An 81,293-nucleotide genomic window follows, 5' to 3' on the forward strand; every position below is an offset into this window, starting at 1 on the left:
TCGGCGTAGCGGTCCCAGGGGAACTGCACCTTGACCCGGCCGTGCTCGTCGCAGTGGATCTCTTCGCCCTCGGGGCCGACCACGAAGGCGACCTGGGGGCCGTCGACCCGGGGCTTGGGGTCGGGGGTGGGGCGCCAGGCGACGTCGCCGGGGGTAAGGACGACGTCATTATGATACCGAGTCATTCCGGCACTGTCGGCGGCGGTAATACCGTCCTCTTCCAGCGCCTGGGGCTGTTCGCCGCGGTGGGTGACCCGCACCACCTGCCAGTCGCGGTTGAGGCTGTCGGCGTCGTGGTCGCTGAGGGTAAAGCGGCTGCCGGGGGCGAGCTCGGGGAGGTCGCTGTTGGCTTCCGCGGTCAGGGCGTCGTGGCGCAGCGCTTCGAGGCGTATCTTGGTGAAGGGCTCGCCGGAGGCGTCCTGCTTGTAGCGCCCGGGGTAGTCGTAGTGCTCGTAGTCGTCTCGCTGGCCGTGGGCTTCGAGGTCGTCGCCGACGTGCTCGTGCAGCTGGGCATAGGCGGGCTGCTTGAAGGAGTAGTCCTTGAGGGTGGCGCTGGCCGGGGCGACTCGGGCGACCTGTTTGAGCCGGCGCACATGGCGGGCCGGCGGGGTGCCACCGGCGCGGCTGTGGTAGCTGCGCTCGCCCAACTGAGTCAGCATCTGCGGGTCGTCGGCGAAGACCAGGCGGTGGGCGCCGCCGGCCTCATTCTCGAATTCGTGAAAGTAAAACAGCCCCTCCTCGGCGGCCAGGCGCTGGATAAAGGCGAGGTCGGTCTCCCGGTACTGTACGCAGTACTCGCGCTCTTCGGGCTCACGGGTAACGGCGAAGGCGACATCGGTGATGCCGCGCTCCTCGCACAGGGTGTTGATGATGGTCAGCGGCGAGACCTGCTGGAAGATGCGCGAGTTGTGGCGCAGCGAGAGGCGCCACAGCGCCGGGCGGATGACCAGCGAATAGAAGGTGCGGCGATGGCCGCGGTCGCCGCGGCTGAATTCGGCGGCGATGCCGTGCACGCGGCGCAGCGGTTCGCCGTCCTGCCAGACGGTGAGGGTCAGCTCGCGGTCGAGGAAGGCCTCGGGGGAGAGGTCCGACGCGCGGCTGGCGAAATCGACCTCGAGGCGGAACGGCGCCGAGAGCGACTCCTCGAGGGTGAAGTCGATCACCGCCAGGTCGAGGCTGTCGTCGCTGGCCAGGGCCAGGGTAAATTGCAGTCCGGTGGCCATCTCAGCTGCCCTCCCCGCTGGCGGAACCGATCACCACGCCGCCACAGTCCACCGCATGACCGGTGAGCGCGGCGGGCTTGCCGTCGATCAGGATCGAGCCCGAGCCTTCGGCGATGGCGCGGGGGTGCTGCGGGTGCTTGGGTTTGTCGTGGGGGGCCAGGGGGTCGCCCAGCCGCGCCACCGGCTTGCCATCGATCATGGTCGTGGGACTGCCGGCGATGACCGGTGTCGGCGGGAAGCCGTCATGGTCGGTGCCGATATCTCCTACGAGTACGAGCTTGCGTCCCATCCGTCGTCCTCCTCTGGTCAGGGCGTCGCCGTCAGTGCCACTCGGCCGGCGCCTCGAAACTGGCCACCTGGGTGGCGTCGATATGCATGCGCTGGAAGCCGGCGGCCTCCAGGCTGTGAATGGCCGCCTTGCAGCTGACCGGCAGGCGCGCCTGCAGCGGGCTACCGCTGAGGCTCTGGCGCGCCGCCATCAGCAACCGGGCCCCGTGGCCGCTGCCCTGCCACTCCGGCTCGATAAAGAAGAAGCGCAGCTGCCAGGCCGCTTCATCGTCGGGGCGGCAGGCCAGCAGCATGCCGAGGGGCGGCCCGTCGGCGTGGCGCAGCGCCAGCAGCCGCCCCTGCCAGTGGGATACGCCCTGCGCCTCGCGCTGCAGCCACAGCCCGCGGTGGAGGGTGAACTCCAGCGCCCGGCGCAGGGTCTCGATGCGCGCCTCGTCGCGCAGCACCCAGGGCGCCTGGTTGTGCTCGTCGGCGCGGCAGGCGGCGTCGAGGAAGCGCTGGATATCCTCCTCCCGGGCCGCCACCAGGCCGCCGCCAAGCGCCTGGCCGGCTTGCCGCGCCGGTGGGGAGGCGCGCTCGCCCCCCAGCAGCCGCTTAAGTGTCGTCAGCATCCAGGCCTCCTTCGGCATAGAGGGCGGTGGGCAGCTGGAAGCCGGCGGCCAGCGGACGAGTAAAGGGATTGCGCGAGCCGTTGGCGTTCAGGCGGTAGCGCACGCTGCCACCGTCGACGCTGAAGCGCAGTTCCAGCTCACGCTCGCTGGCCGAGGTGATCTCGGCCTCGTCGAGCAGCCGGAACCAGGCCCAGGCGCCGTCGCGGGTCAGACTGCGCGGTGAGCGATTGACCTCGCTGGGAACCAGGGTCACCCGGCTCTCGGTGCCGCCGCGCAGGGCATTGGGCCAGATCATCGAGACCCGGCTGCTGGCGCTGTGGGCGTACTCGATCAGCTGCCCATCGACGCTGATCACGCTGCGCCGCTTGTCGGGGCTGAGGCTGATCGGCTCGAGGGAGAACTCCACGTCGAGGGCTCCGTCGCGGCCGAAGTAGGCCTCGCGAATGCGCTCGGCGCGCTGCACCGCGGTGAGCACGCTGTCGCGCAGCAGCGAGTTGCCGTCGGCATCGAGCAGCTCCTGGGGCGCCTCCTCGATAAACGGCCGCAGGTTGTCCTGGTAGAAGGCATCGAGGGTGCCGCCGGGGGCGAAGAAGGTCTCGAAATCGCTCAGCGCCACGTCCCGCGAGGCATCGGGTGCCAGCGGGTAGCGGCCGGCCAGGCGCTCCTGGTAGGGCGCCACCACGTCATCCAGCCACTGGTGCTCGAGGTGGCGAATGGCGCTGGCCATCAGCAGCTGCCAGCTCTGGTCGGCGAGGCTCTCGAGCATGCCGTCGACCGGCGCCGGAGTGTCCTCGGCGATGCGCTGCAGATTGTGGATCGGGTCGCCGCCGCGCAGTGCCAGGCGGTCACGGGCACTGACGAAGGCCGCCCGCCCCGGGTCACTGGCGCCCTGCACCTGGCGCAGATAGTCACGCAGCTCGGCGATGGCCTCCTTGATCTCGGCGATCTGCGCCGGATTGCCGTCGCGCGCCTCGAGCAGGCCGTTGAGATCGCGGAAGTGGCGTTCGATATCGCCGGCCAGGCGGTAGCGCGGCGAGCGCTCCAGGGCGCGGCGCGCGGCCTCGTCGTCCTCGGGCAGCTCGGGATAGAGCCGGGTATGGGTGGCGACTTCGCCGAGCAGTCGATCCAGCGGCCGGCTGGCGCCGAGCAGGGCGTCGGCCACCACCACCGCCTGGTCGATGTCGGGGATCGGCACCAGCGAGATATCGTCGAGGGCCTGGCGCCAGGTGACGTGATAGTCGCTGACGTAGCGCTCGCGCAGGGCATCCTGCAGCTGGCGCTGGTCGGCATCGCTGAAGTCGATATCGTCGCGCTGGCCCAGCACCCACAGATCGATCAGCGCCAGGTCGGTGGCCTGATCCAGCTCCTGCAGGAAGTAGCCCTCGAAGCCGTGGCGGGTGGTCAGGCTGGGAATGCGCACGTTGGCGGGCTCATCGTCGCGGGCCATAAAGACCGCGCTGAAGGTCGGCCCGACGCCCTGGCGCAGGTCGAGTACCGCCCCGCTGCGGCGGTCGCTGCCAGCCTTGAGGGTGGCATAGACGCGCTCGTCCATGGGCTGGCGGGCAAGCTCCTGCTGGGCGCTGTCGATGCTGCCGCGCAGCGGCTGCATGGCCATCTCGGCGCGGCGATCACCGGCGGCGGCGTGGCCTTCGAGGTCGGTGAAGGCCAGGGCGTAGTCGAGGTGCGCCAGCAGACGCTCCTGAACGCTGCCGCGCTGGGGGAATTCGCTCTGCCAGCGGCGCGCCATGAAGTCTTGCACCCGCTCGGCCTGACGGCCGCTGGCATCGGACATCATGCGCAGGATGCGCAGCAGCGCCAGCTGCTCGTTGCTGCCCTCCTCGGCACGGTTCATGTCATCCATGATCCCGACCATCAGCGAGGGCAGGAAGTGGTATTCGAGCATCGCCAGATAGGCGCTCTCCACGTCGCGCCCCACGGCGCCCTGGTAGAGCCCCATATCGGCGATCAGCGGCACCTGCTCACGGTGGTCGCCGAAGGCCAGGGTGGCGCCGCGCAGGCGGTCGAGGGGTTCGAGCAGGGCATAGCCGGTGGGGTCGTCGCTATGCAGTTCGGAGGGCTGCGCAGCGAGGAAGGCCTCGGTGCGCTCCTCCACATCGGCCAGCGCTGCGGCGTTCTTCTGGTAGAAGTGACTCCAGCCGCCGACCATGGCCGCACCGCCGAACAGGCACACCAGCATGCTGGCACGGCGCACCCGCTGCCGACGCCGGGCGGCGCGGGCGTTGTCGCCGGCCAGCCCCGCCTCGGGGTAGATCACCTTGTCGAACAGCTCCTCGGTGAAGTAGAGCGCACTGCGCGCCGCCCGATGCGCCGGCTGCACGCTGTCGGCCATGCCGTAGCGGCGCGCCGCGGCGTCGACGAAGGGGTCTTCGGGCACGCCCTGCTGATAGACCGAGGTGAAATAGGTCCCGCGGACCATTGCCGCGGTGGAGAAGCGGTCGCTGGAGAGCGCCTCGGTGAGGAAGCCCTGCAGCACGTCGCGCAGCCCGGCGAGCTGGCGCACGAAGCGGAACACCGCCTCGCGCTCTTCGCGGTCGCGGCACTCCGACAGCAGGGTCGGCAGGCTGGCGTTGAGACGCTCGAGCATGGCATCGAATGAGTCGCCGAACTCGGTCTCCCACAGCCCGGGGCGCTCGATCGACTCGGGGCTGAAGGTGAAGCCCAGCGGCGCGCGGCGCGCGGCGCGGGAGTAGTGGCGGAAGAAGTCATCGAAGCCGTGCAGCAGGTCCATCTTGCTGAAGGTCACGTAGACCGGCAGGCGCGCGCCGTGGCGCTCCATCAGCTCGCGCAGGCGGGCGCGCAGCAGCGAGGCGTAGGCCTTGCGCACCGCCACCCGGGCATCGCTGAGGCGCGCCAGGTCGAGAACCAGCACCACGCCATCCAGGGGGCGTTGCGCGCGCTGGCGCTCCAGCCAGTCGACGAAGTGGTCCCACAGCCGGCTCTGTACTTCCTGGGGCTCGCCCCCCTCCAGCGCGCCCTGGGTCAGCAGCTCGCCGTCGGGGTCGATCAGCACCGCCTTGTCGCCGATCCACCAGTCGAAACCGAACTGGCCTTGCTTCTTGCCCTGGCCGGAGGCCTTCATCACATGGGTCAGCGAGAAGTTCTGCCCGGAGCGGTTGATCAGGCTGGTCTTGCCGGCATTCTCGATACCCATCACCAGGTACCAGGGCAGCTTGTAGCGCGCACTGCTGCCCCCGCCCAGGCTATCCTCGAGCTCCTCGAGGGTCGCATCGAGGCTCGCTTCCTGGCGCTCTACCTGGGCCTGGGCAGGGTCGAGCTGCAGACGCTCGGCGTGGCTACGCTCTTCATCGACCTGGCGCAGCCGGCGCGCCAGGCGCACGCCCCATACCACGGCCACCACGGTGACCAGCGCCAGAGTCGCCAGCAGGCGGTTGGGCCAGGGGCCCAGCGGGAAGACCTCGCGGACCTCCCAGCGCGGCCCCAGCCACCAGATCGCCACCACCAGGGCGATCAGCAGCAGCCACCACAGCGCCACGATAAAGCGCTTGAGCCCCTTGGCCTTGTTGGCGTGGCCCTTGGCCTGATTGACGTTGCTTTGAGCGCGTGATGCGCCAGGCACGAAGCGGCCCAGCGCCGACTTGATTCCTCTCCACATGAGCCTTATCCCTCGTCCCTGTCATACGTTGTGTTATGCATGGTCGTGCTCCTGCGCGCGGGGCGCCTGTTGCTCGGCATCAGCCCTTGAGCGATGCCCGGAGCCGTGCGACCAGCGCCGGCTCCCACTGCTCCAATTCGAGTTCGGCCACTGCATCGTGCAGGGCCTGGTAGTGCTGCTGAGCCAGGCTCTCGAGGCCGGCCGCCGCCAGCAGATCGGCGCTGGCCAGCCGCCAGTAGGCGCTGTCGCGGGGCGAACGCGCCGCCGCCAGACCCTGGTCGAGCATGCCCAGCGCCGGCGCCAGGCCGTCGCTGTCGAGCGTCTCGCGGGCGGCATCGAGGGCCACCTGCCACGGCTCGGCGTCGCCGCCACCGCGCGCCTCACCGGCAGCCCCGGGGGCGCTGTGCAGCCAGCGCAGCGTCTCGTCGTCGACGAACGGGCTGGCGTCGTTGAAGCTCAACCCCTCGATGCCCGGCAGCCGTTCGAGAAAGCGCGCCGCCTCGTCGCGGATCGCCGCGGCACAGCGCGCGTGGCCGAGCCGCTCGGCGAGCTGGGCGCTGAGCCGGTGGCCCTCCAGCCAGTAGGGGCTGACCGCCAGGCTGTTCTCGATGCGCCGCCACAGCTCGCCATCGCCGCCCTTGCTCAGCGCCTCGCGGTAGTCGGCGATGCGGTCGGCAGAGACCGGCGCCAGCTCGGTGCGGCCGCCCTCCCGCGAGGCCGGCAGCGCCTGGATCGCCGACCAGATGGCGTGGCGGCGCAGGCGATAGCCGAGCGCCTCGCCGGGCGACTGCTCGTTGAGGAAGTCGGCCAGCTTGAGCAGCACCTGGCGGTTGGCGCGCTCGTTGCCCGCCTCCAGGCGCAGCTCGGGCAGCTTGGTGGCGCTACTCGCCGAGGGCGTGCTCGCCCCCGGCGTGTTGGCCCCCGAGCCATTGTCGGCCGCCGCCGCGGGGGGCGGCGCTTCGCGGCTTGGCCGCAGGGCGTGCAGCTGGCGCGCCAGCTCGGCCAGGGCATCGTCGGGCAGCTGGCGGGCAGTGGCCGCCTCGCGCAGCGCTTCGAGGGCCTGATCGCAGGCCTGGTACTCATCCTCGGCGCTGCCGAAGTCGAGCGCGGCGGCGAGCTTCACCGCGCGCTGAACGAACTGCGCGAATAGCCGTGGACGGCGCTTGGCCCCGCGCGGCCCGGCATAGGGGTAGGCCGCCTCCCACCACTGCTCGAGGCTGCCGGCCAGCAGCCGCAGCGACAGCGCGAAGCGCACCCCGTCGCCGTCGCGCTGCAGGCAGTGCAGCAGGTGCCCCAGCACCCGCAGATCCTTGCCCACCTGGCCGAGCAGGCGCACGGCGCGGGTCTCGGCGCCCTCCCAGTCGACCTCGCCATGCTGCAGCGAGCCGACCTTCATCATCTCCTCGTCGAGCCACAGGTAGTCCGCGCTCTCCTCGATGTCGGCGCCAATCCGCGACTCGCCCAGCGGGGCGAGCAGTGCGGCGAGCTGAGTATCGGACGTGATGCGCATAGGCTCCCTCACCAGCGACAGCTGTCGCGCAGCGGCTGGATCCGCTGCCGCAGCTCGCCGATATCGAAACGCAGCCCGTCGAGGGCGGCGACCTCGCTGCCCAACTGCAGCTCATCGGCGTCGAGCAGTTGACGCAGGGTCTCGATGGCCGGCAGGCCGCGGCCGCCGCTGACCACATGGCCGGCGTCACGCACCCGCCAGGCCTGGTTCAGGGCACGGCCGTTGGCATTCAGCACCAGCTCCGCCCGCGGCACGCCAAGCGCCTCGGGCAGATGCAGCTGGAACCGGGTGATCGACTTCTCGCAGGCGATCACCAGCAGCGGCCGCGGCGGCGTGGTGCCGCGCGCCGGGGCGCTGAGCAGCACGTCGCCGTCACCCTCATCGACGCGCAGCGAAAAGTCGTCGGCGTCGCGATCCGCTTCCAGGCGCTCGATGGCGTGCCATAGCGGCGGCAGGCCAACCTCGTCCGCCTCCTCGTCCAGGTCCTGAAACAGGGCGTCGTAGCAGCCCAGTCGCTCGAGCCGCGAGGGCTCGGCGGCACACGCCCGCGCCGCCTCGAGGGGATCGGCGATGGCCGCTTGGCTCAGCGCGAGCAGCAGCCCCACCAGGGCGGCCTGGCCGCTCGGCCATATCACTCGCATTGCATTCATGGGGCATCCACTTCCAGCAGTCGGCACTTGTGTGCCAGGGTTCGCTTGGGTACGCCGAGACTCTCGGCGGCCAGGGCGCGGTTGCCGTCGAAATAGCGCAGCCGCTGACGGATCAGTTCGGCTTCGAAGTCGCGCAGCGCCTGGCGCAGGTCGTCGACGGCCACCGACGGCGCGGCGAGCGGTGTCTCCGCGGCCGGCTCGCCAGCCTCGCTGGCCTCGGCGGGCAGTGCGGCCGCTTCGAGGTCGGCGCCCGGCGGCGACATGGCGCAGGCGTAGTCGACCAGGTTCTTCAACTCGCGCACGTTGCCCGGATAGTCGCGCTGGCGTAGCTGACGCAGCGCCGCGGGGGTAATGCCGACCTCGTCGCGTCCTTCCCGGGCGCAGAAGTCGGCGACGAAGGCCTGGGCCAGGATGGCGATGTCCTCGCGCCGCTCGCCCAGCGGCGGCAGGCTGAGCGGGAACTGGCCGAGGCGATAGTAGAGGTCGGCGCGGAAGCGCTGGTCGCGGATTCGCTCGCGCAGCGGCTGGTGGGTGGCGGCTACCAGCCGCAGGTCGGCGCAGCGTTCGTCGCTGGCCCCCAGCGGGCGGTAGCGGCCGCTCTCCAGAACGCGCAGCAGCTTGGCCTGCAGCGCCAGCGGCATATCGCCGATCTCGTCGAGAAACAGGGTGCCGCCGTCGGCCTGCCCGATCAGCCCCACGCGGGCCTGGTCGGCGCCGGAGAAGGCCCCCTTGGCGTGGCCAAACAGCTCCGACTCCAGCAGCGACTCGGGAATCGCCGCGCAGTTGATGGCCATGAAGGGCCCCTCGGCCCGCGACGAGAAGCGATGGATGGCGCGCGCCACGCAGTCCTTGCCGGTGCCGGTCTGGCCCTGCAGCAGCACCGCCAGCTGGGTTTCGGCGGCGCGAATCACCTGGCTGCGCAGGTGCTGCATGGCCGCCGAGTCACCCAGCAGATCCTCGGCCAGCCGCTCCGCCAGGCCCTGGCGTCGTGCGCCGTCGTTGAGCTTGGCCAGCGACTCGCGCAGCGCCGCCGAGCGCTGGCGCTCGCCCTGGCTACGCGCCAGCCGCGCCCAGAGGCGGCACAGCAGCGCCTCGAAGGCGGCAAAGCCGGCGTTGTCGGCCAGCCCCGCGAGGGTCTCGGTGTCGGCGGCCAGCGCCAGCGCCCCCAGCCATTCACGTTGGCCATCCAGCGCGCGCAGCGGTCGGACCTGCAGCCCCAGGGCACCCGGCAGCGCCGCCACCTGGGCCTGAAAGTCGGGGTGGTCGAGGCGGGTACGCGCCTCGGCCACGCCCAGCGTCAGCGGGGCGCCGCGGCGAATGGCGTGGGCATAGGGGTGGCGAAAGTCGTCGCAGTCGAGGCGCGCCTCGCCGTGATCGCGCCCCAGCCAGCGCCCGCTGCCCTCGACGAACAGGCACTCGACCCAGGCCAGCCCCAGGCTGTCGCGCAGCAGCCGGCTCCCGCACGCGCGCAGCGCCGCCGGGGTGGCGCACTCGACCAGCGCCAGTGCCGTGGGCATGGCGGCCAGGGCGGGGCCCTGCGGCCCTGTCTGCGGCATACGCTGATCGACGGCCTCGACGCCCATGGGCTTACGCCACCTCCGCGGTAAAGGCGCCGCTCTCGGCATCCACGCCCAGCGCGACCCGGGTCACCGCCTCACGCCGCGCCATGCGCTCGAGCAGCGCCTGGGAGAGCGGCGGCAGCAGTTCGCCGTCGATCACCGACTCGAGCATCCGGGCACCGTTCTCGCTGCGCGTGGCGCGAGCGCAGATGGCGTCGCGCAAGGCGTCGTCGAGGACCACCTCGGCGTGACGGTGGCGGGCGCCGATGCGCTGCGCCAGGCCGTCGAGCTTGGCGGTGACGATGGCCTGCAGGGTCGCGCCGGAGAGCGGCAGGTAGGGCACCACTTCCATGCGCGCCAGCAGCGCTGGCTTGAAGAAGTCGGCCAGCACCGGGTAGAGCGCCTCGTCCAGCGCCTGGCGATCCTCGCCGTGGGCGACGATCGCCTCATAGCCGAGGTTCGAGGTCAGGAAGAACACCACGTTCTTGCAGTCGATCAGGCGCCCCTCGCCGTCGGCCAGCTCGCCCTTGTCGAAGGCCTGGTAGAACAGGTTGAGCACGTCGGGGTGGGCCTTTTCGACCTCGTCGAGGAGCACCACCGAGTAGGGGCGCTGACGGATCGCTTCGGTCAGCAGGCCGCCCTCGCCGAAGCCCACATAGCCCGGCGGCGAACCGATCAGCCGCGATACGGTGTGCTTCTCCTGGTACTCGGACATATTGATGGTGGTGAGGAACTGGCGGCCGCCGTAGAGGTGCTCGGCGATCTGCACCACGGTTTCGGTCTTGCCCACGCCGCTGGGCCCGACCAGCAGGAAGGCCCCCAGCGGCCGGCCGGGGCGGCGCAGGTCGGCGCGTGCCGTCAGCAGGTGGCGGTGGACGCGCTCGATGGCGATCTCCTGGCCCTGCACCAGCCGCCCCAGGTGGGTGGGCAGTTCGGTCAGACGGGTCAGCTCATCGCTGGTCATGCGCTCCACCGGCACGCCGGTCCAGTCGCCGATGACCTGGGCGATCTGCGCCTCCTCGACGCTGGCGTTGACCAGCGCGAACTCCTGCTGCAGCTCGCGTAGCCGCGCCTCGTGCTCGGCCAGGGCCGCGTGGGGGTCGGCCTCATCCGGTGCTGGCTCGTCAGACGCCGTCTCGTCAGCGCCGTCGAGCAGTCGCCGATGGAGCGCGACGATGGCGTCGACGCACTCGCGCTGCTGCTGCCAGGCCGCCTCCAGGCTGGCCAGCTCGTCGTCCAGGCGCCCCAGCCGCGCCGCCAGCTCATCGCGCTGCTCGGCGTCGGGGGTCCGACCCAGTAGCGCCTCACGCTCGAGCTGGTCGCGCTCGCGCAGCGTCGCCAGATGCTCGCTCTTGAGGTGGCTGAGCCGCCGCGGCGGGGTCTCCAGCGCCTGGGAGAGCCGCGCGCAGGCGGTGTCCAGCACGTCGATGGCCTTGTCCGGCAGCTGGCGGCCGGCCAGGTAGCGCGCCGAGAGTGCGGCGGCGGCGCGCAGGCCGCTGTCGCCGATCAGCACGCCGTGGGCGCGTTCGTAGACGTCGCGCAGGCCGCGCAGGATCACCAGCGCCTGCTCGACGCTGGGCTCGGCCAGCGCCACCGGCTGGAAGCGCCGCGACAGCGCAGGGTCCTTCTCGAAGTACTTCTTGTACTCGCGCCAGGTGGTGGCGGCGATGGTGCGCAACTCGCCCCGGGCCAGGGCCGGCTTGAGCAGGTTGGCGGCATCGCCGCCGCCCTCCTGATTGCCGGCGCCGATCAGGGTATGCGCCTCGTCGATGAACAGCAGGGTCGGCCGGGGGGCGTTCTTGACCTCGTCGATCACCGCCTTGAGGCGCTTCTCGAACTCGCCCTTGACCGCCGCGCCGGCCTGCAGCGCTCCCAGGTCGAGGGTCAGCAGTTCGACATCGGCCAGCGCCGTGGGCACCTCACCGGCCACGATGCGCGACGCCAGCCCCTCGACCACGGCGCTCTTGCCGACCCCCGCATCGCCGATCACGATGGGGTTGTTCTTGCGCCGCCGGCCGAGGATATCGAGCATCTGGTCGATCTCCGGGTCACGCCCCAGCACCGGGTCGAGCTCACCGCGCCGGGCCTGCTCGGTGAGCGAGGTGGCGAAGCGCGCCAGGGCGCTGTCGGCGCCGCTGGCCGCGCTGTCGCGGCGGGTCGTGGTTTGCTCGTCGCCGCGCGGGGCCTCGGCGGAGTCGGCGCTGAGCCGTTCGAGGTTGGCGCGCAGGCTCTCGCGGTTGATGGCGGCGAGCAGCGCGACGCTCCGCGGCCCCAGGTAGCGCGAGGCGTTATGCAGCAGCGCGGTGAAGATCACCCCGCTGCGCAGCGTCTGGTGGCCATACTCGGTGGTGGCCAGCAGCCAGGCATCCTGCAGCAGCTCGACCAGCAGCGGCGAGAAGCTCGGCGTGGTGACCTCGAGATCCTGGGCCGGGCGGGTCTCCTCGGCGAGCCGCGCGCGCAGCTCGTCGCTGTCGATCTCGAGGGTCTCGAGCAGGCTGCGCAGGTCGCACAGCGGCTGGTCGATCAGCGCGCGCAGCAGATGCCCGGCGCTGACCTCCGGTGCCTGCTGTTCGGCGCACAGCACGGCGGCCTGCTCCAGTCCCTGGCGTGCGATGGCATTGAGTCGGCCAATGAGTGCCGGTAGCGCTACCCTGAGCATGTCGTCTCCTAGCGATGAATCTGATCGAGCAAGGCACTGACCTGGCCGGCCTGCTGGTCGAGCGACCAGGCGAGCCCCAGATAGACGCCCACCATGGCCACGCCGAATAGCGCGAAGATCGCCCACACCGGCAGGCCATGGCCGCCGCGACGGCGACCGCGCACCACGTTGTCGAGGGGCCGGGTGAGCATGTCGTCCGGGGTCTCGCCGAGTGCCGCCAGCTGGTCGCCCAGCGCGCGGACCACCTGCTCGTACTCCTCGCGTCCCTGTGACATGACCCGATAGCGGCCCTCGAAGCCGAGGCACAGGCAGAGGTAGATAAAGGCCAGCATGTCGCGGTAGCGCTGCGGCTCCTGCTGCAGGCGGGCGAGGATCGAGAAGACCTTCTCGCCACCCCAGGTCTCGTTGTGGAAACGGGTCAGCAGCGAGTGTTCCGCCCAGGCGCTCTGCTGCCCCCAGTCGGTGCCCATCACCGCTTCGTCGATAAACGAGCAGAGCACGTAGCGATAGGCCAGCAGGGTCGGACGGTCGTAGCCCTGCTCGGTGAGCTCGACTTCGATGGCGGCGATCTCGTCGACCACCTGGCGGTAGAGCCGCTCGATATCCTCCATGCTGTCGAGCTGGCGCACCCGCACCACCATGCCGAGCAGCGAACTCGCCGCATCCACCAGCGGGTTGAGGCTGTGGCCGCGCAGCCGGAACCAGTAGTCCTCGTCGGCATCGAGATGCTCGGCGTGGCTGTGGATCAGCTGGTCGAGACCCTTGTTGTCGATGCGGTCTTCGTGTCGCCCCGGGCTATAGCGCTCCGGGGCCCCCCTGCCATCGGTCATTGTGATGTCTTGCATGCTTAGCTCCTGATCGCCCAGAACTGCATTTCCAATCCAGGGAAGTCGCCTGCCACGTGGAAGGCGAAGCCGCTGGCCCCGTCGAGCATCTGCCAGGCCTGACTCTGGCGGTCGAGCTGGAAGTAGCTGTAGCCGGCGTGATAAGGCAGCTCACGCGGCGCCACCGGCAGCGGTGTCAGCGGCACCCCCGGCAGCTGCAGGCTGATGAGATCGCGAATGCGCTCGACGCTGGCGACCTTGGTCTGCTGCAGGAACAGCTTGCGCAGCCGCTCGTGGGGCATGTCGGCACGCACCGCAAGAATGAAGTCGGCGGCGTCGAGCAGGCTCGGATCCGAGAGCGGCGCCACCAGTAGCCCGTAGCGACGCGACTGCAGCTGGATGGCCAGCGCGCGGGGCTCGAGCACCGTCGACAGCGACTGTCGCAGGCTCTGCATCAGCGGCCGGAAGGCGCGCTCCGGGTGGTCGTGGTCGTAGGCGGGAAACTCCGGCGGCAGCCGCGATTCATCGGTAAAGGTGATCAATTCGCTGGCGGTCTCGAGCATGGTGTCGTAGAGCCGCTCAGGGTGCAGCTGGCCGAGCCGCGCCAGATGCTGGAAACGCGGCTGGGCGCGGTTGAGCAGCTGCAGCAGCATGAAATCGGAAACGTCGGCGACCCCGGTCTGGTGGGGCGTGGCCAGGCGCTGGGCAATGTTGCGCGCCCGCTCGCGCATCAGCCCGGCCATCTCGCCGACGAAGCGCTGCAGGCTGCTGGCGGCCTGCACGTTGAGCAGGGTCGGCAGAAAGGTCTCGTCGAGCACCAGGCTGCCGTCCGCGCGCCGCTCGATGATGCGCGCCACGGCCAGGCAGGCGTAGGCGCTGCGGTCGTCGCGCTCGAGCAGCAGCCGCGGCGCCACCCGCGCCACTTCGAGATCGGCGTGGTCGCCGTCGCGGGAGTGCAGGTCGCGCACCTGCCGGGTCGAGGCGCGGTAGCGCGCCGGCAGCGCATCATCGGGCCAGTGCACTTCGCCCACCGCATCGGTGGCCAGCGGCAGGCCCAGATAGACCATCTGATTGGTGATCGAGGCGTCGTCGATCTCCAGCGGCGCCGGCTCAATGTCATCGTCCGGCAGCTGAAAGGCGGTGCCGTCCGGCATCACGCCGCTGGCGCGGCTGATGGCGATGCGGCCGAAGCTCAGAAACTCGGCGTTGAGCTCCAGCGTCAGAAAGCCGTAGAGATCATCGCTGACGCCGCGCAGGCGCATGTCGACCAGTCCCTCGAGGCTGCGCTGCTGCTGCTGGAAGTGCTGCGGCTTGATGAACAGCCCCTCACTCCAGACCACTCGGTTGCGGCTGGCCATCAGTCTTCCTTCCTTAGTTCGGCTTCCAGGGCGCGCAGATGCACCAGCAGGTGGTAGTGCTCACCCCGCGACTGCACCCTGACCACCTTCTTCCACTCCGCCTCCTCGCTATTGGCATAGAAGGCGATAAGGCCGATATAGCGCGTCTCTTCATCGATCTCGAACGGCTCGTAGAACTTCCACTGCTCGGGCAGCAGGGTGAAATCGTCGTGGGTCAGATAGTTGGTGCCCAGCGCCTCTTCCAGGTCATCGCGCAGCTGGCCGAGGTCGGCGGCCATCAGCATCGAGTCGTCCTTGAGCTGGAGGATCTGGAAGCGCAGCGGGGTGCCCTCGCCGTCGACATTGGGATTGACGTCGGGCTCGGCGATCATCGCCAGGTCGACCCGCGTCGGGCGGTCTTCGGGGTGGCCCACCGGTATCGACGGATCGCGCAGCACCTGCCAGGTCTTGCTGCCGGCCTCACGGGTCGAGGCGCAGCCGCTGAGCAGCAGGCCGATCAGCACCACGCAGCACCAGCCGGCGTAGCGGGAGGTCAGCTGAGTCATGCTCCCTCCCGCTGCTGGCGACGCACCGACTGGTCATAGGCCTGCTCGAAGACTTCCCAGAACAGTTTCTCGAAGCCCTGCTGGCGGCCCGAGTTGAGCTCCTGGAAGTAGTGGCGGTACATCTCCCAGGCCCAGCCGCCTTCGTCTTCGATGCGATTGCCGGCGCCGCGGTAGGCGTGAAAGCGCTTGAGCAGCGCCTCGGGAGCGAAGGCCGAGAGAATCGCCTGCAGCGCTTCGCCGATGGCATCCTCCACCGCTGCCTGGTGCTGGCCCTGGTGAGCCAGGCACTCGGCCACCGCCGCTGGCGCCGAGAGGTGCACCGGGCTACGCTCGGCGGCAAACAGGGTGGAGACGGTCTCGCGGTAGGGCTGGCCGAGGCGCAGCGGGTTGTCCTCGATCGGCTGCAGGCGACGGTCGCGCAGCGGGTAGCGGCTGTCGTCCTGGGCCTGGTGCAGCGCCTGAAGCCCCTCGATGGTGGCGCGCAGGGTATTGCCGGCTTCCTGCAGGAAGGCCTGCTGTTCGGCGCTGTCGCGAAAGTGCAGCTCGGCGCCCATGGCGCGCAGCAGCGGATCGGCGCCGACGTGCCCTGCCGCCGTGGTGGCCGGCTCATGCCAGCGATCCTCGAGCTGTTCGCCCACCGAGCGCTCCAGATCATCCAGCAGCCGTTCATCCATTTGCGTACTCCTGTCCATGCCCTTCTCCTCGCGTTGTTTGATGGCCGGCATGCGCATCGCCGCCTGACGCCGGTCGTGTAGGTCATATGCCTTGTCACCGGGGGCTTGGGGCTCGTCCCAGGCGCTATCCAGCACATCGATCACCGTCTCTTCATCGCTGGCCGGGTCGGCCAGCGCACTCAGCGGGTCGCGCTGCCGCGCCCCCGGGGTCGACTCGCCCAGCGCCTCGAGCGGATCGTCATGGCGCGCCGTCACTGCCTGCTTGAGCGGCGTGCCGCTGCCGTCCAGCGCCTCCTGCTCTTCGGTGACCAGGGCGGCGAGCGGCTGCGCCCCCGGCTGTGACGCCTGGCGGTCGCCGAGATGGACCCGCAGTCGGTACTCGCCGACCAGCAGCTCATCGCCGTCACGCAGCGCCACCCGGCGGTCGCGCCCAATCGGCAGGGTGGCGTGATTGACGAAGGTCTGGCCGCTGCGGTCGACCAGGCAGAAGCGCCCATCCTGACGCTGCAGCTCGGCATGCCCCGGCTGGATGCGCCCGGCGTGATCCTGCAACAGCCAGTCATCGCCGCCGCCGCTGCCCAGTGTGCCGCCCACCTCGTGGAACACATGGCTGCTGGTCGAACGCCCCTCGAGGCGTTCGCTGTTGGTGACCACCAGGGTGATGGCCGAGTGTCGGGTTGCGTGCATGGGCATTAACCTGTCATCTGAATACGCACACGACGGCGCCGCGCGGCGCCGCCGGATTCGGGATTGACGAAGGTGGTCCAGCCGAGCTGGCAGCTGCCGCCCTCGCCCAGCCGCATCGGGCGCACCGCACTCTCCAGCAGCTCGAGCTCGAGGTCGTAGGCCAGCGGCTCGCGCAGCACGAAATCGACCAGTGTCTTGAGCGGGGCATGCTCGCGGCCATCGGGCAGAAAGTCGCGAAAGCGCTCGAGGGTCAGGCCGCGCAGGCGCAACGCGAACTTGCCGCCGATATCCGCCACCCACTCCCCGGCCACCATGTCCTGGCCCAGGGTCATGCCCGAGAGTCCGGCACGACTGCGCTGGTCATCGGGGATCTCGACCCAGCGCTTCACCCACTCCTCGATCTCGACGCCGTCGAGATCGAAGCAGTGCCCCACCACGCTGCTGACCACCTCGGGGGAGCGCGAGCGGCCGGCCAGCAGGCCGGCGTAGGCCAGCATCTTGCTCCAGTTGATCGGCGTCTCGCCGCGCAGGTCGCCGTCGGCGAGGCCCACCAGGGCGAAGACCGCCGCCGAGAAGCCATCGCTGGCGCCGTCCTGGTAGCGCACGTAGTGGCGATACTTGCGCCAGTTGCGGTGCACCAGGGTCAGCAGGCGGTGATTGAAGAAGTCGAGAAAGTCGCCGGCCACTCCCTCGTGATGGGCCGCCTCGTGGGCCAGCGCCTCGAGGTAGTAGCCAGGCAGCGGCGACTGCGACCCCTGCAGCCCGAAGAAGCTGACCTCGAGTTCGTACTGCCCCGACGGCGACGGCGCCAGTGCCAATACGTCGCTGCCGGGGAAGCCCAGCGACGCCGAGGCCTTGTAGCGCACCCGTTCGGCCACGCTACCGCCACCACCAGCCTCGAGATCATCCTCGTGGTGGCGGTGCAGCAGCTCGACGAGCTGGTAGAAGTCGTAGCGCCGAGCCCCCTTCAGCAGGGGCGCCAGCGCTACATCAGTGGCTGTTGTCCCGACTGCAAGGTCCATGTGTAGCGCTCGCGGTTATGGCGATTGATGACGTGCAGCTCGTGAAAGGAGTTGATGCTGGCGTAGAGCGAAAAGAAACGCGCCAGCACGCTGCCAAACAGATACAGGCTGCCCTCGTCGCCGAACGCGTCCTGATCCAGGGTCATCACCGAGCGCAGCCCCCGCACCGGCAAGCCGCGCGCCAGGCGGTCGATGGACGTGGTCTCGATCGCCACGATCCCGGCCAGGCGTTTCTGGGCAATGCGCTCGGCCTGGCGGTCGACCAGCGCGCGGAAGTCGTAGGCGCGCAGCACCGAGCAGAGCGCATCGCGCTCGAGCAGCGACAGGTAGTTGAGCGACAGATTGGAGATCAGCGTCCACAGCAGGCTGCCGTCCAGGGTCGGACGCAGTGCCGGTGTCGGTCGGGTGATATTGCGAAAGCCGGCGTAGGCCGGACTATCTTCGGTGGGTACGCAGATATCCCCCACCGTGAGCCGCTCGGGCAGCCCGCGATTGCTGCAGGTCAGGCGCAGCGAGACGGTCTCGCGTAGCCCCAGGCAACTGCGCTCGTCGCCACGCACGAAGGCGATGTCGTGGTCGAAGCCGTCGCCGCGCAGGCTGTCGCGCACGCGCACCCGGTAGTAGAGCGCCTCGCGCTGGCGGTCGCGCTCGATCTGATGCTGGAAACTCTCGAACGGCACATAGTTGCGCGGCTCGCCGCGCACCTTGCCCGACTCGCTCTCCAGCCAGCCGTGCACCGCATCGACGCTGAATACCTCGTAGTGGGCGGGGTAGCGACTGCTGGGGTGAATGCGGTATTCGCTGCGCTCACCGTTGAGGTCGACCGGATCGGCGTCATGGGAGAACAGGTTGATGGCCGGCGAGCAGTAGAGCGCCAGATGCTCGTCGCGCACCTTGGCATCCGCCGGCAGGGTGCGCGAGAACACCAGCCGCAGCGTGACCCGCTCGGCATGCTGCGCCGGCAGGTGATCGCCCAGGCCGACCAGATCGAAGAACTGGAACGCCTCGGGGAAGCAGAGGTACTCCTGCAGAATGCGGTAGCCCTGATAGACGTTGCGCGGATAGGGCAGCAGCGCATCCTCGCGGGAGAAGCCCACCGGCTGTAGCAGCCGCTTGGGCAGCGCCACCCGTTGACCATCCACCTCGAGTTCGAGTCGCGCCAGATAGTGGCTTAGCCACAGATAGAGGGTGCGCGCGGTATAGCCGTCGCCGCCCAGGTGCAGGCGCAGATCGTCGACACCCAGCGCATCCAGTGGCTGATCGCTGTGCACGTCCAGCGCCAGCTCGACCACCGAGGCCTCCCGCGAGTGGCGCGCCTCGACCCCGGCATGGGCCAGGGGATAGAGGGTCACCTCGTGGCAGGTGCGAAAGCGACACGCCGTGCCCTCCACCGGCCGGCTGGCCAGGGCGGTACCCCGCGGCACCTGCTGGCGCGCGCTGAGCGCGTGCCAGGTCGGGGTGAACTGCACCACCGTCATGCTCGGCACCGGGCGCAGATAGTTGGGCCACAGCATGCCGAGCAGCGAGTGAGTCAGCTCGGGAAACTCATCCTCGACCTTCTCGCGCATGCGCCCGGTGAGAAAGGCGAAACCCTCGAGCAGCCGCTCGACGTCGGGGTCGGTGCTGCGCTCGGACAGAAAACGGCTAAGGCCGGGATTGCCCTCGGCAAATTCCCGTCCCTGACGTTTCAGGAAATTGAGCTCGTCTCGATAGTAGCGATTGAGCATGCGGGCCTCGGTGACATCGGCACTCAGTCAAGACACTGGTAGCGCTTGTTGTTGAGCAGCAGGTCGATGGTGGTCTGGGCATTCTCCCGGCCCAGGGCCAGGGTGGCATGCACCTGAAAGTGCAGCTGCAGGGGGTCGCCGTGATTGGGCACCGACTCGACCTCGACGCGGCTGACCCGGGGCTCGAAGCGCTCGATACACTGACGTATCGCGCGCTGGATACTGAGCTCCAGGTCGAGCACGCCGATGGTGGCGTCATTGAAGTCGAGCAGTCCCAACGCCGGGGCACACTCGCTGTGCCCCGGGTGGCTGTTGAGCAGATCCACCAGATGCCGCTTGATCGACTCCACGGTCTCGCCGAGATCAGGCTCGCCTACCGCAACCTCCGCCTGTTCGGGCACCGCCAGGCGCTCGAACAGGCGGCGCCCTAGCACGCCGCCAGTGTGATAAGCCATGGCGGTGGCGCTCCCTTATTCCTTGTCGAGGCGCCCGACCAGCGACAGCTCGAAGTTGGCGCCCATGTACTTGAAGTGGGGGCGCACGGCCAGCGAGACCTGGTACCAGCCCGGCTCGCCTTCGACGTCGGAGACCTGGATCGAGGCAGCGCGCAGCGGCCGGCGGCTGCGCACGTCAGCCGGCGGATTCTCCTGGTCGGCCACGTACTGGCGAATCCAGGCGTTGAGCTCGCGCTCGAGGTCCTGGCGCTCCTTCCAGGAGCCGATCTGCTCGCGCTGCAGCACCTTGATGTAGTGGGCCAGGCGATTGATGATGAACATGTAGGGCAGCTGAGTGCCGAGCTTGAAGTTGGTCTCGGCGGCCTTGCCCTCGGCGGTGTTGGGGAAGACCTTGGGCTTCTGCACCGAGTTGGCGGAGAAGAAGGCGGCGTTGTCGCTGCCCTTGCGCATGGTCAGTGAGATAAAGCCCTCTTCGGCCATCTCGAACTCACGCCGATCGGTGACCAGCACCTCGGTGGGTATCTTGGCCTGCACCTGACCCAGCGCCTCGTAGGTGTGCACCGGCAGATTCTCCACCGCGCCACCGCTCTGCGGGCCGATGATATTGGGGCACCAGCGGTACTTGGCGAAGCTGTCCGTCAAGCGCTCGGCAAGCAGGTAGGCGGTATTGCCCCACAGGTAGTGTTCGTGGTCTTCGCTGACGGTTTCGCGATAGTTGAAGCTCTTGACCGGATTCTCGACCGGGTCGTAGGGCATCCGCAGCAGGAAGCGCGGCGCAGTCAGGCCCAGGTAGCGGGCGTCTTCCGATTCGCGCAGGCTGCGCCAGCGGGCGTACTTGGGCCCCTCGAAGATCGCCTTGAAATCCTTGATGTTGGGCAGTTCCTCGAAGCTGTCGACACCGAAGAAGCTGGGCGCCACCGAGGAGAGGAAGGGGGCGTGGGCCATGGCCCCTACCGCCGAGGTGTACTGCAGCAGCTTGATATCCGGGGTCGAGGGCGAGAAGTCGTAGTGGCCGATGATCCCGCCCACCGGCTCGCCGCCAAACTGGCCGTAGCCGGAAGCGTAGACGTGCTGGTAGAGGCCGCTTTGGCTCAACTCCGGGGCGAACTCGAAGTCTTCGAGCAGCTCCTCCTTGGTGGCATGCAGCAGGTCGAGCTTGATGTTCTCGCGGAAGTCGGTGCGGTCGACCAGCAGCTTGAGGCCGCGCCAAGCCGACTCGATCTGCTGGAAACCCTGGTCATGAAGGATCTCGTCGACCTGGCCGCCAATCTTGCGGTCGAGTTCGACGATCATGCGATCGACGACCGACTTGTTGACCTGAGGCGCTTCGCTGTCACTGTTCAGCAACTCGGCGATAAACGCCGCCACGCCCTGCTTGGCAACATCGTAGCCCTCGTCGGCCGGCGCCATGCGCGTCTGCGCCATGACCTGGTCAAGAAGGGATTCCTCGGCCACGGCCTCGGCGGCCTGGCCCTGCTGCTGTGCCGTATCACTCATCTCAATGCCTCGAATTCATCGGTGACCGCAGCGCCCAAGCGGGCGCCAGCGGAGAAATCAGCTGTCGCCCTTGCCGTCGCCGTCGCCGTCGAGCAGTTCGAGCTCGGCCAGCAGCTGCTGACGCGCCTCGTCGCTCTCCAGCAGTTTCTGCAGCCGATCGCGGAACGCCGGCACGTTACCCAGCGGCCCCTTGAGGGCGACCAGCGCCTCGCGCAGCTCGACCAGCTTGCGCAGCTCGGGCACCTGACGGGCAACGCTGTCCGGCGCGAAATCGTTGAGCGACTTGAATTCGAGATTCACCGCCAGATCGGCAGCATCATCGCCATCGGTCAGGCGATTGGGCACGCTGGCCTGCAGGCCGAGCCCGGCCTCGCGCATCACCGACTGGAAATTGTTCTTGTCGACCGAGACCGCATCGCGCTCTTCGATCGGCGTTTCCTCGGCACCGCCCTTGAAGTCACCTACCACCAGCAGCTTCAGCGGCAGCTCGGTCTCCGCCTGCTGGTCACCGGTGGCCGGCACGTACTTGATGTTGATGCGCTCTTTTGGCGCGACCGTCCCTTCCTTCGCCATGCGACGACCCTCCCTGCGATGAATCCGGAATACTTGTTTCGAGGGCGCGAGGGTAGGCAGATGACGACATGCAAACCAGTAGGGGGTATCAGCATGGTGAGTCGCACACCGCCCCATCGAAACAATGGATAATCGCTACAAATAGGAGAAATTCATCGCTTTTCGTCTCAAAAAACTGGAATTAAAGGGTCTATTTCTATCTTTGAAATTCCCCTGGATTACATTAAATGTCAGCAATGTCTTACATAACAAAGCGGCAATGTCGCCGCCCAATCTCATCGATAACGTCGTTTTCAATCGTCGCTCACGCAGGCTGGGCAATCTTTTAAATAAACAGAGGGAATAAGGAAGGAAATAAAAGCGCTAAAAAACCCCGACCAGAGGCCGGGGCGTTGTTATCACGCAGGCTGTGACAGCCGTGGGCGAATCAGCCGCCCGCTAGCCGGTGCCGAATCGCCGCTTCGATGCCGGCAGCATCGAGCCCGCACTCGGCCAGCAGCTCGGCCGGCTTGCCGTGCTCGACGAAGGCGTCGGGCAAGCCGAGATTGAGCACTTCGACCTGCACGCCCTCGGCGGCCAGCAGCTCGTTGACCGCCGCGCCGGCGCCACCGGCCACCACGTTCTCCTCCAGCGTCACCAGCAGCGCATGGTCGCGGGCCGCGGTGAGCACGGCGTCGCGGTCCAGCGGCTTTATCGAGCGCATATTGAAATGACTGGCATCGAGCCGTTCGGCGATCTCGGCCGCCGGCGCATTGAGGCTGCCGAAAGCCAGCAGTGCCACTTTTTGTCCCTGGCGTCGATGCTCGGCGCAGCCAATCTCGATGGGGTCGAGATGCTCGGGAATCTCGCTGCCGGGGCCGGTGCCCCGCGGGTAGCGCACCGCCGCCGGGCCGGGGTGATGGTAGGCGGCGCTGAGCATGGCACGGCATTCGGCTTCGTCGGCGGGCGCCAGCACCACCATCCCCGGCACGCAGCGCAGGAAGGAGAGGTCCATGCTGCCGTGGTGGGTGGGGCCATCCTCACCCACCAGGCCGGCGCGATCGATGGCGAAGGTAACGTCGAGCGACTGCACCGCCACATCATGGATCAGCTGATCGTAGCCGCGCTGCAGGAAGGTCGAGTAGATCGCCACCACCGGCTTGGCAGCTTCGCAGGCCATGCCCGCCGCCAGCGTCACCGCGTGCTGTTCGGCGATGGCCACATCGAAGTAGCGCTCAGGGTACTCCCGGGAGAAGCGGATCAGGTCGGAGCCTTCACGCATCGCCGGGGTGATGCCGATCAAGCGTTGGTCGGCGGCGGCCATATCGCAGATCCAGTCGCCGAAGACGTTGCAATACTTGCGCGGCTTCGGACGCAGTAGATCGTTGCGCGGCGCCTTGGCGACGGGCGGCGGCGTGTCGCCGTTCTTCTCCAGCTTGGTGATCGCATGGAAGCCGATGGGATCGGCCTCGGCGGGCTGGAAACCGCGCCCTTTACGGGTCTTCACATGGAGAAACTGCGGGCCGTCGAGGTCGCGCATATTGCCCAGCGCATGGGTCAGGGCATCGAGGTCGTGGCCATCGATGGGCCCGATATAGTTGAAGCCCATCTCCTCGAACAGCGTGGCCGGGCTGATCATGCCCTTCATATGCTCTTCGGTGCGCCGCGCCAGCTCCAGCGCGCCGGGCAGGTGCGACAGCACCCGCTTGCTGTTCTCGCGCATCGCGGTATAGGGCTTGCTGGCCAGGATCCGCGCCAGGTAACTGGCGATGCCGCCCACGTTCTCGGAGATCGACATCTCGTTGTCGTTGAGCACCACCAGCAGGTTGGCGTCGACGTGGCCGGCGTGGGCCAGCGCCTCGAAGGCCATGCCGGCGGTCAGCGCCCCGTCGCCGATCACCGCACATACGCGGCGCCGCTCGCCGCGGACGCGGGCGGCCAGCGCCATGCCCAGCGCCGCCGAGATCGAGGTGCTGGAGTGTCCCACGCCGAAGGTGTCGTATTCCGACTCGGCGCGGCGTGGAAACGCCGCCAGGCCGCCGTACTGGCGAATGCCGAGCATCGCCTCGCGGCGCCCGGTGAGGATCTTGTGCGGATAGGCCTGATGGCCGACGTCCCACACCAACCGGTCATGGGGCGTGCTGAGGGCGTGATGCAGCGCTACGGTCAACTCGACCACACCCAGCCCGGCGCCGAAGTGGCCACCGCTGCAGCCCACGCTGTAGAGCAGGTAGGCACGCAGCTCATCGGCCACCTGAGCCAGCTGAACCGCACTCATGGCGCGCAGCCCGGCCGGGGTATCGAGCGTGTCGAGCAGCGGCGTGGCCGGGCGCTCAGCGGGAATTTCGTCGAACAGCTTCATGGAATACCGTCGTCAGTGGTCGCGCTCGATCATGTAACGCGCCAGCTCGGCGAGTGCCGCACCGCGCTCACCGAGCGGCGCCAGCGCCGCCAGGGCGTCATCGAGCAGCCCGTCGGCCTTGGCGCGGGCGCCAGTCAGGCCTAGCAGGCTAGGATAAGTCGGCTTGTCGCGTGCGGCGTCGGCCCCGGAGGCTTTGCCCAGTACCTGGGTGTCGCCGATGACATCGAGCACGTCGTCGTGAATCTGAAAGGCCAGACCGATGGCCTCGCCATAGGCGACCAGTGCCGCCAGCCGCGGATCGTCCTCGGCGACGGCGGTCAGCCCACCCAGGCGCAGTGCGGCGCTTATCAGCGCGCCGGTCTTGTGGCGGTGCATGTTCGCCAGGGCCTCGACATCGGGCTGCCCTCCCACTGCGGCCAGGTCCAGCGCCTGCCCGGCCACCATACCATTGCGGCCAGCGGCCTCGGCCAGAGTACGCATCAGGGCCCCCAGGCGCGGCGACGCGCTGCCGGCCAGCACTTCGAACGCCAGTGTCTGCAAGGCATCGCCGGCGAGGATCGCCGTGGCCTCGTCGAAGGCCTTGTGCAGGGTAGGCTGACCGCGGCGCAGGTCGTCATCGTCCATCGCCGGCAGGTCGTCGTGGACCAGCGAATAGGCGTGGATCAGCTCGATGGCCACCGCCGGCACGTCGAGGTCGGCATCCGCCGCCCCCAGAGCCCGCCCGGCAGCATATACCAATACCGGCCGCAGCCGCTTGCCGCCACCCAGCACGGCGTAGCGCATGGCGGCCTCGAGGCGCGGTTCGACGGGGCGTTGCGCCTGCCAGAGCGCCTCCAGGCAGGCATCGACTCGCGCCCGATCCTCGCCGAGGCGCAGCGCCAACGATGACGCCTTGGCCGTCACCGCGCTGCACCCTCGGCACCGAACGGCGCCTCGCCGAGCTCGCCGCTAGGCTGCTCGACCAGCTGCCGCACCTTGAGTTCGGCGGCGTCTAGACGCTGCTGGGCATCGCGGGTCAGACCCACCCCCTGCTCGAAGGCGGCCAGCGAGTCTTCCAACGACAGTGCGCCGGATTCGAGCCGCGCCACCAACGCTTCGAGGCGTTCGAGGGTGGCGGCGAAATCCTGCGGTGCCTGGGGGGTATCAGCCGGGGTATCGACCATGGCGTCTATTGCTCTTCGCACGTGTGAAAGTGATGCCACAGTATACACGCTCCACCCCGGGGGTCGTCTGCCCCGGTGATGCCACCCTGTACATGCAGCGCGCTCATAGTGTCGGCGCAGGATTTTCATCGCCGCCGCCGGCCGAGGCGCGGTTCGGCTGTGCTAGGATAGCGACCCTGTTGCAACAGGCTCACCACGATACCTATACCGATAGCAAGCGGCACGACCGCGCAAGGGTTGATTCGACGATGGCCAAAACGTCCCTGGACAAGAGCAAGATCAAGATCCTGCTGCTAGAGGGCGTCCACCAGAGTGCGGTGGACAACTTCCTGAACGCCGGTTACACCAACATCGAGCACCTGACGACGTCCCTGGATGAAGAGACGCTGATCGACAAGATCCGTGACGTCCACTTCCTCGGCATTCGCTCGCGTACCCAGCTCACCCAGCGGGTGTTCGATGCCGCCGAAAAGCTCGCCGCGGTGGGTTGTTTCTGTATCGGCACCAATCAGGTCGACCTTGGCGCGGCGCTGACTCGCGGCATTCCGGTCTTCAACGCGCCCTACTCCAACACCCGCTCGGTGGCAGAGCTGGTACTGGCCGAAGCGATCATGCTGCTGCGCGGCATTCCCGAGAAGAGCGCTCGCGCCCACGAGGGCGGCTGGCTGAAGTCGGCCAAGAACTCCCACGAGGCGCGTGGCAAGACGCTGGGTATCGTGGGCTACGGCAGCATCGGCGCGCAGCTCTCGGTGCTCGCCGAGTCGCTGGGCCTCGACGTCATCTACTACGACGTGGTGACCAAGCTGGGCATGGGCAACGCCCGCCAGGTGGCCAGCCTCGAAGAGCTGCTGGCACGCGCCGACGTGGTCAGCCTGCACGTCCCCGAGCTGCCCTCGACCAAGTGGATGATCGGCCGTGAGCAGATCGCCCTGATGAAGCAGGGTGGCATCCTGATCAACGCCTCGCGTGGCTCGGTGGTGGTGATCGAGGAGCTCGCCGAGGCGCTCAAGGCCGGCAAGCTGCTGGGCGCGGCCATCGATGTCTTCCCGGTCGAGCCCAAGGGCAACAACGAGGAGTTCGAGAGCCCGCTGCGCGGTCTGCCCAACGTGATCCTGACGCCCCACGTCGGCGGCTCGACCCTCGAGGCCCAGGAGAACATCGGCGTCGAGGTCTCCGAGAAGCTGATCACCTACTCCGACAACGGCACCACCGTGACCTCGGTCAACTTCCCCGAGGTGGCGCTGCCGGCACACCCGGACAAGCATCGCCTGCTGCACATTCACGACAACGTGCCCGGGGTGCTGTCCGAGCTCAACCGCGTACTGTCGGAGAACGGCATCAATATCTCCGGCCAGTACCTGCAGACCAACGAGAAGGTCGGCTACGTGGTCATCGACGTCGACAAGGCCTACGGCCCCCAGGCGCTCAAGGCACTCAAGCAGGTCGAGCACACCCTGCGCGTGAGGGTGCTCTACTCGGAGACCAACTTCGAGGATTGAGCCCACGCTGACCGCTGCACCATGAGGCCCCGTTCACCGCCGGTGAACGGGGCCTTGTTGTCTGCGCTTGACCTTGATCAACCGCTGGTGGATGCAGCCGGCCCCGCGCTTGAGTAAAATGCCCACCTCAACCCATGGTCCGCCCTTTGCGAGGGCGACTACCAGGAGGCCACATGCCAGTCACCGCCGATTCGCCGCCCATCGTGGTCGCGGCGCTGTACAAGTTCGTCACCCTCGACGATTTCGAAGCTCTGCGCGAGCCGCTGCGCCAGACCATGCTCGAGCACGGCGTCAAGGGCACCCTGCTGCTGGCCCGCGAGGGCATCAACGGCACCGTGGCGGGCAGCCGTGAGGCGATCGATGCGCTACTCGCCTGGCTCACCGCCGACCCGCGGCTGACCGATATCGACCATAAAGAGTCGTACTGCGACGAGCCGCCCTTCTATCGCACCAAGGTCAAGCTGAAGCGTGAGATCGTCACCATCGGCGTGCCCGACATCAACCCCAACGACAGCGTGGGTACCTACGTCGAGCCCGAACAGTGGAACGAGGTAATCAGCGACCCAGAGGTGCTGGTGATCGACACCCGCAACGACTACGAGGTCGCCATTGGCAGCTTCGCAGGCGCCATCGACCCCAAGACCACCACCTTCCGCGAGTTCCCCGACTACGTTCGCCAGCACTACGACCCGGCCCGCCACAAGAAGGTGGCGATGTTCTGCACCGGCGGCATTCGCTGCGAGAAGGCGTCGAGCTTTATGCTCAAGGAGGGCTTCGAGGAGGTCTACCACCTCAAGGGTGGGGTGTTGAACTACCTCGAGAAGGTGCCCGAGGCGCAGTCGCTGTGGCGCGGCGAGTGCTTCGTGTTCGACAACCGCGTCACCGTGCGCCACGATCTCAGCGAGGGCGACTACGAGCAGTGCCACGCCTGCCGTATGCCGGTGTCCACCGAGGAGATGCGCTCCAGCGCCTATGAGCCGGGGGTCAGCTGCCCGCACTGCATCGATTCGCTGCCCGAGAAGACCCGCGCCGCCGCCCGCGAGCGCCAGCGCCAGATCGACCTGGCCAAGGCCCGCGGCGAGCCCCACCCGATCGGCCGCGATCCGCGCACCATGAAGGAAGACGCCACCGAACGCTGAGCGTCTACCTCTGGCGTCCTTCGCTTAGTGATAACGGCGGCCACCTTGCGTCCCATCCGCCGCCTCCACCAGAAGGCGGCGGTTTTTGTTATGCTGATGGCATCATGCGGGAGGATTCACTGCTGTCAGGCGTATTGCTGCGCAGCATATACCACTCCCCGCCTTCACCAAGGACGGATGCCATGCCCACCTCAGCGGCCTATCTCATCGTGGTACTGGTCTGGGCCACCACTCCGCTGGCCATCAAGTGGAGTGCCGAGGCCGGCGCGCCGGTGGGCAGTGTCTGGCTGCGCATGGCGATTGCGGTAGTGCTGGGGCTGGCGATTCTCTACGCCAGCGGCCGGCGCCTGAGTCTCACCAAGCGCGCCCTGGCTAGCTATGCCGCGGCGGTGCCCGGCGTCTTCGGCGCCATGGCGCTGAGCTATCACGCCTCCCAGACCCTCGCCTCGGGCCTGATGTCGGTGATGTTCGGCCTGGCCCCGCTGCTCTCGGGACTAATGCTGCAGCTGCTGCCGGGCGCCAACAAGCTGGCCCGCTGGCACTGGATCGGCTGCGTGCTGGGGGTGGTCGGGCTGGCGGTGATCTTCGCCGACTCACTCAGCGTCGGCCAGCAGCAGCTCGGCGCGCTGGCGCTGATGGTCGTCGCCGTGACGCTGTTCAGCGGCAGCGGGATCGCCGTGCAGCGCGTCGCGGCAGGCTTGCACCCACTCAACCAGACCGTCGGCGCCCTGCTGCTGAGCATGCCGTGCTTCGCCGTGCTGTGGCTGGTCAGCGGCGAGCCGCTCATGGTGCCACTAACCCAGCGCGGGCTCTGGTCTGTGCTCTACCTCGGCGTATTCGGCTCGCTGCTGGGCTTTCTGTGCTACTACCTGATCCTGTCGCGGCTGAGTGCTGCCACGGTCGCCCTGGTCACGCTGATCACGCCGGTGCTGGCACTGGGGCTGGGCATGGCCTTCAATGCCGAGCAGCCCTCGATTTCGATGGTGGTCGGCGCACTGCTGATCCTGACCGCGCTCGGCGCTTACCTGTTCGGTGACCGGCTGGCGCGCCTGGCCGCACCGCCACGCTAGGATCACGTGGATGACGCCGCCCGCATTATTGACCATAATGCAAAATTAAACGCCTGCTTGAGCGGCGATCGTCGAATCCCCATGAGAGAACACCCTTGAGAATTTCCCGGACTGGCGGCACACGCCGCGACAAGCAGAACGAGCCGGCCCATAGCGAGAAGCAGATCGAGGGCACGCTGATCATGCTGATCTACTCCGGTCGCCATACCAAGGCCGTTACCCTGTTCGCCGAGGCTCGGCGCATTCTGCCGGGCGTCGACCCCTGGCAACTCGACCGCGTAGCCAATCGCCTGGCCAGTAAGCTAAAGGAGAACGGCATCGAGTATTAAGGTGCCTCAGCCTCTCAAACGGTAGCCGTGGGCATCGTGGCTAGTCGAGGTGGCGAGTTGGGTGGCATCGAGACGCGCCGCTTCGAGGGCCTCATAGTTGGGGGTAAAGCCAAGCCCCGGGGCGCCCGAAAGCTGCATGCGGCCATCCAGCGGGTCGGGCGTGCCGTGGAAGAAGTGCTTGCCGACCTGCCAGATGCCGTAGTGAAACTCCACCGCCCCGCCGTTCATCAGTCCACACAGCAGATGCATGTTGAAGATCGGCCAACCACCACCGTTGGTCATCGGCATATTGAAGGCCTGGGCCATGTGCGCGACCTTGATCGATTCGGTAAAGCCGCCGTTGTAGATCACGTTGGGCTGGATGATATCCACCGCGCGCTCGGCGATGAACTCGCGGTAGCGCCAGCGATGCCCCTCCATCTGCCCCACCGCCACCGGCATGCTGACCTGAGCACGGAAGTCGACCAGTGCCCGCACGTCGTTCTGCTGGATCGGCTCCTCGAACCACAGCAGCCGGCAGTCGGATACTGCCTGAGCCAGCTGCCGCGCCTCGAACGGGTCGAACCAGCAGTTGGCGTCGATGATCAGGTCAGCGTCGTCGCCGATCGCCTCGCGCACGCAGCGCACCCGCTCCACGTCGTCCTTCCAGGTGCGTGACGGATCACCGCCAACCACCATCTTGAGCATCCGATGACCCTCGGCAAGAAAGCGCTTGGCGTGCTCGGCAAGCTGGTCGGTATCGAAGAACGGATAGCCGAAGGTGGCATAGGTCGGCGCCCAGTCGCGATAGCCGCCGATCAGTTCATGCACCGAGCGCTGCTCCTGTTTACCCCAGATATCCCACAGCGCAATGTCGATGGCCGATAGGGCATTGGAGATCACCCCGGTATAGCCGCGGGTATTGAGCTTACGCCAGACGTGGGCGTGGATGCGCTCGCGGTGCAGCGCCGGCATACCGAGCAGCGCCGGCTTGAGGTGGTGCTCGATACAGGCCACCACCGCCGCCGGCAGCATGGCACCGGTGAGACCGAATCCCGACACGCCAGTGTCTGTATCCACCTCAACGAACACGAACACGCGGCGCTCGACCGAGGCCTCGACGCCGGGCACGTCGACGTCCAAGGCATGGATCGTGGCGCGGATATCGGTAATGTTCATGGCAACGCTTCCTGATCGTGGTAGTGGGGGGGTCAGTGGCCGGCGGCCAGACGACTGGTCTCGTAAAGATTCTCGCGGCTCAGGCCGCCGATCTCGGTGACGCCGAGTAGCGCCATGTCGCGGCGCATCTCATCGGCCAGCAGGGTTGCCGCATGCCGTACGCCAGCGTCGCCGGCACAGGCTGCGGCGTAGTTGAAGGGCCGCCCGAGGAACACGAAACTCGCGCCCAGCGCCAGCGCCTTGATCACGTCGCTGCCGCGGCGGAAGCCGCTGTCGATCATGATCGGGATATCCGGCACGTCCGCCACCACCCGCGGCAGCACCTGCAGCGGCGAAACGGTGCCATCCAGCTGGCGACCGCCGTGATTGGAGAGGATGATGCCGTCGACCCCGGCCTGCCTCGCGCGTACCGCGTCCTCGGGATGCAGCACCCCCTTGACCACCAGACGTCCCGACCACAGCCGCCGCACCAGATCGAGGTACTCCCAGTCGAAATGGCTGCGGCCGGAAAAATCGCGAGCCACGTGCCGTGAGATGATCGGCGCGCCGCGCTCGGCATAGTTGTTCTCGAAGTGCGGCATGCCGTGACGCAGCAGCGTGCGACAGAAGGTGTCGAGCAACCAGCGCGGCCGCAGCAGGCCGTCCACCGCCAGCCGCGCGGTGGGCTTGAGCGGCGACGAGAAGCCGCTGCGAATATTGTGTTCCGGGTTGGGTGGCACCGGATAATCCAGCGTCACCACCAGGTTCTTGAAGCCGGCACGCTCGACGCGCTTGATCAGCGCCTCGATGGCATCCGGCGTGCCCGGCAAATAGGCCTGGAACCAGTCGGTACCACCGCTGGCGGCGACCTCCTCCATGGGAATCAGCGAGGCACCGCTGAGGATCATGGGGATGCCGGCAGCCCTAGCGGCCTGGGCAAGCACCAGGTCACCACGATAGGCCGAGATGGCGCTGATGCCCATTGGCGCGATACCAAACGGCGCCTGGTGGGTTTCGCCGAAGAGCGTGGTCTCGAGGGATATCGACGAGACATTGACGAAGGTACGCGGCACGAAGCGATAATCATCGAAGGCCGTGCGGTTGGCCCGGTAGGTCTTGCGATCCTCGGCGGCGTTATACACATAGCCGAAGATCGGCCGCGGCAATTTCTTGCGGGCCGCCACCTCGAAATCGTGCAGGTTGAGAATACCGGCCAGCTTGCGGTTGCGATGCGTCATCGAAGGGTTCCTGGACTCACATGGAGAAGCCGTGCTCACCGAGCGCGGCAGCGAGCTGGCGGCGCTGCGCCTCGTCCAGCGCCACCAGCGGCGGACGCACCCGGCACCAGTCGTCGCTGGCGCGGAAATCGGCGATCGCCGACTTGAGCGCAGGGATCATCGGAAAGCCTTCGAAGATGTCGCGGGTGGCATTCAGCGCCCTCTGCGCCTGATCGGCATCGCTTGCCTGCCACTGCTTGGCCAGCGCCACGATGGCGCGACCGTTGACGTTGGCCGTGGCGCTGATGCAGCCCGCACCACCCTCGCGCATGGTCTGCAGCAGAAACCTCTCGTTACCGGCATACACCTGGAAGCCATCGCCAGCGAACTGCTGGATCATGGCCCGGGTATTGTCCCAGTCTCCCGAGCTATCCTTGATACCGACGAAGGTCTGCGGATAGGCCTTGCGCAGACGCTCGATCAAGCCAAGGCTGATCGGTACCTGGGCCACCGGCGGAATGTGGTAGAGATAGATCTTGAGCGCCGCATCGCCGACTCGCTCGACCACTTCGGCGAAGTAGCGAAACAGCCCTTCGTCAGGCACGTTCTTGTAGTAGAACGGCGGCAGCATCAGCACTCCGTGACAACCCGTCTCGAGGGCATGCCGACTCAGCGTCACGGTATCTTCGATGGCACAGCTGCCGGTGCCCGGCATCAGCCGGCTACCCGGCACGCCGGCGTCGACCAGCGCATCGAGCAACTGCTGCTTGTGCGTCACGCTCAGCGAGTTGGCTTCCGAATTGGTGCCGAAAACGGCCAGACCCACGTCGCTGTCGACCAGCCACCGGCAATGTTCGATATAGCGAGACAGATCGGGCGACAGGTCGTCTTGAAACGGCGTCACTACGGGTGACCACACCTTGCCGCTGGCGCTACTGGCATTCATTATCTTCTCCTTGTGATTTGTCGTGACGGAAGACACCCGCCAGGCTCACTGCGGGGCGTCGTCCTGGCGTTCCAACCACCGTGCCAACCCCTTGCTGGTATGCGCGAGTCCCGCCTGATAGGCGCGGGCCTTGTCGTTGGCGACAATGGCGGCAACGATTTCGGTATGCTCCTCGTGGGACTTGCTCATCACCACCGCGCCCTGCAGCAGATACTTGCGGGCCAGCAGCGAGTCTTTGACCAGGTCACGATATATCGCACTGGCGCGCTGATGATTGGCAATTTTCAAGATAAACTCATGGAAGGCCAAGTTGAGATAAAAATACGCATCGGCATCATCTTGCGCTGCGGCTTTACCCATCTCGATCAGTTTTTTCTGCAACTCGCTTTTTTCTTCGTCACCGGCATTTTCTGCAGCCTTGCCGCATAAAAATGCAGTAATAAGCGCTCGAACTTCGCTATTCTCTACATACTCTTCGCGAGTGACTTTTTTCACGAAAACGCCGCGATTGGGAAGACTGTTCACTAACCCTGCTCGCTCCAGTCCCCTCCGCGCTTCGCGGACGATGCCGCGGCTGACATTGAACTTTTCCGCCAGACGCATTTCGTTAAGTCGCTCGCCAGGCTTTAAATAACCGGAAAGAATCAACTTTTCCAGTTCTTCAGCAACGATCGTCGTCAATGACGAAGCCTTGCGTTCGGTAATGATATTGGCCGATTCCAGCACAGGATCCATGGCGCGCCTCACTTATCAAAGAGATATCGGAGTGATCATATCAACACCAACTTCTCGAACGCCACCCACAGCAACCGGATGGACAACAGTGTCAGCAATATCTTCATGACAAAATCGAAGTTATTATTACTAACTTTCCGTAATACTTTAAGGCCTGCCCAGGTACCCACAAATCCTACGCCGATCATGGCCGCCATCAGCCATAGCCAGTCGAAGAACACGAAGCCTGCGAAGCCGAAAATGAACGCCTTGGAGAGATGCTGCAGCGACATCACCGCCGAAAAGGTCGCCACCCGCACCAGGCGCTCAGGGCTGATGTGCTTGAGATAGGCGGCCACGATCGAGCCGGCGGCACCGACGAAGCTGGACAGAAACGTGGTCAAGGCACCCATCACCAGGCTGCCGCCCATGCCCACGGCACGGGAGGGCAGCGACGGTCCCCAGCACATGAAGATCATGAAGCTGGCGATGATCAGTTCCAGCATCCCTGATGGCAAACGTATCAGCAACCAGGAGGCCATCGCTGCCCCGATCAGAATACCGGGGACGATGGCCGCCAGCCGCCGATAGTCGACGTCGCGCCAGGTCAGCCCGAAGCGGCTGCCGTTGGCACCCAGCTGGACCATCCCGTGCACCGGGATGACCGCCGCTGGCGGCATGACCTGGGCCATGGACATGATCAGCAGGGCGCTGCCGCCGATACCGAAGGCGCTGGTCATCCAGGAGGTGATCAAGCTCAGTAGCACCAGCAGCGCGTTGACGCCCCCCGACAAGGGGGAGAGTCCATCCAACAGCGCAAGCAGGTCAGCCATTCGCGGGCATCTTCCAGGTAGACGTCGCCATGCCAACCAGCTTGCCGGCCTCGTCGAAGGCGCGCGACTCCAGGAACGAGACGTTACGGCCCTGCTTGATAAAACGGCCCTCGAGCCTTACCGCTCCCACGCTGGCCGGACGCATGTACTGAATCTTCATTTCGATGGTACTGCCCCCCGCCCCCATGACGTGGTGGATGAGGTGTCCCATGGAGACATCCATCGCCAGCGCCATCACGCCGCCATGCAGGCTCCCCTGGGGGTTGTAGAGATGCGGCGCGACCGGCAGCGCCACATGACACACCTCGTCGGCATAGGTAATCGAGAGCTGCAGGAACTTGGCCAGGAAGAACTTCTCGAAGGCCGGTTCCTGGGTGGCAAGCGCCTCTTCGAACACCTCTCTTACCTTTGCTTCATCTATCATAATGGGGCTCCTTGGATATTGGCTTTCTTACGATAGGCGTTGAGCAGAATGCCGGAGAGAATCACCGCGACAAAGAACACCATGATGTAGAGCGACGACGAGCGCAGGAAGAAGATATCGAACGAGCCGCGGCTGATGATCAGGGTCTGGCGCAGCGACTCCTCCGCCATCGGGCCCAGCACCAGCGCCAGCACTACCGCCGCCGGCGAAAAACCGAAGCGCTTCATCAGAAAACCGATCACACCTGCACCCAGCATGATGAATACCTCGATCACGCTGGCATTGACGCTGAAGGTCCCCATCACGCAGACCACCAGCACCAGCGGGGCCAGAATACGGTAGGGTGCCTTGATGATGTAGACGAACAGCGGGATGGCAAAGATGCTGATCACCAGCAGTGCCATATTGCCCAGGTACATGCTGCTGATCAGGCCCCAGGCAAACTCGGGATTTTCCGCCATCAGCAGCGGGCCAGGGCGCAGCCCCCACATGATGAAGGCCGCCAGCAACACCGCCGTGGAGGCCGAGCCAGGGATCCCCAGGGTCAACAGCGGTACCATGGCACCGGAGGACGCCGCATTGTTGGCCGACTCCGGCGCCGTCAAGCCGCGCATTTCACCCTGACCGAACTTCTTGGGCGTGTTGGAAAGCGACTTCTCCAATGAGTAGGCCATCAGCGAGGCGATCGTCGCACCGGCGCCGGGAATCAAGCCGATACAGAAGCCAAGAATGGCATTGCGCGGCATGGTGAACTTGCTCTCGCGGAAATCCTTCCTCGTCGGCCAGAAGCGCTCTTCGTTCTGGTACTGAACGATCCCTCCAGTGCCACTCTTGTGAGCCCCGCTATAGAACGCATGGAAGAGCTCGCCTATCCCGAACAGGCCAATCGCCACAGGGATGAAGTGGATCCCACCGATCAATTCGCTTGAACCGAAGGTAAAGCGCTGATGACCGGTCTCCAGATCAACGCCCACCGTGCCCAGTGCGAAGCCAATCAGCGCCGACACCAGGCCCAGAATCCAGTTCCCGGACATCAGCGCCACCAGCGTCAGAATACCCAGCAGACAGAGCAGAAAGAATTCAGGCGGGCCGAAGCTGCGCGTGACCATGGCAAACATCGGCGCCAACAGGGTGATCAGGATCACCCCGATAGTGCCGCCGGTAAAGGACGCACAGGCCTGCATGACCAACGCCGGCCCGGCGCGCCCCTGCTTGGCCAGCGGGAAGCCGTCAAAGGTCGAGGCTACCGTAGTGGAGTCACCGGGAGTATTGAGCAGGATGGCGGTGATGGTGCCACCGTACATGGCGCCATAGTAGATCGCTGCCAGCATCATCACCGCACTGATCGGGTCCATGCTAAAGGTGACCGGCAGCAGGATCGCGATGCCTGCCGAGGGACCAAAGCCGGGAATAGCCCCGATCATCATGCCGATCGCCGCACCCAGCAGCAGGTACAGCAGGTTCATAGGTGTGATGGCGATCGACAAGCCCATCAACAGATTGTCAAAGATTTCCATTGCGATACCCTTGTCTATTTGTTGTGGACTACCACCACAAACCGTGTGGCAATGATGCGTTCAGCAAGCCACCAAACAGGAAGTGGATGACAACCGGCACCGCTACCGTGACAGCAGCATTGGTAACGTGCTTTCCACGGTTGAAATAGAACAGCGTGGCGCCGATATAGGCAGGTATTGCGATGATATAGCCAAGCACCATCAGCAGCACGCCAAAGGTCAGCGACAAGCCGATCAATACGGCCGCGTCCTGGTACTGGCTGTCCTGAGCCCCGGAAAACAGCGTGCCTTTCTTGATATCGAGCAAGATCGTCAACAGCATGGCCAGGACGATGGCTACGCCCAGGATTCTAGGGAAAAAACCTGGCCCCATCCGTCCGCGGTTGGTAAAGAACGTCAGGTCGACAAATGCCATATAGGTGTAGCAGACCGCTACGACCAGAATAAAAAGGTAGAAAAAGAGTCTCATGATAAGTCTCACTGAGGCTGCTGCGAGATGTAAATGCTGCACAGCCATCTGCGCAGCGTGGCCACATTCAGCGTCTGATTAACCCGGCCATGCCTGCGCATGGCCGGGAGCAACCTTTATTGCTACTTACGGATCAGATCGCACCAGTTTCAGTGAGAATGGTCTCGAAGTTATTGATCGTGTTTTCCAGGAAGTCGGTAAAGTCATCCCCGAACTGAACGTTTTCGGTCAGGAAGTTGGACTCCACGTATTCAGCCCACTCGGGGGTTTCCACCACCTTGGCAATGGTATCGATCCACCAGTCGCGGGCTTCATCCGGCACCCCCGGCGGCATGATCAGGCCACGCGGCATGGCCACTGCAGCATCGCCATAGCCAAGCTCAGCGAAGGACGGCACGCCCTCGAGCGCATCGGGTACGCTCTCACCACTGAAGGCCAGCGCGCGGAAATCACCGGATTCGATCAGGCCGATAACCGAGCCGGGCGTTGCCACCATGGCGTCGACCGACTTCGAAAGCAGTGCCGTGGTGAGCTCCCCCTGCTGGTTGAAGGGCACGTAGTCATAGTCGTAGTCCGCTTCCTGGGAGAGCAGCTGGGCGACGATGAAGTCGTTGTTGACCGAGCCGATACCGCCTACCGCCGGCGGATTTTCACGCGCCCACTCGAGGTAGTCATCGAAGTCCTGGATATCGCTCTCGCCATTGACGACCAGCACCTGGTCATCCGCAGCCATCAGCGCAATATGCGTGAACGACATGGTGTCCCAGGGAGTATCGGCCTGCAGCGGGGTCGCGATAAAGCTACCGCTGGTCGTGGAGAGGTGGTAGGGATTGCCTTCCTGGTTGAAGACGTAACCCCATCCCACTGCACCACTGCCCCCGGGACGATTGGTGGCAACGATATTTTCGGGGTACAGGTCGTACTTCTCGAGGATATCGATCAGCGTGCGAGACAGCACGTCATTGCCGCCACCGGGGCCAAAGGCAATAGTGATATTCAGCTGCTCTTCCGGCTCCCAGCCGTCAGCGAGGGCATGGCTGCTGGTCAAGACCAGACTGCCGGCGGCGAGTGCAACAGCGGTAGCGAGCGTGGTACCAGTCTTCTTGAGCTTGGCGTTGTTCATGACGTACTCCTGGTTATTCTTGGATCTATGGGTAGTGACGAGGTTTTACTTTTTTTACGCTTACTTGCCTTTGAAGTGGGGTTTACGTTTCTCCTTGAATGCGGCCTGGCCCTCTCGATAGTCTTCACTTTCGAAACATGCCGTTACCATACGGCTGACCTCTTCCACTGAAGGAGCGTCGTCCTCCTGCAGCACACAGCGGATACCGGTCTTGACCGCCTGCATGGTCAAAGGTGCATAGCCGGCCATGGTGGTAATGCGTTCATCGACGATCTTGTCGAAATGCTCTTCGCTGAACACCTCATTGACCAGGCCGATCCGGCCCGCCTCGCTGCCACTGAAGGTACGGGCAGTAAGGAACAGCTCCGCCGTGCGCGTGGCACCGACAATATCCACAAAACGCTTGATGCCCTCATAGGCGTATCCCACACCAAGCTTGCCTGCCGGCATGCAGAACTTGGCCGTCTCGGTGCTATAGCGCAGGTCACAGGAGAGTGACAGCCCCATGCCTCCGCCCATGCAGATGCCCTTGACCGCGGCAATGGTCGGCTTGCTGCTGCTGCGCAGTGCCGATTGAGCGGCGTTGACACTGTCGGCGTAGTGCTGTGCCTGCGCCTTGTCACTGCGCTTTTCCTTGAACTCGCTGATGTCGGCCCCCGACATGAAGGCCTTTTTGCCAGCCCCCTGCAGCACGATAACGCGCACGTCATCGTTGCTCTGTGCATCAGTCACGGCCTTTGCAACGCTCTTCCACATGTCCAGTGACATGGCGTTATAGCGCTTTTCATTGCAGATAATGATGCGCAGTACGCCGCCATCTAGCGTGGTATCGATATAGCCGGGTGGTTTTTCCTGGACACTCATTGTTGTGCTTCCTCGTATTAGGTCAGGCAGGCCTGATTAGACGGCACCAATCTCATGAAAGTGACGGATCTGTTCCTGGGAATACTCCAGCTCGCCGAGAATTTCATCGGTATGCGCGCCACATTTTGGCGCCACTTTCGCCACCTTGGCAGTGGTGCGCGACAGCGTGACCGGCTGAGTGATGAAGTACTTTTTGCCAATCTCAGCATCATCGACTTCCTGATAGACGCCGAGGTGTTGAATCTGCGGGTCTTCGAACATTTCCGGTACCGTGTAAACCGGCCCGGACGGTACGCCGAAGGCATTCAGACGATCGACCCAATAGTTGACGCTCTGGGTGGAGAAGATCTCCTGGATCAGGGCATTGAGCTCCTGGCGATGCTCGCGACGATCCTTGACCGTCTTGAAGCGCGAATCCTCGCCCCACTCCGGCTTGTCCAGCGCCTTGCAGAACTGAACCCATTGGCCATCGCCTGAGACCCCGATATTGAAGTCGCCATCGTTACCGTGGAACAGCCCCATCGGGCAGCTGGTGGGGTGATCGTTACCCGCCTGAATCGGCACATCGCCCTCGTTGAGGAAACGCGCTGCCTGGAAGTCGAGCATGGCGATCTGGGCATGCAGCAGTGACGTATGCACCCACTGGCCCTCGCCGGACTGCTCACGCTCGAGCAGCGCCGTCATGATTCCAAGCGCGGTGTACAGGCCGGCGCTGGAGTCGGCCACGGCGATCCCCGCACGTACCGGCCCCTGGCCCGGCAGGCCGGTCACCGACATCATGCCGCCCATGCCCTGGACGATCTGATCGAACCCTGGCCGCTTGACGTAGGGGCCCGACTGCCCGAAGCCGGATATGCTGGCCAGGATGATGCGTGGATTGATCTTCTTCAGCGACTCGTAGTCGACCCCCAGCCGCTCCTTGACGTCAGGGCGCCAGTTCTCGACCACCACGTCGGCCTCTTCCACCAGCTTGTAGAGGATCTCCTTGGCTTCCGGCTTCTTGAGGTTGAGCGTCAGCGAGCGCTTGTTGCGGTTGAGGTTCTGGAAGTCTCCCCCAAGGCGCACATCGGCAAACATATTGGCGTTGGGATCGACGCCCATCGGCGGCTCGATGCGGATGACGTCGGCACCGAAGTCGGCGAGCATGCGGACACAGGTTGGTCCCGCTCTGACGCGGGACAGGTCCAGCACACGAAACCGCTTCAACGCGCTTGACGCTTGAATCTTCGCCATCTCACACCTCTTGTAAATTGTTAACAGTTTACAAAAGCTAGCAGCGCTGGCCGAAAGCGGTCAACGAATAATCGATTTTCGGCGCCTATACATTGGTCGTAGGGGAGTGCTTGAAAGCCGGTATGAGCGGCTTACAGGCAGTACATGCTTGCGGCAGAAACAGGCCAGGAAACAGCACTCTCGCGCTTCCTGGCCGGTCACTTCAGTGGTGGGTACCCCTGCTCCGCCTGTCAGCGAACCTCGAGAATCTTCAGGGTATTGGTGCCGCCGTGGGCGTTCATATGGTCGCCGCGAGTCAGGATCATCAGCTGGCCGGCCTCGGCGATACCGTGGTCCTTGAGGATATCCATGGCCCGGCGGTTGAGCTGGGTGGGGTCCATGTTGGCGGTGTCGAAGGGCAGTGACACCACCCCGCGATACAGCGCCATGCGCCGCTGGGCGGTGGGCCTGTGGGCCAGCCCGACGATCGGCAGCCCGGAACGGATGCGCGAGGCGATCAGCGGCGTATAGCCGGTGGCGGTCATGCAGGCGATGGCGGCCACGCCCTCGAGGTGGTTGGCGGCGTACATCGCCGACAGCGCGATGGTCTCGTCGATCTGGGTGAAGCCCTCGTGGATGCGGTGGCCGGACTCCTGGGCGCTCTTCTCGCGCTCGGCGCCCAGGCATAGCCGGTGCATCGCCTCGACGGTCTCCACCGGGTAGCTGCCGGCGGCGGTCTCGGCGGAGAGCATCACCGCGTCGGTGCCGTCGAGCACCGCGTTGGCGACGTCGAACACCTCGGCGCGGGTCGGCAGCGGCGACTCGATCATCGACTCCATCATCTGGGTGGCGGTGATCACCGCGCGATTGAGGCTGCGGGCGCGCTTGATCATGCGCTTCTGGACGCCGATCAGTTGGGCGTCGCCAATCTCCACGCCGAGATCGCCGCGGGCCACCATCACCGCCTCGGAGGCGGCGATGATGCCGTCGAGGGTGGCGTCGTCGGCCACCGCCTCGGCGCGCTCGACCTTGGCCACCAGGCCGATCTCCTTGCCGGCTTCGCCGAGCAGGTCACGCGCTTCCTGCATATCGGCGGCGGAGCGCGGGAAGGAGACCGCCAGGTAGTCGACGCCGATGTCGACGGCGGTCTTCAGGTCGGCCTTGTCCTTGTCGGTGAGGGCCGCGGCGGAGAGGCCGCCGCCCTGCTTGTTGATGCCCTTGTTGTTGGAGAGCTTGCCGCCGACGATCACCGTGGTGTGGACTTCCTGGCCGCGGATCGCGCTGACCTCGAGCACCAGGCGGCCGTCGTCGAGCAGCAGGCGGTCGCCGACGGCGACGTCGTCGGCCAGGGTCTTGTAGTCGCAGCCGACCCGGGACGCGTCGCCGGCATCGCTGTCCAGCGCCATATCGAGCACGAAGGCCTGGCCTTCATCGAGGTTCACGGCGCCATCGGCGAAGCGGGCGATACGGATCTTGGGGCCCTGCAGGTCGCCGAGGGCGGCGACGCTCCTGCCGAGGCGTGCGGCGATCTCGCGGACCCGGGTCAGGCGCTGGCGATGGTCGTCGGCGGAGCCGTGGGAGAAGTTGAGGCGTACCACGTCGACGCCGGCCTCGAGCATGGCCTCGAGGACGCCCTCGCGGTCGCTGGCCGGCCCCAGGGTGGCGACGATCTTGGTGCGGCGGATGGCGTTGAGCGGGACGGTCGACATCTGAGTCTCCTGAGTGGTAATGCCAGACAATCAACAGGTTGGATGCTATCGCTGCATCGCTGTCCGGCGTGTTCGATGTTATGTAGTGATTTTACTACATGATACTACACCATGGCCTTGGCACGAGGAAACGCCTTGCCGAGCCCCACCTCGGCGGTCTAGGGTCAAAGGGCCTTGGCGGTGCCACCGTCGCAGTAGTAGGTGGCGCGGCGCCAGGCGCCGGGACTAGCGCGTCCTCGGGCGCTGAGTTAGGGTAGGCGCATTTTTCCATCACCGCCGCGTACGGGTGGTGAACGACTCGCAGGTCCAGGGCGCAGGCCCGGACAACAGGAATGTGGAGCACTATGGGCAAGTCACTGGTCATCGTCGAGTCGCCGGCCAAGGCCAAGACGATCAATAAATACCTCGGCAACGATTTCATCGTGAAGTCGAGCGTAGGTCATATACGTGACCTGCCGACCAGCGGCTCGGGAAAGACGGCCTCTGATCCCAAGGAGCGCGCCCGCCAGGCCGCGGCGACGCGCAAGATGTCGCCGGAAGAGAAGGCGGTGTATAAGAAGCAGAAATCGTGGGATCAGCTGATTCGGCGCATGGGCATCGACCCCGAGCACGGCTGGGAAGCGCACTACGAAGTACTGCCCGGCAAGGAGAAGGTGGTCGCCGAGCTGCAGAAACACGCCGAGAAGGCCGATGCGGTCTATCTGGCGACGGATTTGGACCGTGAAGGGGAGGCCATTGCCTGGCACCTTCAGGAGACCATTGGTGGCGACACCTCGCGCTACAAGCGGGTGGTGTTCAACGAGATCACCAAGAACGCCATCCAGGAAGCCTTCAAGGCGCCGGGCAGCCTCAATATCGAGCGCGTCGAAGCCCAGCAGGCGCGGCGCTTCCTCGATCGGGTGGTGGGCTTCATGCTCTCGCCGCTGCTGTGGTCCAAGGTGGCCCGAGGGCTCTCCGCCGGCCGCGTGCAGTCGGTGGCGGTGCGCCTGATCGTCGAGCGCGAGCGCGAGATCCGTGCCTTCGTGCCCGAGGAGTTCTGGGACGTCCACGCCGACCTGGCGGTGGCCAACGACGCCAAGGCCGAGCCGATCCGCTTCGAACTGGTGCGTCAGGACGGCAAGGCGTTCCGTCCCACCTCCGAAGCCGAGACCATGGAGCGCATCGCGGCACTGCGCAAGGCCTCGCTGGCGATCACCGCGCGGGAGGACAAGCCGACCCGCTCCAAGCCCAATGCACCCTTCATTACCTCGACCTTGCAGCAGGCCGCCAGTGGCCGGCTCGGTTTCTCGGTGAAGAAGACCATGACCCTGGCCCAGCGTCTCTATGAAGCGGGCTACATCACCTATATGCGCACCGACTCCACCAATCTCTCCAAGGATGCGGTGGACAGCGTGCGCGAGCATATCGAACAGGCCTACGGCAAGCGCTACCTGCCCGAGGCGCCCAACCGCTACTCCAGCAAGGAGGGCGCCCAGGAGGCCCACGAGGCGATTCGTCCCTCCGACGTGGCGCTCAAGGCCACCGATCTGTCCGGCATGGAGCGCGACTCCGAGCGACTCTATGAGCTGATCTGGCGCCAGTTCGTGGCCTGCCAGATGACCCCGGCGGAGTATCTCTCCAGCACCCTGACCGTGGAGGTCGACGGCTACGAGCTGCGCGCCAAGGGCCGGGTGCTCAAGTTCGATGGTTATACCCGGGTCATGAAGCCGTCCGGCAAGAACGAGGACCAGTCGCTACCCGACCTTGCCGAGGGCACCGCGATGACCCTCGAGCAGCTCGATCCGCAGCAGCACTTCACCAAGCCGCCGGCGCGCTTCACCGAGGCGAGCCTGGTCAAGGAGCTGGAGAAGCGCGGCATCGGCCGGCCCTCGACCTACGCCTCGATCATCTCGACCATCCAGGACCGCGGCTACGTCAAGCTGGAGAGCCGCCGCTTCTACGCCGAGAAGCTCGGCGATATCGTCACCGAGCGCCTCAAGGAGTCGTTCCCCGACCTGATGGACTTCTCGTTCACGGCGCGCATGGAGGACAGCCTCGATGAGGTCGCCGAGGGCGAGCGCAACTGGCGGGCGCTGCTCGACGCCTTCTACGCCGAGTTCAAGAAGGAGCTGGAGGCCGCCGAGAGCGACGATGGGATGCGCCCCAACCAGCCGGTACCGACCGGTGTCGACTGCCCGACCTGCGGTCGCAAGATGCAGATTCGCACTGCTTCCACCGGGGTGTTCCTGGGCTGCTCGGGCTACAACCTGCCGCCCAAGGAGCGCTGCAAGACCACCATCGATCTGATTCCCGGCGACGAGGCGGTGGCCGCCGATGCCGGCGAAGAGGCCGAGACCGAGGCGCTGCGTGCCAAGCACCGCTGCCCCAAGTGCGGCACCGCCATGGACAGCTACCTGATCGACGAGACCCGCAAGCTGCACATCTGCGGCAACAGCCCCGACTGCGACGGCCACGAAGTGGAGCAGGGGCGCTTCAAGATCAAGGGCTACGAAGGCCCGGTGATCGAGTGCGACAAGTGCGGCAGCGAGATGCAGCTCAAGAGCGGACGCTTCGGCAAATACTTCGGCTGCACCAACAGCGAGTGCAAGAACACCCGCAAACTGCTCAAGAGCGGTGAGGTGGCGCCGCCCAAGATCGATCCGATTCCGATGCCCGAACTGGCCTGTCAGAAGGTCGACGACTACTATGTGCTGCGCGACGGCGCCAGCGGTCTGTTCCTGGCCGCCAGCCAGTTCCCCAAGAACCGTGAAACGCGCCCGCCGCTGGTCAAGGAGCTCAAGGCCCACGCCGAGGAGTTGCCGGAGAAGTACCACTTCCTGCTCAAGGCGCCCAGCGAAGACCCGGACGGCCGCCCGGCGCAGATTCGTTTCTCGCGCAAGACCAAGAGCCAGTACGTGATGACCGATGAGGAGGGCAAAGCCACCGGCTGGAAGGCGCTGTTCGAGAGCGGCAAGTGGCAGGTGGAGGACAAGCGTAAATGACCCCCCGCGGGCGCACCAACCAGCTGCTCTACCAGGCCGAGCTGCTGCTCGCCCAGGCGCCGGGTGACGACGAGCATGCCGCCGCTCGGCGCATGGCGCTGGAGGAGGGCGCCCTGGCGCTGCTGGAGTTGGGACTCAACGCCGCGCTGCGGGAACTCACCGAGCACGCCATGCTGCCGCGCCACGACTGGCGTGAGCTGCTGGCCGAGGAGCGTCCGCCGCTGGCGGCGCTCGAGCAGCTCAGCGAGCTGGCGCGCCGCGAAGGCAGTTGGCTTGATGTGCTGCTGACGCGCATCGAGGCCCTGCATGACGTCGAGGGCGCAGCGCGGCGCCAGCCGTCGCGCAGCGGCTTGATCATCAGTGCCGCCGAGCAGTCCCTGGGCGATGAGTTGGGTGAAGCACTCGCCGGGCTCAAGGCGACCCTGGCCACCCTGCGCGAAACCAGCGAGGAGTGGTGACGCAGCGCCGCTTGAAGTGGTAGTCTGAAGGTCTTGACGACGACCATGGTCCTTGCCCTGGTCGTTTTTTGTTGTCACCGCTAGTGTCCCCACGCTGGGAGAGAGGTCGCCGTGTCTGATACCGCTATCCTGGAAATCGTCGAACTCAGCGACGGCGAGATCGTGTTGCGACCCGCCGAAGGTGAGGGCGAGCCGCTGCTGCGTATCCGCTTCTCCGAGGAGGCCGCCGAGCTGCTGCGCCAGAGCCGCTTCGAGGTCGCCCAGGAGATGATCGACCACGCCATTACCCGCAGCAAGCTGTGGCAGGAAGAGAGCGACGATCAGGATTTTCCCGCCACCCTCCACTGAGGGTTAACCGCTATCCGATCGGGCCCGCCATCCTATTTGGCGGGCTTTTTGCTGGCTGGCTGGAAAAATTCAATCACTCGTTTAAACTCGAGCCATCCAACCCCCGAGCCGCTGAGAGCGTAACCGAGTCCGCTAACGACGTGGCGTAATTTTGATTGCTGCACGGTGAGTGACACCATGAACGCAGGGATGCTCAAGTACTTGACGGTTTTGACCGCCTGCCTGCCAGCACTGGCCTGGGCGGCCAGCGTCAGCGTGTCTCCGGCGGACCTGCCGCGGGGCAGTGCCTCGCTGCCGCTGCTGGCGGGGGAGCTGGAGCGGCTGAGTGCCGGCCGCGAGCCGCTGCGGCTGGTCAGCGACGCCGCCGCGCCGACCTTCAGCGATGCCGACAATCTCGACCAGGGCCTGCGCGGCGAGCGCGATCCCTTTGCTCACCTGCCCGAGGATGTGAGCGGTCGTCAGCCGCCGCGGCATGTCGCCATCGTCGGTCCCGCCGAGCAGGCTCAGCGGGCTGCCGCGCTGCTTGCCGAACGCGCCGAGGCGCGCGGTATCAGGCTCTCTACCCACGCCGCCGATCAGCGCGCCATCGATGCTATATCCGCTGCCGACGTGGCGCTGATTCTGGCGCTGCCTGAACAAGACGCGGACGTTCAGCGCGACTGGTTCGCTGCGCTCAATGCCGCCGGCGTGCCCAGCGTGGCGCTCTCCGATCCCATCCAGGTCGAGCACGGCGCGCTGCTGTCGCTGCCCGGAGCGGTGGATGAAGCCGCCTGGCTAAGGCGCCTGGCGTTACGCCTCGACGACCGCGCCGCGGGACGTGCGCCGGAAGCGCTGGACGCCTGGCCCACCCAGGGGCGCGAGTGGCTCAATCTGGCCACGGCCAGGAGACTGGGCTGGTCGCCGGACTTCGCGCTGCTGACCCGCGCCCGGCTGCTCGAGGCCTCCCGTGGCGATGATATCGCCGAGGCGCAACAGGAGGGCGCGCTGAGCCTCGAGCAGGCGGTGGCCGTTGCGCTCTCCGGCAACCTGCGCCTCGAGATCGCCCGCCATGAGGTCGAGACCGAGGCTCTCGACCGCGACGAGGCAGGCTCGCGCTGGCGGCCCAATCTCTACCTGGAGGCGACCGGTCGCGAGATCGACGAGCAGCGCGCCGCGCTGGGCTTGGGCCAGCAGCCCCAGCGCCGTGCCACGGCCGGGGTGACCCTCGAGCAGCTGCTATTCTCCGAGCCGGCGCTGGCAGCCATGGCGGTGACGGCGAGCCTCGACCGCGCGCGCCGCGCCGAACTCGAGGTCGAGAGCCTCGACCTGGCGCTGGATACCGCCCGCGAGTTCCTCGATGCGCTGCGCCTCGAGGCCCAGGTAGAGGTGCTGCGCGAGGACCTGGAGCTCACCGAAGCCAATCTGCGGCAGGCCGAACGACGCGAGGCGGCCGGCGCCGTCGGTCGTGAGGAGCGGCTGCGCTTCGAGAGCGAGCGCGCCCAGGCGCGTGAGCGCCTCGATCAGGCCGAGGCGCAGCGTGAACAGCTCACCCTGGCCCTCAATCGGCGCCTGGGGCGCGCCGCCACGGCGCCGCTGAGCCCGCTGGCGCCGGATACCGACCGCCCCGAGTGGCTGGCCGCCGACCCGCGTTTTGCGGCGGCGGTGCGCAGTCCCGCGCAGCTGGCCGCCTGGCAGGAGGCGCTGCTTGATAACGCCCTGCGCGACTCCCGCGAGCTGCGCGCCCTGGCCGCGGGACGCGAGGCCGCCCAGCGTGAGCTGGTGTCGCGGCGGCGCGCCTTCTGGGCCCCTGAGGTAGGGCTGCAGGTCAGCTATGAGCGCGAGCTTTACCGCGACGGCAGCGGCGACAGTGCGCCATGGGAGTCCGATGACGCGCAGCTGCAGGCCGGGGTGGCGGTCCTCGAAGACGCCGGCGTGAGCTTTCCTGAGACCGGCTCGGACGAGTGGAGCGTGGCGATTTCGGCGCGCCTGCCGCTGTATGCTGGCGGCCGCCGCAGTCTCGATCGCGAGCGCAGCGCGCGCCAGCTGGAGAGCGTGACGCTGCGCGAGGAGGAGGCCCGCCAGGGCCTCGAGACCCAACTGCGCGCGGCCAGTATCGCGCTGGCCGCCGCCTGGCGGCGTATTGGCCTTCGCGAGACCTCCCGCGACAACGCGGTGGCGGCCCGCGCGCTGGTCGAATCGGCCTGGCGCGAGGGGGCCGCCGAGCAGGTCGCGCTGCTCGATGCCCAGGCCAGCGCGCGCCAGGCGCAGTTGGCCGAGGTCGAGGCGCGCTGGCAGTACCTGCAGTCGCTGGTGCATCTGCAGCGTGCGCTGGGGATCCTGCCAGGGCCGCTGTCGCCCACTGACCGTGAGCGTCTGCTGGCGGCTTCATCGTGATTCGTTCTGTGACTCGGATACCCTGCCTATGACCCCCCGTACTCTGCTCCCTGCGATGCTGTTGCTGGCCTTGACGCTGGCGGGATGCGGTAGCGAGCCCCCCGCCGACGAGGTGCTGCGGCCGGTGCGGACGCAACTGGTCGAGCCGGGCGCCCCGGACGCCGAACGGCGCCTGCCGGGGCGGCTCGAGGCGGGTGCCAACCGCCGCCTGAGTTTTCGCCTCGATGGCCAGCTCGAGACCTTCGAGGTCGGCGTCGGTGAGCAGGTCGAGGCGGGCCAGCCGCTGGCGCGCCTCGATGCCACCGATATCGAACTGCAGCGCGACCAGGCCGAGGCCAGCCTGGCCGGGGCCAGGGCCGCCGCGATCAACGCCGAAGCCGAGTGGCAGCGTGCCCGGCGCCTCTACGAGGCCGGCAGCGCGCCGGCGCGCCAGCTCGATGGTGCCCGCGCCCAGGTCGAGTCGGCCCGCGCCCAGCAGCGCAGCGCCGAGCGTCAGCTGGCGCTGGCTGAGCGGCAACTGGGCTTTGCCGAGTTGAACGCGCCCGGCGAGTGCCGAGTGGCTCAGCGGCTGGTCGAGAGCGGGGAGAACGTCGGCGCCGGCCAGCCGGTGCTGGTGCTCGCTTGCGGCGAGGGCATGGAGGTGCGTGCGGCGCTCTCCGAGGATCTGCTCGAGCGGGTCGAGGAGGGCGATCGCGTCGAGGTGGAGCTGCCGCTGCTCGGCCTTACGCTGCCGGGGCGGGTGACCGAGATCGGCCTGCCGCTGCAGCCGCCTCAAGCGACCTGGCCGCTGCGGGTGAGCCTGGATATCGACTCCCAGGATGCCGGCGCAGCCACCCTGACCCCGGGTATGGCCGCCGAGATTCGCCTGCCGCGTGGCGCCAACGGCAGTGACGCGCTGTGGGTGCCGATGGCCGCGGTGGGCGAAGATGACGCCGGCCACTACGTCTATGTCGCCCATCAGGAGAGCAGCGCTGAGGCGGATGCCAATGGGAGACCCCTGGCCCGTATCGAGCGGCGCACGGTGAGCCTGGGGCGTCGGCAGGGCGAGTCGCTGGAAGTGGTCGAAGGGCTCGAAGGCGGCGAACGCCTGGTGGTCGCCGGCATGAGCCGCATCAGCGATGGTCAGCAGGTTCGCCTGGAGGCGCGGCGATGAGTATTACCGATGCCGCGCTGCGCTATAACCGCGTTACCGCGGTGGCGCTGCTGGTGATCTTTATCGGCGCGGTGATCAGCTACCTGGGTATTTCCCGCGCCGAGGATCCCGCGGTCACGGTACGCGTGGCACAGATCGTCACGCCGATGCCGGGGGCGACACCCGAGCGCATCGAACAGCTGGTCACCGACCCGCTGGAAACCGCGATCATGGAGATGCCGGAACTCGACCATGTCGAGAGCACCTCGCGGGCGGGGGTGTCGATCATTCGCGTCGAGCTGCGCCCCGATGTCGACGACGTGCAGGCCGGCTGGGACAAGCTGCGGCGCAAGATCGGCGATATGCAGGGTGAGTTGCCCGATGAAGCCCATACGCCGCAGATCAACGACGAGTTCGGCGACGTGTTCGGCATCATGCTGTCGCTGACCGGCGAGGGCTTCGCGGCGTCGGAACTCAAGGAGGTCGCCGACAAGGTCCGCGACCGGCTGCAGCAGCTGCCCGACGTGGCCAAGGTGAGCATTCACGGCCACGCCGAGGAGCGGGTCTTCCTCGACTACAACGAGGCGCGGCTGGCCGAGCTGGGCGTGTCGCCTCAGGGCCTGGGCCAGCTGCTGGCGGCGCGCAATATCGTGCTGCCCGGCGGGGCGATTCGCTCGGGCAGCGAGCGACTGGTGCTCGAGCCCACCGGTAACTTCGAGACCCTCGAGGATATTCGCCGTGCGCTGGTGCCGCTGCCCGAGGGTGAGCTGGTGCCCCTCGGTTCGCTGGTGGAGGTCAGCCACGGCTACGCCGATCCGCCCATGACCCGCTACCACGCCAGCGGCGTGCAGGGGCTGGCGCTGGGCGTGGCGATGCGTCAGGGCGGCAATATCACCGAGCTCGGCGATCAGGTACGTCAGCGCCTCGCCGAGATCGAGGCCGAACTGCCCCTCGGTCTGGACATCGAGGAGTTGGCCTTCCAGCCGGACCGTGTCGACGATCGCATCAACGAGTTTCTGATCAATCTGCTGCAGGCGGTGGCGCTGGTCTGCGTGGTGATGCTGCTGTTCCTGGGGCTGCGCACCGGGCTGATCGTGGCCAGTCTGGTGCCGGCGGCGATCCTCTCTTGCATGGCCTTTATGGGGCTGTTCGACATCGGCCTCGACCAGGTGTCGCTGGGGGCGCTGATCATCGCCCTGGGGATGCTGGTCGACAACGCCATCGTCATGGTCGAGTCGATCCAGGTCTCGACCCGCGAGGGCAAGAGCGTGCGCGAGGCGGCGCTGGAGTCGGCGGCGCAGCTGCGTTTTCCGCTGCTGACCGCCTCGCTGACCACCTCGGCGGCCTTTCTGCCCCAGTTCCTGGCGGTCTCCGACGTCGGCGAGTACACCCGCTCGCTGTTTCAGGTGGTGACCATCACCCTGCTGTCGTCGTGGCTGCTGTCGCTGACCATGATCCCGCTACTGTGCGTGGCGCTGCTCAAGCCCAAACGCAACAAGGCCGATGCCAAGCAGCAGGAGACCAGTGAGGAGCCGCCTCAGGGGCGGCTGGCGCGAGCCGTCTATCCGCGCTACCGGCGCGGGCTGCTGGCGCTGCTGCGCCATCCCGTGCTGACCCTGGCTGTCGTGCTGGGGCTATTCGCCATGACCCTGCTGGGCTATGGCTACCTGCCCAAGATCTTCTTTCCCCAGGCCGAGCGCACCCTGATCACCGTGGAGCTGCGGCTGCCCTATTCGGCCCCCATTGAGCGCACCCGTGAAGCGGTCGAGGCGGTCGAGGCCTACCTCGCCGACGAACTGTCGGCCGAGCGCGACGATCGGGGCGAGTGGAGCCGCGACGGTATCACCCACTGGGGCAGCTTTATCGGCTTTGGCGGCGAGCGCTATATCATCAATCACGCCCCGGAGCCGCCGAGCCCCGAGTACGCCTTTATGCTGCTGCAGGCCAACCGCTGGGAGGCCGTCGATCCGCTGATCGGTGAGCTGGGCGACTGGCTCAACGAGGAATTTCCCGACCTGCGCGCCAGCGTCAAGGCCACCAGCTTCGGGCCGCCGGTCACCGTGCCCCTGGCGATTCGCCTGTCGGGCAACGACCGCGAACGGCTCAGCGACATTGCCGAGCAGGTGCGCCGCTATACCAGCGAGCAGCCGGGCACGCGCAACGTGCGCGACGACTGGGGCGACTGGGTCAAGCGGCTGCGCATCGACGTCGATCCGGCGCGGGCGCTGCGCGCCGGGGTCACCGAGCGCGACGTGGCGCTGAGCCTGCAGTCGGCGCTGTCGGGGATCGAGGTCTCGACCTTCCGTGATGGCGACAACCTGGTGCCGATCATGCTGCGCCATGAGCGCGGCGAGCTGCGCAATGCCGATGAACTCGACGATGTGATCGTGATGCCTCAGGAGGGTGGCCAGGGCGTGCCGCTGGCTCAGGTCGCCAGCGTCGAGATGGTCTGGGGTCCGCCGCGCATCCTGCGCCGCGACCGCTACCAGACCATCTCGGTGGAGTCGGAACTGGCGCCGGGTATCACCGCCGAATCGATGGCCGCCGAATTGCGCCCCTGGCTCGATGCTCAGCAGGCCAACTGGCCGAGTGACGTCTTCTACGAGTTCGGCGGCGAAGTAGAGTCGTCGCAGATCGCCACCGCCTCGATCGGTGAGAAGCTGCCGATCGGCGCCATGGTGATTCTGGTGCTGCTGGTGATGCAGTTCAATTCGATCCGCCGGCCTCTGATCATCCTGACCACCATTCCGCTGTCGCTGATCGGGGTGGTCTTCGGTCTGATGATCACCGGCTCGCACTTCGGCATCATGACCTTTCTCGGCGTGGTGTCCCTGGCGGGGATCGTGATCAACAACGCCATCGTGCTGATCGACCGGATCGATCTGGAGCGAAGCAAGGGGTTGGCACCCCAGGAAGCGATCCTCGAGGCGGGCAGCCGACGCCTGCGGCCGGTGGTGATGTCGACCCTGACCACCAGCGGCGGGCTGCTGCCGCTGTGGCTGGGCGGCGGCCTGCTGTGGGCGCCGATGGCCATCGCCATCATTTTCGGGCTGCTGGCGGCGTCGATCATCACGCTGTGCGTGGTGCCGGTGCTCTATGCGCTGCTGATGCGGGTGCCCATCGACCGCGCCTCGACAAGCGACGCCGAGGGCGCCACTGTGTCACGCTGAAGGTCATTTCCCGATGAGGCAGCCGCGCGTGGAACGAGTCGCGATCCTGGTCGACGTACAGAACGTCTACTACACCACCCGTCAGGCGTTCGAGCGCCACTTCGACTATCACGCCTTCTGGGCGCGCTTTGCCGCTGGCCGCGAGGTGGCCGTCGCCAACGCCTACGCCGTGGAACGCGGCGACCCGCGCCAGCAGCAGTTCCAGGCGATCCTGCGCAGGATCGGCTTCGAGGTGAAGCTCAAGCCCTATATCCAGCGTAGCGACGGCTCGGCCAAGGGTGACTGGGACGTCGGCATTGCCCTGGACGCCATGGACGCCGCGGCCGCGGTCGATCGGCTGGTGCTGGTCTCCGGCGACGGCGACTTCGACCTGCTGGTGACGCGGATTCGCGAGCGCCATGGGATACCCGTCGAGGTGGTCGGCGTCGAACGTCTGACCGCCGCCTCGCTGATGCGCGCCGCGAGTCACTTTGTGCCGATCGAAGGCGACTTGTTGCGCTAGCAGCACCGCTCGGAACTAACCCGTCGGCAGGCCTGCGAGGAGGCGCTGTAAACCCATCCCTGGGCGCTCTCGATGCCATCCATGGCATCGAAAGCTCCTCTTCGGCCTGCCCCCGGCGTTCCTCGCTAGCGGCCTAGCATAGCTGGGAGGGCAAGATCGCCCAAATTGACTAGGCTGTAGGTGAGTCGCCACGTTGGACGCCAATCATGGCGTCCATTCACGCGAGCCACCGGAGGTGATAGCGATGTCGGATCAACTGCTTTCCCCCAAGATGCTTGGCTACTGGACGCTGGATGAGCTCAGCGAGGTACCCGATGAGTCGGGCATCTACTGCGTGTTCCGTGCGGCGCAGGATCCCGAGAGCGGGGAGATGGAGGTCCAGGAACTGCTGCATGTCGGCGAGCACCGCAATGCGCGCCACGGCCTGACCTTCCATGAAGACCATGCGACCTGGCGTGACTTCCTCCAGCAGGGCGAGGAGCTTTGGGTCAGCGTCGGCCTGTCGGGGCATATCAACCGCGAGCGGCTGGCTGCGGCGATGATCAATGCCCACAAGCCGCGCTTCAATCTGCACAGCGAGTATATCGACGACTTCCCCTTCGATCAGACCACCGTGCATCTCTACGGCAAGAAGGACAAACTGCAGTCGATCTTCACCGTCGACCGCCACGACCCGCCCCAGCAGCAAGCCGCTGTGTAGGCTTGTACGGCACTGTTCCCGGCCTAGTTCGTCGCAGTTGCTCTCAGCAGCGAGGGACGCCGGGGGCAGGCCGAAGAGGAGGTGTCGATGCCAGGGGTAAGGAGCATGCTCCGAACGGGCTGGCCAAGGATGGCCAGCACTGGTCCTGCAAGCGGAGCAGGATGCGAGAGCGCAGCAGGGCATCGGGAGCGCCCAGGGATGGTTTACAGCGCCTCCTCGCAGGCCTGCCGCCGGATGAGTCGCGAGCGATCCCGGTAACTTCACTACCTTTGTCTCTCGGGAGACAGAGCGCAATGCGAATCCTAGCCAGGGCGGGATGAACTGCGGCCCAATAGCGCGTACAATCGCGCCCCTTTGCACCATCGCACCGGGACGCCGCTTTGATCTCTACCGCCAATATCACCATGCAGTTCGGGGCCAAGCCCCTGTTCGAGAACGTCTCCGTCAAGTTCGGCAAGGGCCATCGCTACGGCCTGATCGGCGCCAACGGCTGCGGCAAGTCGACCTTCATGAAGATCCTCGGCGGCGATCTCGAGCCGAGCGGTGGGCAGGTGATGGTTGACCCTGACGCGCGGCTCGGCAAGCTGCGCCAGGACCAGTTCGCCTTCGAGGAGCAGCGGGTCATCGACACCGTGATCATGGGCAATACCGAGCTATGGTCGGTAGCGGCCGAGCGCGAGCGTATCTATGCGCTGCCAGAGATGAGCGAAGCCGATGGCATGGCGGTGGCCGATCTGGAAGTGCGCTTCGCCGAACTGGATGGCTATACCGCCGAGTCCCGCGCCGGTGAGCTGCTGATGGGGCTGGGGATACCCCTCGACGAGCATTACGGCCCGATGAGTGCGGTGGCGCCGGGCTGGAAGCTGCGTGTGCTGCTCGCCCAGGCGCTGTTCGCCGACCCTGACGTACTGCTGCTCGACGAGCCTACCAACCACCTCGATATTGCCACCATCAGCTGGCTGGAAGGGGTGCTGACCGCCCGCGACAGCACCATGATCATCATTTCCCACGATCGCCACTTCCTGAACAGCGTCTGTACCCATATGGCCGACCTGGACTATGGCGAGATCACCCTGTTCCCCGGCAACTACGACGACTACATGACCGCCGCCACCGCCGTGCGTGAACGCATGCACGCCGATAACGCCAAGAAGAAGGCGCAGATCGCCGAACTGCAGACCTTCGTCAGCCGCTTCTCGGCCAACGCCTCCAAGGCCAAGCAGGCCACCTCGCGGGCGCGCCAGATTGACAAGATCAAGCTCACCGACATCAAGCCGTCGAGCCGGGTCAGCCCCTTTATCCGCTTCGAGCAGAGCAAGAAGATCCATCGCAACGCGCTCAACGTCGAGGGGCTGAGCAAGGGCTATGACGGCAAGCCGCTGTTCGACGGTATCTCGATGACCGTGGAAGCCGGCGAGCGGATTGCCATCATCGGTCCCAACGGCATCGGCAAGACCACGCTGCTCAAGACCCTGAGTGGCGAGCTGGCCCCCGACAGCGGTAGTGCGAAGTGGACCGACAGCGCCGAACTTGGCATCTTTGCCCAGGAGCACGGTGACGACTTCGCCAACCCGGCGACCCTCTACGAGTGGATGGCGCAGTGGACGGACGCCGGCGAGCAGGTGGTGCGCGGCGCGCTGGGCCGGATGCTGTTCGGCAGCGACGATATCGGCAAGTCGGTGAAAGTGCTATCCGGGGGCGAGCAGGGGCGCATGCTGTTCGGCAAGCTGTCGCTGATCAATCCCAATGTGCTGCTGATGGATGAGCCTACCAACCACCTCGATATGGAATCCATCGAGGCCCTCAACCTGGCGCTGGAGCACTACCCCGGCACGCTGATCTTCGTCAGTCACGACCGTGAGTTCGTCTCCTCGCTGGCAACCCGGGTGCTGGATATGAGCGCCCAGGGCATCGTCGACTTCAGCGGCAGCTACGAGGACTACCTGCGCAGCCAAGGCGTGGCATAGTGGAGTGGCGCTCTGCCGCCAAGCCGCTAGCAGGCCCCTGGCGTGGCGGCGGCTGTTGCTGGGCCGCTATTTCAGGCAGCATCGCTCGTGCTGCGCTAGGGCGTTGAATACGGGGTGGAAAATAGGATTTGTCACAACGCGAACAATAGCGTAGAAAGCACTCATTGTACGCGTTCGACGAGAGTACCCAGTTCCATGAGCCGACTCTTCAGACTGTTCGCCGTAGTGGCGATGCTGCTGATGCCTACCCTTGGTCTCAAGGCCAGCCTGATTGACAACATTGCCACCGACTTTGGCCCCCGCGATCCGTTTGAAGTCTGGGTCAAGGTCGACAACAGCGATGCCACCCTCACCGTGTATCGCGGCGACTATGCTGTAGAGCGTATTCACGGCATATCGATCGGTCAGCGCGGCGCCTCGCGAATGCGCGTAAGGGGCGACAAGCAGACTCCGCAAGGTGAATTTCGTATCAACGGCATCAATCCGGAGAGTCGCTTCCATCTGTTCTTCAGTGTCGATTACCCGACGCCCTGGAACGCCCTGGAAGCGCTCAATGCCGGTGTAATGAGCCGAGTGGAGTACGAGGAGTACCACTATTTCCTGCGTCGCCATGGGCGTCCACCCCAGGATACCGTGCTCGGCGGCAACATCGGTTTGCACGGTATCGGCGAAGGTGACCCCGAAATTCACGGCCGCTTCGACTGGACGCTGGGCTGTGTGGCAGTCACCAATCAGGAGATCGAACGTCTCGCTGAGCTGATCGGCATTGGCACACGGGTCGTGATCCGCTAGGCTCAAGGGTACGTTAGGATGTTGCGTGTAGACAGGAGGGGCCTGTCTATAATAAAACAGTGTTTGACATCACGCTTTGGCCGTCTATGATTGCCATCGTGACGTGCAGAAGAACCTGCGACAGCAGGACGCCTGTTGACCAGGCACAACCCAAGCTGAACCAAGGAAGTCTCTCAAGGAGAACACCATGACCATTAAGAACACTCTGAAGCTTACCGCCGCTGCCGCATCTCTGGCCATTCTGGCGGGCTGTGCCTCTACCGGCGCCCTGGACGAAGTGCGCATGACCGCTGAATCCGCTCAGGCCGACGCTTCTGAAGCACTGAACGTTGCCAACCAGGCGCAGAACACTGCCAACCAAGCGCAGCGTGATGCCCAGGCCGCCCTGCAGATGTCTCGCGAAAACCGCGAAGAAATGAACCGCATGTTCGAGCGCTCCATGCAGAAGTAATTCTGTCATGAGTGCCGAAAGCTAACGCTTTCAGCATCGGTTTACCCGAAGCCGGCTCCCTAAAGGAGCCGGCTTCGGCGTTTGTAGGGGGAAACTAAAGAGAGGGGGTAAGCGAAGAATTGTGGTGGTTCAGGTCGTCTTTTGTCGACAAGTCACCCTGGGCCCGTCGGGTAATATGGCTTGGCAAACGACTAGCATCCCATCGCCAATCGTTTGCACCCTGCAAATTTCGCCCGGGCCTACGGCCCGGGCTTTTTTGTCAGCCCATGGCCAGTTCGATCTGCTGGTAGAGACCATTGTCAGGCTCGCCCAGATGGCGGTAGAGGCCTTCCGGAGTGGGCTGCGGCTCTTCGGCGGTCTCGATGGGCTCCTCGCGGGCCTCGCGCAGCACTGCGACCGGCTGGCCCTTGGGCACCTCGACTTCGGCGCGCACCCGGGCATAGTCCACCGGCGGCTGCTCATCGCCGAAGGCGTTGGCGAGCATCTCGAGGGCATTGAGCACCGGTTCGAAAGAGCCCTCCTGCTCATCCAGCAGCGGGAAGGACTGCACCAGAAGCGCGCCGTCGGCGTCCCAGCCGGCCTTGAACGGCTCGTTGACCAGATGCACGGCGGTACCCACCGGCACCCGCGAATAGAGCGATTCGATATCCCGCGGCAGCATGCGAATGCAGCCGCGGCTGGCGCGCATGCCAACGCCGTCGGGCTGATTGGTGCCGTGGATCAGGTAGCTCGGCAGCGCCAGCAGGATCGCATGGCGTCCCAGCGGGTTGTCGGGGCCCGGTGGCACCACGGCGGGGGGCGGCTCGCCGCGGGCGGCGGCTTCTGCACGCATCGAGCGCGGCGGCGCCCAGTGCGGATCCTTGATGTTCATGGTAGTGCGGGTCGAGGCGACCGGCGTGGCAAAGCCATCGCGGCCCACGCTGATCGGATAGGTCTCGACCATCGGCGTCTCGCCGCTGGCCGCCGGCGGGTAATAGTAGAGCCGCATCTCCGGCAGGTTGACGACGATGCCGTCGCGCGGGCCGGGTGGCAGGATGTGCTGGGTGGGCAGCACCACCTCGGCGCCTGCGCCGGGGTACCACAGGCTAAGCTCGGGGTTGGCGCGACGCATCTCCTCGATACCGAGGCCGAAGCGGTGGCCGATATCGATCAGGGTGTCTTCCTTGGCGGCGGTCACGGTCTGAATGCTGCCGATCACATCACCCTGCTCGGGAATCGGGTAGTGTCCCACCGGGCGTTCGCCGTTCGGGGTTTCTGCCAGGGCCAGCGGCGTGATCGCCAGCAGGGCGCTGGCCAGGGCGGCGCGAAGCGGCCCGGCCAGGCGCTGGGGAAGGTGCATGTTCATGGGCTTGGTCTCGTTCACCGAGTCATACCTTTATCAGCAGGCGCTTGCTCGGTGTCAGCCGTTCAAGCCGCCTCGGTCTTGCGGTTCAATCGCTCCAGCAGTCCTTCGACCACCGCGAAGCGCGTTTCTTCGGTTTCCATCTCCAGCTCGAAGCGCAGTGTGTCTGCGCCATCCAGCCGGTAGTGAACCGGATCTTTCTGTATCAGCGTGACCAGCGTCATCGGATCGACGGCGGTGCCGGTGGCGAAGATCGCCCGGCCGCGCTGCGGACCCGCCTCTAGGCGTGAGATGCCCAGCCGTTCGGCGCGCTGACGCAGCCGAGTCTGGCGCATCAGAGTCTTGAGCGGGGCCGGCAGCAGGCCGAAACGGTCCACCAGTTCGACCTGCAGTTCCTTCAGCGCGGCCTCGTCCTCGGCGCTGGCAATGCGTTTATACATGATCAGGCGCTGCTGCACATCAGGCATGTAGTCGTCGGGGATCAGCGCCGGCAGGTTGAGGCTGATCTCCACGCCCTGATCCAGCGGCGCCTCGATGTTCGGCGTCTTGCCTGCCTTGATCGCCTTCACCGCACGATCGAGCATCTGCATATATAGACTATAGCCGATGGTTTCCATCTGGCCGCTCTGCTCATCGCCGAGCAGCTCGCCGGCGCCGCGAATCTCCATGTCATGGCTGGCCAGGGTAAAGCCGGCGCCGAGGTCCTCGGCCTGGCTGATCGCCTCGAGCCGCTTGGCGGCATCCTTGGTGATCGCCTTGGGGTGAGGGGTCAGCAGATAGGCGTAGGCCTGATGGTGGCTGCGGCCCACCCGGCCGCGCAGCTGGTGCAGCTGGGCCAGGCCGAACTTGTCGGCGCGCTCGATGATGATGGTGTTGGCGCTGGGCACGTCGATGCCGGTCTCGATGATGGTCGAGCACACCAGCACGTTGAAGCGCTTGTGATAGAAGTCGGACATGATGCGCTCCAGCGAGCGCTCCGGCAGCTGGCCGTGGGCCACCGCGACTCGCGCCTCGGGTACCAGCTCACGCAGCTTTTCGGCGCTGGTCTCGATGGTCTTGACCTCGTTGTGCAGCACATAGACCTGACCGCCGCGCAGGATCTCGCGCAGGATCGCCTCCTTGATGACCGCCTCGTTGCGCTGCTGAATGAACGTCTTGACCGACAGCCGGCGTGCCGGCGGGGTGGCGATGATCGACAGGTCGCGGATGCCGCTCATGGCCATATTCAGGGTGCGCGGAATCGGTGTGGCGGTCAGGGTCAGGATGTCGACCTCGGCGCGCAGGCTCTTGAGGCGCTCCTTCTGGGCGACCCCGAAGCGATGCTCCTCGTCGATGATCAGCAGGCCCATATTGGGGAAGCGCATGCTCTTGGAGAGCAGCTTGTGGGTGCCAATGACGATATCGGCGCGCCCCTCCTCGATGCGCTTGAGGCTCTCGGCCTGGCCCTTGCCGCCGGTGAAGCGCGAGATCAACTCGACCTGCACGGCGGTGTCGGCGAAGCGGTCGCGGAAGTTATCGTAGTGCTGCTGGGCGAGCAGGGTGGTGGGCACCAGCACGATCACCTGGCGGCCGGAGTGCACGGCCAGGAAGGCGGCGCGCATCGCCACCTCGGTCTTGCCGAAGCCCACGTCGCCACACACCACCCGATCCATGGGCTGGGAGCGTGTCATGTCGCCGATTACTGCGCCGATGGCAGCGTGCTGATCGGGGGTCTCCTCGAACGGGAAGCTGCCGGCGAAGCGCGCATACTCCTCCACCGGGAAATCGCAGGCGAAGCCGACCCGCGCCTCGCGTCGGGCATAGACGTCGAGCAGTTCGGCGGCGGTGTCGCGGATCTTCTCCGCGGCCTTGCGCTTGGCCTTGTCCCAGGTTTCAGAGCCCAGCTTGTGCAGCGGCGCCAGCTCATCGCTGGCGCCGGCGTAGCGTGAAATCAGATGCAGGCTGTCCACCGGTACGTAGAGCTTGGCGCCGTCGGCGTACTCCAGGGCCAGAAACTCCGCCGCCTGGCCGCCGGCCTCGAGGCGTTCGAGGCCCAGGTAGCGACCCACGCCGTGAGCCTGGTGGACCACCGGTGAGCCCTCATGCAGCTCGGCCAGGTGGCGCACCGCCAGCTCATTGTCGTCGGTGGCCTTGGCGCGGCGTCGACTCTGGCGCACCACCTCGCCGAACAGCTCCGACTCGGTGATCACCGCCAGGCGGATCTCGGCGTCGCTGTCACCCAGTGCCAGGCCGGCGTCGAGGCCGCCCTCGGTGACCGCCATGCGCTGATCGCCGCTGGCAAAGGTCTGCCAGTCGTCGACGTGGGGCAGGCTGAGATGCAGCGGCGCGAGCTGCTCCTCGATGGCCTCGCGGCGGCCGCGGGACTCGGCGACGAACAGCACCCGGGCGCTGCTGTGCTCTTCCAGAAAGCGTTCGAGCGCCGCCAGCGGCTGCTGGGCGCGGGCGTTGATCGCCACCGTGGGCGGCGGCTGGGTGGCCGAGAGATGGGCGTGGGGGTGCTCGACATCGTCGGTCATCGCCACCCGCGGGTGGCGCTTGATGGCGCCGAACACCTCGGCCACCGGCACGAAGGCGCGGTGCGGCGGCAGCAGCGGCCGGGTCGGGTCGACGCCGAGGTTCTCGTAGCGGCTCTCGATGGCTGCCCAGTGATGCTCGGCGGCCTCGAAGACCCCGGGCAGGGTGGCGACACGGGTGCCCGCGGCGAGGTGCTCGAACAGCGTCGCGGTCTCCTCGAAGAACAGCGGCAGGTACTGCTCGAGACCCGGCGAGGGGATACCCTTGAGCGCATCGACGTAGAGCGGGCACTGGCGCGGATCGACATCGAACAGCGTCTCGAAGCCGTCGCGGAAGCAGGCGATGGCGCTGCGCGACAGCGAATACTCATGGGCCGGCAGCAGCTCGATGCGCTCGACCTTGTCCTGGCTGCGCTGGGTATCGGGATCGAAGTGGCGCAGGGTATCGACCTCGTCATCGAACAGGTCGATGCGCAGCGGCAGCGTAGAGCCCATCGGGAAGAGGTCGATCAGTGCGCCGCGCAGGGCATACTCGCCGGGCTCATAGACGGTCTCCACGGCGCGGTAGCCGGCCCGCGACAGGCTCTCGCGGAAACCTTCGCGATCCAGCTGCTGGCCCACCTCCAGGGTCATCACCCGCCCGGCAATGTACTCCACCGGCGCCAGCCGCTGCATCAGGGTATTGACCGGCACCAGCACGATGCCGTGACTGGCCTGCTGCAGCTGGCGCAGCGTGCGCAGCCGCGCCGAGACGATGTCCTGGTGCGGCGAGAAGCTGTCGTAGGGCAGCGTCTCCCAGTCGGGGAAGGGCATCACCGGAACATCGGCGAAGAACGCCAGGTCGTTCTCCAGGCGCTGGGCCTCGGCGGTGTCGGCGGTGATCACCAGCAGCGGCGTGTCGGCGGCCAGGCGCGCCAGCGCCAAGGCCGGGGCACTACCGTGGGGGCGCTGCCAGTAGAGCGTCTCGCGGGTGCCGGAAGGGCGGGGTGGGTCGAGCGGAGAAAAGTGCAGCATGGTATCGAAATCGCGAACCTTGAGAGCGAGTCCGCGATGATAGCAGCCTTATATGAATCTTGTAGTCAACCCCGCGATTCTGTAATTGCCTTACAGCGGGTGCGACTATCCAGCAATTGCCGCCGTGCTGCGCTGCCGCGATAATGGCGCCACATTTGATACCCGATGACGAAGTGAGGCCCTACGTGAGTCAGGAAACGCTCGAGACCGTCTTTGAGGAGTGGCAGGAAAGCGAAGCCACCGCCGAAGAAATGATTCCGCTGCTGGGCAAGCTCTACCGCCAGTACAACATCGTCACCTCGCTGTTCGGTCGCTCGCTGATCAATCAGTCGGTGATTCGCATCCTCAAGGACCACCGCTTCGTCAAGAAGGTCGAGGGCACCGAGCTCGACGTGCGTGATACCTTCCCGCTGGTCAAGGCGATGACCGAGCTCGACCTGGGGCCGGCGCACATCGACGTCGGCAAGCTGGCGGTGGCCTACAAGACCCGCGGCAATGGCGACGTGCACGCCTTCCTCAAGCGTGAGCTGGCCGAAATCATCGGCGGCCACCAGGCCAACGGCAATCACAATGAGCCCAAGGACGTGGTGCTGTATGGCTTCGGCCGTATCGGCCGGATCCTCGCCCGTATCCTGATCGAGAAGGCTGGCGGCGGCAATCTGCTGCGCCTGCGCGCCGTGGTGGTGCGGGGCCGCGGCGATATCGCCAAGGATCTCGAAAAGCGCGCCAGCCTGCTGCGCCGCGACTCGGTGCACGGCCCCTTCGCCGGCAGTATCAGCATCGATGCCGAGGCGCGCACCATTACCGCCAACGGCAACGTCATTCAGGTGATCTACGCCAACTCCCCCGACGAGATCGACTACACCGCCTACGGTATCGACAACGCCCTGATCGTCGATAACACCGGCATGTGGCGCGACGAGGAGGGCCTCTCCCAGCACCTGGCGTGCAAGGGCGCGGCCAAGGCGCTGCTCACCGCGCCGGGCAAGGGCGACGTCAAGAATATCGTCTATGGCATCAATCACACCGACATCTCCGGCGACGACCGCATCGTCTCGGCGGCGTCGTGCACCACCAACGCCATCGTGCCGGTACTCAAGGCGGTCAACGACCAGTACGGCATCGAGCACGGCCACGTCGAGACGGTGCACTCCTACACCAACGACCAGAACCTGATCGACAACTACCACAAGGGCGATCGCCGCGGCCGCAGCGCACCGCTCAACATGGTGCTGACCGAAACCGGTGCCGCCAAGGCCGTGGCCAAGGCGCTGCCGGAGCTGAGTGGCAAGTTGACCGGTAACGCCATCCGCGTGCCGACCCCCAACGTGTCGATGGCGATTCTCAACCTGACCCTGCATCAGGGGACCGACGCCGAGGCGATCAACGACTACCTGCGGCGCATGGCGGTACACTCGCCGATGCAGAAGCAGATCGACTATGTCGACTCGCCGGAAGTGGTCTCCTCGGACTTCGTTGGCAATCGCCACGCCGGTATCGTCGATGCCAAGGCGACCATCGCCAACGGCAGGAACGCCGTGCTCTATGTGTGGTACGACAACGAGTTCGGCTACAGCTGCCAGGTGGTGCGCATCCTGCAGCACATGTCCAACGTCAGCTTCCTGGTTTTCCCCAAGGATCGCGACTGAACGTCAACGCTGGGCGGAGTGCCGCTCAGCGCCGTTTTGACCCTGATAGACGGCCCGCCGAGACCTTCGGCGGGCCGTTTTAGCCTGTCCGGCCGGTGGCCTTTCGCTGCGTATGTCTTTATAATACTCAGGATTTTTGGCACGGCTCGAGCGAGCTCGAGTCGAACTGGCAACCTTCTGATAAGAAAAGAATTCGAAACCCGTGACGAGCGATCCGGCGCTGTCTGCGCTGTCGCGTACGTCCGACGAACCGCTTTCCTTCCACATCAGATCCTAACTGGGCGAGACTTATGATCGAAGTCAAAAAAGGCCTGGATCTCCCCATCACGGGGGCGCCTGAGCAGCGCATCGAAGATGCGCGCGCGGTGCGCCACGTGGCAGTCCTGGGTACCGACTACGTTGGCATGAAGCCGACCATGGAGGTCCGGGAGGGGGACAGCGTCAAGCTGGGCCAGCTACTCTTCACCGACAAGAAGATCGACGGCGTGCGCTTTACCGCACCGGCGTCGGGTGAAGTGGTAGCTATCAATCGCGGCGAGAAGCGCCGCCTGCTATCGGTGGTGATCAAGGTCGCCGAAGGCAGCGAGGAACGCGTCGAGTTCACCGCCCACGGTGCCGACGCCCTGGCCGGTCTCGAGCGCCAGGTGGTGGTCGACCAGCTGGTCGAGTCCGGGCTGTGGACGGCGCTGCGCACGCGTCCCTACTCGCGCACCCCGGCCCTCGACGCCACGCCCGAGAATATCTTCGTCACCGCCGTGGATACCCATCCGCTGGCCGCGGACCCGGCGCTGATCATCAATGATCAGCCCGAGGCGTTCGCCAACGGCCTCAAGGTGCTGACCCGCCTGACTCAGGGCAAGGTGTTCCTGTGCACCGGCGCCAACGCCCAGCTGCCCGGCGGCGACGTCGATGGCGTCCAGGTCGAACAGTTCAGCGGTCCCCACCCGGCGGGCCTGGTCGGCACCCACATTCACTACCTGTCGCCGGTGGCCCTGCACAAGCAGGTCTGGCATATCGGCTACCAGGATGTGATCGCGGTAGGCAAGCTGTTCGCCGAGGGCACCCTCGACGTCAACCGCGTGATTGCCGTGGGTGGCCCCCGCGCCGAGAATCCTCGTCTGCTGCGCACCCGGATTGGCGCCAGCACCGAAGAACTCCTGGCCGGCGAAGTGGTCAATCCCGATGACACCCGCGTGATTTCTGGGTCGGTATTCTCTGGCTTCACCTGTGAGGGGGCGCTGCGCTACACCGGGCGCTTCCAGAACCAGGTCAGCCTGCTCGAAGAGGGCAACAAGCGCGCCTTCATGGGTTGGCTCTCGCCGGGCAAGGCGCGTCACTCGGTACTGGGTATCTACGTGTCCAAGTTTCTTGGCCTGCCTAACTATGCACCCGATACCTCGACCAACGGCTCCGAACGCGCCATGGTCCCGGTAGGTGCCTACGAGACGGTCATGCCGCTGGATATCCTGCCCACTCAGCTGCTGCGTTCCCTGATCGTCGGTGACATCGAGGCCGCCATGCAGCTCGGTTGTCTGGAACTGGATGAGGAAGATCTCGCGCTGTGCACCTACGTGTGCCCAGGCAAGTACGAGTACGGCCCCATCCTGCGCGACAATCTCACCACGATCGAGAAAGAGGCTTGATGATGGGTATCCGACAGACACTCGACAATCTCGAGCCGCACTTCCACAAGGGCGGCAAGTACGAGAAGTTCTACCCGCTGTACGAAGCCGTCGACACCATCTTCTACGCGCCGCCCAGCGTGACCAAGACCACCGCGCACGTGCGCGATGGCGTCGACCTCAAGCGCATCATGATCACGGTCTGGATGTGTACCTTCCCGGCGATGTTCTTCGGCATGTGGAACGCCGGCTGGCAGGCCAACACCGCCATTGCCGGCGGCTACGAGTCGATGGCCGGCTGGCGCGAGGCGATCATGATGCTGCTCGCCAGCGGCCATGATCCGGGCAGCCTGTGGGCCAACTTCGTGCTCGGCGCGACCTACTTCCTGCCGATCTACCTGGTGACCTTTGCCGTGGGCGGCTTCTGGGAAGTGCTGTTTGCGGTCAAGCGCGGCCATGAGGTCAACGAAGGCTTCTTCGTCTCCTCGGTGCTGTTTGCCCTGATCCTGCCGGCGACGATTCCGCTGTGGCAGGTCGCCCTGGGTATCACCTTCGGTATCGTGATCGGCAAGGAGATCTTCGGCGGCACCGGCAAGAACTTCCTCAACCCGGCGCTGACTGGGCGTGCCTTCCTCTACTTCGCCTACCCGGCGCAGATCTCCGGTGACGCGGTGTGGGTGGCGGCCGACGGCTACAGCGGCGCGACCGCGCTGTCGATCGCCTTCCAGGACGGCATGGCCAGCCTGACCACCCAGTACAGCTGGTGGGACGCCTTCCTGGGCTTCATTCCCGGCTCGGTGGGTGAGGTCTCGACCCTGGCGATCTTTATTGGCGCCGCGGTTCTGCTATGGACGCGGATCGCCTCGTGGCGAATCATGCTCGGGGTGTTCCTCGGCATGGTCGCGACCAGTGCACTCTTCAACCTGATCGGTTCCGACACCAATCCGATGTTCGCCATGCCGTGGTACTGGCACCTGGTGATCGGCGGCTTCGCCTTCGGCATGGTGTTCATGGCCACCGATCCGGTGTCGGCCTCCATGACCAACCAGGGCCGTCTGATCTTCGGTGCGCTGATCGGCGTCATGACCGTACTGATCCGCGTGGTCAACCCGGCGTTTCCCGAGGGCATCATGCTGGCGATTCTGTTCGCTAACCTGTTTGCTCCGCTGATCGACCACATCTTTGTTCAGGCCAACATCAAGCGCCGTCAACAGCGCGTTGGTGCGCCGGCCGAGGAGACTGCCTGATGGCACAGAGCAACAACTCCATCAAGAAGATCCTGATCGTGGCGTTCGCGCTATGCATCGTCTGCTCGGTGGTGGTTTCCACCGCCGCGGTGGCGCTGCGCCCGATGCAGGCACTCAACGAGGAGCTCGACCGCAAGACCAACATCCTGCGCGTCGCCAACCTCTACGAGCGCGGCATGGACGTGGAGGCGGCCTTCGCCGAGATCGAGCCCCGCGTCGTCGATCTGCGCACCGGTGAGTACACCGATGAGTTCGATCCCGACACCTTCGACCACTTCCAGGCCGCCCGCGACCCGGCATCCTCGCGCACCCTCTCGGGGGAGCGCGACATCGCCGGTCTCAACCGGCAGGAGAACTACGCCACCGTCTACCTGGTCGGCGACGGCGACGATCCCGATCAGATCATCGTGCCGATCCGCGGCCAGGGGCTGTGGGGCCTGATGCGCGGCTACATGTCGATCGAGGGCGACGGCAACACCATCGTCGGCATCACCTACTACGAGCACAGCGAGACTCCCGGCCTTGGCGCCGAGGTCAACAACCCGCGCTGGCAGTCGCAGTGGGAAGGCAAGCGGATCTACGACGAAGAGGGCAGCCTCAACCCTGCCATTCGCGTGGCCCGCGGCAGCGGCAGCGGCGACTATGAAGTCGATGGCCTGTCCGGCGCCACCCTGACCGCCAACGGGGTGACCAACATGCTGCAGTTCTGGCTTAGCCCGGAAGGCTTCGGCGAGTACCTGGCGCGCTTCCGCGATGGCATCAGCCTCGATGAAGCCCAGGACGCCGACGTCGAACTCGATTCAGAGGGAGCGTAATCATGGCTGCTGATTCTCCTAAGGGCGTTCTGGTAACGCCGCTGTTCAAGAACAACCCGATCGCCCTGCAGATCCTCGGGGTCTGCTCGGCGCTGGCGGTCACCACCAGCATGAGCGTATCGCTGGTCATGACCCTGGCGGTGGTGTTCGTGTGTGCGTTCTCCAACCTGTTCGTATCGCTGATCCGTCAGCACATTCCGTCGTCGATCCGCATCATCGTGCAGGTCACCATCATCGCCTCGCTGGTGATCGTGGTCGACCAGGTGCTGCGTGCCTTCGCCTACCAGATGTCCCAGCAGCTGTCGGTCTTCGTCGGCCTGATCATCACCAACTGCATCATCCTCGGCCGCGCCGAGGGCTTTGCCATGCAGAACAGCCCCAAGATGTCGTTCATCGACGGCATCGGCAACGGGCTCGGCTATGGCGTGGTGCTGATGGTGGTGGGCTTCTTCCGCGAGCTGTTCGGCTCCGGTAGCGTGTTCGGCCTGACCATCCTGCAGCCGGTGCAGGACGGCGGCTGGTACGTCCCCAACGGTCTGATGCTGCTGCCGCCCTCGGCGTTCTTCATCATCGGCCTGATGATCTGGGTGATCCGCGAGGCCTACCCGGAGCAGGTCGAAGAGAACGAGTTCAAGATGAAGCACAACACCGAACCCAAGGAGGCTGTGTAACATGGAACACTATCTGAGCCTGTTCATCGCCTCGGTGTTCGTCGAGAACATGGCGTTGGCGTTCTTCCTCGGCATGTGTACCTTCCTGGCGGTATCCAAGAAGGTCTCCTCGTCGTTCGGCCTCGGCGTGGCGGTGATCGTGGTTCTCACCATCACCGTGCCGGTCAACAACCTGGTGCTCAACTACCTCCTCGCAGAGGGCGCACTGACCTGGACCGGCATCGCCGGCGCCGAGAACATCGACCTGTCGTTCCTCGGGCTGCTCAGCTATATCGGCGTCATCGCCGCGCTGGTCCAGATCATCGAGATGTTCCTCGACAAGTACGTGCCCGCGCTCTACAACGCGCTGGGCGTGTTCCTGCCGTTGATCACCGTCAACTGCGCGATCCTCGGTGGCGTACTGTTCATGGTCGAGCGTAACTACAGCTTCGGTGAGTCGGTGGTCTACGGCGCCGGTGCCGGCTTCGGCTGGGCGCTGGCCATCACCGCCCTGGCCGGTATCCGCGAGAAGCTCAAGTACAGCGATGTGCCCGGCGGCCTGCAGGGCCTGGGCATCACCTTCATCACCGTGGGCCTGATGTCGCTCGGCTTCATGTCGTTCTCCGGCATCCAGCTGTAATGCGCGTGCCGGGCGGCGTGGCTGCCCGGCACGCCCCACGTGACAAGGCAACGATTGAAATAGGAACCCGACATGGTTGATATTACTGTCATCTTGCTCGGCGTCGTCATGTTCACCCTTATCGTCATCGCCCTGACGTTGGTGATCCTGGCAGCACGCAGCAAGCTCGTCAGCAGCGGGGACGTGACCATCGAGGTCAACGGCGACCCCGAGCACACCTTGACCACCCAGGCCGGCGGCAAGCTGCTCAACACCCTGGCCGCCAACGGCATCTTCCTGTCGTCGGCGTGCGGCGGTGGCGGCTCCTGCGCCCAGTGCAAGTGCCGTGTGGAGGAGGGCGGCGGCTCGATCCTGCCCACCGAAGAGTCCGCTTTCACCATGCGTGAAAAGAAGGAGGGCTGGCGCCTCTCCTGCCAGGTGCCGGTCAAGCAGGACATGAAGGTCGAGGTGCCCGAGGAGGTATTCGGCGTCAAGCAGTGGGAGTGCGAGGTCATCTCCAACCCCAACGTCGCCACCTTCATCAAGGAGCTCAACCTCAAGCTGCCGGAAGGCGAGAACGTCGACTTCCGCGCTGGCGGCTACGTGCAGCTGGTGGCACCGCCCTACGACATCAAGTTCTCCGACTTCGATATCGAGGACGAGTACCGCGAGGACTGGGACAAGTTCGACCTGTTCAAGATCTCGCACAAGAACCCCGAGGAGACCATCCGCGCTTACTCGATGGCCAACTACCCGGAAGAAGTGGGTATCCTCAAGTTCAATATCCGTATCGCCACGCCGCCTCCCGGTACCAACCATCCGCCGGGCATCATGTCGACCTACGTCTTCAATCTGAAGCCGGGCGACAAGGTGCAGGTGATGGGGCCGTTCGGTGAGTTCTTCGCCAAGGAGACCGACGCCGAGATGGTCTTCGTCGGCGGCGGTGCCGGCATGGCGCCGATGCGCAGCCATATCTTCGATCAGCTCAAGCGCCTCAAGTCGAAGCGCAAGATCTCGTTCTGGTACGGTGCGCGCTCCTGGCGCGAGACCTTCTACAACGAAGAGTATGACCAGCTGGCCGAGGAGTTCGACAACTTCGAGTGGCACCTGGCGCTCTCCGACCCGCTGCCCGACGACAACTGGGAAGGCCCCACCGGCTTTATCCATAATGTGCTCTACGAGAAATACCTCAAGGACCATCCGGCCCCCGAGGATTGTGAGTACTACATGTGCGGGCCACCCATGATGAACGCCTCGGTGATCAAGCTCCTGCTCGATATGGGGGTAGAACCCGAGAACATCATGCTGGATGACTTCGGCGGATGATCGGAGTCGCCTCACGGCGACGCACAGGGCTGGCCCGCGGGCCGGCCCTTTTCCTGTCGGCCCTGCTGAGCCTGGCCATGGCCAGTGCCCTGGCAGGGTGCCGCGACAGCGGCAGCCAACGGCTCGACGTGCAGGGCTCAGCCCTGGAGCGTGGTTTCCATCTCACTCTGTATGGTGATGCCTCCGCCAGCGACATCCAGGCACTGGACGTCGCCATACACAGTGAACTGGTGCAATACGAACAGCAGCATACGGCGTTTCTCGACCGGCTCGCCCGGCTCGATGCGGCACTGCCGACGAGGTTCGGCGTCTCCGCCGATCCACTCGAGCAGGCCTACCGCCGGATGGCCCATGCCTGGCTGATCGACTCCCTGGCGGCGTGGTTAGACGCCCGCGGCGAGGAGCGCTACTTCCTCGAAGTGGGGGGCGATGTGCGCGCCCGCGGTACTCAGTCCGCGCGGCGCCCCTGGCAGCTGGCCCTCGAACAGCCGGATGCGCGTGGTGTCTCAGAGGCCCGGCTGCTGGTCCTCGACGATAGGGCGCTGTCCACCGCGGGGGATTTCCGCGACCGCTGGCGGGGGCTGGCCGGCAACGCCGAAACCCCTGCCGGCTGGTGGTTGGCCAACGGTCGGGAGCGCGTGGTGGAAGTCAGCGTGCTGGCCGAGAGTGCCGTGGAGGCCGCCGCCTGGGCCGCCTGGTTGCAGAGGATGACGCCGCAGGCAGCGTTGGCCCTGGCTGAACAGCGAAGCATCGCAGCGTATTTTATTGTCACAGCAGGAGCGGGCTACGATGTGCGCATCAGCCCAGCCATGACGCCTTATTTGGACGTTGAACGAAACGTCAGCGATTGATATGCCCCACAAGGGCATTCGGGAGGAACGATGACTATCTGGTTACTGGTATTGGGTTTCATGCTGCTGCTCATGGCCGCCATGGCGGTCGGTGTGATAATGGGTCGCAAGCCGATTGCCGGCTCCTGCGGCGGACTCAACAACATCGGCATGAAGGATGGCTGCGAGGTCTGCGGCGGCAAGGATGAAGTCTGCGAGGAAGAGAACCGCAAGCGCGGCAGCGCGCGCCGTCGCGGCGACGAGAGTCGCGGCGCCGACCTCGGCTACAACGCCATTCGGCGCTAGGGGCTGGGGAGTGGCGCCAAGGCCAATGTAGGAGCGACTTCAGTCGCGATGGGGTTTTTCCGGCAGCGCTGCGCGCTGCATCGCGGTTATAAACCGCTCCCACAGGGGAGTGGCGCTTGGGGAATGACACATTCAGGGGAAAGGAGACGCGACAGCACATGGCAGTCCACAACTATGATGTAGTGGTTATCGGCACCGGCCCCTCCGGCGAGAGTGCCGCCATCAACGCCGCCAAGCACGGCAAGCGTGTAGCGATCATCGAGAAGCAGCAGGCGGTGGGCGGCAACTGTACCCACTGGGGCACCATCCCCTCCAAGGCGCTGCGCCATCAGGTCAAGCAGATCATGCAGTTCAACACCAACCGCATGTTCCGCGATATCGGCGAGCCGCGCTGGTTCTCCTTTCCCAAGGTCCTCGAACGCTCCCGAGTCACCATCGACCAGCAGGTCGAGATGCGCACCCGCTTCTACGCCCGTAACCGCATCGACGTGTTCTTCGGCGTGGCGCGCTTCAAGGACGAACACACCCTGGTCGTGCGTGACAATCACGAAGGCGTTGAAGAGATCTGTGCCCAGAAGGTCGTGATCGCCACCGGCTCGCGGCCCTACCGCCCGGCCGACGTCAATTTTCGCCACCCGCGTATCTACTGCTCCGATACGGTGCTCGGCCTCTCCCACACCCCGCGCACCCTGATCATCTTCGGTGCCGGCGTTATCGGCAGCGAGTACGCCTCGATCTTCTCCGGGCTCGGCGTCAAGGTCGATCTGATCGACTCCCGCGACCGCCTGCTGTCGTTCCTCGACGACGAGATCTCCGACGCGCTCTCCTACCACCTGCGCCAGAACGGCGTGCTGGTGCGCCATAACGAGGACTACGAGCGTATCGAAGGCGACGAGTCCGGCGTGGTGGTACACCTCAAGTCGGGCAAGCGGCTGCGTGCCGACGCCTTCCTGTGGGCCAACGGGCGCACCGGCAATACCGATCAGTTGGGCCTCGAGAACATCGGCCTGGAAGCCAACGGTCGCGGCCAGCTGCAGGTCGACAACCACTACCGCACCGCTATTCCACATATCTACGCGGTGGGCGACGTGATCGGCTGGCCGAGCCTGGCCAGTGCCGCCTACGACCAGGGGCGCAACGCCAGTGACGATCTGCTCGACGCCGAGTTCCGCTTCGTCGACGACGTGCCCACCGGTATCTACACCATTCCCGAGATCAGCTCGGTGGGCAAGAACGAGCGCGAGCTGACCGACGCCAAGGTGCCCTATGAGGTCGCCCAGGCGTTCTTCAAGGACACCGCCCGGGCCCAGATCACCGGCGACACCGTCGGCATGCTCAAGATCCTGTTCCACCGCGAGACCCTCGAGATCCTCGGTATCCACTGCTTCGGCGACCAGGCCTCGGAGATCGTGCATATCGGCCAGGCGATCATGCAGCAGCCCGGCGAGGCCAACACCCTCAAGTACTTCATCAACACCACCTTCAACTACCCGACCATGGCCGAAGCCTACCGCGTCGCCGCCCAGAATGGTCTGAATCGGTTGTTCTGAGGTCGGCAGCGCTGCGCGCTGCAATCGCGGTTGAAACCGCTCCTACTTTGGGCATGGCGCGAAGGCCAATGTAGGAGCGAATTTATTCGCGATGGGGTTGGTTGGTCTGGCAGCGCTGCGCGCTGCAATCGCGGTTGAAACCGCTCCCACACTGGGTATGGCGCCAAGGCCAATGTAGGAGCGAATTTACTCGCGATGGGGTTGGTTGATCTGGCAGCGCTACGCGCTGCATCGCGGTTGAAACCGCTCCCACACTGGGCATGGCGCCAAGGCCAATGTAGGAGCGAATTTATTCGCGATGGGGTTGGGGTTGGCCCTGCCCGGCAGCGCTGCGCGCTACATCGCGGTTAAAAACCGCTCCCACACTGGGCATGGCGCCAAGGCAAGTGTAGGAGCGAATTTATTCGCGATGGGGTGGTTGGTCTGGCAGCGCTGCGCGCTGCAATCGCGGTTGAAACCGCTCCTACTTTGGGAATGGCGCCAAGGCCAATGTAGGAGCGAATTTATTCGCGATGGGGTTGGGTCAGCCGCGGTAGCGGTAGACCCGCAAGCTGGGCAGAAACACCTCATCCTCAAGCTTCTCGTCGCTGCGCTTGGCGCGGGTGCGCTTTTCGCTAGGGGCGGGGGGCGGCAGGTTGTAGTCGGGCAGGCGTCCATCGCGACTGGGAATGAACAGCGGCAGGGCGACGTTCATGGCGCGGCGGCTGCGACCGTCGGCCAGCGGCTCGGCGAAGAACAGGTTGGCGCGCATCAGCGGGGCCTGCTTCTGCACCTGGGCCAGCGGCTCGGCGCTGGGAATTCCCGCCAGGCGCCTGAGCTGGATGCGCACATGGGGCGCCTCGCTGTCCAGCGCCAGCAGCTTCTGCTCGGCCTCGCCCACGCTGAGCTTCTTGATCGAGCGGCCGCTCGAATACCACGCCAGCCGAACCCGCGCCAGCGGCGCATCGGCCAGCGGAATCGCCCGCCAGCACTGCTTCAACTGAAGGCGCGCCAGGCCCTGGCCGCGCAGGTGGGTGTGCAGCGTCGGGTGGCGAAACGGCAGCACCGCCTTGAGCTCGGGGATCAGGCTCGCCGCCTTGGCACGAATCTCCGCCAGCAGCGCCGCAAACGCCGCCTTGGCGGCGTTGACCCTGGCCACCTCCGCCAGCAGCGCCTCGTCGGCGGCCACCAGCCCCACGTGGCTGCGGGTAGCGCGGCCGTCCTGCCCGTCCTGATACCAGAAGTCGAGCAGCACCTGGCGCAGCCAGTCGGCGTCCGGGGTGGGCGTGTGCAGCGCCCAGGCCGCTCCCGGCGACTCGCGATACACCTGACACAGTGCCTCGACGCGCTCGATCAGCTGATCGAACGCTGCCTCCAGCTCGGCCAGCAGGCGGTATTCGGTGGGCGGGCGAGTCGCGGCCACCGTCAGTCGTCCTTGCCCATCTCGCCGCGCTCGGCGCGCAGGATCATCTCATCGATCTCGGTCTCGTCCATCGCCGGCTCGCCGGCAATGCGGTGCGCGCCGTCGGCCCAGGCGCCAAGGTCGATCAGCTTGCAGCGCTCCGAGCAGAAGGGGCGGAATTGATTCTCCTCAACCCACTGCACGGGCGTCCGGCAGCGGGGGCAGGGGACCTGAAGCGGAGAGCGGTGTGTCTGTGTCATATCATGGCCTGGCAGAGTCTGAAACGAGGTATCGATAGTATCGGTCGAGGTCGGCGACGCCCTGATGCAGCGCGTCGAGATCGCCGCCATTGTCGAGGATATCGTCGGCCAGGGCCAGTCGCTCTCGACGCGGCATCTGGGCCGCGACGATGGCGCGGGCCTGGGCCTCGTCGACGCCGTCCCGCGCCGCGGTGCGGGCGATCTGCTGCGCCTCGGGCACGTCGATCACCAGGCGGCGGTCGACCAGCTCGGCCTGGCCCGACTCGAACAGCAGCGGCGAGACCAGCAGGTGGTAGGGTGCCGGGCCCGCGGCCATCTCGGTGAGGCGCGCGTTGAGGCGCTCGCGGATCCGCGGGTGGGTCACCGACTCCAGCCAGCGCCGCTCGTCGGGATTGGCAAACACGATCTCGCGCAGCGCGCGGCGATCGAGCCGGCCGTCGTCCTGCAGCACGCGTGGGCCGAAGCGCTCAGCGATTTCGTCAAGTGCCGGCTCGCCGGGTTCGACCACCTCGCGGGCCAGATCGTCGGCGTCCACCCAGGGGATGCCGAACTCGGCAAAGGCGCGTGCCACGCTCGACTTGCCAGAGGCGATGCCGCCGGTGACGCCAATACACAGGCTCATGCATCCTCCAGCCAGTTTTCCACCGCCAGCCCCGCCACGCGCTGGAACTCGCCAACATTGGCCGTCACTACCCGGCACGGCAGCGCGAGTGCCTGGGCGGCGATCAGCATGTCGTTGGGGCCAATCGGCGTACCGGCGCTGAACAGCTGCACGCGCAAACGCGCATAGTGCTGGTCCATGGGGGGCTCAAAGGGCAGCACCGGCAGCGCTGCGAGGATTCGTCCGACCTGCCGGGTCAGCCGCGTGCTGGCGAGTTTCAGCGCGCCGAAGCGCAGCTCGGCGGCAACGATGACGCTGGTGCACACCGTCTCCTCGCCGACCTCGGCGATGCGCCTGGCCACGCGTCCCTGAGGCTCGCAAACCAGTGCCGACAGGATGTTGGTGTCCAGCAGATAGCGGTAGGGCGCATTCACCAGGCGTCGTCCAGCGGCTGCAGGTCGTCGTCGATCCCTTCCTCCAGCGCCTCGTCCAAGGGCTCGAGCGTGGCCAGGGTCGCGAGCAGGCCGTGTGGCTTTAGCGCACGGATAATCAGCCGGTCACCTTCGCGGCTGATGATGGCTTCATCGCCTTCCAGCTCGAATTCGCGGGGGATTCTCAGCGCCTGGTTGCGGCCGTTGCGAAACAGCCGGATATGGCGTTCTTCAGGCATATGGCGCTCCTCGATCATTTAGGCCTATGCCTAAGCATAGGCCTGGCATCGCTGCCGGGCAAGCGCTCAGCGCTATACCCCGACGATCCCCAAATAGAGCGCCATCAGCGGCTCGCCCATCAGCAGTGCGATCCAGCCGGCCATGGCCAGGAAGGGGCCGAACGGCATCGCTGCGCCGCGCAGCTTGGGCATCGCCAGCTGCAGCGCGATACCCACCAGCGCGCCGACACCGGCGGAGAGGATCAGCACCAGCGGCAGGTACTGCCAGCCCAGCCAGGCGCCCAGCGCGGCGAGTAGCTTGAAGTCGCCGTAGCCCATGCCCTCCTTGCCGGTGACCAGCTTGAACAGCCAGTAGAAGCTCCACAGCGAGAGATACCCCAGCATTGCGCCGATCACCGCGCTGGGCAGCAGCAGCGGCTGGAACAGCAGCTGATAGAGCAGTCCGGCCCACAGCAGCGGCAGGGTCATCGCATCGGGCAGCAGCTGGATACGAAAGTCGATCGCCGCCAGCGCCAGCAGCGTCAGGCAGGCGCCGACGATAAACAGTCCGGCCAGGGTCGGGCCGTGCAGCGCCAGGGCGGCCAGGGTAAGCGCCGCGCCGGCCAGCTCGATCAGCGGGTACTGCGGGCTGATCCGCCCGTTGCAGCCGGCGCAGCGGCCGCGGCGCTTGAGATAGCCGAGCAGCGGAATATTGTCGTGCCAGGCAATCGGCTCGCCGCAGCCGGGGCACTGCGAGCGCGGCGTCAGCAGATTGAAGCGCGGCACCGCCTCGGGCTGCTGCTCCAGGGCGTCCAGCGCCTCGGCGCGCCAGCCCTGCATCAGCATCACCGGCAGGCGGGTGATCACCACGTTGAGAAAACTGCCCAGGCAGAGCCCGAGCACGGCGGCCAGCGGCCACAGAATTGCGGGGGGAAGGTCCAGCGTCAAGGCGGGCTCCAGGAGTGATGATTACGCCGCGTGGCTTTTCAGCAGTGGCCAGGCGCCTTGCTTCGAGGCGTCGAGTACGACGATTTCGACGATGCTGCCGTCCTCGGCGTAGCTCACATGCGTGTTCCAGTCTTGCGAGACTTCCTTGACGATAGGCTTGTCGGAAAGATGTAGGACGAGGATGTCATCCGCTTCATCGTAGGTTGTTCGCATGGTTCATTCACTCCACTGAAAATGGTGCATCACTGTCTTGATCACCAGTCTATCTTCGATGACTGCCGCGACACAGATCAGGTTGTCAGGCCTTTCCGAAAAAACTGGCTGCGATCCACAAGTGCTGGTCGTCTTTGTAGCGATATACACCACCGTCGAGAAGCTGAGAGAGCCGTGCTTCCGAGATATTTCTCTGCGTCATTCGCTCTCTTGCATGACGTGTCAGGTGTACGTCCAATCCGAGGCGGTAACAGTGCACGTTTCTCTACGTTCGCACAATTTCCTCATTCCCAGCGCGTTACTCGCGGTGCGTAGTCAATTGCCTATTGTGACATGAACCGTGACTCATACGTCACACTCAAAGCACGCTCCCGAGTTCGAAGATGGGCAGATACATCGAGACCACCAGGCCGCCGACCAGTACGCCGAGGATCACGATGATAAAGGGTTCGAGCAGAGAGGTCAGGGCGTCGACCTTGTTGTCGACCTCCTCTTCGTAGTAGTCCGCGACGCGGTTGAGCATGGCGTCCAGCGAGCCGGCTTCCTCGCCGATGCTGACCATCTGCACCGCCAGCGCCGGGAAGCGCTCGGTGAGGCGCATGGCGAAGTAGAGCTGCTGGCCGGTGGCGACATCGTCGCGCACCTGGATGACCGCGCGCTCGTAGACCTTGTTGCCCGCGGCGCCGGCGGCGGTATCCAGCGACTCCACCAGCGGCACCCCGGCGCCGAAGGTGGTGGCCAGGGTGCGCGAGTAGCGCGCCACGCAGGACTTGTCGAGAATATCGCCGATCACCGGCACCTTCAGCGACAGCGCGTGCATGCGGTAGGCGAAGGCCTCCGAGCGCTTCATGCCCTGGCGGATCACCACCACTGTGCCGACCACGATCACAATGCCCCACAGCCAGTAGTCCTGGGCGAATTCCGACATGGCGATGGTCATCCGCGTCATCGCCGGCAGCTCGGCGCCGAAGCCGCGGAACAGGCTCTCGAACTGCGGTACCACCTTGATCAGCAGCAGGGCGGTCACCCCCAACGCGACCAGGATTACCGCGATCGGATAGTAGAGCGCCTTCTTGACCCGGCCCTTGAGCGACTCGACCTTCTCCTTGTAGGTCGCCACCCGCTCCAGCATGCGGTCCAGCGAGCCTGACTGCTCGCCGGCCTCGACCATATTGGCGAACAGACGGTCGAAGTGCTCGGGGTGGCGCTTGAGCGCTTCGGAGAAGCTCGCCCCGGCCGCCACCTCGTTCATCAGCTCCTGCACCAGAGCGCTCATGGCCGGCTTCTTCAAGCTCTCGGCCACCACCTGGAAGGCCTGCAGCACCGGTACCCCGGCGCGGATCATGGTCGCCATCTGGCGCGCGAACAGCATTATGTCGCGGGGCTTGATCTTGCCCATGCCGCCGGTCAGCGAGCTCTTGCGGCGCACGCTCTTTACCACGATGCTCTGGCCGGCCAGTTCACGCTCCACCTCGGCCTTCTGGCTGGCGACGATCTCGCCCTGCACCTTGCGCCCGCTGGGGCCCTTGCCGGCCCACTTCCAGCGGTGCAGCTTGACCTTGGTCGGCGCCTTCATCTGTCGTGTCGCCATTATCGTTCCCCTGCGTTGAGTTGGGCAGCGCGAAGCCAGGGACGCCGGGGACAGACCGAAGAGAAGGTTTGCGCCATGGATGGCGCAAGGTAGCGCCCAGGGACGGGTTTACAGCGCCTTCTCGCAGGTCTGTCGCCGGGCAGTCCCAATCGTCAAGCAACTGGGCGCTCGGCGTCTCTGTTTTAGTCCTTCGTCACCCGGTTGATCTCTTCCAGACTGGTAATGCCCTGCATCACCTTCAGCAGGCCGCTGCGGCGCAGGTCCGGATGGCCCTCTTTGCGCGCCTGTTCGTCGAGCTCCATGGCGTTGCCGTTGCGCATGATCAACTGGCTGATCGCGTCGGATATCGGCACCACCTCGTAAATGCCCACCCGGCCCTTGTAGCCCAGGGTGCATTTGCGGCAGCCCACTGGGTGGTAGATGGTCGCCCGGGCGATCTCGTCTTCGTTGAAGCCTGCTTCGCGCAGCGCCTCGGCGGGGATCTCCACCGGCTCCTTGCACAGCGGACAGAGCTTGCGCGCCAGGCGCTGGGCGATGATCAGGCTCACCGAGCTGGCGATATTGAACGCCGCCACCCCCATGTTGGAGAGGCGGGTCAAGGTCTCGGCGGCGGAGTTGGTATGCACCGTGGAGAGCACCAGGTGGCCGGTCTGGGACGCCTTGACGGCTATCTCGGCGGTCTCCAGGTCGCGAATCTCGCCGACCATCACGATATCCGGGTCCTGGCGCAGGAAGGCGCGCAGCGCGCTGGCGAAATCCAGGCCGATCTTGGCATTCACGTTGACCTGGTTGACCCCCGGCACCTTGAGCTCCACCGGGTCTTCGGCGGTAGAGATATTGCGCTCGGTGGTATTGAGGATATTGATGCCTGTATAGAGCGTCACCGTCTTGCCGCTGCCGGTGGGGCCGGTGACCAGGATCATGCCCTGGGGCTGGGCCAGCACGGTTTCGTAGAGCTCGCGCTGGGTGGGGGTGAAGCCCAGCGCATCGATGCCCAACTGGGCCGAGGCCGGGTCGAGGATACGCAGCACGATCTTCTCGCCATATACCGTGGGCAGCGAGTTGACGCGAAAGTCGATGGAGCGCTGCTTGGAGAGGCGCAGCTTGATGGCGCCATCCTGGGGCAGGCGCCGCTCGGAAATATCCAGGCGCGCCATCACCTTGAGGCGCGCGGCAATCCGCGTGCGCATGCCGAACGGTGGCCGCGCCGCTTCGAGCAGAATGCCGTCGATGCGCAGGCGAATGCGGTAGCTGGTCTCGTAGGGCTCGAAGTGGATATCCGAGGCGCCGCGCTTGATGGCGTCGAGCAGGATCTTGTTGACGAAGCGCACCACCGGCGCGTCGTCGCTGCTGGCGGTGACGGCGCTGTCGTCCGCTGGGTCGTGCTGGCCATACTCCAGCCCCTCCAGCGCCTCGTCGGCGCCGGCCAGGCCCTCCATCATCTGGCTGTCGCCGATCTGGCTGAGGTAGTTCTCCAGCGCCGGCGCCAACTGGTCGATGGGCGCCAGCACCCCCTCCACCGAGAGCCCCAGGGCGAACTGCAGCTCGTCGAGCTTGGCCAGGCTCGAGGGGTAGGGCACCGCCACCGTGACGCCGGTCTCGCTGCGGGTCAGCGGCATGACGCCTAGCTTGCGCAGCAGCGCCTCGGGCATGGCGTCGGCGGGGGGCAGGCTGTCCGGGCGCAGCGCATCGAGGTCGAGCAGCGGCAGGCCGTACTCCCAGGCCGCCGCCATCGCCGCCTGGCGTGGCGTTACCAGGCCGCCCTCGACCAGGTGCTGCATCATCGAAACCTCCTCCTCGCGCGCTTCCTGCTCGGCGCGGGTAGCCGCCGCAATGGAGAGCAGCCCCTCCTCCACCAGTCGCCCGGCGATGCCGCGTAGGCGGGTGGGGGGCGGAGCATGAGGAGGCGTGCCGGGAGGCAGGGCATCGGACATGAAGAATCTCGGCGGTGGCGTTGGATATCTCTCAGTCTACCCGGGATTAGAGTTGAGGAAAGCCATGAAAAGGTACAAAAGCGACCGGCTTCAAGCGCCCAGGGCCCGGGGCCCAGGGCCCAGCGCCAGGCTTAAAGCTAACTGCTTCAGTGTGGAAGCGACTTCAGTCGCGATTGCAGCGCGCAGCGCTGGCGGCTCACGCCCCGGCGCTAGGGCTGCTAGCTTAGCGCCCGGCGCTGCCACGTCTCATAAAAAAGTGGCAGAGGGTTGTTCTGGCGGCGAGGGTAACTTATTGTAATCAAAGGTCGCGGGTGAGCCGCATGAGCAATATAGCAAATAGCGTTGAAATGTCGCGTTAGTCACCGTATAAGCGGGTAGCTAAGCTGGGATAGACTAGAGTGGGAGGAAAGGTAGCAAGAACGGCTGAGGGATGGCAGTCGAGAGTGGTTATAAAGTACCAAAAGCAGGGCTGGCAGGTGTTGGACGCGCCGAGCTGACCGACAAGGCATGTGCCAAACACAGAAGGGGTATAAGAATGAAAACACCGATGACTAAGCAGTCCGTCAAGGGCAAGGCCGGCCAGGGCGGTTTTACCCTGATTGAACTGTTGATCGTGGTGGCGATTATCGGGATCTTGGCGGCGATTGCGATTCCGCAGTATCAAGCTTACACCCAAAGAGCAGCAAATAGTGCATGTCTCTCTGAAGCAACTTCAGTAGCGAGAATTGCTGTAATCGAAAGGAATGACCGGGATGGAGTTTTTACGGATATAGATGATTTTGATTGGTCTGCATGTGTAGAAGCAGGACCAACATTCGTTGGTGGTGACGATTATGAAGATTCTGACAGCTTTACTATTGCCGCTGCGGATCCAGGTACTCAACAAGCTGATTGCGATCTTGAATCTGGACGGTGTGAATTAGAAGCGATTCCTTAACAATAGAGAATTTTTCATGGCCGGCACCTGCCGGCCTTTTAATTTTGCCTCATCCATCCCATCTCCACACCCCTTGCACGCTTTGTCGCTATGCTGGCGGTAAGCCCTTACGCAAGGAGGTGCTCCATGTCCCATAAACTAATGCTGTTTCGCCTGCCGCTGGTGGCCGCCGGCGTCCTGACGCTGGCGCTGGGGGCGGCCAATGTCCAGGCTCAGGGGGCGTCACCTCAAGGGCAGGGGGCCTCATCCCAGGGCCAAGGCGCCTCATCTCAAGGTCAAGGGCAGGGCCAGGGCCGCGGCAATGCCCAGGGGCAGAGTCGCCAGCAGCAGGAGCGGGCCAGTGAGCCGCGCCGCGAGTCGACGCGCCAGGAGCGCCGCCGTGGCGACGATCACGGCGATCGGGACTGGCGCCGCGACGGCCCCAGCCTCGAGGAGCGGGTGATTCGGCGCATCTTCGAGGATAACCGCGACTACGTCAGCCGCGACGCCGACTTGCCGCCGGGCATACGGATGAACCTCGAGCGCGGCAAGCCGCTGCCCCCGGGCATCGCCAAGCGCTTCGACGACCGTCTCTACGGCGACCTGCCCCGTTACGAGGGGTACGAATGGCGCCAGGCCGGCCCCGACGCCATCCTCGTCGATATCGTCAATGATGTGGTCTACGAGATCCTGCGCGGGGTGGTGTACTGAGTTCCATGCCAACCCCATCGCGGCTGAAGCTGCTCCTACGTTTGCCAAGGCACCCGAGCCCAGTGTAGGAGCGACTTCAGTCGCGATTGCAGCGCGCAGCGCTGCCGTTTCGGGCCAACCCCATCGCGAATAAATTCGCTCCTACTTTTGCCTGGGAGGCAGTGCCATAACGTGGTGCCACCACCCCAGTGTGGGAGCGGTTTCAACCGCGATTGCAGCGCGCAGCGCTGCCGTTTTGGGCCAACCCCAATCGCGAATAAATTCGCTCCTACTTTTGCCTGGGAGGCAGTGCCATAACGTGGTGCCACCACCCCAGTGTGGGAGCGGTTTCAACCGCGATGCAGCGCGCAGCGCTGCGGGCGGTAATAACCCCAATCGCGAATAAATTCGCTCCCACTTTTGCCGAGGCGCCCGCCCCAATGTAGATACTCCGTTTGGGGTCAAGCATTCATATGCTCGTCGCTGAAGAGCAACGACGAATCGAATGGCGTTTGATTCTGCATGCAGGCCCACAGGCCGGTGAGGTACTT

General features: G+C 65.7%; 71 protein-coding genes. 27 read left to right on the forward strand and 44 right to left on the reverse strand.

The window, feature by feature from the left end; all coding sequences use genetic code 11:
* The 20 genes from tssI to IEI94_RS09160 form a co-directional block, all read right to left on the reverse strand.
* Positions 1-1,223 (reverse strand): type VI secretion system tip protein TssI/VgrG (gene tssI, locus IEI94_RS09065; RefSeq protein WP_191166987.1); only part of this gene is annotated, 1,223 nt, incomplete at its 3' end.
* Between the two features lies 1 nt (position 1,224).
* Positions 1,225-1,512, reverse strand: coding sequence for a type VI secretion system PAAR protein (locus IEI94_RS09070; protein ID WP_191166988.1), 288 nt, complete (start codon positions 1,510-1,512; stop codon positions 1,225-1,227).
* Positions 1,513-1,543: 31 nt separating this feature from the next.
* A complete protein-coding gene (locus tag IEI94_RS09075) occupies positions 1,544-2,122 on the reverse strand; it encodes a GNAT family N-acetyltransferase (RefSeq protein WP_191166989.1) in 579 nt (192 codons plus the stop codon).
* Entirely contained in the window at positions 2,106-5,756 is a 3,651-nt protein-coding gene (gene tssM, locus IEI94_RS09080) for a type VI secretion system membrane subunit TssM (RefSeq protein ID WP_191166990.1), read from the reverse strand. The genes IEI94_RS09075 and tssM overlap by 17 nt, the downstream gene beginning before the upstream one ends.
* Positions 5,757-5,835: 79 nt before the next feature.
* Positions 5,836-7,266, reverse strand: a complete 1,431-nt coding sequence (tssA, locus tag IEI94_RS09085) for a type VI secretion system protein TssA (protein WP_191166991.1) — start codon at positions 7,264-7,266, stop codon at positions 5,836-5,838.
* 8 nt (positions 7,267-7,274) lie between these two features.
* Positions 7,275-7,916 (reverse strand): type VI secretion system-associated protein VasI, encoded by a 642-nt coding sequence (gene vasI / locus IEI94_RS09090; protein WP_224750035.1) that lies wholly within the window; start codon positions 7,914-7,916, stop codon positions 7,275-7,277.
* Complete coding sequence (locus IEI94_RS09095) at positions 7,913-9,499, reverse strand: sigma-54 interaction domain-containing protein (protein WP_191166992.1); 1,587 nt, start codon at positions 9,497-9,499, stop codon at positions 7,913-7,915. Before IEI94_RS09095 ends, vasI begins: the two co-directional genes overlap by 4 nt.
* A 4-nt stretch (positions 9,500-9,503) precedes the next feature.
* On the reverse strand, positions 9,504-12,134 hold the full coding sequence (gene tssH, locus IEI94_RS09100; protein ID WP_191166993.1) for a type VI secretion system ATPase TssH: 2,631 nt from the start codon (positions 12,132-12,134) through the stop codon (positions 9,504-9,506).
* Positions 12,135-12,142: 8 nt separating this feature from the next.
* Entirely contained in the window at positions 12,143-12,979 is an 837-nt protein-coding gene (icmH, locus tag IEI94_RS09105) for a type IVB secretion system protein IcmH/DotU (protein WP_191166994.1), read from the reverse strand.
* A 2-nt stretch (positions 12,980-12,981) separates the two neighbouring features.
* Positions 12,982-14,316: a type VI secretion system baseplate subunit TssK gene (gene tssK, locus IEI94_RS09110; RefSeq protein WP_191166995.1), complete on the reverse strand. Its 1,335-nt coding sequence runs from the start codon at positions 14,314-14,316 to the stop codon at positions 12,982-12,984.
* On the reverse strand, positions 14,316-14,861 hold the full coding sequence (gene tssJ, locus IEI94_RS09115; RefSeq protein ID WP_191166996.1) for a type VI secretion system lipoprotein TssJ: 546 nt from the start codon (positions 14,859-14,861) through the stop codon (positions 14,316-14,318). Before tssJ ends, tssK begins: the two co-directional genes overlap by 1 nt.
* The gene (gene tagH / locus IEI94_RS09120; protein ID WP_191166997.1) at positions 14,858-16,222 is read right to left on the reverse strand and encodes a type VI secretion system-associated FHA domain protein TagH; all 1,365 of its coding nucleotides are present in this window, start codon (positions 16,220-16,222) and stop codon (positions 14,858-14,860) included. The genes tssJ and tagH overlap by 4 nt, the downstream gene beginning before the upstream one ends.
* 5 nt (positions 16,223-16,227) lie before the next feature.
* The gene (tssG, locus tag IEI94_RS09125) at positions 16,228-17,244 is read right to left on the reverse strand and encodes a type VI secretion system baseplate subunit TssG (protein ID WP_191166998.1); all 1,017 of its coding nucleotides are present in this window, start codon (positions 17,242-17,244) and stop codon (positions 16,228-16,230) included.
* On the reverse strand, positions 17,208-18,971 hold the full coding sequence (tssF, locus tag IEI94_RS09130; RefSeq protein WP_191166999.1) for a type VI secretion system baseplate subunit TssF: 1,764 nt from the start codon (positions 18,969-18,971) through the stop codon (positions 17,208-17,210). Before tssF ends, tssG begins: the two co-directional genes overlap by 37 nt.
* 23 nt (positions 18,972-18,994) lie before the next feature.
* Positions 18,995-19,426, reverse strand: coding sequence for a type VI secretion system baseplate subunit TssE (gene tssE, locus IEI94_RS09135; protein ID WP_191167000.1), 432 nt, complete (start codon positions 19,424-19,426; stop codon positions 18,995-18,997).
* 15 nt (positions 19,427-19,441) lie between these two features.
* Complete coding sequence (gene tssC, locus IEI94_RS09140) at positions 19,442-20,923, reverse strand: type VI secretion system contractile sheath large subunit (protein WP_191167001.1); 1,482 nt, start codon at positions 20,921-20,923, stop codon at positions 19,442-19,444.
* 57 nt (positions 20,924-20,980) lie between these two features.
* Entirely contained in the window at positions 20,981-21,496 is a 516-nt protein-coding gene (gene tssB / locus IEI94_RS09145) for a type VI secretion system contractile sheath small subunit (protein WP_191167002.1), read from the reverse strand.
* A gap of 427 nt (positions 21,497-21,923) precedes the next feature.
* Positions 21,924-23,837 (reverse strand): 1-deoxy-D-xylulose-5-phosphate synthase, encoded by a 1,914-nt coding sequence (gene dxs, locus IEI94_RS09150; RefSeq protein WP_191167003.1) that lies wholly within the window; start codon positions 23,835-23,837, stop codon positions 21,924-21,926.
* Positions 23,838-23,849: 12 nt separating this feature from the next.
* Entirely contained in the window at positions 23,850-24,740 is an 891-nt protein-coding gene (locus IEI94_RS09155; RefSeq protein ID WP_191167004.1) for a polyprenyl synthetase family protein, read from the reverse strand.
* The gene (locus IEI94_RS09160) at positions 24,737-25,000 is read right to left on the reverse strand and encodes an exodeoxyribonuclease VII small subunit (protein WP_191167005.1); all 264 of its coding nucleotides are present in this window, start codon (positions 24,998-25,000) and stop codon (positions 24,737-24,739) included. Before IEI94_RS09160 ends, IEI94_RS09155 begins: the two co-directional genes overlap by 4 nt.
* A gap of 248 nt (positions 25,001-25,248) precedes the next feature.
* Here IEI94_RS09160 and serA point away from each other — a divergent pair, with 248 nt between their 5' ends.
* The 4 genes from serA to IEI94_RS09180 all read left to right on the forward strand — a co-directional run bounded on the left by serA (position 25,249) and on the right by IEI94_RS09180 (position 29,037).
* The gene (gene serA / locus IEI94_RS09165) at positions 25,249-26,499 is read left to right on the forward strand and encodes a phosphoglycerate dehydrogenase (protein ID WP_191167006.1); all 1,251 of its coding nucleotides are present in this window, start codon (positions 25,249-25,251) and stop codon (positions 26,497-26,499) included.
* Between the two features lie 173 nt (positions 26,500-26,672).
* Positions 26,673-27,638 carry a rhodanese-related sulfurtransferase gene (locus IEI94_RS09170; RefSeq protein WP_191167007.1) on the forward strand — a complete coding sequence of 322 codons (966 nt, stop codon included), beginning with the start codon at positions 26,673-26,675 and terminating at the stop codon, positions 27,636-27,638.
* Positions 27,639-27,820: 182 nt separating this feature from the next.
* Positions 27,821-28,708: a DMT family transporter gene (locus IEI94_RS09175; protein WP_191167008.1), complete on the forward strand. Its 888-nt coding sequence runs from the start codon at positions 27,821-27,823 to the stop codon at positions 28,706-28,708.
* Between the two features lie 95 nt (positions 28,709-28,803).
* Positions 28,804-29,037, forward strand: a complete 234-nt coding sequence (locus tag IEI94_RS09180; protein ID WP_191167009.1) for a hypothetical protein — start codon at positions 28,804-28,806, stop codon at positions 29,035-29,037.
* Between the two features lie 6 nt (positions 29,038-29,043).
* Here the strand turns inward: IEI94_RS09180 and IEI94_RS09185 are convergent, their stop codons facing one another.
* From IEI94_RS09185 to pyk, 12 genes are all read right to left on the reverse strand, one after another.
* Positions 29,044-30,195, reverse strand: a complete 1,152-nt coding sequence (locus IEI94_RS09185; RefSeq protein ID WP_191167010.1) for a mandelate racemase/muconate lactonizing enzyme family protein — start codon at positions 30,193-30,195, stop codon at positions 29,044-29,046.
* Between the two features lie 32 nt (positions 30,196-30,227).
* A complete protein-coding gene (locus tag IEI94_RS09190) occupies positions 30,228-31,412 on the reverse strand; it encodes an alpha-hydroxy acid oxidase (protein ID WP_191167011.1) in 1,185 nt (394 codons plus the stop codon).
* Positions 31,413-31,428: 16 nt separating this feature from the next.
* The gene (locus tag IEI94_RS09195; RefSeq protein WP_191167012.1) at positions 31,429-32,337 is read right to left on the reverse strand and encodes a dihydrodipicolinate synthase family protein; all 909 of its coding nucleotides are present in this window, start codon (positions 32,335-32,337) and stop codon (positions 31,429-31,431) included.
* Between the two features lie 45 nt (positions 32,338-32,382).
* Entirely contained in the window at positions 32,383-33,072 is a 690-nt protein-coding gene (locus IEI94_RS09200; protein WP_191167013.1) for a GntR family transcriptional regulator, read from the reverse strand.
* A gap of 35 nt (positions 33,073-33,107) precedes the next feature.
* Positions 33,108-33,884, reverse strand: a complete 777-nt coding sequence (locus IEI94_RS09205; protein WP_191167014.1) for a sulfite exporter TauE/SafE family protein — start codon at positions 33,882-33,884, stop codon at positions 33,108-33,110.
* Entirely contained in the window at positions 33,877-34,308 is a 432-nt protein-coding gene (locus IEI94_RS09210) for a PaaI family thioesterase (protein WP_191167015.1), read from the reverse strand. Before IEI94_RS09210 ends, IEI94_RS09205 begins: the two co-directional genes overlap by 8 nt.
* Positions 34,305-35,825, reverse strand: a complete 1,521-nt coding sequence (locus tag IEI94_RS09215) for a tripartite tricarboxylate transporter permease (protein ID WP_191167016.1) — start codon at positions 35,823-35,825, stop codon at positions 34,305-34,307. The genes IEI94_RS09210 and IEI94_RS09215 overlap by 4 nt, the downstream gene beginning before the upstream one ends.
* A 28-nt stretch (positions 35,826-35,853) precedes the next feature.
* Positions 35,854-36,294, reverse strand: a complete 441-nt coding sequence (locus IEI94_RS09220; protein WP_191167017.1) for a tripartite tricarboxylate transporter TctB family protein — start codon at positions 36,292-36,294, stop codon at positions 35,854-35,856.
* A 133-nt stretch (positions 36,295-36,427) separates the two neighbouring features.
* Positions 36,428-37,417: a Bug family tripartite tricarboxylate transporter substrate binding protein gene (locus IEI94_RS09225; protein ID WP_191167018.1), complete on the reverse strand. Its 990-nt coding sequence runs from the start codon at positions 37,415-37,417 to the stop codon at positions 36,428-36,430.
* Between the two features lie 60 nt (positions 37,418-37,477).
* Positions 37,478-38,281, reverse strand: coding sequence for an enoyl-CoA hydratase (locus IEI94_RS09230; protein ID WP_191167019.1), 804 nt, complete (start codon positions 38,279-38,281; stop codon positions 37,478-37,480).
* Between the two features lie 36 nt (positions 38,282-38,317).
* Positions 38,318-39,514, reverse strand: coding sequence for a CaiB/BaiF CoA transferase family protein (locus tag IEI94_RS09235; protein ID WP_191167020.1), 1,197 nt, complete (start codon positions 39,512-39,514; stop codon positions 38,318-38,320).
* Between the two features lie 230 nt (positions 39,515-39,744).
* Complete coding sequence (gene pyk / locus IEI94_RS09240; RefSeq protein ID WP_191167021.1) at positions 39,745-41,202, reverse strand: pyruvate kinase; 1,458 nt, start codon at positions 41,200-41,202, stop codon at positions 39,745-39,747.
* 344 nt (positions 41,203-41,546) lie between these two features.
* Here pyk and topA point away from each other — a divergent pair, with 344 nt between their 5' ends.
* From topA to IEI94_RS09295, 11 genes are all read left to right on the forward strand, one after another.
* Complete coding sequence (gene topA, locus IEI94_RS09245; RefSeq protein ID WP_191167022.1) at positions 41,547-44,183, forward strand: type I DNA topoisomerase; 2,637 nt, start codon at positions 41,547-41,549, stop codon at positions 44,181-44,183.
* On the forward strand, positions 44,180-44,641 hold the full coding sequence (locus IEI94_RS09250) for a DUF6586 family protein (RefSeq protein ID WP_191167023.1): 462 nt from the start codon (positions 44,180-44,182) through the stop codon (positions 44,639-44,641). The genes topA and IEI94_RS09250 overlap by 4 nt, the downstream gene beginning before the upstream one ends.
* A 111-nt stretch (positions 44,642-44,752) precedes the next feature.
* On the forward strand, positions 44,753-44,989 hold the full coding sequence (locus IEI94_RS09255) for a hypothetical protein (protein ID WP_191167024.1): 237 nt from the start codon (positions 44,753-44,755) through the stop codon (positions 44,987-44,989).
* A gap of 177 nt (positions 44,990-45,166) precedes the next feature.
* Positions 45,167-47,362: a TolC family protein gene (locus IEI94_RS09260; RefSeq protein ID WP_191167025.1), complete on the forward strand. Its 2,196-nt coding sequence runs from the start codon at positions 45,167-45,169 to the stop codon at positions 47,360-47,362.
* 28 nt (positions 47,363-47,390) lie between these two features.
* Positions 47,391-48,515: an efflux RND transporter periplasmic adaptor subunit gene (locus IEI94_RS09265; RefSeq protein ID WP_191167026.1), complete on the forward strand. Its 1,125-nt coding sequence runs from the start codon at positions 47,391-47,393 to the stop codon at positions 48,513-48,515.
* A complete protein-coding gene (locus IEI94_RS09270; protein WP_191167027.1) occupies positions 48,512-51,664 on the forward strand; it encodes an efflux RND transporter permease subunit in 3,153 nt (1,050 codons plus the stop codon). The genes IEI94_RS09265 and IEI94_RS09270 overlap by 4 nt, the downstream gene beginning before the upstream one ends.
* Before the next feature lie 28 nt (positions 51,665-51,692).
* Positions 51,693-52,166: an NYN domain-containing protein gene (locus IEI94_RS09275; protein ID WP_191167028.1), complete on the forward strand. Its 474-nt coding sequence runs from the start codon at positions 51,693-51,695 to the stop codon at positions 52,164-52,166.
* Between the two features lie 244 nt (positions 52,167-52,410).
* On the forward strand, positions 52,411-52,866 hold the full coding sequence (locus IEI94_RS09280; protein WP_191167029.1) for a hypothetical protein: 456 nt from the start codon (positions 52,411-52,413) through the stop codon (positions 52,864-52,866).
* A 380-nt stretch (positions 52,867-53,246) separates the two neighbouring features.
* A complete protein-coding gene (locus IEI94_RS09285; RefSeq protein WP_191167030.1) occupies positions 53,247-54,833 on the forward strand; it encodes an ABC-F family ATPase in 1,587 nt (528 codons plus the stop codon).
* Positions 54,834-55,028: 195 nt separating this feature from the next.
* A complete protein-coding gene (locus tag IEI94_RS09290) occupies positions 55,029-55,625 on the forward strand; it encodes a L,D-transpeptidase family protein (RefSeq protein WP_191167031.1) in 597 nt (198 codons plus the stop codon).
* Between the two features lie 187 nt (positions 55,626-55,812).
* On the forward strand, positions 55,813-56,076 hold the full coding sequence (locus tag IEI94_RS09295) for an Lpp/OprI family alanine-zipper lipoprotein (RefSeq protein WP_089660681.1): 264 nt from the start codon (positions 55,813-55,815) through the stop codon (positions 56,074-56,076).
* Between the two features lie 259 nt (positions 56,077-56,335).
* On the opposite strand, the gene IEI94_RS09300 is transcribed toward IEI94_RS09295, so the two are convergent.
* Positions 56,336-57,421 (reverse strand): L,D-transpeptidase family protein, encoded by a 1,086-nt coding sequence (locus IEI94_RS09300; protein ID WP_191167053.1) that lies wholly within the window; start codon positions 57,419-57,421, stop codon positions 56,336-56,338.
* A 62-nt stretch (positions 57,422-57,483) separates the two neighbouring features.
* Positions 57,484-60,945: a transcription-repair coupling factor gene (gene mfd / locus IEI94_RS09305; protein WP_191167032.1), complete on the reverse strand. Its 3,462-nt coding sequence runs from the start codon at positions 60,943-60,945 to the stop codon at positions 57,484-57,486.
* A gap of 185 nt (positions 60,946-61,130) precedes the next feature.
* On the opposite strand from mfd, the gene IEI94_RS09310 reads away from it, so the two are divergent.
* From IEI94_RS09310 to sthA, 10 genes are all read left to right on the forward strand, one after another.
* Positions 61,131-62,594 carry a glyceraldehyde-3-phosphate dehydrogenase gene (locus IEI94_RS09310; RefSeq protein WP_191167033.1) on the forward strand — a complete coding sequence of 488 codons (1,464 nt, stop codon included), beginning with the start codon at positions 61,131-61,133 and terminating at the stop codon, positions 62,592-62,594.
* A gap of 290 nt (positions 62,595-62,884) precedes the next feature.
* Complete coding sequence (locus IEI94_RS09315) at positions 62,885-64,237, forward strand: Na(+)-translocating NADH-quinone reductase subunit A (RefSeq protein ID WP_191167034.1); 1,353 nt, start codon at positions 62,885-62,887, stop codon at positions 64,235-64,237.
* Complete coding sequence (locus IEI94_RS09320) at positions 64,237-65,463, forward strand: NADH:ubiquinone reductase (Na(+)-transporting) subunit B (RefSeq protein ID WP_191167035.1); 1,227 nt, start codon at positions 64,237-64,239, stop codon at positions 65,461-65,463. The genes IEI94_RS09315 and IEI94_RS09320 overlap by 1 nt, the downstream gene beginning before the upstream one ends.
* Positions 65,463-66,278: a Na(+)-translocating NADH-quinone reductase subunit C gene (locus IEI94_RS09325; RefSeq protein ID WP_191167036.1), complete on the forward strand. Its 816-nt coding sequence runs from the start codon at positions 65,463-65,465 to the stop codon at positions 66,276-66,278. Before IEI94_RS09320 ends, IEI94_RS09325 begins: the two co-directional genes overlap by 1 nt.
* A 2-nt stretch (positions 66,279-66,280) precedes the next feature.
* Positions 66,281-66,949 carry an NADH:ubiquinone reductase (Na(+)-transporting) subunit D gene (locus IEI94_RS09330; RefSeq protein ID WP_191167037.1) on the forward strand — a complete coding sequence of 223 codons (669 nt, stop codon included), beginning with the start codon at positions 66,281-66,283 and terminating at the stop codon, positions 66,947-66,949.
* Position 66,950: 1 nt separating this feature from the next.
* Positions 66,951-67,568 (forward strand): NADH:ubiquinone reductase (Na(+)-transporting) subunit E, encoded by a 618-nt coding sequence (gene nqrE / locus IEI94_RS09335; protein WP_191167038.1) that lies wholly within the window; start codon positions 66,951-66,953, stop codon positions 67,566-67,568.
* A 72-nt stretch (positions 67,569-67,640) separates the two neighbouring features.
* Positions 67,641-68,873, forward strand: a complete 1,233-nt coding sequence (gene nqrF / locus IEI94_RS09340; RefSeq protein WP_191167039.1) for an NADH:ubiquinone reductase (Na(+)-transporting) subunit F — start codon at positions 67,641-67,643, stop codon at positions 68,871-68,873.
* Positions 68,870-69,724, forward strand: coding sequence for an FAD:protein FMN transferase (locus IEI94_RS09345; protein ID WP_191167040.1), 855 nt, complete (start codon positions 68,870-68,872; stop codon positions 69,722-69,724). The genes nqrF and IEI94_RS09345 overlap by 4 nt, the downstream gene beginning before the upstream one ends.
* Positions 69,725-69,754: 30 nt before the next feature.
* Positions 69,755-70,009 carry a (Na+)-NQR maturation NqrM gene (gene nqrM / locus IEI94_RS09350; RefSeq protein WP_191167041.1) on the forward strand — a complete coding sequence of 85 codons (255 nt, stop codon included), beginning with the start codon at positions 69,755-69,757 and terminating at the stop codon, positions 70,007-70,009.
* 158 nt (positions 70,010-70,167) lie between these two features.
* The gene (gene sthA, locus IEI94_RS09355) at positions 70,168-71,559 is read left to right on the forward strand and encodes a Si-specific NAD(P)(+) transhydrogenase (RefSeq protein ID WP_191167042.1); all 1,392 of its coding nucleotides are present in this window, start codon (positions 70,168-70,170) and stop codon (positions 71,557-71,559) included.
* A 523-nt stretch (positions 71,560-72,082) separates the two neighbouring features.
* Here the strand turns inward: sthA and IEI94_RS09360 are convergent.
* From IEI94_RS09360 to pilB, 10 genes are all read right to left on the reverse strand, one after another.
* Positions 72,083-72,961, reverse strand: a complete 879-nt coding sequence (locus tag IEI94_RS09360) for a DNA replication terminus site-binding protein (RefSeq protein ID WP_191167043.1) — start codon at positions 72,959-72,961, stop codon at positions 72,083-72,085.
* A 2-nt stretch (positions 72,962-72,963) separates the two neighbouring features.
* Positions 72,964-73,290: a DNA gyrase inhibitor YacG gene (gene yacG, locus IEI94_RS09365; protein WP_318153382.1), complete on the reverse strand. Its 327-nt coding sequence runs from the start codon at positions 73,288-73,290 to the stop codon at positions 72,964-72,966.
* Positions 73,202-73,822, reverse strand: a complete 621-nt coding sequence (gene coaE, locus IEI94_RS09370) for a dephospho-CoA kinase (RefSeq protein ID WP_191167045.1) — start codon at positions 73,820-73,822, stop codon at positions 73,202-73,204. Before coaE ends, yacG begins: the two co-directional genes overlap by 89 nt.
* Complete coding sequence (locus IEI94_RS09375; protein WP_191167046.1) at positions 73,819-74,235, reverse strand: type II toxin-antitoxin system VapC family toxin; 417 nt, start codon at positions 74,233-74,235, stop codon at positions 73,819-73,821. The genes coaE and IEI94_RS09375 overlap by 4 nt, the downstream gene beginning before the upstream one ends.
* Entirely contained in the window at positions 74,232-74,471 is a 240-nt protein-coding gene (locus tag IEI94_RS09380; RefSeq protein ID WP_191167047.1) for an antitoxin, read from the reverse strand. The genes IEI94_RS09375 and IEI94_RS09380 overlap by 4 nt, the downstream gene beginning before the upstream one ends.
* A gap of 72 nt (positions 74,472-74,543) precedes the next feature.
* Complete coding sequence (locus IEI94_RS09385; protein ID WP_191167054.1) at positions 74,544-75,392, reverse strand: prepilin peptidase; 849 nt, start codon at positions 75,390-75,392, stop codon at positions 74,544-74,546.
* A 27-nt stretch (positions 75,393-75,419) separates the two neighbouring features.
* Positions 75,420-75,611, reverse strand: a complete 192-nt coding sequence (locus IEI94_RS09390; RefSeq protein ID WP_191167048.1) for a DUF2283 domain-containing protein — start codon at positions 75,609-75,611, stop codon at positions 75,420-75,422.
* Positions 75,612-75,696: 85 nt separating this feature from the next.
* Complete coding sequence (locus tag IEI94_RS22945; RefSeq protein WP_412030905.1) at positions 75,697-75,813, reverse strand: hypothetical protein; 117 nt, start codon at positions 75,811-75,813, stop codon at positions 75,697-75,699.
* A gap of 156 nt (positions 75,814-75,969) precedes the next feature.
* A complete protein-coding gene (locus tag IEI94_RS09400; protein ID WP_191167049.1) occupies positions 75,970-77,202 on the reverse strand; it encodes a type II secretion system F family protein in 1,233 nt (410 codons plus the stop codon).
* Between the two features lie 182 nt (positions 77,203-77,384).
* Entirely contained in the window at positions 77,385-79,136 is a 1,752-nt protein-coding gene (pilB, locus tag IEI94_RS09405; RefSeq protein WP_191167050.1) for a type IV-A pilus assembly ATPase PilB, read from the reverse strand.
* A gap of 430 nt (positions 79,137-79,566) precedes the next feature.
* Between pilB and IEI94_RS22865 the strand changes: the two genes are divergently transcribed.
* Together IEI94_RS22865 and IEI94_RS09415 are read left to right on the forward strand one after the other, a co-directional pair.
* Positions 79,567-80,073: a prepilin-type N-terminal cleavage/methylation domain-containing protein gene (locus IEI94_RS22865; RefSeq protein ID WP_412030906.1), complete on the forward strand. Its 507-nt coding sequence runs from the start codon at positions 79,567-79,569 to the stop codon at positions 80,071-80,073.
* 126 nt (positions 80,074-80,199) lie between these two features.
* Positions 80,200-80,763, forward strand: coding sequence for an anti-virulence regulator CigR family protein (locus tag IEI94_RS09415; RefSeq protein ID WP_191167051.1), 564 nt, complete (start codon positions 80,200-80,202; stop codon positions 80,761-80,763).
* Positions 80,764-81,293 lie beyond the last annotated feature (530 nt).

This window comes from Halomonas sp. ML-15 (genome assembly GCF_014779595.1).
GTDB lineage: Bacteria > Pseudomonadota > Gammaproteobacteria > Pseudomonadales > Halomonadaceae > Franzmannia.

Bases quoted from the DNA above. Each gene is read 5' to 3' on its own strand.
- IEI94_RS09070 (WP_191166988.1), bottom strand. From the start codon at position 1,512: ATGGGACGCAAGCTCGTACTCGTAGGAGATATCGGCACCGACCATGAC.
- IEI94_RS09075 (WP_191166989.1), bottom strand. From the start codon at position 2,122: ATGCTGACGACACTTAAGCGGCTGCTGGGGGGCGAGCGCGCCTCCCCA.
- tssM (WP_191166990.1), bottom strand. From the start codon at position 5,756: ATGTGGAGAGGAATCAAGTCGGCGCTGGGCCGCTTCGTGCCTGGCGCA.
- tssA (WP_191166991.1), bottom strand. From the start codon at position 7,266: ATGCGCATCACGTCCGATACTCAGCTCGCCGCACTGCTCGCCCCGCTG.
- vasI (WP_224750035.1), bottom strand. From the start codon at position 7,916: ATGAATGCAATGCGAGTGATATGGCCGAGCGGCCAGGCCGCCCTGGTG.
- IEI94_RS09095 (WP_191166992.1), bottom strand. From the start codon at position 9,499: ATGGGCGTCGAGGCCGTCGATCAGCGTATGCCGCAGACAGGGCCGCAG.
- tssH (WP_191166993.1), bottom strand. From the start codon at position 12,134: ATGCTCAGGGTAGCGCTACCGGCACTCATTGGCCGACTCAATGCCATC.
- icmH (WP_191166994.1), bottom strand. From the start codon at position 12,979: ATGCAAGACATCACAATGACCGATGGCAGGGGGGCCCCGGAGCGCTAT.
- tssK (WP_191166995.1), bottom strand. From the start codon at position 14,316: ATGGCCAGCCGCAACCGAGTGGTCTGGAGTGAGGGGCTGTTCATCAAG.
- tssJ (WP_191166996.1), bottom strand. From the start codon at position 14,861: ATGACTCAGCTGACCTCCCGCTACGCCGGCTGGTGCTGCGTGGTGCTG.
- tagH (WP_191166997.1), bottom strand. From the start codon at position 16,222: ATGCACGCAACCCGACACTCGGCCATCACCCTGGTGGTCACCAACAGC.
- tssG (WP_191166998.1), bottom strand. From the start codon at position 17,244: ATGGACCTTGCAGTCGGGACAACAGCCACTGATGTAGCGCTGGCGCCC.
- tssF (WP_191166999.1), bottom strand. From the start codon at position 18,971: ATGCTCAATCGCTACTATCGAGACGAGCTCAATTTCCTGAAACGTCAG.
- tssE (WP_191167000.1), bottom strand. From the start codon at position 19,426: ATGGCTTATCACACTGGCGGCGTGCTAGGGCGCCGCCTGTTCGAGCGC.
- tssC (WP_191167001.1), bottom strand. From the start codon at position 20,923: ATGAGTGATACGGCACAGCAGCAGGGCCAGGCCGCCGAGGCCGTGGCC.
- tssB (WP_191167002.1), bottom strand. From the start codon at position 21,496: ATGGCGAAGGAAGGGACGGTCGCGCCAAAAGAGCGCATCAACATCAAG.
- dxs (WP_191167003.1), bottom strand. From the start codon at position 23,837: ATGAAGCTGTTCGACGAAATTCCCGCTGAGCGCCCGGCCACGCCGCTG.
- IEI94_RS09160 (WP_191167005.1), bottom strand. From the start codon at position 25,000: ATGGTCGATACCCCGGCTGATACCCCCCAGGCACCGCAGGATTTCGCC.
- serA (WP_191167006.1), top strand. From the start codon at position 25,249: ATGGCCAAAACGTCCCTGGACAAGAGCAAGATCAAGATCCTGCTGCTA.
- IEI94_RS09170 (WP_191167007.1), top strand. From the start codon at position 26,673: ATGCCAGTCACCGCCGATTCGCCGCCCATCGTGGTCGCGGCGCTGTAC.
- IEI94_RS09175 (WP_191167008.1), top strand. From the start codon at position 27,821: ATGCCCACCTCAGCGGCCTATCTCATCGTGGTACTGGTCTGGGCCACC.
- IEI94_RS09185 (WP_191167010.1), bottom strand. From the start codon at position 30,195: ATGAACATTACCGATATCCGCGCCACGATCCATGCCTTGGACGTCGAC.
- IEI94_RS09190 (WP_191167011.1), bottom strand. From the start codon at position 31,412: ATGACGCATCGCAACCGCAAGCTGGCCGGTATTCTCAACCTGCACGAT.
- IEI94_RS09195 (WP_191167012.1), bottom strand. From the start codon at position 32,337: ATGAATGCCAGTAGCGCCAGCGGCAAGGTGTGGTCACCCGTAGTGACG.
- IEI94_RS09200 (WP_191167013.1), bottom strand. From the start codon at position 33,072: ATGGATCCTGTGCTGGAATCGGCCAATATCATTACCGAACGCAAGGCT.
- IEI94_RS09205 (WP_191167014.1), bottom strand. From the start codon at position 33,884: ATGGCTGACCTGCTTGCGCTGTTGGATGGACTCTCCCCCTTGTCGGGG.
- IEI94_RS09210 (WP_191167015.1), bottom strand. From the start codon at position 34,308: ATGATAGATGAAGCAAAGGTAAGAGAGGTGTTCGAAGAGGCGCTTGCC.
- IEI94_RS09215 (WP_191167016.1), bottom strand. From the start codon at position 35,825: ATGGAAATCTTTGACAATCTGTTGATGGGCTTGTCGATCGCCATCACA.
- IEI94_RS09220 (WP_191167017.1), bottom strand. From the start codon at position 36,294: ATGAGACTCTTTTTCTACCTTTTTATTCTGGTCGTAGCGGTCTGCTAC.
- IEI94_RS09225 (WP_191167018.1), bottom strand. From the start codon at position 37,417: ATGAACAACGCCAAGCTCAAGAAGACTGGTACCACGCTCGCTACCGCT.
- IEI94_RS09230 (WP_191167019.1), bottom strand. From the start codon at position 38,281: ATGAGTGTCCAGGAAAAACCACCCGGCTATATCGATACCACGCTAGAT.
- IEI94_RS09235 (WP_191167020.1), bottom strand. From the start codon at position 39,514: ATGGCGAAGATTCAAGCGTCAAGCGCGTTGAAGCGGTTTCGTGTGCTG.
- pyk (WP_191167021.1), bottom strand. From the start codon at position 41,202: ATGTCGACCGTCCCGCTCAACGCCATCCGCCGCACCAAGATCGTCGCC.
- topA (WP_191167022.1), top strand. From the start codon at position 41,547: ATGGGCAAGTCACTGGTCATCGTCGAGTCGCCGGCCAAGGCCAAGACG.
- IEI94_RS09250 (WP_191167023.1), top strand. From the start codon at position 44,180: ATGACCCCCCGCGGGCGCACCAACCAGCTGCTCTACCAGGCCGAGCTG.
- IEI94_RS09260 (WP_191167025.1), top strand. From the start codon at position 45,167: ATGAACGCAGGGATGCTCAAGTACTTGACGGTTTTGACCGCCTGCCTG.
- IEI94_RS09265 (WP_191167026.1), top strand. From the start codon at position 47,391: ATGACCCCCCGTACTCTGCTCCCTGCGATGCTGTTGCTGGCCTTGACG.
- IEI94_RS09270 (WP_191167027.1), top strand. From the start codon at position 48,512: ATGAGTATTACCGATGCCGCGCTGCGCTATAACCGCGTTACCGCGGTG.
- IEI94_RS09280 (WP_191167029.1), top strand. From the start codon at position 52,411: ATGTCGGATCAACTGCTTTCCCCCAAGATGCTTGGCTACTGGACGCTG.
- IEI94_RS09290 (WP_191167031.1), top strand. From the start codon at position 55,029: ATGAGCCGACTCTTCAGACTGTTCGCCGTAGTGGCGATGCTGCTGATG.
- IEI94_RS09295 (WP_089660681.1), top strand. From the start codon at position 55,813: ATGACCATTAAGAACACTCTGAAGCTTACCGCCGCTGCCGCATCTCTG.
- IEI94_RS09300 (WP_191167053.1), bottom strand. From the start codon at position 57,421: ATGAACATGCACCTTCCCCAGCGCCTGGCCGGGCCGCTTCGCGCCGCC.
- mfd (WP_191167032.1), bottom strand. From the start codon at position 60,945: ATGCTGCACTTTTCTCCGCTCGACCCACCCCGCCCTTCCGGCACCCGC.
- IEI94_RS09315 (WP_191167034.1), top strand. From the start codon at position 62,885: ATGATCGAAGTCAAAAAAGGCCTGGATCTCCCCATCACGGGGGCGCCT.
- IEI94_RS09320 (WP_191167035.1), top strand. From the start codon at position 64,237: ATGATGGGTATCCGACAGACACTCGACAATCTCGAGCCGCACTTCCAC.
- IEI94_RS09325 (WP_191167036.1), top strand. From the start codon at position 65,463: ATGGCACAGAGCAACAACTCCATCAAGAAGATCCTGATCGTGGCGTTC.
- IEI94_RS09330 (WP_191167037.1), top strand. From the start codon at position 66,281: ATGGCTGCTGATTCTCCTAAGGGCGTTCTGGTAACGCCGCTGTTCAAG.
- nqrE (WP_191167038.1), top strand. From the start codon at position 66,951: ATGGAACACTATCTGAGCCTGTTCATCGCCTCGGTGTTCGTCGAGAAC.
- nqrF (WP_191167039.1), top strand. From the start codon at position 67,641: ATGGTTGATATTACTGTCATCTTGCTCGGCGTCGTCATGTTCACCCTT.
- IEI94_RS09345 (WP_191167040.1), top strand. From the start codon at position 68,870: ATGATCGGAGTCGCCTCACGGCGACGCACAGGGCTGGCCCGCGGGCCG.
- nqrM (WP_191167041.1), top strand. From the start codon at position 69,755: ATGACTATCTGGTTACTGGTATTGGGTTTCATGCTGCTGCTCATGGCC.
- sthA (WP_191167042.1), top strand. From the start codon at position 70,168: ATGGCAGTCCACAACTATGATGTAGTGGTTATCGGCACCGGCCCCTCC.
- yacG (WP_318153382.1), bottom strand. From the start codon at position 73,290: ATGGCGGCGATCTCGACGCGCTGCATCAGGGCGTCGCCGACCTCGACC.
- coaE (WP_191167045.1), bottom strand. From the start codon at position 73,822: ATGAGCCTGTGTATTGGCGTCACCGGCGGCATCGCCTCTGGCAAGTCG.
- IEI94_RS09380 (WP_191167047.1), bottom strand. From the start codon at position 74,471: ATGCCTGAAGAACGCCATATCCGGCTGTTTCGCAACGGCCGCAACCAG.
- IEI94_RS09390 (WP_191167048.1), bottom strand. From the start codon at position 75,611: ATGCGAACAACCTACGATGAAGCGGATGACATCCTCGTCCTACATCTT.
- IEI94_RS22945 (WP_412030905.1), bottom strand. From the start codon at position 75,813: ATGACGCAGAGAAATATCTCGGAAGCACGGCTCTCTCAGCTTCTCGAC.
- IEI94_RS09400 (WP_191167049.1), bottom strand. From the start codon at position 77,202: ATGGCGACACGACAGATGAAGGCGCCGACCAAGGTCAAGCTGCACCGC.
- pilB (WP_191167050.1), bottom strand. From the start codon at position 79,136: ATGTCCGATGCCCTGCCTCCCGGCACGCCTCCTCATGCTCCGCCCCCC.
- IEI94_RS22865 (WP_412030906.1), top strand. From the start codon at position 79,567: ATGGCAGTCGAGAGTGGTTATAAAGTACCAAAAGCAGGGCTGGCAGGT.
- IEI94_RS09415 (WP_191167051.1), top strand. From the start codon at position 80,200: ATGTCCCATAAACTAATGCTGTTTCGCCTGCCGCTGGTGGCCGCCGGC.